This is a genomic window from Chryseobacterium sp. JUb7 (genome assembly GCF_024806495.1).
In the GTDB taxonomy this organism is placed as follows: Bacteria; Bacteroidota; Bacteroidia; order Flavobacteriales; family Weeksellaceae; genus Chryseobacterium.
Map to the genome: position 1 here is coordinate 288,358 of NZ_JANUFF010000001.1, position 115,343 is coordinate 403,700.

Annotated in this window: 104 protein-coding genes (2 of these 104 only partly in view); 47 read left to right on the forward strand and 57 right to left on the reverse strand. The window is 35.9% G+C overall.

All coding sequences use genetic code 11. The annotated features are described in order from the left end of the window. Positions 1 to 415, reverse strand: partial view of an aldo/keto reductase gene (locus tag M2373_RS01345; protein WP_259106639.1) — the beginning only. Its footprint begins 434 nt before the window's first position; the window shows 415 of its 849 coding nt (coding positions 1–415); its start codon is at positions 413 to 415; the stop codon falls past the left edge of the window. A gap of 185 nt (positions 416 to 600) precedes the next feature. Here M2373_RS01345 and M2373_RS01350 point away from each other — a divergent pair, with 185 nt between their 5' ends. Next, positions 601 to 1,497 (forward strand): AraC family transcriptional regulator, encoded by an 897-nt coding sequence (locus M2373_RS01350; protein WP_259106641.1) that lies wholly within the window; start codon positions 601 to 603, stop codon positions 1,495 to 1,497. A 52-nt stretch (positions 1,498 to 1,549) separates the two neighbouring features. On the opposite strand, the gene M2373_RS01355 is transcribed toward M2373_RS01350, so the two are convergent. Continuing rightward, positions 1,550 to 2,305 carry an SDR family NAD(P)-dependent oxidoreductase gene (locus M2373_RS01355; RefSeq protein WP_259106643.1) on the reverse strand — a complete coding sequence of 252 codons (756 nt, stop codon included), beginning with the start codon at positions 2,303 to 2,305 and terminating at the stop codon, positions 1,550 to 1,552. Positions 2,306 to 2,413: 108 nt separating this feature from the next. On the opposite strand from M2373_RS01355, the gene M2373_RS01360 reads away from it, so the two are divergent. Together M2373_RS01360 and M2373_RS01365 are read left to right on the forward strand one after the other, a co-directional pair. Next, complete coding sequence (locus M2373_RS01360; RefSeq protein WP_259106645.1) at positions 2,414 to 2,776, forward strand: helix-turn-helix domain-containing protein; 363 nt, start codon at positions 2,414 to 2,416, stop codon at positions 2,774 to 2,776. A 105-nt stretch (positions 2,777 to 2,881) separates the two neighbouring features. Next, complete coding sequence (locus tag M2373_RS01365) at positions 2,882 to 3,562, forward strand: LexA family transcriptional regulator (RefSeq protein WP_259106648.1); 681 nt, start codon at positions 2,882 to 2,884, stop codon at positions 3,560 to 3,562. A 257-nt stretch (positions 3,563 to 3,819) separates the two neighbouring features. On the opposite strand, the gene M2373_RS01370 is transcribed toward M2373_RS01365, so the two are convergent. From M2373_RS01370 to M2373_RS01390, 5 genes are all read right to left on the reverse strand, one after another. Further along, positions 3,820 to 5,967: a hypothetical protein gene (locus M2373_RS01370; RefSeq protein ID WP_259106650.1), complete on the reverse strand. Its 2,148-nt coding sequence runs from the start codon at positions 5,965 to 5,967 to the stop codon at positions 3,820 to 3,822. A gap of 180 nt (positions 5,968 to 6,147) precedes the next feature. Next, positions 6,148 to 6,396, reverse strand: a complete 249-nt coding sequence (locus M2373_RS01375; protein WP_259106653.1) for a bacteriocin-like protein — start codon at positions 6,394 to 6,396, stop codon at positions 6,148 to 6,150. A 45-nt stretch (positions 6,397 to 6,441) separates the two neighbouring features. Continuing rightward, positions 6,442 to 6,660, reverse strand: coding sequence for a bacteriocin-like protein (locus tag M2373_RS01380; RefSeq protein ID WP_259106655.1), 219 nt, complete (start codon positions 6,658 to 6,660; stop codon positions 6,442 to 6,444). Between the two features lie 238 nt (positions 6,661 to 6,898). Further along, positions 6,899 to 7,141: a bacteriocin-like protein gene (locus M2373_RS01385; RefSeq protein ID WP_259106657.1), complete on the reverse strand. Its 243-nt coding sequence runs from the start codon at positions 7,139 to 7,141 to the stop codon at positions 6,899 to 6,901. A 39-nt stretch (positions 7,142 to 7,180) separates the two neighbouring features. Next, a complete protein-coding gene (locus M2373_RS01390) occupies positions 7,181 to 7,414 on the reverse strand; it encodes a bacteriocin-like protein (RefSeq protein WP_259106659.1) in 234 nt (77 codons plus the stop codon). A 525-nt stretch (positions 7,415 to 7,939) separates the two neighbouring features. On the opposite strand from M2373_RS01390, the gene map reads away from it, so the two are divergent. Further along, positions 7,940 to 8,704 (forward strand): type I methionyl aminopeptidase, encoded by a 765-nt coding sequence (gene map, locus M2373_RS01395; RefSeq protein WP_259106661.1) that lies wholly within the window; start codon positions 7,940 to 7,942, stop codon positions 8,702 to 8,704. Between the two features lie 326 nt (positions 8,705 to 9,030). After that, complete coding sequence (locus tag M2373_RS01400) at positions 9,031 to 11,898, forward strand: AsmA-like C-terminal region-containing protein (RefSeq protein ID WP_259106663.1); 2,868 nt, start codon at positions 9,031 to 9,033, stop codon at positions 11,896 to 11,898. 258 nt (positions 11,899 to 12,156) lie between these two features. Here M2373_RS01400 and M2373_RS01405 read toward each other — a convergent pair whose 3' ends face one another. The 5 genes from M2373_RS01405 to M2373_RS01425 all read right to left on the reverse strand — a co-directional run bounded on the left by M2373_RS01405 (position 12,157) and on the right by M2373_RS01425 (position 18,831). Further along, the gene (locus tag M2373_RS01405) at positions 12,157 to 14,577 is read right to left on the reverse strand and encodes a TonB dependent receptor (RefSeq protein ID WP_259106665.1); all 2,421 of its coding nucleotides are present in this window, start codon (positions 14,575 to 14,577) and stop codon (positions 12,157 to 12,159) included. A 272-nt stretch (positions 14,578 to 14,849) separates the two neighbouring features. After that, a complete protein-coding gene (locus M2373_RS01410; RefSeq protein ID WP_259106667.1) occupies positions 14,850 to 16,136 on the reverse strand; it encodes a HAMP domain-containing sensor histidine kinase in 1,287 nt (428 codons plus the stop codon). Positions 16,137 to 16,174: 38 nt separating this feature from the next. After that, on the reverse strand, positions 16,175 to 16,855 hold the full coding sequence (locus tag M2373_RS01415) for a response regulator transcription factor (RefSeq protein WP_259106669.1): 681 nt from the start codon (positions 16,853 to 16,855) through the stop codon (positions 16,175 to 16,177). A gap of 51 nt (positions 16,856 to 16,906) precedes the next feature. Continuing rightward, complete coding sequence (locus M2373_RS01420) at positions 16,907 to 17,656, reverse strand: DeoR/GlpR family DNA-binding transcription regulator (protein ID WP_259106671.1); 750 nt, start codon at positions 17,654 to 17,656, stop codon at positions 16,907 to 16,909. A gap of 5 nt (positions 17,657 to 17,661) precedes the next feature. Beyond that, positions 17,662 to 18,831 (reverse strand): MFS transporter, encoded by a 1,170-nt coding sequence (locus M2373_RS01425; protein WP_259106673.1) that lies wholly within the window; start codon positions 18,829 to 18,831, stop codon positions 17,662 to 17,664. A gap of 67 nt (positions 18,832 to 18,898) precedes the next feature. On the opposite strand from M2373_RS01425, the gene M2373_RS01430 reads away from it, so the two are divergent. Further along, the gene (locus M2373_RS01430) at positions 18,899 to 19,291 is read left to right on the forward strand and encodes a VOC family protein (protein ID WP_259106676.1); all 393 of its coding nucleotides are present in this window, start codon (positions 18,899 to 18,901) and stop codon (positions 19,289 to 19,291) included. Positions 19,292 to 19,345: 54 nt separating this feature from the next. Here the strand turns inward: M2373_RS01430 and M2373_RS01435 are convergent, their stop codons facing one another. From M2373_RS01435 to M2373_RS01445, 3 genes are all read right to left on the reverse strand, one after another. Then, a complete protein-coding gene (locus M2373_RS01435; RefSeq protein ID WP_259106678.1) occupies positions 19,346 to 19,531 on the reverse strand; it encodes a bacteriocin-like protein in 186 nt (61 codons plus the stop codon). Between the two features lie 158 nt (positions 19,532 to 19,689). Further along, the gene (locus tag M2373_RS01440; protein ID WP_409013172.1) at positions 19,690 to 20,832 is read right to left on the reverse strand and encodes an FAD-dependent oxidoreductase; all 1,143 of its coding nucleotides are present in this window, start codon (positions 20,830 to 20,832) and stop codon (positions 19,690 to 19,692) included. A 38-nt stretch (positions 20,833 to 20,870) separates the two neighbouring features. Beyond that, a complete protein-coding gene (locus tag M2373_RS01445) occupies positions 20,871 to 21,701 on the reverse strand; it encodes a helix-turn-helix domain-containing protein (RefSeq protein ID WP_259106680.1) in 831 nt (276 codons plus the stop codon). A 116-nt stretch (positions 21,702 to 21,817) separates the two neighbouring features. Here M2373_RS01445 and M2373_RS01450 point away from each other — a divergent pair, with 116 nt between their 5' ends. After that, the gene (locus M2373_RS01450) at positions 21,818 to 22,621 is read left to right on the forward strand and encodes a Cof-type HAD-IIB family hydrolase (RefSeq protein WP_259106682.1); all 804 of its coding nucleotides are present in this window, start codon (positions 21,818 to 21,820) and stop codon (positions 22,619 to 22,621) included. 138 nt (positions 22,622 to 22,759) lie between these two features. After that, complete coding sequence (locus M2373_RS01455; protein ID WP_259106684.1) at positions 22,760 to 22,930, forward strand: lmo0937 family membrane protein; 171 nt, start codon at positions 22,760 to 22,762, stop codon at positions 22,928 to 22,930. Positions 22,931 to 23,001: 71 nt separating this feature from the next. On the opposite strand, the gene M2373_RS01460 is transcribed toward M2373_RS01455, so the two are convergent. Continuing rightward, positions 23,002 to 23,991, reverse strand: coding sequence for an aldo/keto reductase (locus M2373_RS01460; RefSeq protein ID WP_259106686.1), 990 nt, complete (start codon positions 23,989 to 23,991; stop codon positions 23,002 to 23,004). A gap of 144 nt (positions 23,992 to 24,135) precedes the next feature. Here M2373_RS01460 and M2373_RS01465 point away from each other — a divergent pair, with 144 nt between their 5' ends. The 4 genes from M2373_RS01465 (at position 24,136) to M2373_RS01480 (ending at position 29,545) form a co-directional block, all read left to right on the forward strand. Next, positions 24,136 to 25,404 carry an NAD(P)/FAD-dependent oxidoreductase gene (locus M2373_RS01465; protein WP_259106688.1) on the forward strand — a complete coding sequence of 423 codons (1,269 nt, stop codon included), beginning with the start codon at positions 24,136 to 24,138 and terminating at the stop codon, positions 25,402 to 25,404. Between the two features lie 33 nt (positions 25,405 to 25,437). Then, the gene (locus tag M2373_RS01470) at positions 25,438 to 26,280 is read left to right on the forward strand and encodes an AraC family transcriptional regulator (RefSeq protein ID WP_259106690.1); all 843 of its coding nucleotides are present in this window, start codon (positions 25,438 to 25,440) and stop codon (positions 26,278 to 26,280) included. 83 nt (positions 26,281 to 26,363) lie between these two features. Continuing rightward, positions 26,364 to 27,563 carry an MFS transporter gene (locus M2373_RS01475; protein WP_259106692.1) on the forward strand — a complete coding sequence of 400 codons (1,200 nt, stop codon included), beginning with the start codon at positions 26,364 to 26,366 and terminating at the stop codon, positions 27,561 to 27,563. Between the two features lie 137 nt (positions 27,564 to 27,700). Further along, positions 27,701 to 29,545 carry a chloride channel protein gene (locus tag M2373_RS01480; protein ID WP_259106694.1) on the forward strand — a complete coding sequence of 615 codons (1,845 nt, stop codon included), beginning with the start codon at positions 27,701 to 27,703 and terminating at the stop codon, positions 29,543 to 29,545. A gap of 74 nt (positions 29,546 to 29,619) precedes the next feature. On the opposite strand, the gene M2373_RS01485 is transcribed toward M2373_RS01480, so the two are convergent. The 3 genes from M2373_RS01485 to M2373_RS01495 all read right to left on the reverse strand — a co-directional run bounded on the left by M2373_RS01485 (position 29,620) and on the right by M2373_RS01495 (position 32,306). Beyond that, positions 29,620 to 30,564, reverse strand: a complete 945-nt coding sequence (locus M2373_RS01485; RefSeq protein WP_259106696.1) for an aldo/keto reductase — start codon at positions 30,562 to 30,564, stop codon at positions 29,620 to 29,622. A 162-nt stretch (positions 30,565 to 30,726) separates the two neighbouring features. Further along, positions 30,727 to 31,314, reverse strand: coding sequence for an NAD(P)H-binding protein (locus tag M2373_RS01490; protein ID WP_259106699.1), 588 nt, complete (start codon positions 31,312 to 31,314; stop codon positions 30,727 to 30,729). 8 nt (positions 31,315 to 31,322) lie between these two features. Beyond that, positions 31,323 to 32,306: an aldo/keto reductase gene (locus M2373_RS01495; RefSeq protein WP_259106701.1), complete on the reverse strand. Its 984-nt coding sequence runs from the start codon at positions 32,304 to 32,306 to the stop codon at positions 31,323 to 31,325. A gap of 223 nt (positions 32,307 to 32,529) precedes the next feature. Between M2373_RS01495 and M2373_RS01500 the strand changes: the two genes are divergently transcribed. Continuing rightward, the gene (locus tag M2373_RS01500; RefSeq protein WP_259106703.1) at positions 32,530 to 33,426 is read left to right on the forward strand and encodes an AraC family transcriptional regulator; all 897 of its coding nucleotides are present in this window, start codon (positions 32,530 to 32,532) and stop codon (positions 33,424 to 33,426) included. A 224-nt stretch (positions 33,427 to 33,650) separates the two neighbouring features. Here M2373_RS01500 and M2373_RS01505 read toward each other — a convergent pair whose 3' ends face one another. Continuing rightward, positions 33,651 to 34,568, reverse strand: coding sequence for a DUF3078 domain-containing protein (locus M2373_RS01505; protein WP_259106705.1), 918 nt, complete (start codon positions 34,566 to 34,568; stop codon positions 33,651 to 33,653). Between the two features lie 336 nt (positions 34,569 to 34,904). On the opposite strand from M2373_RS01505, the gene M2373_RS01510 reads away from it, so the two are divergent. After that, the gene (locus M2373_RS01510; RefSeq protein ID WP_259106707.1) at positions 34,905 to 35,189 is read left to right on the forward strand and encodes a hypothetical protein; all 285 of its coding nucleotides are present in this window, start codon (positions 34,905 to 34,907) and stop codon (positions 35,187 to 35,189) included. A gap of 212 nt (positions 35,190 to 35,401) precedes the next feature. Here M2373_RS01510 and M2373_RS01515 read toward each other — a convergent pair whose 3' ends face one another. After that, positions 35,402 to 36,109, reverse strand: a complete 708-nt coding sequence (locus tag M2373_RS01515) for a DUF421 domain-containing protein (RefSeq protein ID WP_259106709.1) — start codon at positions 36,107 to 36,109, stop codon at positions 35,402 to 35,404. Between the two features lie 386 nt (positions 36,110 to 36,495). Between M2373_RS01515 and M2373_RS01520 the strand changes: the two genes are divergently transcribed. The 6 genes from M2373_RS01520 (at position 36,496) to M2373_RS01545 (ending at position 47,500) form a co-directional block, all read left to right on the forward strand. After that, positions 36,496 to 37,704: an MFS transporter gene (locus tag M2373_RS01520; RefSeq protein WP_259106711.1), complete on the forward strand. Its 1,209-nt coding sequence runs from the start codon at positions 36,496 to 36,498 to the stop codon at positions 37,702 to 37,704. Positions 37,705 to 38,113: 409 nt separating this feature from the next. After that, the gene (locus M2373_RS01525; RefSeq protein WP_259106713.1) at positions 38,114 to 40,345 is read left to right on the forward strand and encodes a TonB-dependent receptor; all 2,232 of its coding nucleotides are present in this window, start codon (positions 38,114 to 38,116) and stop codon (positions 40,343 to 40,345) included. A gap of 278 nt (positions 40,346 to 40,623) precedes the next feature. After that, positions 40,624 to 42,141 carry an aspartate aminotransferase family protein gene (locus M2373_RS01530; RefSeq protein WP_259106714.1) on the forward strand — a complete coding sequence of 506 codons (1,518 nt, stop codon included), beginning with the start codon at positions 40,624 to 40,626 and terminating at the stop codon, positions 42,139 to 42,141. Continuing rightward, on the forward strand, positions 42,119 to 44,542 hold the full coding sequence (locus M2373_RS01535) for a GNAT family N-acetyltransferase (RefSeq protein ID WP_259106715.1): 2,424 nt from the start codon (positions 42,119 to 42,121) through the stop codon (positions 44,540 to 44,542). The genes M2373_RS01530 and M2373_RS01535 overlap by 23 nt, the downstream gene beginning before the upstream one ends. Before the next feature lie 331 nt (positions 44,543 to 44,873). Beyond that, positions 44,874 to 46,187, forward strand: coding sequence for a lysine N(6)-hydroxylase/L-ornithine N(5)-oxygenase family protein (locus M2373_RS01540; protein ID WP_259106717.1), 1,314 nt, complete (start codon positions 44,874 to 44,876; stop codon positions 46,185 to 46,187). Further along, positions 46,163 to 47,500 carry an MATE family efflux transporter gene (locus M2373_RS01545; protein WP_259106718.1) on the forward strand — a complete coding sequence of 446 codons (1,338 nt, stop codon included), beginning with the start codon at positions 46,163 to 46,165 and terminating at the stop codon, positions 47,498 to 47,500. The genes M2373_RS01540 and M2373_RS01545 overlap by 25 nt, the downstream gene beginning before the upstream one ends. A 60-nt stretch (positions 47,501 to 47,560) precedes the next feature. Here M2373_RS01545 and M2373_RS01550 read toward each other — a convergent pair whose 3' ends face one another. The 6 genes from M2373_RS01550 to M2373_RS01575 form a co-directional block, all read right to left on the reverse strand. Next, positions 47,561 to 48,373 (reverse strand): alpha/beta hydrolase family protein, encoded by an 813-nt coding sequence (locus M2373_RS01550; RefSeq protein ID WP_259106720.1) that lies wholly within the window; start codon positions 48,371 to 48,373, stop codon positions 47,561 to 47,563. 77 nt (positions 48,374 to 48,450) lie between these two features. Further along, on the reverse strand, positions 48,451 to 49,020 hold the full coding sequence (locus M2373_RS01555; RefSeq protein WP_259106721.1) for a Crp/Fnr family transcriptional regulator: 570 nt from the start codon (positions 49,018 to 49,020) through the stop codon (positions 48,451 to 48,453). Between the two features lie 11 nt (positions 49,021 to 49,031). Continuing rightward, on the reverse strand, positions 49,032 to 49,553 hold the full coding sequence (locus tag M2373_RS01560) for a GNAT family N-acetyltransferase (protein ID WP_259106723.1): 522 nt from the start codon (positions 49,551 to 49,553) through the stop codon (positions 49,032 to 49,034). A 13-nt stretch (positions 49,554 to 49,566) separates the two neighbouring features. Beyond that, positions 49,567 to 50,148, reverse strand: coding sequence for a nucleosidase (locus M2373_RS01565; RefSeq protein ID WP_259106725.1), 582 nt, complete (start codon positions 50,146 to 50,148; stop codon positions 49,567 to 49,569). A gap of 12 nt (positions 50,149 to 50,160) precedes the next feature. Further along, positions 50,161 to 50,859 (reverse strand): DsbA family oxidoreductase, encoded by a 699-nt coding sequence (locus M2373_RS01570; RefSeq protein WP_259106728.1) that lies wholly within the window; start codon positions 50,857 to 50,859, stop codon positions 50,161 to 50,163. Positions 50,860 to 50,965: 106 nt separating this feature from the next. After that, entirely contained in the window at positions 50,966 to 52,132 is a 1,167-nt protein-coding gene (locus M2373_RS01575) for an MFS transporter (protein ID WP_259106731.1), read from the reverse strand. Between the two features lie 109 nt (positions 52,133 to 52,241). Here M2373_RS01575 and M2373_RS01580 point away from each other — a divergent pair, with 109 nt between their 5' ends. Next, positions 52,242 to 52,634: a helix-turn-helix domain-containing protein gene (locus tag M2373_RS01580; RefSeq protein ID WP_259106733.1), complete on the forward strand. Its 393-nt coding sequence runs from the start codon at positions 52,242 to 52,244 to the stop codon at positions 52,632 to 52,634. An 82-nt stretch (positions 52,635 to 52,716) separates the two neighbouring features. Here the strand turns inward: M2373_RS01580 and M2373_RS01585 are convergent, their stop codons facing one another. Next, positions 52,717 to 53,913 carry an MFS transporter gene (locus M2373_RS01585; protein WP_259106735.1) on the reverse strand — a complete coding sequence of 399 codons (1,197 nt, stop codon included), beginning with the start codon at positions 53,911 to 53,913 and terminating at the stop codon, positions 52,717 to 52,719. Between the two features lie 658 nt (positions 53,914 to 54,571). Here M2373_RS01585 and M2373_RS01590 point away from each other — a divergent pair. Then, positions 54,572 to 55,360, forward strand: a complete 789-nt coding sequence (locus M2373_RS01590; RefSeq protein WP_259106736.1) for an SDR family oxidoreductase — start codon at positions 54,572 to 54,574, stop codon at positions 55,358 to 55,360. A gap of 48 nt (positions 55,361 to 55,408) precedes the next feature. Here the strand turns inward: M2373_RS01590 and M2373_RS01595 are convergent, their stop codons facing one another. From M2373_RS01595 to M2373_RS01615, 5 genes are all read right to left on the reverse strand, one after another. Further along, complete coding sequence (locus tag M2373_RS01595; protein ID WP_259106737.1) at positions 55,409 to 57,865, reverse strand: glycoside hydrolase family 3 C-terminal domain-containing protein; 2,457 nt, start codon at positions 57,863 to 57,865, stop codon at positions 55,409 to 55,411. A 3-nt stretch (positions 57,866 to 57,868) separates the two neighbouring features. Continuing rightward, a complete protein-coding gene (locus M2373_RS01600) occupies positions 57,869 to 58,900 on the reverse strand; it encodes a nucleoside hydrolase (RefSeq protein ID WP_259106739.1) in 1,032 nt (343 codons plus the stop codon). 8 nt (positions 58,901 to 58,908) lie between these two features. After that, positions 58,909 to 59,784 (reverse strand): alpha/beta hydrolase, encoded by an 876-nt coding sequence (locus tag M2373_RS01605; protein WP_259106741.1) that lies wholly within the window; start codon positions 59,782 to 59,784, stop codon positions 58,909 to 58,911. A 195-nt stretch (positions 59,785 to 59,979) separates the two neighbouring features. Further along, positions 59,980 to 62,280, reverse strand: a complete 2,301-nt coding sequence (locus M2373_RS01610) for a glycoside hydrolase family 3 N-terminal domain-containing protein (RefSeq protein WP_259106743.1) — start codon at positions 62,278 to 62,280, stop codon at positions 59,980 to 59,982. An 11-nt stretch (positions 62,281 to 62,291) separates the two neighbouring features. Further along, the gene (locus tag M2373_RS01615; protein WP_259106744.1) at positions 62,292 to 64,538 is read right to left on the reverse strand and encodes a TonB-dependent receptor; all 2,247 of its coding nucleotides are present in this window, start codon (positions 64,536 to 64,538) and stop codon (positions 62,292 to 62,294) included. Between the two features lie 610 nt (positions 64,539 to 65,148). On the opposite strand from M2373_RS01615, the gene M2373_RS01620 reads away from it, so the two are divergent. After that, a complete protein-coding gene (locus M2373_RS01620; protein ID WP_259106747.1) occupies positions 65,149 to 65,898 on the forward strand; it encodes an NrtR DNA-binding winged helix domain-containing protein in 750 nt (249 codons plus the stop codon). A 56-nt stretch (positions 65,899 to 65,954) separates the two neighbouring features. Here the strand turns inward: M2373_RS01620 and M2373_RS01625 are convergent, their stop codons facing one another. From M2373_RS01625 to M2373_RS01645, 5 genes are all read right to left on the reverse strand, one after another. Next, positions 65,955 to 68,093, reverse strand: a complete 2,139-nt coding sequence (locus M2373_RS01625) for a DEAD/DEAH box helicase (protein ID WP_259106749.1) — start codon at positions 68,091 to 68,093, stop codon at positions 65,955 to 65,957. Then, complete coding sequence (locus M2373_RS01630; protein ID WP_259106752.1) at positions 68,090 to 69,409, reverse strand: ATP-binding protein; 1,320 nt, start codon at positions 69,407 to 69,409, stop codon at positions 68,090 to 68,092. The genes M2373_RS01625 and M2373_RS01630 overlap by 4 nt, the downstream gene beginning before the upstream one ends. After that, positions 69,402 to 70,892, reverse strand: coding sequence for a tellurite resistance TerB C-terminal domain-containing protein (locus tag M2373_RS01635; protein ID WP_259106755.1), 1,491 nt, complete (start codon positions 70,890 to 70,892; stop codon positions 69,402 to 69,404). The genes M2373_RS01630 and M2373_RS01635 overlap by 8 nt, the downstream gene beginning before the upstream one ends. A 141-nt stretch (positions 70,893 to 71,033) precedes the next feature. Then, positions 71,034 to 71,660: a chloramphenicol acetyltransferase gene (locus tag M2373_RS01640; protein WP_259106757.1), complete on the reverse strand. Its 627-nt coding sequence runs from the start codon at positions 71,658 to 71,660 to the stop codon at positions 71,034 to 71,036. A 78-nt stretch (positions 71,661 to 71,738) separates the two neighbouring features. Next, positions 71,739 to 72,581 carry an AraC family transcriptional regulator gene (locus tag M2373_RS01645; protein WP_259106760.1) on the reverse strand — a complete coding sequence of 281 codons (843 nt, stop codon included), beginning with the start codon at positions 72,579 to 72,581 and terminating at the stop codon, positions 71,739 to 71,741. 151 nt (positions 72,582 to 72,732) lie between these two features. Here M2373_RS01645 and M2373_RS01650 point away from each other — a divergent pair, with 151 nt between their 5' ends. From M2373_RS01650 to pdeM, 13 genes are all read left to right on the forward strand, one after another. After that, positions 72,733 to 74,079 (forward strand): amidohydrolase family protein, encoded by a 1,347-nt coding sequence (locus M2373_RS01650; protein WP_259106763.1) that lies wholly within the window; start codon positions 72,733 to 72,735, stop codon positions 74,077 to 74,079. Positions 74,080 to 74,131: 52 nt separating this feature from the next. Continuing rightward, positions 74,132 to 75,118 (forward strand): aldo/keto reductase, encoded by a 987-nt coding sequence (locus M2373_RS01655; protein ID WP_259106766.1) that lies wholly within the window; start codon positions 74,132 to 74,134, stop codon positions 75,116 to 75,118. Positions 75,119 to 75,121: 3 nt separating this feature from the next. Beyond that, positions 75,122 to 75,412, forward strand: coding sequence for a DUF3861 domain-containing protein (locus M2373_RS01660; RefSeq protein ID WP_259106769.1), 291 nt, complete (start codon positions 75,122 to 75,124; stop codon positions 75,410 to 75,412). A gap of 97 nt (positions 75,413 to 75,509) precedes the next feature. Then, complete coding sequence (locus M2373_RS01665) at positions 75,510 to 76,562, forward strand: aldo/keto reductase (RefSeq protein ID WP_259106771.1); 1,053 nt, start codon at positions 75,510 to 75,512, stop codon at positions 76,560 to 76,562. 23 nt (positions 76,563 to 76,585) lie between these two features. Next, positions 76,586 to 77,443, forward strand: coding sequence for an NAD(P)-dependent oxidoreductase (locus tag M2373_RS01670; protein WP_259106774.1), 858 nt, complete (start codon positions 76,586 to 76,588; stop codon positions 77,441 to 77,443). Between the two features lie 32 nt (positions 77,444 to 77,475). Further along, the gene (locus M2373_RS01675) at positions 77,476 to 77,859 is read left to right on the forward strand and encodes a DoxX family membrane protein (protein WP_259106776.1); all 384 of its coding nucleotides are present in this window, start codon (positions 77,476 to 77,478) and stop codon (positions 77,857 to 77,859) included. A gap of 90 nt (positions 77,860 to 77,949) precedes the next feature. Then, complete coding sequence (locus M2373_RS01680) at positions 77,950 to 78,405, forward strand: PPC domain-containing DNA-binding protein (protein WP_259106777.1); 456 nt, start codon at positions 77,950 to 77,952, stop codon at positions 78,403 to 78,405. A 22-nt stretch (positions 78,406 to 78,427) separates the two neighbouring features. Beyond that, positions 78,428 to 79,009: a Crp/Fnr family transcriptional regulator gene (locus M2373_RS01685; RefSeq protein ID WP_259106778.1), complete on the forward strand. Its 582-nt coding sequence runs from the start codon at positions 78,428 to 78,430 to the stop codon at positions 79,007 to 79,009. A 132-nt stretch (positions 79,010 to 79,141) separates the two neighbouring features. After that, a complete protein-coding gene (locus M2373_RS01690) occupies positions 79,142 to 80,218 on the forward strand; it encodes an SDR family oxidoreductase (protein ID WP_259106780.1) in 1,077 nt (358 codons plus the stop codon). 127 nt (positions 80,219 to 80,345) lie between these two features. Beyond that, a complete protein-coding gene (locus tag M2373_RS01695) occupies positions 80,346 to 81,371 on the forward strand; it encodes a ligase-associated DNA damage response exonuclease (RefSeq protein ID WP_259106781.1) in 1,026 nt (341 codons plus the stop codon). Continuing rightward, positions 81,368 to 82,948, forward strand: coding sequence for an ATP-dependent DNA ligase (locus tag M2373_RS01700; RefSeq protein WP_259106783.1), 1,581 nt, complete (start codon positions 81,368 to 81,370; stop codon positions 82,946 to 82,948). The genes M2373_RS01695 and M2373_RS01700 overlap by 4 nt, the downstream gene beginning before the upstream one ends. Before the next feature lie 105 nt (positions 82,949 to 83,053). Further along, positions 83,054 to 85,501, forward strand: a complete 2,448-nt coding sequence (locus tag M2373_RS01705; RefSeq protein WP_259106784.1) for a ligase-associated DNA damage response DEXH box helicase — start codon at positions 83,054 to 83,056, stop codon at positions 85,499 to 85,501. A gap of 66 nt (positions 85,502 to 85,567) precedes the next feature. Then, positions 85,568 to 86,212 (forward strand): ligase-associated DNA damage response endonuclease PdeM, encoded by a 645-nt coding sequence (gene pdeM, locus M2373_RS01710; RefSeq protein WP_259106786.1) that lies wholly within the window; start codon positions 85,568 to 85,570, stop codon positions 86,210 to 86,212. A gap of 1 nt (position 86,213) precedes the next feature. Here the strand turns inward: pdeM and M2373_RS01715 are convergent, their stop codons facing one another. Beyond that, positions 86,214 to 87,380 carry a dipeptidase gene (locus tag M2373_RS01715; RefSeq protein ID WP_259106788.1) on the reverse strand — a complete coding sequence of 389 codons (1,167 nt, stop codon included), beginning with the start codon at positions 87,378 to 87,380 and terminating at the stop codon, positions 86,214 to 86,216. A 172-nt stretch (positions 87,381 to 87,552) separates the two neighbouring features. On the opposite strand from M2373_RS01715, the gene M2373_RS01720 reads away from it, so the two are divergent. After that, positions 87,553 to 88,284, forward strand: coding sequence for an MBL fold metallo-hydrolase (locus M2373_RS01720; RefSeq protein WP_259106791.1), 732 nt, complete (start codon positions 87,553 to 87,555; stop codon positions 88,282 to 88,284). 12 nt (positions 88,285 to 88,296) lie between these two features. On the opposite strand, the gene M2373_RS01725 is transcribed toward M2373_RS01720, so the two are convergent. Beyond that, entirely contained in the window at positions 88,297 to 88,638 is a 342-nt protein-coding gene (locus tag M2373_RS01725) for a hypothetical protein (RefSeq protein ID WP_259106793.1), read from the reverse strand. Positions 88,639 to 89,298: 660 nt separating this feature from the next. Between M2373_RS01725 and M2373_RS01730 the strand changes: the two genes are divergently transcribed. After that, positions 89,299 to 89,757 carry a PPC domain-containing DNA-binding protein gene (locus M2373_RS01730; RefSeq protein WP_259106795.1) on the forward strand — a complete coding sequence of 153 codons (459 nt, stop codon included), beginning with the start codon at positions 89,299 to 89,301 and terminating at the stop codon, positions 89,755 to 89,757. Here the strand turns inward: M2373_RS01730 and bioA are convergent. Genes bioA through M2373_RS01755 form a run of 5 tightly spaced genes read right to left on the reverse strand, consistent with a single transcriptional unit; the run spans position 89,734 to position 94,334 of the window. Next, positions 89,734 to 91,020: an adenosylmethionine--8-amino-7-oxononanoate transaminase gene (bioA, locus tag M2373_RS01735; protein ID WP_259106797.1), complete on the reverse strand. Its 1,287-nt coding sequence runs from the start codon at positions 91,018 to 91,020 to the stop codon at positions 89,734 to 89,736. The genes M2373_RS01730 and bioA overlap by 24 nt on opposite strands. Further along, positions 91,008 to 92,003 carry a biotin synthase BioB gene (gene bioB, locus M2373_RS01740; RefSeq protein WP_259106799.1) on the reverse strand — a complete coding sequence of 332 codons (996 nt, stop codon included), beginning with the start codon at positions 92,001 to 92,003 and terminating at the stop codon, positions 91,008 to 91,010. Before bioB ends, bioA begins: the two co-directional genes overlap by 13 nt. Before the next feature lie 3 nt (positions 92,004 to 92,006). Then, on the reverse strand, positions 92,007 to 92,615 hold the full coding sequence (gene bioD / locus M2373_RS01745) for a dethiobiotin synthase (protein ID WP_259106800.1): 609 nt from the start codon (positions 92,613 to 92,615) through the stop codon (positions 92,007 to 92,009). A 2-nt stretch (positions 92,616 to 92,617) separates the two neighbouring features. Beyond that, positions 92,618 to 93,718 (reverse strand): pyridoxal phosphate-dependent aminotransferase family protein, encoded by a 1,101-nt coding sequence (locus M2373_RS01750; protein WP_259106801.1) that lies wholly within the window; start codon positions 93,716 to 93,718, stop codon positions 92,618 to 92,620. Continuing rightward, positions 93,711 to 94,334 (reverse strand): hypothetical protein, encoded by a 624-nt coding sequence (locus tag M2373_RS01755; protein ID WP_259106802.1) that lies wholly within the window; start codon positions 94,332 to 94,334, stop codon positions 93,711 to 93,713. Before M2373_RS01755 ends, M2373_RS01750 begins: the two co-directional genes overlap by 8 nt. Before the next feature lie 64 nt (positions 94,335 to 94,398). Between M2373_RS01755 and M2373_RS01760 the strand changes: the two genes are divergently transcribed. The 5 genes from M2373_RS01760 to M2373_RS01780 are packed head-to-tail and all read left to right on the forward strand — an operon-like array spanning position 94,399 to position 97,709. Continuing rightward, complete coding sequence (locus M2373_RS01760; protein ID WP_259106803.1) at positions 94,399 to 95,883, forward strand: PLP-dependent aminotransferase family protein; 1,485 nt, start codon at positions 94,399 to 94,401, stop codon at positions 95,881 to 95,883. Positions 95,884 to 95,927: 44 nt separating this feature from the next. Then, positions 95,928 to 96,518, forward strand: coding sequence for a TetR/AcrR family transcriptional regulator (locus M2373_RS01765; protein ID WP_259106805.1), 591 nt, complete (start codon positions 95,928 to 95,930; stop codon positions 96,516 to 96,518). 29 nt (positions 96,519 to 96,547) lie between these two features. After that, the gene (locus tag M2373_RS01770) at positions 96,548 to 97,048 is read left to right on the forward strand and encodes a hypothetical protein (RefSeq protein WP_259106806.1); all 501 of its coding nucleotides are present in this window, start codon (positions 96,548 to 96,550) and stop codon (positions 97,046 to 97,048) included. 2 nt (positions 97,049 to 97,050) lie between these two features. After that, a complete protein-coding gene (locus tag M2373_RS01775) occupies positions 97,051 to 97,353 on the forward strand; it encodes a DUF3817 domain-containing protein (protein ID WP_259106808.1) in 303 nt (100 codons plus the stop codon). Further along, positions 97,350 to 97,709 (forward strand): rhodanese-like domain-containing protein, encoded by a 360-nt coding sequence (locus tag M2373_RS01780; RefSeq protein ID WP_259106809.1) that lies wholly within the window; start codon positions 97,350 to 97,352, stop codon positions 97,707 to 97,709. Before M2373_RS01775 ends, M2373_RS01780 begins: the two co-directional genes overlap by 4 nt. 67 nt (positions 97,710 to 97,776) lie before the next feature. On the opposite strand, the gene M2373_RS01785 is transcribed toward M2373_RS01780, so the two are convergent. From M2373_RS01785 to M2373_RS01805, 5 genes are all read right to left on the reverse strand, one after another. After that, on the reverse strand, positions 97,777 to 98,445 hold the full coding sequence (locus M2373_RS01785; RefSeq protein WP_259106811.1) for a hypothetical protein: 669 nt from the start codon (positions 98,443 to 98,445) through the stop codon (positions 97,777 to 97,779). Positions 98,446 to 98,480: 35 nt separating this feature from the next. Then, positions 98,481 to 99,131, reverse strand: a complete 651-nt coding sequence (locus M2373_RS01790; protein ID WP_259106814.1) for an NADPH-dependent F420 reductase — start codon at positions 99,129 to 99,131, stop codon at positions 98,481 to 98,483. A gap of 88 nt (positions 99,132 to 99,219) precedes the next feature. Then, positions 99,220 to 99,828 (reverse strand): Crp/Fnr family transcriptional regulator, encoded by a 609-nt coding sequence (locus tag M2373_RS01795; protein WP_259106816.1) that lies wholly within the window; start codon positions 99,826 to 99,828, stop codon positions 99,220 to 99,222. 101 nt (positions 99,829 to 99,929) lie between these two features. Continuing rightward, the gene (locus M2373_RS01800; protein ID WP_259106818.1) at positions 99,930 to 100,754 is read right to left on the reverse strand and encodes a tyrosine-protein phosphatase; all 825 of its coding nucleotides are present in this window, start codon (positions 100,752 to 100,754) and stop codon (positions 99,930 to 99,932) included. A 9-nt stretch (positions 100,755 to 100,763) separates the two neighbouring features. Further along, on the reverse strand, positions 100,764 to 103,655 hold the full coding sequence (locus M2373_RS01805) for a TonB-dependent receptor (RefSeq protein ID WP_259106820.1): 2,892 nt from the start codon (positions 103,653 to 103,655) through the stop codon (positions 100,764 to 100,766). A gap of 257 nt (positions 103,656 to 103,912) precedes the next feature. Between M2373_RS01805 and M2373_RS01810 the strand changes: the two genes are divergently transcribed. Then, a complete protein-coding gene (locus M2373_RS01810) occupies positions 103,913 to 105,070 on the forward strand; it encodes an AraC family transcriptional regulator (RefSeq protein WP_259106822.1) in 1,158 nt (385 codons plus the stop codon). Positions 105,071 to 105,218: 148 nt separating this feature from the next. Here the strand turns inward: M2373_RS01810 and M2373_RS01815 are convergent, their stop codons facing one another. Beyond that, positions 105,219 to 106,169 (reverse strand): nitrilase family protein, encoded by a 951-nt coding sequence (locus tag M2373_RS01815; RefSeq protein WP_259106824.1) that lies wholly within the window; start codon positions 106,167 to 106,169, stop codon positions 105,219 to 105,221. A gap of 65 nt (positions 106,170 to 106,234) precedes the next feature. Beyond that, positions 106,235 to 107,038, reverse strand: coding sequence for a response regulator transcription factor (locus M2373_RS01820; RefSeq protein ID WP_259106826.1), 804 nt, complete (start codon positions 107,036 to 107,038; stop codon positions 106,235 to 106,237). Positions 107,039 to 107,193: 155 nt separating this feature from the next. On the opposite strand from M2373_RS01820, the gene M2373_RS01825 reads away from it, so the two are divergent. Then, on the forward strand, positions 107,194 to 107,703 hold the full coding sequence (locus M2373_RS01825; protein WP_259106828.1) for a pyridoxamine 5'-phosphate oxidase family protein: 510 nt from the start codon (positions 107,194 to 107,196) through the stop codon (positions 107,701 to 107,703). Positions 107,704 to 107,770: 67 nt separating this feature from the next. Here the strand turns inward: M2373_RS01825 and M2373_RS01830 are convergent, their stop codons facing one another. Beyond that, the gene (locus tag M2373_RS01830) at positions 107,771 to 108,748 is read right to left on the reverse strand and encodes a phytanoyl-CoA dioxygenase family protein (protein ID WP_259106830.1); all 978 of its coding nucleotides are present in this window, start codon (positions 108,746 to 108,748) and stop codon (positions 107,771 to 107,773) included. Positions 108,749 to 108,886: 138 nt separating this feature from the next. Here M2373_RS01830 and M2373_RS01835 point away from each other — a divergent pair, with 138 nt between their 5' ends. Beyond that, positions 108,887 to 109,732, forward strand: coding sequence for an AraC family transcriptional regulator (locus M2373_RS01835; protein ID WP_259106831.1), 846 nt, complete (start codon positions 108,887 to 108,889; stop codon positions 109,730 to 109,732). A 72-nt stretch (positions 109,733 to 109,804) separates the two neighbouring features. Here the strand turns inward: M2373_RS01835 and M2373_RS01840 are convergent, their stop codons facing one another. Next, positions 109,805 to 110,944: an Atu1372/SO_1960 family protein gene (locus M2373_RS01840; RefSeq protein ID WP_259106832.1), complete on the reverse strand. Its 1,140-nt coding sequence runs from the start codon at positions 110,942 to 110,944 to the stop codon at positions 109,805 to 109,807. 69 nt (positions 110,945 to 111,013) lie between these two features. On the opposite strand from M2373_RS01840, the gene M2373_RS01845 reads away from it, so the two are divergent. Further along, positions 111,014 to 111,817, forward strand: coding sequence for an AraC family transcriptional regulator (locus M2373_RS01845; protein ID WP_259106834.1), 804 nt, complete (start codon positions 111,014 to 111,016; stop codon positions 111,815 to 111,817). Between the two features lie 107 nt (positions 111,818 to 111,924). Here the strand turns inward: M2373_RS01845 and M2373_RS01850 are convergent, their stop codons facing one another. The 3 genes in view from M2373_RS01850 to M2373_RS01860 are tightly spaced (at most 48 nt apart) and all read right to left on the reverse strand, a layout consistent with a single transcriptional unit that may run on beyond the window. Then, on the reverse strand, positions 111,925 to 112,677 hold the full coding sequence (locus M2373_RS01850) for an SDR family oxidoreductase (protein WP_259106837.1): 753 nt from the start codon (positions 112,675 to 112,677) through the stop codon (positions 111,925 to 111,927). Positions 112,678 to 112,682: 5 nt separating this feature from the next. Continuing rightward, positions 112,683 to 113,183 carry a CinA family protein gene (locus M2373_RS01855; protein WP_259106839.1) on the reverse strand — a complete coding sequence of 167 codons (501 nt, stop codon included), beginning with the start codon at positions 113,181 to 113,183 and terminating at the stop codon, positions 112,683 to 112,685. Between the two features lie 48 nt (positions 113,184 to 113,231). Beyond that, on the reverse strand, positions 113,232 to 115,343 hold the 3' portion of the coding sequence (locus M2373_RS01860; RefSeq protein WP_259106841.1) for a catalase. Its footprint extends 24 nt past the window's final position; the window shows 2,112 of its 2,136 coding nt (coding positions 25–2,136); the start codon falls outside the window, past its right edge; the stop codon is at positions 113,232 to 113,234.

Below are 115,343 nucleotides of genomic sequence, written 5' to 3' on the forward strand. Positions count from 1 at the left end.
GATGAAAATTTGCAACACCGATCGCTCTTATTTTTCCTTGATAGTATAATTCCTGCATTGCTCTCCATGAACCGAAAATATCTCCGTAAGGCTGATGAATAAGATATAAATCCAAATAATCGAGTTGAAGTTTATGTAAGGAATTTTCAAAAGCTTTTAAAGTGTTTTCGTATCCCGTATCCTGAACCCAAAGTTTGGTGGTAATAAAAAGTTCTTCTCTTGGAATTCCGCTATTTTTAATGGCATTTCCGACCGCTTTTTCATTACCGTAAGAAGCTGCTGTGTCAATTAATCGGTATCCTTTTTCAATAGCATCGATAACTGCCTGTTCGCATTCTTTCGGATCCGGAATCTGAAATACACCAAAGCCTAAGATGGGCATTTCCAATCCGTTATTTAAAGTTATATTTTGCATAATTTTAAATTTATTTTGTAATTAAATTTTGTTTTGAATAATTTCTTATGCAAAGTTCTCCATTGATGACGGAGCTGTTGGTATACGGATTACGGCTTTTATAACCAATATTACGGATAATGCGGTACGGGCTTTACTCTGAGAATTTTAATCAGTAATTTTACATCACCGAAAAGAATAAAATAATGAGTAAGGTAGTTAATTTTGAAACCGTTGATGATTATAATCGTTTTAATAATCACGAGACGTTGCATCCTTTAGTGAGTGTTCTGGATTTCTCCAAAGCTCATATAAGAACGGGCTCTAAAATGAATTTTAACCTGTACTGTATTTTTCTTAAAGATGTAAAATGCGGCGATTTAAAATATGGAAGAGCAACATACGATTATCAGGAAGGGACTTTGGTTTTTGTATCACCGGGACAGATTCTGGATGTTGAAAATAAAACAGATCCTTACCAGCCAATGGGACACGGATTGGTTTTTCATCCGGATTTGATTAAAGGAACTTCATTGGCAAGGGCTATGCAGGAATATAATTTTTTCAGTTATAATACCAATGAGGCGCTGCATCTTTCAGCTAAAGAACGTCAGTTAATTCTCGATCTTCTGACTATTATTAATACCGAACTTCAGCAATCTGTGGATAAACACAGCAAAAAACTAATCGCGTCCAATATTGAACTGTTTTTTAATTATTGTGAACGTTTTTATGACCGTCAATTCATCACCCGTGAAAATGTAAACAAAGGAATTTTAGAAAGATTTGAAAATTTATTGAATACCTATTTTTCATCAGATAAACCCCTCACTGTTGGCTTACCTTCTGTTGCTTATTGTGCTGATGAACTGCATCTTTCACCTAATTATTTTGGAGATTTAATAAAAAAAGAAACCGGAAAAACGGCTCAGGAATATATTCAGAATAAAATTATTGATGTTGCGAAGGAAAGAGTTTTTAATATTGATAAATCTATTGCGCAAATTGCTTATGATCTGGGATTTAAATATCCGCAGCATTTTATCAGGCTGTTCAAGCAGAGAACTGGTGTTACTCCCAATGAATTTAGAAATTTGAACTAAAAAGCCTCTTTCAAATTGCTTTAAAAGAGGCTTAATTGATAAAAATATTTAATTAAAATCCGAAAACTCCGCCTGAAACGGAAATTAATTCTCCCGTAATCCATCCTGCATCATCCGAAGCGATGAAAACAACCGCTTTTGCAATGTCATCGGGTTGACCAGTACGTCCTAAAGGTGTATTGGAAACGAATTTTGCCTCGGCTTCACTGCCAATAAATCCGGCTGCTGTAGATCCTTCCGTCTCAACAATACCCGGTAAAATAGAATTGATACGGATATTTCTTCCGCTGAATTCTTTAGACAAAGCAACCGTTAAGGCATCCATAGCTGTTTTTGTAGCGGAATAAACTGATCCAGTCGGAAGTGGCGATTTGCTTGCTCCTGAACTGATATTAATGATATTTCCGCCATTCTCTCCAAATAATTTCAACGATTCCTGAATTGCAAAAATAGATCCTAAAACATTAATATTAAATTGATTATGGAAAGACTCTTCTGTGATTTGCTCTACGGGTAAATAATCATAAATTCCTGCGTTGTTCACCAATACATCCAAGCCTCCGAATGCATTTTTTGTTTCTTCAAAAAGTCGGATCACATCTTCTTTTTTGGAAACATCTCCCTGTATCGCAACAGCTTCTCCTCCATTGTCGGTGATCGCTTTTACCACTTTATCGGCACCTTCTTTACTGGATGCATAATTTACGACTACTTTTGCTCCTTCTGCAGCAAAATGTTTGGCAATTGCGGCTCCGATTCCTTTTGAAGCTCCTGTTATTACTGCTATTTTGTTTATTAATTTACTCATTGTTTTTTATTTACTTAAAGTTTGCGATGCAAAGTTATATCAGAGAAATTTATTTTGGTAACTTTGTTACGAAAAGTAACAGTAACCTCGAAGTAACAACATAACAATATGGTAACTACGGAATGCGCAAACCGCGAAGAAAAGCAGCATAAAAAGGAAATGATGGCCGTTCAGGATTCAATGGATGTGCTGAGCGGAAAGTGGAAAATATCCATCCTTTCTTCGGTCTGCTATTATAATAAGAGACGATTTTCTGATATTTTAAATGATGTAGAAGGTATTTCAAACAAAATGTTGAGTAAAGAATTGAAGGAACTTGAATTCAATAAACTGGTTAAGAGAACTGTTTTGGATACGCATCCTGTTACCGTTCAGTATGAACTTACAGCGCACGGCTTGACTTTAAAAACCATCATTGATAATCTTGTGGAATGGGGAATTCAGCACAGAAAAGAAATTATCGGAAGCTGATTTTTATTAAAAATGGCTCAAATACTGCTTTTACAGGTGTTTTTTATCCACAATCTATATTAAAAACATGAAACAATTTGTACTTTTACATTCTAATTTTAAATAATGTCAATTTTTTCAGATAACATACGACTTTTGCGAGGGAAATTAGGAAAAACCCAACGTGAATTGTCTCAACAAATTACCATAACAACTTCAAGATATATTTCATATGAAAGTGGCAGGTCTAAACCTCCTGTTGATATATTAATCAGAATTTCCAGATTATTTCATGTCAGTATTGATCTTTTATTATCAGTAGATTTAAGAAAATATCCTTTGGAGGATATGCTTAAACTTCCGGATAATAGAATCGTATTACCTGTTGTAGTAGATCAGAATGGAAATGAAAGTATAGAAATTGTCCCCCAGAAAGCTACAATGGGCTATCTGAGAGGTTATAGCGATCCCGAATATATTGAGAGCCTGGAGAGAATTTCGCTTCCATTTCTGAAAAATGGAAAGTTCAGGGCCTTTCCTGCCGACGGAGATTCTATGCCTCCGTTTAAAGACGGTTCTTTTATTATCGGAAAATATATGGAGGGCATCAATGATTTAAAATCCGGAAATACATATGTTTTTATTACGTTAAATGACGGAATTACCTACAAACGTTTAAAAGCAAAAAACAGCAGTTCCATCACTGTTGCTGCTGATAATACATTTTATGAGCCCTACGATATTCCTTTTGAAGAGATTGTAGAAGTATGGCAATATGCATCAGGGATTTTTCCGGAAGATTTTTAATTCTACATAAAGTAATCTCAAAATAAAAACCGAAGATAAAAATTTCTTCGGTTAAAATTTTTTCTGATATTTTTATAATATTGATTTTCAATACATATTAATTCTAGTCTTCGACAGGCTCAGACTGACAAACCTAATACTAAATGTATGATTTAACGGTGTCAAATTGAGCTTAGCCTGTAGTGAGCTTGTCGAACTATCGAAATCTTAGATATTTTTTGAACTAAATTTAAACATGCACTTAATATTATTAAAGTTTATTCAGGTTCTGCGATTCCTAAGAAAATTACAACACCATCACCACCCGGATTGTCTAAAACGTCTACCAAAGCTGAAGGTTTCCAGTTATTCATACACCAAAGATTGCCGGCACCATCAATGTTGGTTGAAGTTAAACGCATGATAGGCTGGTAACAGTGCATTTGTACGGGTTCATGTCTTGACTGCTGTAATTTTGGTTTGGTCTGCGTTCCGTAAAGTGGAAATCCATTCGCTAAAGTTACTTCAGCACCACCTGTCGGAACAGTAAGAAGCATTGCTGATTCAGGCTTTGATGGTTCACGGAGCATGGTTACCCCGAAAGGTCCCTGCATGTCCAGAGTCGGATTGTCTTTAAAATCAGTTTCATGTCCAAAATTCGCCAGAAAAACAGTTTGTTTTTTATCAATTTTCACTCCCCACGGTGCATAGGTGTTAACATCATAATATCCTTTTAAGGTAGAAAGGTCATGACTCAATATTGTGGCGCGGCCACTGCTCACACCTACGACAACGATGTCACCTTCTCCGTTTATGGTTATCTGACGCAGTGATTCGTAGCCTTCTTTACCATTGGCACTGCCGGAAAAGTCACTGAACCAGCTGTTTTTTACGATTAACCGATTTTCTTCAATCGCCACTTTGTATACAGCAGAAAAAGCACAGTTTTCAATATTATCTTTATCATAATTGCCGATGCATGAAATATACGCGTTACCTTTATTATCAGGGGCAACATCAAATATTTTAAGATAGGGTGTTTTCGTGATCACGGGCTCAGAATCCGGAGATTTTTTAACAGGAAATTCGTTACAGATCAGGGTAAGCTCAGGAACAGGCCCTTTTCCATAATCTCCATCTTTCGGTTTTAGATAAACGACAACTGCGCTGGGCTCACTCTCAAAAGGATAAACTCCTGGTTTTGAAGGTGCAAACGGATCCTGACAGCCAACAGAAGCCATCCATAAATTACCCTCCTGATCATACTGCATTCCCTGAACACGGGAAAGTCCCAAAGTAAAGCCGTTGGAAGAGCTTATCGGCCTGCCGTCTTTATAGTAAAATCGGGAAATGCTTCCTTCTTGAGGATTGTTGAATTCAGGTCCCCATCCAAAGTTTCCAAAAGAAATATATTTCCTGTCCGGGCTTACGGCAGCTCCAAATGCTACTCCCAATAATCCGCCACCCTGTACAGGAGAAAAATCTGCCGGACTTGCATCGTATTTATATACAGGACAATGTGTACCCGAATCTGCGGAACCGGCCCGGAAGTTATTGGCTACCCAGGCATTATCATCGGCATCGAATACCACATAAGCAGCACCGCTCGGAATAAAGTTTCTGGCTCCTGAGGAATTACTTTTTAAGGTAAGAGTCCAGTTGTTCGGTGCTTTTTTATCTTCGTCTACATTTTTCATCGATACCAGTGAATCATTATAGATTTCCTCCATGCCTACAAGCATTTGGTAGATATTGCCTGCATTGGTAAACGGATCATATAATAGATTACGGACAGCCTGAAGAAAATTTGTATTCGGTGTATCAGACGGATGCCAGGCATAGTCCAGAAACTGATCGTAAAAAGGCTTGCCGGTATTCGCTACAGGATTGGTAAGACAATAATAATACAGATTGCATAATGAATTAAACATCGGATAGCTGTTGGTTTCAAAACCATTGGGAGATGTGCTGATCATAGTTCCGATACCGCCTTCAGTTTTATACAGATTTTGCTTCATCCCATAGGCGATTTTCATATTGCGTTCGGTTCCTTTTATATGTACATTGCCATCATTTTCTACCACAGTCATTCTTGCAAAAGTATACAGGGAAGCGATTGACGATTCCGGAGTGACTTTTACAGTATCTTTTGAGTCAGGAAGATAAAATGTCGCCAGCAAGGTCAGAGGATTTCCCTGAACTTTATAGACTATATTATCAATACTGTATTCATTAATCCAAACAGTAACTGAGTAATATTCTGATTCTTTTTCCTTAACAGAAGCATTAAAGGAATTTCCCTGAAAAGGAGTCTGGGTATTTACGGGACCAATATAGTTTTCCACGATTCCGAAAACCTGAAAATGACCCGAAGTGATCTTCATCTGATTGACTTCGACGTTAAAATGAACTGTTTTTGCTGACATAGATTACATGTTTGAAGGGTTATCAGTTATGTATATTAATAATCAAATATCGCGATAAAGGATTGATTTTTAATACGTAGAAATACGGTATCGTTTAGTTTCTGAATTAATTGATACAAAGAATAAACATAAAAAAAACCGCTCAAAAAGAGCGGTATAGTTATATTTTACTGTTATATATTAACAAGTAGGACCACATTTAACGATTTTGATTTCTATCACATCCTTAAGCAGGCAGTTTACTTCACATAGCCCGCCTTCCAATGTTTTAAGAGTTCCAACTACGGTCCCTTGAAGAACTCCGCCTACTCCATCAAGAAGATTTCCTACCAAAGTTCCAAGACCGGTTAAAAGACCATCTATTCCATCTCCGGAAATTGTTTTTAGTTGGTTTCTATCCAGTTTTTTTAAGTTTTCTAAGTTTTTCATGATATTATTTATTTAGAGTTAATACTTCAATAGTTTTCTGTATACTTATTTGCAAACGTAAGACTGACAACTATCGAAAAGTGTAACGTGTACAATGTTACCAAGTGTACACTGCAAGTCGCAAAGTGCTGTATTTACTGCGGAACCAACTCCTCCAAGCGCACCACCGACAACATTACCAATTCCACCTAGAAGACCGTCTAGTAAACCGTTGCCCTCAATGTTTCTCATTTCGTTTCTGCTTAATTTTTTTAAGTTTTTCATGATAAAAATTTTATATGATTAATACATCACTAAGATATGAATAATTGAAATTGTGTTAAAATTTTTTTGAATAAATAATTAAATATTTTTATGATTTCATATTTCATTAATATATAATAGATATGATACAGATACGATTCCCTAACTTATCTATAAATTTTTAATGAAATTTAATTATTACCCCATAGAAAAGGCCGTCTCCTGTGAGACAGCCCTATTATTTTATAGATCTGTTATCTTAACAAGTAGTTGCACTGCAGTTAAGTGGTTTGATCACAACAACACCATTAATAAGACACTGTACCTGGCAAATAGTATTATCTACTGTACCAACAGCATTGTCTATGATGCCGTCTGCTGTTTTAATGATCCCGATTATTACTCCTCCACTTCCTACAATTCCACCTAGCAAACCGCCTAATAAACCATTACCATCAATCGTTTTTAACTCGTTTCTGTTTAGTTTTTTTAAGTTTTTCATGAATAGAAATTTATTTGATTAATAATTCATTTCCTGCTTTTAGCAAGCAGCGTTATCGCACTTAAGGATTTTGATATCAACAACACCGTTTACAGTACAGTTGATTTTACACATTAAACCTTCAGCTGTCTGGAATGTACCTACGATGATACCACCAACTGTAGCACCAATTCCACCAATTAATACGCCTAGTCCTGCTCCTAGGTCTCCTAATAATCCATTACCTTCGATAGATTTTAGCTCGTTTCTGTTTAGTTTTTTTAAGTTTTTCATGAATAAAATTTTATATGATTAATACTTCACTAAGATATGAATAATAAATATATGGCGATATTATTTTCAAAAAAATAACTAAACATTTTTATAATTTAATATTTGATTAATATAACTGGAATTTTTTGAATATTCCATTCCCTAGTTTATCTTATTGATTTTCTTTATGTTAAATAAGTATATTTCTACTAAATTGATATTTTGCATTATTAACTTTTTTTTACTCATTTTTTGGTAATATTAATAATTAATGACGGTTTTAGTAGTGTTTTGATAATAAATCATGTCTTTTTTTATGCTGATTTTGATCAAAAAAAGTTAAAATTCACTTTCTGTGGAATAAAAATAAGAAAAATTTTAACATCTTTTAAATCTTAAGCAGAATAAATACCCGTTTTTTGATTGTAAAAATTCATCATAAATTTTCTCAGATTTTATAAAATAAAAAGATCGTAAAAAAGAAAAATATTAATTCTTAAATTTGCATTAAAGAATATTTTTAACATCAAACCTAAACACAATAAAATGTCAATAACTAATGAACCTGAGTTAATCGGAATGCAGAAAGTAAGCGAAGCAGTAGCCTACACGTTGAAAGAAATGATGAACTACGCTAAGCCAGGCATGACGACAAAACAGGTTGATGAGTATGGTGCTAAGATACTATCTGATTTTGGAGCGAAATCAGCTCCCTATCTGACATATGGTTTTCCGGGTTGGACCTGTATAAGTGTAGATAAGGAGTTTTGCCACGGAATTCCTACTGATCAGCGTATACTGAATGAAGGAGATCTTATCAACATCGATGTTTCAGCAGAGCTCAATGGATATTGGGCTGATAACGGAGGTTCTTTTGTGATTGGAAAAGATATTTATGGGCATCAGAAGTTGGTGAACGCTTCTAAGGATATTCTGCAAAAAACAATTAATCAGATTAAGGGCGGTGTCAGAATAGCAGATATCGGCTCGCTTATGGAAACCGAAGCAAAAAAAAGAGGCTTCAGGGTAATTAAAAACCTGGGCGGTCACGGTGTTGGCCGAAGTTTACATGAAGAGCCGGACGAGTTGCTTAATTACAGAAACCGTTTTGATTCGCGAAGATTTAAAAAGAATTCTGTTGTCGCCATTGAAACCTTTATCGCAACAGATTCTACACTGGCTATAGAACTTAATGATGGCTGGACAATGGTAGGTAATAAAGGCGGTTATATGGCTCAGCACGAGCACACAATCCTAATCACTGACGGAAAACCTGTCATTTTAACACAGATGAACGAAATTTTGAACTGATAAATACACATAAAAAAGAGTAATCATATAAAGGTTACTCTTTTTTATTTTGATCATCTCTATAAACCCTTTTGTATAGAGCAAAATTGCTTTTTTTTGTATTTGAGGACGTATTTCTTAAGTTCTCTTTCTTTCTTAAGTTTTTCTTCATAAAAAAGTTTAAAAAGATGTAATATTAGAGTCTGATTTTATTCCGTATTTTGCGGACCTTCAATAAAAAATGGCTTGATTTTAGATTATCACTACATATTACCCTTATTTGTATAAAAGACATTCTTAAAATCAAAATTATCATAACATTTATGGAAAAGTTTAAAAAAATAATTTTGAAAATTCTAAAATGGATCGGAATTTCGTTGGCATCAATTCTTTTTTTGATGTTTATCATCCCCATTTTATTTCCGGGAACAATATCCAGGCAGGTGAAAATATTTGCGAATCAACATCTTGCAGGAAAACTGGATTATAAAAAGACACAGTTAACGTTTTTCCGACATTTTCCATCACTTACGGTTTCTGTAGATGATCTTTTGCTGCAGGGCTCCAAGCCTTTTCAGAATGATACCCTTTTAATGGCCAAAGAAGTGGCGGTAGGGATTAATCTTAAAAATCTGATCTTCAACAGAGAAGTAAAAATTGATGAAATATATGTTACTGACGCTTATGCCAATGTTTTTGTGAACTCCAAAGGTGAGGCAAATTATAATGTATATGTTTCCGAGCCTTCCAAAAAACCTCAGGATACCACAGAATCCGGAGCTTCGATCAAGCTGGATCTTATTAAGTTCAAAAACTGGCATATTAAATACAATGATCACGCTGCAAGAGTTCTTGTGGATGCAAAAGGTTTGAATTACACTGGAAAAGGTGGATTAAGCGAAGATATTTTCGATCTGGAGACGAATCTTGATATTGATAAATTAGATTTCAGTCTAAACAGAATTTATTATGCTAAAGAAAAAAAGCTTCATGCAGATTTAATTACCAGAATAAATACCAATGCGTTAACCTTTGTACTCAGAAAGAATGAGTTGAGAATTAATGACCTGCCTTTGAAATTTAACGGAGCATTGAGTATCTTAAAAGACGGATATAATATGGATATCAAAGCGGCTTCAGAAAAAACGACGATCCGCGAAATGATTTCAGTGTTACCACCACAATATCTTGACTGGGCAAAAGACACCAAAATTGAAGGCAACAGTGACCTGTATTTCCATATCAAAGGAAGATTCAGTGAGCCTAAGAATATTAAACCGAGAGTTAAAGCAAGACTTTTAGTTAAAAACGGATTTGTATCCAACGGAAAAGCTCCGGTTCCCATGAGCAATCTTAATATGGATTTTAATGTCGATTTACCTTCATTAGACCCTAATCAGCTTGCGGTAAATTTAAAGAAATTAAGTTTTGATCTCGGACCCAAAAATAATTTCAGGGCTTATGTAAAAACTCAGGGCGTTAATGAAATGCAGGTGAATGCCAATATAAAAGGTGCGGTAGATCTGCAGATGCTGGATCAGGCATTAGGATTGAAAGATATTGATATACGAGGTTTAATCGATACCAATATCATAGCAAACGGGATTTTCAGCCTGGACAAAAAACTGTTTCCAAAAACCGATGGTTACCTTAATCTTAAAAATGGTTTTGTAAAGACTAATTATTATCCCAACCCTATTCAGAATATTAATATGGTTGCTCATATCAATAATACGGATGGAACTTTCCGAAGCCTTGGTGTGAAGATGGATCCTTTCAGTTTTGATTTTGAAGGGAACCCAGTTTTTGTGAATGCTGACTTACAGGATTTTGAAGATCTGCTGTATAAAGTGAAAGCAAAAGGAGTCCTTAATGTAGGAAGAATTTACAAGGTTTTCGCTAAAAAAGGACTGGATATAAGTGGATTAATTATGGCTGATCTATCCCTGAACGGAAGACAGAGTTATGCTACAAAAGGACAGTACAGCAAATTGGATAACCGTGGAACATTAATTCTTAAAAATATTAAAGCGACAACGGAGTATCTGCCTAAATCATTTTATATCAAAGAAGGAAACTTCCAGTTTGAGAATGAAAAAATGTGGTTCAGAAAGTTCTTTGCCACTTATGGAAAGTCTGATTTTGCGTTGAACGGTTATTTACTCAATACCATTAATTATTTCATTGAAAGAAAAGGAACGCTTCACGGAAAATTTGCCTTGAATTCAAACTATATCCTGATTGATGAATTTATGGCTTTGAAAAGTGGCGACAACACCAATAAGTCTATAGAAGTGGAATATGCGAAAGTTGAAAATCCTAAAAGCAGCGGTGTTGTGATTGTTCCTAAAAATCTGGATGTTTCACTGGAAGCCAATGCAAAAAAGGTAGAGTTCAAAGGTTTAGGATTGAATCACCTGAAAGGGACTGCTTCTGTGAGTACAGGACAGGTTTATCTTAAAAATACTTCTTTTGATATTATCGGAAGCCGTATGAATATAGATGCCCGCTATCAGAATGAATCTCCATTAACTGCCAACTACGATATAGCCCTTAAAGTTCAGGATTTTGATGTTCAAAGAGCATATAAAGAAATTGATATGGTGCGTGAAATGGCTACTGCAGCAAAAGACGTAAAAGGAATTGTATCACTCGATTATAAGTTAAAAGGAGATTTTGATAAGAATATGAGCCCTATTTACCCTTCACTGGAAGGTGGTGGTATCGTTAATCTTCGGGATGTGGAAGTTAAAAATCTTAAAATGCTTTCCGCAGTAGGCGATAATATTGGCGCCAAAGCTTTTGATAATCCTGATATGAAAGGGGTAAATATTGAAACACATATTAAGAATAATCTTATTCATGTAGATAAATTTACGTTTAAAGTTTCAGTATTAAGACCTACGATCAGCGGAACAACAAGTTTCAATGGCTTGTTGGATCTTCAGGTAAGAGTTGGGCTCCCTCCTGCCGGGTGGATTGGTTTTCCGGTTGTAGTAACAGGAACACATGATAAACCAAAAATCAAGGTTTTCAGTAAAACCGGTCAGGGAATTATAGAAGCCCTGTATAATAAAAAGTCTAATAAAGTCATTCGCGAAGAAAAGCGTGCTGCTAAAAAATCCCGTGCAGAACAGCGCAAGCAGAGAGATGCGCAGGAGCAGAAAGCTAAAAATGCAGAAAAACAGATCAATAAAGATCTTAAGAAAAAATAATGATTACGGCCTCCGATGGAGGCCGTAATCATTTTATAGATCCTTCTAAAAAGTTTTACGCCGATCGTATTTCCATATACCAATACGGCGGGAGCAAACTGAGATAATTTTATAACCGGATGTGATCAGATCTAATTTTATCTCTGGTTGAAAAATTAAGCTGCTTAAGATCTTGTATGGTCTGGCTGGTACTCCATAACCGATTTGATGATCATGCAATACTCATGATCCATATTACTTTTGATTTCATGTCTGTTTTTAAAACTTATAACTGTACCCTATTCTTACTACCTGTGTTTCAAAATAATCATCGCTCGTATATCCGAAACCCGAACCCTGGATTTTTTTCCTGATTTTCATCGTGTTCAAAAGATCTGTGACATTCAGAAATACTTCTCCTTTGCCCTTTTGGATTGATTTTTTTAATCCTACATCCATTGAAAACCGCGAGCCTATTTTACCTTGTGGAATAATATCCGGAGCCAGATAGACTGCCGTAAGCTGCGCGTCTAAACCTTTGGAAAATTTAAAAGTATTATTAAACTTTAAGTTCCCGGAAATAGCAGTCTGCTGATCTGCAGAAAAAACAGTAGGTTGAGGATAGAGATTTTCTACCGAAAAGGCATTAATCTGATTTCTGTAAATATTTCCATTGATATTAAATGAATACACTTTAGAAATCTTCTGATTCCAGATAGCTTCTAAACCGGAATTATAGCTCTTTCCAGCATTTTGAAACACAGCGTAAATCAGTGTGCTTTCAGGAACAATACTGGAAATTCTTGTGATGGTTCCATTAGCAAAACGATGGTATAATGCGGAGTACAGATAACCGCTATTCCAGTTGTATTTATGCCCCAGCTCGATTGAATTGGTAAATTGAGGTCTTAATTGAGGATTACCCACTTTTATAATTTCTGCGTCATCATATTTTGGAAAAATACGGATATCTACTTCATTCGGACGGTCTACCCTTCTGTTATAGAAAATCGACAATTTATTGTGGGCATTTAATTTGTAGGCAAGTCGAAGATTTGGAAAGGGTTGTGTGTAATTATAGCTGTCACTTTTATAAGTAGGATGATTAGGATTCACATCATACTGAACTTTCACATATTCAAGTCTTACGCCCAGCTCAGCTTCCCATTTTTCATTTTCAAAAATGTAATTTCCGTAAATGGCAGGTATTAATTCTTTATATGTTGCCCAACCTCCTGCATTTACATCTAAAACAGAATTGAACCCCGGAATAAAATTCATATTGGTAGGAATATTTCTGCTTCTCAGCTTAATTCCGGTCTCAATCCGGCCGTATTTTAAAGGTTTGACATAATCGATATTCAGATCATAAACCTGTTCATCAGACAGCAATTTAAAAGCATCGGTGCCTGTTGAAGTTGGTAAATAATTGTCATAAAAATATTTCTCATCTTCTCTGTGGAAAGTATAATTAAATCCGATATTAAGGACATGTCCGGCTTCCTTGAATTTATGCTGATAAGAAGCTGTTGCCATAATGGTGGTCTTCAGTTCGTCTTCCAAAAACTGCCAGAGACGAAGGCTCTGTGAGAGATCTCCGTTGAAAAAAGGCTGATCTCCACGGTCGATGATTTTTTCACTCCCGTATAAACCTGAAACGGTTAAGGTATTCTGCGGGTCTATATTCCAGTCGATTCCGGCTTTTGTTGTAAAATAATTGGTATTCCGGTTTCTTTTTAACTGGGAATGAATGATGGTGCCGTCATCGTAAGTGCGGGTTACAAATTCATTTTTATTAAGGGTTTCTGTATATAGATTATCAGCCTGAAGAAAAACATTAACCTTATTTTTTCTGTAATTTAATGATACTGATGGGTTTATTTTCGGAGTCTGCGTGTACTGAGGTCTTATGGTCGGAAGGTTTTCTTTTCTTATCCAAAGTGAACCTAGCCCTGCCGTTAAACCCACTTTACCGTTCCAGCCGTTTTGTTTATTTTTTTTCATAATAATATTGATGATTCCGGCATTTCCGTTGGCATCATATTTTGATGAAGGATTGTTGATGATCTCAATTTTATCAATGGCTGAGGATGGGATATTATCCAGTCCTGTCTGGCTTCCAAAACCTGTAAGTGCGGTTTGTTTACCGTCAATTAAAACAGTGATTTTATCATTGCCCCTCAACAGTACTTTTCCGTCCTGAACTGTAACTCCGGGCAGATTTTGCATGCTTTGTAAAACAGAGCCTCCGCTTTGGCTGATGTTGTCGGCAAGAGCATACGTTTTTTTATCAAGATGATTGCTTATTTCATTTTTTTTAGACACTGTGACAACCACTTCATCTATCGTAGTTTCTTTCTCCTGTGACTTCTTAAGTTCAATAGACGGGATTTCAAGAAACTCAGAAAGACTTCCGATAAAAAGCGGTTGTGTTCCGGTATCATACCCTGTGGCGGAAGTTTCTATTATATAATGGTCAGGCTTTATATTGGTCAGGGAAAACCGACCTTCTTCATTCGAGATCGTTCCAGATACAAAAACACTGTCTTTTGAGCTTTTAAGGACAATATGCGTGTAGGGTAAAACTGTTTTATTCTGATCAGTCACTATTCCTGAAACGGTAACCGAAGAAACCTGTGCAAAAACCATTGATGAAACCATCATTATCAACGAAAACAATAAAAGCTTTATTCTGTTCATTCTATTTAATTTTAATACAATATTCTGAACAGATTTAGAAGAAAGTTTGAATTTAATAAGAAAGGAAGCCTGATATTGCAAGTAATAGAAGTCCGTTATGTATTTCGGTCTCCTTATGGAAAATTGATATTTTCCTTTCGAAAGGTATACAGCTTTGTGTGATTGAAAGTAGTCCTGACAAACTGGAAAAAAAAGGATTGTAAATATAGTTTTCCATCATGATTTCCGAGCATTTTCATTTACTATATCAGTCATCTACAGTATCAAATTGTTTAAAAATGAACAGAAAAAATATGTTGTTGGTCTTCAAATCTGTATTCTGCAGTCCACTTTTGAAATTTGCAGATTTCTTTGATTATTGCCAATCCTAAACCGCTTCCACTATTATCTGTTGACGCTCTTGAAAACCTTTTAAATAATAATTCGGCATTCAGTTTTTCATCTCCTGAATTAGTCACTTCAAAAATGTGATCCGTTAATTTCACCGTGATCATTCCGCCTGATGAGGTGTGCCGGATTGCGTTGACCAGTAAATTATTGATCAGAACCTCCGTTAAGCCAGTATTTCCTTTTACTGAAATGTCGGTAGATATTTTTTTGTCGACAGAAATATTTTTTTGTTCAAAATGTTCCTGGAGGATCTCCATACTTTGATCCAGCACGATATCTAGAGAGATGTTTTCTGAAATATCAAACTGACTGTTTTCAATTTTAGCCAGAAGAAGCAAATTTTTATTGATTCTTGAACTTCTTGTTAATGCCTTATTCATTTCTTCTGCAATCTGGTATTGCTTTTCTGTGAGATGCTGGTCTTGCAGCAGAATGTCCAGTTTGTTTTTCAGAATGGCAAGAGGAGTCTGAAGTTCGTGTGAAGCATTTTCGGTAAATTCTTTCTGTGTTTTGAATACCGAAATATTATGTTCTATCAGTTTTGTCAGAGATTGGTTAAGTTCTTCGAATTCTGTAATATCAGTGTTTTGAAACTCAATTTTGGTATGATGATTCAGATTGAATGTTTTTAACTGATCTAAAGTTTTTCTGAACGGCTTCCAGACCGAATTTGAAAGCTTTCTGTTTAAAAATAATAATCCTGCAACGATAAGGATGAAGAAAAAAACAGTAATTCCGGCAATAGCGATAATTGTTTCATGAGATTCTTCAATATTGGTTTCGACGGTAAAGAGAAAGGGTTTATTATTGATGTAGACTACTTTCTTTAAGCACCGATAACGTTCAATTTCAGGTTGAGATACAAAAGTTTTTTGTTTTTCAATGGTGAAAAACTGGTCTTTTTTTAATGTATTTACCGGTATTTTCTCAATATTTGTCCCGGGTTGAATATGATTCCACAGCTTAATACTTTTATCGAGCTCATCTTCAGAAAGATTAAGTCTTCCGAATTCGTAAGCCGTTTTATCAACAATGGTTTCGTTATGTTCGTCCAGTTCACTTTTCCAGATGGTGTCCACAACAAAGTAATATACAGGAATGCTTATAACCAGTACAATGAGTACGTAGATGATAAAAGGTTTCGTGGTTTTACTTAATAGTGGTTTCAAGATAGTGATGAATTATATATTATAAATGTATGATTTTCTTAAGAATTAGAAACCCATTTATACCCGGTTCCATAAACTGTTTTCAGATAATGATCGCATCCGGCATCATACAACTTCTTTTTCAGGTTTTTTACATGAGCATATACAAAATCGTGGTTATCGAGCATATCTGCAAAATCCCCGGAAAGATGCTCTGCTAGTGTACTTTTTGAGATCACTTTATTTTTATTTCCTATAAAATAAATCAGAAGATCAAATTCTTTTTTGGTAAGAACAATGGTTTTTTCATTGATGGTCACGGTTTTGGCAAGAAGATCAATCTGAAGCTCATTCTGTTTTACAATATTGGAATTGTTAAACTGTTTCCGACGGATAATAGAATAAATTCTGGCCATTAATTCCGAAAGATGAAAAGGCTTTGTAAGATAGTCATCGGCTCCAAGCTGAAGGCCGGTTATTTTATCATCTAACGCATTTTTAGCTGAAATAATAATCACTCCATCCTGTTTATTCTGATTTTTCAATTCTTCCAGAATGGTGAGCCCGTTTCTGTCGGGAAGCATAATATCCAATAAGATACAGTCATATTGGAAAGCATTTATTTTACTCATGGCTTCCTGGAATGTCGAGGCAAATTCGCACAGATAGTTTTCCCCCGAAAGATATTCGGAGATGCTTTTTGCCAATTCTGTTTCGTCTTCGATAATTAAAATTTTCATGATGCTAATGTAAAGATTGAATTTTGAAGAAATTTTGAATTGGTATGAAAATTAAATGATCTGAACACCAATATTTCTGAAAGACTCCAATTCAGGATTGTTGGCCGCTAAATCTGTGATCAGTGTATCGATATTCTCTATAGTACAAACTTTAAAAGATTCTGCACGGCGCAGCTTATTTTCACTGGCTAAAGCAATTATTTTTTTTGAAGATTCAGACATTGCTTTCTTGGTTTCACCATCGGAGATCGATGTAGCAGAGATCCCAAAATGTACGTCTACAGCACAGGTTCCCATAATGAAAAGATCTGCAATGTATTTTGAAACTTCCTGACAGGTTGTAATACCCGTTGTGACAGCCAAATCATGGTGATAGGTTCCTCCCAGCATCACCAGTTCTACATTCTGAAACCTGGTCATCACCGGAATCAATGAATAATTATTGGTAATAATCCTCAATTTAATGTCAAGAGGCATACAGCTGGCCACGGCACAGATCGTTGTTCCTCCGTCCATAAAAATTGTCATTCCATCTTTAATAAAGGGCTGGGTTTTTAAGGCAATAATATCTTTTTCCTTTGCCGAAAATGATTGTCTGTCCTGAAAAGAAAGTGGATCTTTTTCTCGCTGTATAGCGCCTCCACGGACCTTTGAAAGCAGTCCGTTCCGATGAAGGAGATCTATATCTCTTCGTATGGTATCTTCAGAAACTTTAAGAATGAAGGCTAATTCTTCAAATTTTACCTTGCTTTTTTCTTCTAAATGCTTTAAAATGATCTCAAAACGTTCTTCTTTTAACATAAAAATTATTTTCTGAATGTATAAATAACAGCTACGACAATAAACAACAAAGCTATGCTTTCGAAAGCAACCGTCAAAGAAAAATGATGCGCAATAAATCCTAATAAAGCAGGTCCTGCGAGCTGTCCAGCATATCCCATCGTTGTAATGGCTGGTATACTTACTGTAGGTGATACGCCTGAAATCCGCCCTCCTTCACTGAAAAATACTGGAACGATATTGGCGGCACCCATTCCCAATAAAATAAAACCTAATAAATACAATGGAATCCACGGACTGAAAATCAGAATGAGGATTCCCACTGCCGCAATGATACTGCCTCCTATTACAATAATTTTACTGTTTAATTTACTGATTAAAGAATCTCCGGTAAGTCTCATTACTGCCATTGCCACTGAAAAAGCAGCATACCCGATTCCTGCCAACTCAGCGTCTACATCTTTGGTATCTCTCAAAAATACTGCACTCCAGTCCAGCATTGCTCCTTCAGAAAGGAAAACTATAAAGCACATTAAACCTAATATCAATATCGTTGAATTAAGCCATTCAAAGCGATTGTTAGCTGATTTTTTCTCGTCTACATGAGAAAATTTAAGGATAATTTCCCGTTCTGCTTCGTAAGTAAAAAGGTTTTTAAACTGGATGATCAACAGAAGAATAAGTAAAACAGAAATACTTATGGCTGCAACAATAGGTTCCAAGCCAATTTTCATTAAGAACCCTAATCCCAAAGATCCGAATAACCCACCCACACTGAATAAACCGTGTAATGAAGACATGATAGGTTTGTCATATATATTCTGGACCTGCACCCCATGAGCATTCATCGCAACATCTACGGTTCCTATTCCACATCCGAAGGCAAAAAGAGCAGCTGCCATCAGATAAATATTGGAAATTACCAGCAGCCATGGCAGTAATAAGGCAGTTGCTAATACGCTCACCGCAATTACTTTCCGGCTTCCCATTTTTCGAATAAAAATTCCTGAAAGCGGCATCATCGTTAATGCTCCACCTCCAAGAAATAATAAAAGTAAACCTAAATCTGCTTCATTAAGCTGTAGCCTGTCTTTTGCTAAAGGAACGATAGGTGCCCAGCTTGCTATTCCGAGCCCGCAGACTAAAAATATAAACTGGGTTGCTCTTTTGGCTTGTACGATTTGTTGTTGATTCATTCTTTAAATTTTATTTTGCAATATTATGCATTTTTGCATAATATTGCAAAATAAAATTTAATTCAAAATGAAAATTGAACATTTAGCTTTGTGGTGTAATAATTTAGAATTGATCAAGACATTTTATATCAGTTATTTTAATATGAAATGCAATGAAAAATATGTGAACCGCGAGAAACATTTCGCATCTTATTTTTTAAGTTTTGAAAATGATTCTTCTGCAAGACTTGAAATTATGCAGCGGTCGGATATTACCGAAAATAACAATCTCCGCGGATTATTGATGGGTTTTGCCCATCTTGCATTTTCTGTAGGGAGTAAGGAGAAGGTGAATTCATTAACAGAAAAATTGAGAAAAGATGGTTACACTGTCGTTGGAGAACCAAGAACTACCGGAGATGGTTATTATGAAAGCATTATAGAAGATCCCGAAGGAAACTGGATTGAAATAACGGAATAATGAATCAATATAAAACTGCCTCTTAGAGGCAGTTTTTAAGTATTTTGTATTAAACTAGCATGTACTGTTACAAGGAAGTATTTTAATTTGTACAACACCATTAACGGTGCACTGTACATTACATACTGCTAAATCCAAAAGTTGAATTATTTCATCTGTATAGCTGAAAACATTTCCGATTAAATCTCCTCCTGAGATTTTCTTCAATTCTTTTCTGTTTAATTTTTTTAAATTCTTCATGATAATAATTTTACATGGTTAATGTTTTATAAAGATATAAATAATTAAACAATATTTTATTTTTATTTTAAATAATTAATATCAATTGTTAAATAAATTATTATTTATTATAATAAAAACAATTTTGATAAAAATACCATTCCCTTGCTAATTAATATTTATTGATGCATAAACTGTTTAAAAGAAAAATCAGGGTCATGCATTTCTATTTCATTTTCACTGGATTGTTGCTGAGCTTCTCTGGCATACTGGAACATTCTCCGCTCATAATCAGAAATGGCTGCTTCCAATGTCTCAAAGTCTCCATCAATAAGATTTTCTGATAAATATAAGGCGTCCAGCAGCCCTGTATTGACGCCCTGACCAGCAAAAGGAGGCATTAAATGAGCCGCATCTCCAATCAGAGTGACGGGCAAAGGACGATTCATTTTCCAGGGATGGCTCAACGGAAGCTTTCTTGTGGGTAGTCCGACAAAGAATGTGGTTGCACAGAATAATTTCTGATAGACTTCATCCCAGGCAGAAAGCCTGTCAACGAGAAAACTTTTAATTTCCTCAGGATTTCCAAAATTCAATTTATTGCCTGAGTTCCAATCTTCAGGTGTTTTAAAAATTAGCCCATAGCTTAATGCTCCGTTATTAAAAGGATTCGCAACTAGTAAATTACCATTATAGGCAGTCATCAGCCTTTTGCCGTCGCATAATTGATAAAACTCCGCACAATTAATTTCAGGCTCCGGTACATCTCCCTGAATAATAAATGTGCCGGTTTCTTCAATTAACGTATCGGTCACATAATTTCTGGCTTTGGACATTCCTCCGTTGGCAACAATAACAAAATCTGCTGTTTCATCCGATTGAAGATCAAAACTCAAAAGCCATTTTCCGTTATCTTCATTGAGTGATTCGAGTTTTCTGTCCCAAACAACAGTGTCCTTCTGAAGACTGTTGATCAGGATTTTTCTTAAATCGTTTCGGTTGATCTCAGGATTATCATATTGGTTTTCGGAAGTAATTTCTGTTGTAGACTGTATTTTCCCGCTTTTATCGGCCATATTTACTCCCATTGGCAGGGCAGTTTTATAATACTCTTCAAGCAATCCGGCTTTTTGCAGAGCTTTCTGTCCGGAATCTTTGTGTAAATCCAAAGTACCGCCCCAGATTCTGGCATAAGGATCTTTATCCCTTTCATAGACAGTTACTTCTACTCCGTTTTGCTGTGATAACTTTGCCATCGTTAACCCTACAGGTCCGGCTCCGATAATAGCGACTTTTTTATTTTTCAGTAGTTTGTTCATCATTTTAAATTAATGACGCAAAATTCCAAAATATAAAAGTCTTAGGATTGTACAAATACGACAAAATCATGATCAGGAATCTGTTCTTTCTTTGCTTTTCGCGCGAAAGATGAAGGTGTTGTACCCGTATATTTTTTGAATTCCTTACTGAGATGTGCCTGATCTGCATAGCCCAATTCGACAGCCAGTTCTGCAAGATGAGTCGTCGGATAAGACCAAAGTCTGTTACGGACCTGCTCAAAACGCATTAAACTGGCGACATCTTTAACGGTATGTCCGGACGACTGTTTAAACTTTCTTTCTAAAGTACGAACCGTTGAATGTGCTGCATCGGCAATTTGATGAACAGGAATGGCTCCGTTGGCTTTTCTCATTGCAATTCCTGCTTTATAGAGCATACTGTCGGAAGGAATCTGGGATCGGATATTCAGGAAATATGCTTTTATGTGATTTATCGCCTCTTCAGTTTTACACTGATCAAGCAGTTTATTTAATGTGGATTGAAGCCCAGCAATCGGATGTTCAAAAATATGAACTCCATTCTTATTGGATGTGAGGCCCAGCAAGTCGAAGACAACCCATGGAAAACATCGTACAGCAAGAATTTGTAAACGTCCTTTTGTATGAAAATGAATGGGCTGATTTAACAAACCGACAAGAAAAGGTGATGGTAACTTCAGTAGATTTCCTTGATCTGAAATGCTGCAGCCAATTCCAAAATGAAAAATAATTTCAGCATAACCATCAGGAATCACTTCAAAACTGGTTTCTTTTTCTCCGAAATCCGTGTCGTTGTACCAAAAACACTTGATGATATCGCTTAACTCTTCGGGAGGCTCAAATTCTTGATGGATATTTTTGACAGGCTTCATTATTTATATTTTCTTTAATCAAATTTAATAATTTTATAAATGCTTAAACCATTAATCAAAACAAATAATGTCGTATTTTTGTAGATACAAATTCAAATATTTTTATACTCCAAATCATGACTCACACAGACAATTCCCCTGTAATTATTAAAGCTGTATTTTTTGATATCGATGGAACACTCATCAGTTTTAAGACCAATAAAATTCCTGAATCTACGCAGAATTCAATCAAAAAACTTCGTGAAAAAGGCATTAAAGTAATTGTGGCAACAGGACGTTCCATTAATACACTGGCTCATATTTCTCATATAGAGTTTGATGGTTTTATTACATTCAACGGAGGCTATTGCGCCACTACTGACGGCAAAATTTTATCTAAAAATACAATTGATCCGAATGATATCAAAGGTTTGATCAATTATGCTGAAAATTCTCCTTTAAGTTATTCATTAATGTATGAAGACAAGGTAGAAATTAATGATGCTACTCCTGAAGTGGTCGGTATGTATGCGCATGTTAACCTTCCGGTTCCGCCGGTTCATGATAAAGAAAATATTGATTATCAAAATGTTCTTCAGGCAAATATTTTTCTTCGACCAGAGGTTGAAGATGAGTTTATGAAAACGGTAATGCCAAATTCTATAGCCTCAAGATGGACTCCTCTTTTTGCGGATGTAAATCCAAGCGGAATCAGCAAACAAATCGGAATTGAAATTTTTTGTGACCACTTTGGAATCGATGTTTCCGAGACCATGGCTTTTGGAGACGGAGGAAATGATATTACCATGCTGAAGTTCACAAAAATTGGGATTGCAATGGGTAATGCCAATGAAAATGTAAAAGAAATATCCGATTATATTACTGAAGAGGTGGATAATGATGGAATTGAAAAGGCTTTAATTTATTTTAAACTTATTTAATTAAAATCTGACTACCAGAGTTTTAAATATTAAAAACATTAACCAATTTGCTTTTTGTGGTATTTATTTTAAATATAATTTTAGAATAAAGGCATGATATATGCTATTATCTAATAAATCACTTAAAATATTACCGTTATGAGAAGTATATTATGGTTAGTCGCAGTCATCTGCATTGTCGTTTGGCTATTAGGAATGCTGAACATCGTACCAGGAATCAGTACAGGTTACTTAGTTCATGTTTTATTGGTTATTGCCATTATTGTAATTTTATATAATATTATTACAGGCAGAAAGCCATTAGATTAAAGTTATAATAGTATATTAAAAAAATAAACCACTGCACGAGCAGTGGTTTTGTTATTTTAAAGGGTTCTTATTTATTGCGGAATCTGCGCCTTTTCATAAATAAGACCTTCATATTTCAGCTCTTTCCAAAAATCCAAAGGAATGTCTGTGTTTAACGCATTTACATTTCCCTGCACCTGCTGAGGTTTGCTTGCTCCCGGAATTATTGATGCGAATTCATCTGCTGCCAACACAAACTGTAAAGCTGCATCTACAATATCAATATTATATTTCTTTGCTATTGCCGTTATTTTATCACGCTTTTCAGTCATTCCTTTTGGGATGACATCTTTATAATTATAGCGCGGTCTTCCATTGATGAATCCTGAATTATATCCTGCTCCGGAAACAAGTCTTACACCGGCTTTTTTTACGGCAGGAAGCAATCGGTCTACAGCATCTTCATGTTCTAAAATAGAATATTGGGTTGCTGAGAGACAAATATCGGGATCCGCAGCTTCCAGACAGTCCAAAATAGGTTCTATTTTATTAACACCCATTCCCCAGGCTTTAATAATGCCCTGATCTCTCAGTTCAGAAAGAATTTTGAACGCTCCTTCTTTTGCCTGTTTCAAAAAATAAGGATATCGGTCACCAACCTGATCTTCTGATAAATCATGAATATAAACGATATCAATATAACTCAGACCACTTCTTTCAAGACTGTCTTCAATAGATTTTTTTATGGCATCGGAAGTATAATTATGTTCAAAATCGTAATGAAGCGGAGCTTTCCACATCGTTGGCGGAACTTCAGATTCAGGAACTTCTTTAAATAATCGACCCACTTTTGTAGAAAATACAAATTCATCTCTGTTTTGATTTTTAAGAAATTTCCCGAATCTCCTCTCACTTTTTGTCAGTCCATACCAGGGAGAAGTATCATAATATCTTATTCCCAGATCCCAGGCCTTTTGCAGAACTTCATATGATTCTTCATCTGTAAGTTTTTCAAAAGCGGTTCCTATAGCTACACCGCCTAATCCAAGTTTGTGTTTTTCCGTTAAAATGTGTGATTTCATAAGAAAATATTTAGTGTTTGGTTGATTTTTGAGATGCAAACATCGTGCAGAGATTTATTGAATGTATGATTTAAACATTTATCAGGATTATATTTTTTGGTCTTATTATTGAAGTCTTTTAAGCTCTATTTCAATATGATCAATATGAAAAAGCACATTGTAATCGTAGGCGGAGGATTTGCGGGAATTAATCTTATAAAATCCTTAAAAAATGACAGCAGATTCAGTATAACACTGGTTGATAAAAACAATTATCACTTTTTTCCTCCACTCATTTATCAGGTTGCCACATCTTTTATTGAGGCTTCTAATATAAGTTATCCGTTCCGAAAACTTTTTTCCGGATATACGAATGTACATTTCTATATGGGAGAGCTAACGAAAATACATCCTGAAAACCATTCTATAGAAACAGATACCGGAAATATCAGTTATGATTATTTAGTCATTGCCCTTGGCACTGAATCCAATTTCTTTGGAATGGAAAACGTAAAACGCTGTGCACTGCCTATGAAAAATATAGAGGAAGCCCTTTATTTACGAAATTATATGCTCCTGAATCTGGAAGAGGCAGCCCGTAATAAAGATCCTCAAGAAGCAGAAAAGCTACAGAATATTGTAATCGCCGGTGGTGGTCCTACAGGTGTGGAACTTGCCGGTATGCTGGCAGAAATGGGACAGTTTATTGCAGAAAAAGAATATCCTGAAATAAAACACGGACTCTCAAATCTATATCTTATTGATGCTCTTCCTACCCTGCTTTCTCCTATGAGTAAAGTAGCACAGGAAACGGCATATAAAAAACTTGAAGAATTGGGTGTTAAAATTCTGCTGAATGTTTCCGTGAAAGATTATGTAGATGGGAAGGTATTATTGTCAGATGGTACATCAATTCAGACAGAAACACTGATCTGGACATCAGGCGTGATTGGCCGTGAAGTGCCGGGCATTCCTGAAGAAAGTGTTGGAAAAGGAAGAAGACTTCTGGTAGATGCTTATAACAAAGTATTTGGAACCGAAAATATTTTTGCTTTGGGAGACATTTCACTGCAGCTGACTGATGAAAAATTTCCTAAAGGTCACCCTCAGTTAGCACAAGTTGCCATACAGCACGGTAATAATGTCGGGCGCAACTTAAAACGGATTGAAGAAGGAAAAGAACAGATCCCTTTCAGATATGATGATAAAGGAAGTATGGCCATCATTTCCAAATTCAATGCCGTGGTAGATCTTCCGAAGTTTTCATTTAAAGGCTTTTTAGCATGGCTGACTTGGCTTTTCATTCATATTATTCCATTAGTAAGTTTTGGGAATAAAGTACGTCTGGCTGTAGAATGGTTCAGGTTATTCATCACCAACAATCCATCGATCAGATTAATTCTTTTGCCTAAAAAAAATACAGATCAAGAGTGATTTAATTTTTAAATTTACACTTTACAAATTCCGATGGCAAAAAGAAAAATTGAATTGCACATAGATGAGCTTAAATCGGTAGGTATCGACATAAGACCGCTCAGCTGGCTGGATGAAACGGCCGAAATTCCCCATCGCGATGATCATTACATGTTTATTGTTCAGAAAAAAGGAGAATTTCTTCTGGAAATCGATTTCCGGGAAGTTTTACTGTCGGATGCTGCAGTTTCCTATGTGGCTTCGGGGCAGGTTCACCGATATCTGAAGCAGAAAGACTGCGATGGCTGGTTTGTTTTTATAGAAACAGCTTTAGTCTCTAAAACATATCTTGAAATTTTTAATACTTATCTTAATTCCAATCAACTCGTTTCTGTTTCTGCTCAAAGTGAAATTTTTTCTTTAGTTCCGGTTTTTGAATCGGTTCTGAAAGGTCAAAGTGCTCCTTTTCAAAAAGAATTAACAGCATCACTGGCAGAGAGTCTCGTTGGATTGGTTGTCCGGGATTTGGCACAAACCCATCATTCGGAAAAACTGATTGGCGGAAAAAAACATAAAACTTTAATTGAGTTCAAACAACTCATCCAGACTCATTATAAAAATTCCAAACAGGTACAAGAATATGCTTCTTTACTGAATATCACTCCTCTTTATCTTAATGAACTTATCAAAGAGCTGACTGGTTTTTCGGCCAGTTACTGGATCCATCAGGAAATTATCCTGGAAGCACAGCGTCTTTTATATTATACAGATCTAGATATTAAAGAGATTGCTTTTGAGCTGGGTTTTGAGGATCACGCTTATTTTTCCAGATTCTTTAAGAAACATACAGCAGTAACAGCTTCTCATTTTAGAAATAAAAAACCATTATTTATCTAATTATAACCTTATAACAGCCATCGTTTAAGTGCTTTTACAGATCTACTTTTGCATCATTAAAATATTTTTACAAAATAGATACAATGAAAAGTACAAAAGTAGTCGCTGCAAACGGAGCGGTTCAAAGAGAAAAAACTGCAAAAATACTGGTTCCAATTGTTATTTCTGTATTTGCGGTTTATTTAACGATTGGAATGTCACTGGGCGTTTTACCTTCGTTTATAAAAAATGATCTTCAATTCGGAAGCCTTATTATTGGGGGTGTAATTGGACTGCAGTCGCTGGCCACCCTGCTTACCAGAGCGTATGCCGGCAAAATTACCGATACTTTGGGGGCAAAAATCAGCAACCATCGTGGAGTTATTATGGTTTTCGTTGCCGGATTATTCTATATTTCAGTAGTTTATCTGGGAAGTTTTCCTGTGATCGCTTTAGTATTGCTTATTATTTCACGGATTATTCACGGAATTTCTGAAAGCATGTTGGTTACAGGCACATTAACCTGGGGAATTGGCCTGTTGGGGGCCCGGAATTCAGGAAAGGTAATGACGTGGAACGGTATTGCAATGTATGCCGGAATAGCAGTTGGAGCCCCTTTAAGTATTTGGATGGTACATCATTTGGGAACATTAGCTCCTTTTCTGGGAATTATCGTATTATCAGTTATCAGTTGGGCATCTACCGTTAAGCTTCCCACACTGGAAGTGGATGCGGCACACGTACGAACTCCATTTTATAAGGTGATCGGTAAGGTTTCTGATCAGGGACTGGCACTGGCTTTTTCATCAATGGGATTTGCATGCATCGCTTCTTTTATTGCGTTACTGTTTGCCGAAAAAAATTGGGGAGATACTTCGCTTGGATTCCTATGTTTCGGAGGATTTTATATCTTGACCCGATTGTTTTTTTCCTCTTTTCCGGATAAATTCGGAGGCTATAAGGTAGCGCTGGTTTCTTTTTTAATTGAGATCGTGGGGCAGCTTTGTATTGGTTTTTCTTCTTCCGGTACAATGGCAATTATTGGCTGTGCTTTAACGGGAATCGGTTTTTCTTTGGTTTTTCCGGCACTGGGAGTTTTAGCGATAAAGAAAGTAACACCGCAGATGAGAGGGACTGCATTGGGAGCCTACTCTGCTTTTTTTGACCTGTCACTGGGATTGGCAGGACCTGTTGCAGGCATTATTGCGGGATATTTCAATTATCAGTCGATCTATTTATTTGGAGCAGTGAGTTGTATTCTGGCAGTTCTGATTTTATTAAAGCAAAAAAATAAAAATCACTAAAATACTGTTAAATAATTATTTAATCGCTATTTTAACAGGATGTACCGTTGTGTGTATCCTGTTTTTTATTATATATTTCATACATTTACAAAAGCATCATTTATCACATGAATATAGAATACAAATCTTAAAAACAAGTGAACATTCATCATAAAAGAAAGTTTCTGAGCTTTCTGAAATTCAAAAGAGACTTTCAAAAATATGGCCTTGAAAAAGCTCGCAGCTATGAGCTTATTCTGCATTGGCTGAACAGCAGGCTTAGCCGAAATCAATTTCTTGTTCTTTCGGGAATTATTGTGGGCTGTACGGCCGGTTTGGCGGGTGTTTTACTTAAAACTATCGTTCATACGATCCATTATTTCATCACCAACAAAGTTCATTTTGAGTATCAGATTTTATTTTACATTATATTTCCGTTTTTAGGAATTGTACTGACGACGACTGTAGTTCTGACCTTGTTTAAAGGACAGGATAAGAAAGGAATCGGAGCGATTCTTTATGAAATTGCCCAAAATTCCAGTGTGGTTTCTTCTGTTAAAATGTATTCCCAAATGGTGCAGAGTGCCATTACTGTTGGTCTTGGAGGTTCTGCAGGTCTGGAAAGCCCGATTGCCGTGACGGGGGCAGCTATTGGCTCTAATTATGCCCAGACCTACCGGCTAAGCTATAAAGAAAGGACCTTACTGCTGGCAGCCGGTGCTACAGCGGGTATTGCGTCTGCTTTTAATGCTCCGATTGCGGGAATTATGTTTGCATTCGAAATTTTACTGACGGGTGTTGTTTTTACAGATTTCATTCCATTGGTGGTGGCAGCAGTTTGTGGCAGTCTTTTGTCCAGAGTTTTGTTGCAGGAAGATGTTTTATTCAGATTTTATACGCGTGAAGCTTTTAATTATAAAAATGTTCCCTACTATCTTGTTTTAGGAGTTGTAACAGGCTTGTATGCGAGATATTTTGTAATCATTTCTCAGAAAGTAGAGCATTTTATGAAGAGCCTCAATATGTCGCGTCTTCGTAAAGCCATGTTTGGCGGGGCAGTTTTATCTTTTTTATGTGTGCTTTTTCCACCCTTATTTGGAGAAGGTTATGATACGGTAAAAGCTTTCACCAATGGAAATACTTTATCTATTATCGAAAACAGTCTGTTCAGATATTTTGAAGTAAAAGAGTGGACCATCATCATATTTCTTATATTAATTTGCCTGTTAAAGGCTTTTGCGACTTCTTTTACTATTTTCAGTGGCGGAAATGGCGGAAACTTTGCTCCATCTCTCTTTGCAGGAGGAACAGTCGGGTTTTTATTTGCAGTAATTTGTCAGCATCTTGGTTTTAAAGAAGTCCCGGTTACCAATCTTGTATTGGTAGGAATGGCCGGTGCAATGAGTGGAGTTTTGTACGCACCGCTTACCGCTATATTTTTGATTGCCGAATCCAGTTTCGGATATGATCTTTTTATTCCGTTAATGATTGTTTCGGTGATGTCTTACCTTATTGCCAAATGGTTCTCTCCTATTTCTCCGGAGCTGAAATCTCTGGCAGATCAGGGTAAAATTTTCACCAATAAGCATGATAAGAACCTTTTATCTTCATTAAATACAAAAAACTTCATTGATTTTAATTCTCAGATGATCAATGAAAATGCTCCTATTGATGAACTTTTTAATGCTGTAAAGAATGGGGATAAAAATATTTTCGCAGTCGTTAATGATTTTAAAGTACTGAGAGGAGTACTTACATTGGATGATATCCGGCCTTATTTATTTAATGAAAATAAAAATGAGTTGAGTATCATTCAATTGATGAAAGCCCCTTTAGCCATTATTAAATCTGAAAATAAGCCTTTGGAAATTCTACAGATTTTTGATGATACCGGAGTTTGGGATTTACCGGTGGTCGATGAAAACAACACGTTTGTAGGATTCGTATCAAAATCAACAATATTAATGAGTTACAGACAGTTATTGAAAGACTATTCAGATTAATCTGACTTAAAAAATAAAAAGCCGTTCAAAAATACATTGAACGGCTTCTCTTTTTCACTTTTTATAGAATTTATTTACTTGCTTGCATTATTTAAAAGATCAAGATCTTCTTGGGTTAATTTAATTTTCGGTGCTTCAAATAAAGTCTCAAGCTGTGATTTACTGGTTGCACTTACAATAGGTGCCGTGATCAGCGGATTTGCCAATAACCAGGCTAAAGCTACAGAAGCCTGTTTTGTGTTGTGTTTTGCACTTATTTCGTCTAATGCCTTTAAAACCTCCAGCCCTTTAGCATTTAAGTATTTTTTCACTCCTTCTCCTCGCTGGCTTTGACTGAAGTCTGATTCGCTGCGGTATTTTCCGGTCAGAAATCCAGCGGCCAAAGACCAGTATGGGAATGCACTCAGATTATATTTTTCAACTAAAGAGGCATAATCTTTCTCAAATTTTTCTCTTTCCAGCAAATTATAGTGAGGCTGCAATGCTACATATTTTGGAAGATTATTTTTTTCTGCTACATCAAACGATTCCTCCAAACGCTCAGGTGAGAGATTAGAGGCAGCAATATATCGTACCTTTCCTGCTTTTATAATTTCATCATAAGCTGATAAGGTTTCTTCTACGGGTGTCGTATTATCATCAAAATGAGTATAATAAATATCAATATGATCGGTCTGAAGCCTTTGTAAAGATTCATCAACAGATTTTAAAATATGCTTCTTGCTAATATCAAAACCATGCTCTTTTGTTTCAGAACCTACTTTTGTAGCCACCACTAAACCATGTCTGTTGGCACGGCTTTTCATCCATTTTCCGATGATTTCTTCAGACTGTCCACCTTTTCCGTTCACCCACCATGAATAGGTATCTGCTGTGTCAATAAAATTAAAACCTCCGTCAATGAACTGGTCGAGAATTTCAAAAGATTGCTTCTCATCCAGTGTCCATCCGAACACATTTCCTCCAAAATTAATAGGTGCAATTGATAAATCGGTGTTTTTTATTTTCCTTTTTTCCATAAGAATAATGTGAAATTAGAATTTATTTATAATGGACAAGGTAAGGAATATTGAGTAGGCTTAATGGTTTAATCCGTTTATTTTATCTATTGATATTATTAAAAAAGACTAACCTTTTAAAGTCAGTCTTTTGATTTATTTATTATTTTAAACAGGATTATTTTATGCCCGTTCACGTACAGGCTTGCTGATTCCTAAGTTTTCATTAACATGTAAATTCGGATAATTCATCAGTTTTGACACAAAATCAGCAATACTTTTTCTGGAAATGGCTGAGCCGCTCTCCGGACTTCCTTTTATTGTGGTTTCGTAATCAATTTCATCAGCATGAGTAAACCAGTCGGGCCTCAAAATAGTATAGTCAAGTCCTGAATTTTCAATAATATCAGCCAGTTTTCGGTAAGGAACCAGCACAGGTCTCAACGGGACAGTATAAATTCCGATCGAGCTGATGGCGATGATACGCTTCACTTTTTCTTCCCGCATCGCTTTTACAATATTATTTCCCATGATCTGAAGATCTCCATCGAGATTTATATACACAATATCCTGATTTTTTACGGCATTTTTCACTTCTTTATAATTCAGGGCATCACCTTCAATCACTTCACAACGATCTGAAAGGTCTTTTGAAAGCCTGTTTTTGTTTCTCACAAATAAAGTGAGCTGTATGTTTTCTAAAGGTTTTACCGCTTCGATCACATATTGGGCAAGGCTCCCGGTGGCCCCCATAATAAGTATTTTTTTCATTTAAAATTTTATTTTCCTACTCTTTCCTGAAGATGCTGTGGATATCTTGCTCCTAAAATTGTTATCTTCGAAGCCATTTCTTCTATTTGAAGCAAATCTTCCTGAGTCAGTTCGATATTTGTGGCTCCGATGTTTTCCTGCAGACGGTGGATTTTAGTAGTTCCCGGAATAGGGGCAATAAAAGGTTTCTGAGCCAGTAACCAGGCAAGTGCAATTTGAGCCGGAGTTGCTTCCTTAATCTGCGCAATATCCTGAAGCAGGTCTACCAATGCCTGATTGGCCTTTCTGTTTTCTTCTGAAAATCTTGGAACAATGTTTCTGAAGTCATCTTTGTCAAATTTTGTCTGATCATTAATAGAGCCAGTTAAAAAACCTTTTCCCAGTGGGCTGAATGGCACAAAACCAATTCCCAGTTCTTCCAGAGCAGGAATGATTTCTTTTTCAGGCTCACGGTAAAACAAAGAGTATTCACTTTGTAAAGCGGCAACCGGGTGGATAGCGTGAGCTTTTCTGATCGTTTCAACACCAGCTTCAGATAATCCCCAATGTCTTATTTTTCCTTCTTTGATCAGATCCTGAATAGTTCCGGCAACATCTTCAATCGGAACATTGGGGTCTACTCTGTGCTGATAAAATAAATCAATATAATCAGTTTGTAAAAACCGCAATGAATTTTCTGCAACCTGACGAATTCTTTCCGGACGGCTGTCTAAACCTTTAGTAGCATCACCATCCTGAAACCCGAATTTTGTAGCAATAACCACTTTATCGCGGAATGGCTGCACTGCTTTTCCCACCAGCGATTCATTTCCGCCCTGACTATAAGCTTCGGCAGTATCAAAAAACGTGATTCCTGAATCGTAAGCATTTCTGATTAAGTTAACAGCTTCTTTTTCATCTGTGGCAGGACCATATCCAAAGGTCAATCCCATACATCCCAATCCTAATTCTGAAACTTCTAATCCCTGATTTCCTAATATTCTTGTTTTCATATTTAAATTTTTTATGATGAATCGGAGCCATGTGTAATCTGTAAAGTAAATTAAAGTTCATATGATAACATCTTACTCATTCTCACACTGCAAATTTCAGAAGATAAAATAAGGATGGGTTTATACAGATTACTGTATTTGTTACCAAAATTACAGATCCGGATTTGATCATGATTTTCAGCACCTTATAATGTGTAACTTTGTGATTGTAAATTGGCAGATAATGGAAAAGATTGCAAAAATAGACAGTGTAGACATTTATAATAAATTGCGTGGAGTGGAAACGTTACATCCTTTAATCAGTATTATTGATATGTCTAAAGCGAAAGCAATGCCTGCTCAGACATTGAATTTTGGAGTTTATGCTGTTTTTTTGAAAGAGCTGAAATGTGGCGAATTGAAATATGGCAGAAATTATTATGATTATCAGGAAGGGACACTTGTTTTTATCTCTCCGGGGCAAGTAGTCGGTGTACAGCCGAATGTTACAAAGTTTGAACCGAAAGGATGGGGTCTTATTTTCCATGCTGACCTGATCAAGGGGACTCTGCTTGGAAAACACATCCAGGAATATTCTTTCTTTTCTTATGAATCTCACGAAGCACTCCATCTTTCGGAGAAGGAGCGACAGATTGTGATGGACTGTTTTGAAAAAATTCAGGAAGAGCTGAAACAGAATGTTGATAAGCACAGCAAAACCCTGATCGCTTCTAATTTAGAATTGTTTCTGAATTATTGCACCCGCTTTTACGATCGTCAGTTTATTACAAGAGATAATGTCAATAAAGATATATTGGTACGTTTTGAAAACCTTTTAAGTGAATATTTTTCTTCAGATAAACCTCAGACCATCGGATTGCCTTCTGTTGCGTGGTGTGCAGAAGAAATGAGCTTGTCGGCCAATTATTTTGGAGATTTAATAAAAAAAGAAACCGGAATATCGCCTCAGGAATATATTCAGTCTGCCGTGATCAACATAGCGAAGGACAAAATTTTTGATATTGATCTTTCCATCAGTGAGATTGCCTATAATTTAGGTTTTAAATATCCACAGCATTTTACGAGACTCTTCAAGAAAAAAGTCGGTATGTCTCCTATGGAATATCGAAATATAAACTGATAAAAATAGACTAGTTTTAAAAATCAGTCTATTTCAACCCGTTATGTATTTTAATTTGTTTTCGTTACTTCGAGTAGATTTTTGAAAAAAAATCGTATCGAGAAGTTTGTCATTTTGAAGATGAATCTTTTCTTGATCTATTTTTTCTTCACTTTGTTACAAAAAACACTCAACCCGACGAATCTAATCCCAAAATTTCGCAAAATGCACAACGGGTTATATCATTATTTTTTCAGCCAGGATTGATTATGTTTATTCTCAGATCGCTTGTTTCCGTTGTCAATATTGTAGGCAAAACCTACTCCGAGAGTCTGTTTAAGCTGAGTTCTGCGGATCTGGTTATGATCATACAAAAGATCCAGAGTGATGTTGGTGGAAATAAATTTATTGATCTTCATATTTAAAATTCCACCATAGGCTAGGACTAGTCTTTCGGGATGATCCAGATAATTAGAAAATACTGACCCTGTATTGGTAAGGGTAATATTATCCATAATTTTAAGCTTATACATGGCAGTTCCCAGAAAACCAAACTGGAATAAAGAAGAATCGCCGTCATTTTTTAAACCGTAACTTCCTGCGTACTGAAGTTCATCATCCAGTACAAATGTTACTCTGGCATTGGCTGGTCGTAAGGTAACCGTAAGTTTATCATGAGGTCGATAAGTAACACCTACTCCTGCATTAAGATAGCCGGGAGCCATAAAGTTTGATATTTTTTTGGCTTCAGGATTGTTCCCGTCCTCATATCCGGGAGCAAACTGCGTCTGTAGCCCTACACCACCGGAAATATACCAATGCTTCACAAATTCTCTACCATAATTGGTGGAAACATTAATAACATCCTGTGTTTTTCTGGTTCCTACTCCTTTGGTATTGTTTTGTCCGTAACCTAGAATGATAATATTTTCCCACAGGTCTTTTCCTTTTTCATAAGTCATATTATAATTGACTCCCGCAAGCCAGCCAACATTATTGGCTCCACCGCCAACCCAGTTGGAAAAAGCAGCCTGATTAAGCATCAGCGTATTTTGTCCCTGAATACTCCAGGCCTTTACAGTATCAGTTACCGGTGTATTATTTTCCTGTGCAAAGGCATACATTCCCAAAAAAACGGAAATGGGTAATAAAATTTTCTTCATATTGTTAAGATTTGATACCACAAAAATATAAATATAATTTCTGTTAAAAAATATTAAATGAACTTAAAGTAACTTAAAATTGAGATATTTTTTTATTAAAAATACAATTTGAAATATTTTTTAAAGGTAATCTATTTATAAAGTTTACTAATCTGAATATTTTTTTGAAAAATATAGATTTCTGGTTTTTATTTTCATATTTCTTCATAAAAAAGCGATGATAATTTTTATATTTTCAGCTAAAAAATATTATTTTTTCTAATTTCCATTCTGTTCAAGAATAATCAATTTTATAAACAATAGTTGTTACGGTCTGAATTTTGCTGCTTTTTAAGTATGAAAACGACGAAAGATATACCCGAAATTTCTGGAAAGAAAGTCGTAACCTCTTATGGCATTTTTCCTGCTATTCTCCGAAATGTTTCTTCGGTAGTAGGCTTTTTAAAGAATAATGACCCTGAGAAAAACAGGATATACGATTCTTCAGAAAGGAATATTGAATCTGACACTGACCCGGAACCTCAAAACGTTCAAAAAGCATTAAAATATGCAGCCATAGGCTGTTTAGGATTAATTGCTTTGGGGCTTTTTACTTCTTCGAGAAGTATAAACGCGGGATAAGAATAACCAATACAATAAAAAACGATGCGGATATATTATCCGCATTTTTGCGCTAAAAACTGAAGCAAATTAAACATTTATTATATTGATTTTATAAATTATTATCATGTATTATGTTTTACATAATGATAATTTGTTATATTTGCGGATCGAAATAATTTTTTTTCATCATTTGTGTTTTTTTAGGCTCCTTCGGGAGCCTTTTTCATTTTTTATGTAACCCTTTTTTTATTGCTTGCGGGAATCCATTCTTCTTTGTTACACTTTCTGCATTTATCGGCTTTTCCTGTCTTTTTTTCCTCAGTATGTCCACAAAACGTACATGAATAATATCCGTTATTATCGATATATTTTGAGGCATTGGTTAAGGAGTCCGGCATAATAGGCAGTCCGTATTTTACATTTTCATTTTCATAAAAAAATACACTTATTTCTCCGGAAATCTCCTCTATTGCTTTTTCTATTTGGCCTAAATGTGAAACACCTTTCAATCTTAATTCTGCAAAAAACTCATCACTCCCAAGATTTTCTTTTTTAAAATTGTCTATTGAAAACTCCCCTTCTTCTACCAGACAAATTGATTTTCCCTCTACCAGTTTTTCAAATACTTTACTCTTACCGATACAATACGTTACTATTGTATATAAAAGAATGATTACAATAAAAACAATAATAGACGAAACAATTCCCACATCTTTATTAAACATGGGGTCTCCTGCAGCCGAACCCAGACCAATGATAACTACCAGCTCGAAAATTGAAAGCTGCTTTACTCCTCTTTTTCCTAAAATTCTCAGCCCAATAATAATGGCTAAAAACATAATTGCCGTACGCAAAATGATTTCCAGAATGAATGACCATTCTTCATGTCCCATCAGCAATTCTTTCCAATCGATTTTTAATAGAAAAACGGATATCATATAATGTATTTAAAGCATGAAATTCAAAAAATAAGCCAATAAGCATGAATTTTTTAACTTCAGCATGCCCTGTTTATTTTCAAAAAAATAAACATTTGAAAATAAATCAAATATTCGTGATTTGTATTGCTTGTTTTTGTAAATTTAAACTATGTAAATCTTTAATAATTAAAAGATTAAAATTCAGTCTCAATTCTAGTATATACAGAAAACATTATTTTTATTTGAAATCATAGATTAAATGTGAGAATCCCCAATCTTTTTTGGGGATCCTTATTTTAAAATAAGTCTTTTCCAAATCTATTATTTTGTCGTTTCAGATTAAATTTTTGTCAAAATTAAATAAATTAACAAGCTTAATTTTGCTTGAAAAATAATTTCAAGTTATGATAAAGGACGAATCGAAGAAAAAAACTCCTTATATTTTATTGATCATCAATATATTGGTTGTCATTTTAGTCTCCTGTAACCTGCGGTCGCCCATTATTTCCGTAGCGCCTGTTTTAAGTGATATACGGGAAGCTTTAGGACTTGATAATTTTCAAAGCAGCCTACTGACGTCTATTCCGTTGTTTATGTTTGCTAGCTGTTCGGTACTGGTGAGCCGGTTTTCAAATAAAGTAAGTATCAATCGGTTTCTTCTTTATTCGGTTATTATTTTAAGTTTCGGACTGTTTTTACGCGTTCTGGGATCAGTGTACACGTTATTTTTAGGATCAGTTTTTATCGGATTGGGGATTTGTATCGGGAATGTTATTACTCCGGGATATGTAAAAAGTAATTTCCCAAAACAAATAGGTTTGATGACCGGTATTTTTGCTGTTGCCATGAATCTTACAGCAGCTTTGGCATCCGGATTCAGTGTCAGCATCAGTAAATGGTCTGGTTACGGATGGCGGGGGTCATTAGGGATCTGGCTGGTGATTGCTTTACTGGCTTTTATTGTGATCGTTATTGAAATAATATTTAATAAAAAGAGAGCTTCTGTCCAGATCAATGCTGTAGAGGCAGTATCAAATTTTAATATGTTTAAATCTGCTCAGGCCTGGAACATCAGTGCTTTTATGGGCTTGCAGTCATTGTTTTATTATTGTCTGGTAACCTGGCTTCCTGCTGTACTTACGGATTTTCATATGCAGAATACTGATACGGGATGGGTTCTTTTTGTTATTCAGATGACGATGATCCCGGTGACTTTCTGTTGTCCGATTATTGCCAGTAAAATGAAAAATCAGAAATTAATGGTCGTTTTTATTTGTGCATTAATGCTGATCAGTACTTTAATGTTTGCCTGGATGGGCGCACACTGGATTTATTTTAATGCAATACTGATAGGACTTTCCAACGGCTTATCTTTCAGCCTTTCTATATTGTTCTTTTCTTTGAGAACGAAATCAACGGCACACGCGATTAAAATTTCAGGGATGGCACAGTCGGTCGGCTATATGATCGCGGCATTCGGACCTCCCGTTTTTGGAAAATTGCACGATTGGGATATTTCATGGAAATGTTCTTTTTATTTTTTGAGCTTTTCTGTGATTTTAATGTTTTATTTCGGCATGAAAGCGGCTCGAAATAAGCATGTTGAAGATTAAAATAACAACTCACATAAAATTACTTAATCCTCTGTTTACAAAGAGGATTTTTTTGTTTTTCAATCATGATTTAAATCGATATATTTTTTGTGAAAAAGATAAAATAACCAGGCTTACTTTCATTTTTGGGGATTTCCAAAGCGATTTTTTTCTTCTTTTTGATCCTGAAATTAATCCGTCAGTGTTATTTTTTTGTTAATTTTCATGAACTATCCCAACTTGATTTTATCAATTTGAGACAGCCTTTTTTTATTAACAGTAATAGGTTAATCGATTGCATTTGCTTATTAACAAAGGGTTAATTATCGTTAAATTCACTTTAAATTGACTTATATGATAAAAATCATGATGAGATTTATTTAAAGATTCATTTATATTTGAACTCATTATTTTTAATTATTCTAAATAAATGAAAAAGCAATATGCACTTTCAATTTTAATGCTGACATCTTTAGCATCTACTCTATCCGCTCAGACTGAACAGGACAGTACCAAAACAAACCGTATCAGTGAAATTATTATGGTTTCTTCACGTTCTCCGAAGCAGATCAGCGATATTCCGGGAACAGTTTGGGTCATCAGTGATCAGGAACTTCAGAGCCAGATCAGAGGGGGCGCAGGATTGAAAGAAGTGTTGGGAAATATGATTCCGGGGTTTGACTTTGGAAATCAGGGGCGAACCAATTATGCCCAAAATATGCGTGGCAGAAATGTTCTGGTGATGATCAATGGGATTTCTCTGAACAGTACCAGAGCGACAAGCCGGCAATTTGATGCCATTGATCCTTTTAATATCGGAAGAATCGAGGTTCTGTCAGGTGCTTCTTCCATTTACGGAGGAGATTCTACAGGAGGAATCATCAATATCATCACAAAAAAACCGAAGTCCAATAAGTTGGCTTTTGAAACATCGGTGGGCTTAAAGTCAGGGTTTCACAAAGATGATTTAGATAAAAGAATTGCCCAATCCATCGAAGGCGGAAATGATAAAGTGAAATTCAGACTGGGAGCTGCTTTTACTCAAAATGAAGGCGCTTTTGATGCCAAGGGAAATCAGATTATTACCGATGTGAAGCAGGCAGACTTTCAATATAACCGATCGATTGATCTATTAGGTGGAATCAGCGCAAAATTAGCTACAAATCAAGATTTAAATGTTGATTTACAGTATTATAATTCAAAAGTCAGAAATAAAAAATGGCTTTCGTTTGGACAGAATTTTGTAGGATTCACAACAAAAAATCCAGACTTAATCAATGTTTTAGACGGTGCAGATTCGGATGTTGTTCCAAGAACAGAACGTTTTATGGCCAATCTTCAGTACAATGCGCGAAATATCTGGGGCGGACAAAACCTTATTTTACAGGCATACGGGAGGCGTGAAGAAGTGGATTTTGGGGCCTCTTTCGCAGAAGTTCCTAAACCTCCTGCAGGAATTGTGCTTCCCGTTTTCCTTTCTTCGGCAAGAGGAAATACGAATGCGTACGGAGCAAAACTGGTCTTAAATAAAAAATGGAATTCCTTCAATTTTACCTATGGAATAGATGGTGATCTTGAAAATTTCACAGGCGATCAGGCTATTTTTAATCCTCAGATCAGTGCTGAATCAGGGGGACTGATAAATCGTACAGATACTTTTGTAGGAAGATATCCGGACACGAAAACTTCTACACTTGCCGGTTTTATTCAGGCAGATTGGAATATTACTGATAAATTAACTCTTTCAGGAGGTGTGCGTCAGCAGTTTATCAATGTCAAACTGGATGATTTCGTTGGGTTTAAAGAACAGGTGTATATGCACTTCGGATACGGAAATTCTGCAGATGCTGTAACAGGCGGGAAAAATAATTACGATGTTACCCTGTTAAACGCGAGTTTGCTTTATAAATTTACTCCGTCCTGGCAGACATGGTTCAATTTTTCTCAGGGATTTGCGGTTCCTGATGCCGCAAAGTCGTATGGTTTCGGGAAATATCAACTGGATAACAACCGATGGAATTTGCTAAACAGCATGAATATCGCAGAACAGCCTTTAAGTGGAATCAAAACAGATCAGATGGAATTGGGTTTCAGACATAACAGGACTTCTGATTCAGGATTCTATGCTCAGGGATCAGTATTTTATGCGCTTTCCAATAAAACATTAAAAATTGACAACGCAGCTTTTACCATTTCTTTATTAGATCAAAAATTAAGAAACTACGGTTTTGAAGGGGCTTTAGGCTATAGATTCGCTCAGGGATTAGAATTGGGAGGAAATGTTTTATTAATGGAATCTGAAACCGAAACAGTAGATAAAGGCTGGCAAAATCAATCGGTTTACACCACCAATCCATCAAAATTTATGGTGTATACAGGCTGGAACGCCAAACAGTTTTCATTAAGACTTCAAATGCAGAATTCTATGAATTATACTGATTTGGCAGATATGAAAATCTCGGGATATACCCTATTCGATTTAGTGGGAGATGTTAAATTGAACAAAGGAACCATTAATTTCGGAGTACAGAATATCTTTAACAAACAATACACGACTATTTGGGGACAACGCTCTGTATTTTTCTACGGAGCACCTCAAAAAGCCTTTGCTTATCAAGGGCGGGGAACTACATTTTCTGTAGGGTACACCATAACTTATTAATTATTTAAAATAAAAAATTGAAACATTTCGTCACTTCGAGTAGATTTTGAAAAAATCGTATCGAGAAGTTTTATACTAGATTTAAATTTTGAAACCGTTAAGATTGCTTTTTACTTTAGATTAATCTTAATTGAAATTATTCTTGTAAAAAGCCTTAATGGTTAAAATTAAAGAAAAGTTCTCGATATAAATTATTGCAGAATTTTACTCGAACTGACGAAAAGTTTTCGCCAATAATATCTAAAAAGTAAAAAGAAACACAAAAAATCCAGTATTTTATGAACACGTTTATTACCGAACATGCGGTTTCGGAAAGGGAACTCCTTTTCCCAAATCTGGAGAATTTATTCTGTGATATTAATATTCACGAATATCAAAATGTGATGCAGAAAGCACAGGAAAGTGTGATTGCATTTCTTGAAGACAACCATCAACCTTTCAGTGGAATTTCCCCTAAAGACTTGAGAAAACAGTTTGAAAACATCAATCTTAATGATCGACCACAGAATTATGAAGAGGTTTTCGAAGAAGTCAGAACACTTTATACACAGCACGCGATTGCCTTTCATCATCCAAAATATGTTGCCCATCTCAATTGTCCGGTTGTTATTCCTGCAGTGGCTGCAGAAATGCTGATCAGCTCAATCAATTCCTCCCTCGATACCTGGGATCAAAGTGCAGGAGGAACCTTGATGGAGCAAAAATTAATTGAATGGACCTGCAGTGAAATCGGCTACGGAAAAAACTCTGACGGAATTTTTACAAGTGGCGGATCTCAAAGTAACCTGATGGGTATGCTTCTGGCCAGAGATCATTTTTCAATTAAACATTTTAATCATAATATCAAGAAAAACGGATTACCGGAAAATGCCCATCGTTTCAGAATTTTTGTTTCAGAGATGGCCCATTTCAGTATTCAGAAAAGCGCTTCGATTTTAGGATTGGGCGAGCAGGCTGTAGTGAAGGTTAAAACCGACCGTTCTTTCAAAATGAACAGTATTTTATTGGAAGATGCTATTCAAAAAGAAATCGAAAACGGAAATATTCCCATTGCCGTTGTAGCGACTGCAGGAACGACAGACTTTGGAAATATTGATCCTTTAACCAATATTTCAACGATTGCAAAGAAGTATCAGATGTGGTTTCATGTAGATGCAGCCTATGGTTGCGGATTGCTTCTGACAGAAAAATACCGTCATCTGATCAATGGAATTGAAGATGCAGATTCTGTGACGGTTGATTATCATAAATCTTTTTTTCAGCCCGTAAGCAGCAGTGGATTTTTGGTAAAGGACAGAAATTATTTCTCTTTAATTACCCATTACGCAGATTATTTAAACCCGAAAGATCACGATGAAAACCAGATTCCAAATCAGGTTAATAAATCAATTCAGACCACCAGAAGGTTTGATGCGTTAAAACTTTGGTTTACATTACGAATTATCGGAAAAAAAGGACTTGGAAATTATATCGAAAGAATTATTCACACCGCTCGTCAGACAGTAACTTTACTTGAAAATGATCCCCATTTCGAACTATTAAACCGCTCTGATATTTCGGCTTTGGTTTTCAGATATTCGGCAGATCCTTTCAAAACTTTTGATTTAAACAGAATCAATACTTACATCAAATCTCAGCTTTATAAACACGGAAATGCTTTGGTTGCAGGAACAAAAGTGAACGGACAGTTTTATTTAAAATTCACCATTCTGAATCCTTTAACAACCATCGAAGATATCCAAACTATTTTAAACATCATTAAACAATACGGAAATGAATACATTGAAGTCAATTAACATACAGGAATACGCAGAAAAAATCAACTACACAGCACTGATTAACTGCTATATGAAAGAATTTACCAACTGGAGCCGTTATCTGGGAATTCCGAAATACGATATTGCAATTGCAAAAAGCTTAAGAAAAACACCCACCAATCTTCACATCAGAATCGATTTTTCATCAATTGGGTGCGATGTATATGTGCCTGTTGCTTATTTTTCCGAAAGCGGAAGACACCTTTTTGATTTTCCGGTTTTAAGGAGAGTCTTGGAAACGGATGAAGTTTCTGAGGTTGATATTTACGGTTTTATGGCATTAACGGCCGAGTATTCGAAAAATATCTATCAGGATATTGACGCTTCCACCGTTATGAAAAGACTGAACAACAGCATTGAAAATCTCTCAACCTATCTAAATCATCTGGTTGAAAATAATAAATCTGTCAATGACTTGGAAATGTCTTTTATCGAAGCAGAGCAATCCCTTGTTTTAGGGCATATTTTGCATCCGGTTCCAAAGTCTAAGCAAGGTTTTAATCAACAGGACTTACTGACCTATTCTCCTGAAACTTCAGGACAGTTTCAACTGTTTTATTTCTTAATTAATCCTGAAAATATTATTGAAAAAAATGCAGACGGTGAGCCTGTTTCTAAAAAATTAGGCGAAAAAATTTATCCGCTCTTAGATGCTGAGCATAAACAATTATGGGATAAATTTCCGGATTATCAGATTGTTCCGATGCACCCTTGGGAAGCTGAATATTTGCTGACCCAGGAAAATGTTCAGATCATGCAGGAGCAGGGAATCCTTTTTGCACTGGGACATTACGGAGAGTACTTCACTCCTACTTCTTCTGTGAGAACTGTTTACAGTGACAGTAATAAATGGATGTTTAAGTTTTCTCTGCATGTGAAAATTACGAATTCCGAAAGAATCAATTTATATCCTGAGTTACATCGTGGTCATGATATCAGTCAGTTATTAAAAACCGATTGGGGGAAAAATTTGCAAAATGATTTCCCGGAGATTGATTTTATGGTGGATCCTGCTTTTATAGCGGTAAAATTTAATGATAAAATTATCAATGGCTTTAATATAAGCATCAGAAGAAATCCGTTCTACGGTGAGAATAAAAACAAAAATGTAACCTTACTTGCAGCTCTTTGTCAGGACGGTATTTTAGGACAACCATCGAGACTACAGAATATCATCGGCAATGCAGCCAAAAACTTGGATTTATCTGTTGAGCAGGTCGCTTTGGATTGGTTTAAACAATATCTTCACATTTGTGTAAGACCTATTGTTGGCATTTTAAATAAATATGGACTTGCATGCGAATTTCATCAGCAAAACGTAATGATAGAGCTTGACAAGAAAGGTTTTCCGGCGAAAATTTATTTCAGAGATAATCAAGGATTTTTCTTCAGGGAAGGCAGAAAAGATCTGGTTTCCAATGCACTTCCGGGAATAGCGGATGAAAGCCAGTCGATTATTGATGAAGAATCTCTGGCTCCGAAATATACTTATTACTTGGTGACAAATAATATTTTAGGGGTCGTTAATGCCTTAGGTTGCCATCAATTGGCAAATGAAAAAAAATTAATCAATCTGGTTTACAAAGCATTCAAAGAACTTGAAAATGAAGACGAAACAGGATTGGTAAGCTATATTACCAATAAAAGAAACTGGTATACGAAAGGAAATTTAATCACAAGCCTTCAAAACATCAATGAAGCAGATGAAAACCTTGAATATCCTGCTGTTTTCCTGGATACCCCGAATCCACTGAATAAATACTTTTTTTCAAATAAATTAATTAAACCTGAAACTAAAGAAATTGTTTATTCAAGGTACTTTGAAGAAGAAAATGTAAACATAAGCATCCGTCCTTTTGATATTGAAAATGATTTTGAAATGATCCATGAATGGTTCAATATGGAACATGCCAAACCTTTCTGGAAAATGGATGGTCCGAAAAGAGATCTTGAACTTTGGTTCAGAACAATTCTTCCAAGTGATGAGCAGCACAGTTTTATCGGTTATGTAAATGATATTCCACAATTTAGCTTTGAGCCTTACTGGCCGATGAGGGATATTGTAGGAGCTTATTACGAATCACTTCCAACGGATTATGGAACTCATTTTTTCGTAGCTGAAACGCAAAAAGACAAAAAGTTTTCTTTCCAGTCTTTCCAGGTTGCTTTAGATTATATTTTCATGCTTCCAGAAGTTGGAAAATGTATCGGCGAAGCTTCTGTTGACGCCGTTCCGACCGACAGAATTATTACAAAATTGGGATATACCCGTGAAGGCGTGATCGAAATGCCACATAAAACGGCTTATCTAACTTTCTGTACCCGCGAAGGATATTGGGAAAAATGCCCTGAAAGCAGACTGGAAGCCAAAAGTATTTAATGATCATTTTTTAATATTTAAATAGGCTTCGACTGGCTCAGCCTGACATTGTTGATAACAGCAGGTATTAATAAATCATGATTGGAAGTGAAAATATTTAATATAAACTTTTTTATGAAAGAGTCTTCGACGGGCTCGGACTGACACTGTTAATAACAGCAGGCATTAATAATGTCATCATGATTGGAAGTGATTAATATAAGCTTTTTTATGAAAGAGGCTTCGACGGGCTCAGCCTGACACTGAAGATCATACAGATAGTATTAGCGGTGTCATCCTGAGCCTGTCGAAGGATCTTTCTTTATTCAGATTAATTCAAAAAACAAAAACATTGGAAAACAACAAAATATACGATATCATCGGGATCGGCATAGGTCCTTTTAACCTTGGATTAGCAGCACTTTTGCAGCCTGTGGAATCTATCGATTCTCTTTTTTTAGATCAGGCAGACGGTTTCGACTGGCATCCCGGGCTGATGCTTGACAACGCCACTTTACAGGTCCCTTTTATGGCTGATTTGGTAACAATGGCTGATCCTAAAAGTGAATTCAGCTTTCTCAATTTTTTAAAGGAAACCGACCGTTTGTATAAATTTTATATCAGGGAGAGTTTTTATATTTTAAGAAAAGAATATAATCAGTATTGTCAGTGGGTTGCAAATCAACTGCAGAATTGTCTTTTCGGAAAAAAAGTTGAACATATTACGTTTGATGAAACTCAGGAAGTTTACATTATCGAAGTTTTAGACCTGAAAAATAATGATGTTGCAAAATATTATACTAAAAAACTGGCTTTAGGAACAGGAACCCAGCCGAATCTTCCTAAATTTATGGAAGGAAAAAACTACCCCAATATCATTCATACTTCGGAATATCTTACCCATAAAGAGGATATTCTAAGCTCAAATTCTGTTTCTATTATTGGCTCAGGACAAAGTGCAGCAGAAATTTTTCAGGATCTGCTTCCGGAAACAAAAATGACATTTAAAATGAACTGGTTTACACGTCCGGACCGTTTTTTCCCGATGGAATATTCAAAATTAACACTGGAACTGACTTCTCCGGAATATGTTGATCATTTTTACCAGATGCCCTCTGAGAAACGTAAAAATTTACTGGCAAAACAGCCTCCGCTTTATAAAGGAATTAATTTTGATTTAATTAACGAGATTTTCGATACGCTGTACGAAATGAGCGTTGGAAATACTCCGTTGTATGTGGAACTGAAACCCAGCTGCCAGCTCGACAGCATTTATCCTGAAGGAAACTCCTACCTGTTGAATTTCACACATGTACAGGATGAAGTTACTTTTACAAATATTTCAGATTATGTCATTCTGGCAACAGGATATAAGTACAAAGAACCTAAATTTTTGCAGGGAATTGAGAATTTGATCCAAAGAACGGAAGACGGCCTGTTTGATGTAAGCCGCTATTACACTATTGATCACAAAGAAACTCTTTTTGTGCAGAACGCGGAACTTCATACCCATGGTTTTGTGACACCAGATTTAGGGATGGGTGCTTACAGAAATGCAATCATTATTAATTCTATCGCTAGAAAAGAAATCTATAAAGTAGAAAAACGAATTGCCTTTCAACAATTTAATACTTCGGAAGTATGGACCGCAAAACATTCATCTTAACAGGTGATTTGAAGAAGGTCATGTGGGAAACTTCATGGCCTGCCGTTGCGGCGATTGTTTTATATGGAATCAATAATTTCCTTGATGCTATTTTCGTTGGGTATTTGATCAATACAAAAGCCCTGGCAGCTGTTGGAATGGCTTATCCTCTATCTCAGATTGTATTGGGATTCGGAAGATTAGTCGGAACCGGAGCCGGAGCTGCTGTGAGTATGTGGATTGGTAAAAATGAAAAAAATAATCTGTATAATTTATTTGGAAGCTTCAACTTTCTATGTATTTTTTTCTCTTTGATTTGTACAATTCCGGCCTATATCTTTGCTCATGAATTAATGGCAATGATGGGAGCAAAAGGAGAATTACAAACCATTGCCGTTGATTATTTCAGAGCCACGTTAATAGGTACGGTGTTCTGGATTTACGGTTTAGCACTCAATATGTTAATCCGTGCGGAAGGGAAAATGAAAACCGCTGCAATGATGATTGCTGTGGGTCTGGTTATCGATATTATTCTGAAACCCATTTTTATTTCAACTTTAGGAATGGGCGTTGCGGGAGCAGCCTGGGCAACCAATTGCGGAATGATTATTTATTCTGCACTCGGTATTCTGTATTATGCCAAAGGAAAAAGTTCGTTTAAAGCCCATTGGAAATCCATTTCATTTAATCCTGAAATTGGACAGAAAATACTGAAACTGGGACTTCCGGAAATGATTTTATCTGTGATGGGTGTTGTTCAGAGTATTATTATTTTTAATGCGATTGCCCGCTACGGAACAGAAAATGATATTTCTTTCTTCACGGTTTTAAATAGATTTTTTTTGTTTTTACTGACTCCTTTATTTGGTTTAATGCGTGGTTTACAGCCTGTTGTGGGAATTAATTTCGGAGCTGGAAATTATGAACGGGCAAGGACATTTTTAAAAACATATATTCTGGCAGGAGTTGCTGTTTTATTTCCGTTTTTCTTTATCGCTTTATTTTTTCCGCAACAATTGATTGGCCTAATGCTTCCTGGATATGCTGTAAATGCTGATCAGATCAGAGACTTCAGATTATTTTTCTCGGTACTTCCTTTATTGCCGGTTACCGTATTAGCCCTTTCCTATTATCCTGCAGTAAACGACAGTAAAAAGGCTAGCTTTCTGGTGTTTCTCCGGCAGCTTATTCTTTATATTCCATTAATGCTTATTCTTCCGTATTATTTTGGAATTAAAAGTATATACTGGGGAAGTGCATTGATAGAGCTGGCAGTAGGTCTGGTGACATTAGGTTTATTAAAAAACAAACAGTTTAAATTAAAAAGGATTTAATTTTTTCATTATAATCATTTGTAAAACAGCTTTATATAAATTTTATATAAAGCTGCTTTTTTATTTTTTAAAATATCGTTCAAATAAGCTTAGCTGATTGGATAATGACTGACTCCAGTACTCTGGATCATGTTTCCCTGGAGACTCTATGTACAGATGCCCGATTTTAGCATGGGTAAGCTGATCATGAAATTTCCTGTTTTGTGTGATCATTTGATCATCTTCAGTTCCGCAATCAAAAATATAATATTGACTGGCGGTTTTCATAAGTTCTATTTTACTATCTGTCAGAAAATTAACATCCAAATCCGGAAAAGAACCCAAGACTTTATCTACTTGATAATTTGTATATTCTTTCCCGAAAGAACGAAAGTCTAAGGCTCCGCAAGAACTCCCTACAACTCCAAATATTTTCCGATAAGTCACGCCGATATTGGTTGCTCCGTAACCTCCCATACTCCATCCCAAAATTCCGCGGAACTTTTTTTCTGTTTTTACAGGGTAATTTCTATTAATAAAACCAACCAGTTCTTCACCAATAAAAGTCTGATATTGAGAATCCTTCTTTATAGGACTGTCAACATACCATGAATTGTAATTTCCATCAGGAAGAATATAAATTGTCTGATATTCCTGAGCTTTAAGTACCAGATCCGGAATATCCTTTTGTAATGTTCTTTCGGGATTTCTACTGTAACCATGCAGGATATAAACAGATTTGTATGTTACATCGGGCTGTAAATCCGGGGTAATAATAATGGTCTTGATCTTCTTATTCATCTTTGGACTGAATATATCCTGACGAATAATTTTCTGCGAAGAAAAATGACTAAAACAAGCGACCAGACATACAATACTTATTAAATTTTTCATAAGATTAACTGTTTTATTAACCTTGCAAAATTGTCCTAAAAAAAACAGAAAAGCCTCAACATATGTTGAAGCTTTTGTTAATGTATTTCTTTTTTTATACGGCTCAGCTGCGTTGGAGTTATTCCTAAATAAGAGGCAATATGATGCTGTTTCAGCCGCTTATATAAAGATTTGTTTTCCAATAATGATAAATACCGCTGTTTGGCGGTTTCATACTTCAATGATATCTCCAGAGGTTCTTTTTTTACCACCCAGTTTTTCTCCAGATAATGAATCTGAAACAATGCGAGATCATGATGCTTATTGAGCAGCTCCCGAAATGCTTTAACAGGATATTTTATAACAGAACAGTTTTCCAGAGCAATGATATTAAAATCACTGGGTTTATCCTGTATAATGGCGGAAGTGGAAGCTACAAAACTATTTTCTTCAAAGAAAATTTTATAAACCTGATTTCCCTGTTCATCAACAGTATAATACCCTATCAACCCGGATTGTATGAAATAATAATATCTGGCCATCATTCCTGCCTGCAGTAATAATTTATTTTTAGCGTATTTTTCTTCACTACAAATATTCTCCAGAGCAGAAACAGTTTCTGCTGATAAAGAATAATAATGATTAATTTGTTCTAAAAATTCTTTCAACCGGAAATATTTTAATCTAAAACTTTCTTCATCATTAAATCGGTCTGCTCGTCATTTCCCAACCGGAAAATATGTTTGTCAAACTCTTCAAAACCATTTTTTCTGTAAAATTGTAAGGCTCTGTGATTTTCTTCCCAAACTCCCAGCCAAAGGTAGGTTTTATTCATATTCTTAGCCGTTTCAAGGGCTTTATCATATAAAATCTGTCCTATCTTTTTGCCGTGATGGCTTCTTTTTACATAAATTCTTTCAATTTCCAGAGCTGTTTCATCCTGAGGCTCTGTTTGTGCATTTCCGGAGTTTAATTTCAGATATCCTACGGGATTATCTTCTTCCCAGGCAATAAAAAAATAAGAATCCGGATTATGGAGCTCATTTTTTATCTTTTCTGTTGCAAAGCTTCTTTCCAGATATTCTTTCATAGCTTCTTCAGTATTATTTTCTGAAAAAGTTTCCGAAAAAGTTTGTCTGCCAACATTTTGTATAACTTCAAGATCTTCTATCCTGGCTTTGTTAATAATAATTGATGCCATGTACGTCTTTCGTTTAAGAAAATAATATCTTTTTAAAAGCTTCAGAAGCCAAATGTACCTGTACAGCCCAATCGTCTGCTGCATCACTTCCGGCATCATCGGAAATGTATTTTAAGCACAGAAAAGGAATATTTTCTTTCATCGCAATTAAGGCCAGCGGATAGGCTTCCATATCCACAATATTATAGACTGTTTCAGAATGGTTCATTTCAAAGCTGTCACCGCTGCCGCAGATTCCTTCTTTGATGTTTTCCATTTTTAAGCCGTACTCCAAGACAACGGGCACTCCTGATAAAGGGGTTTCATACAGCTCAAATCCAAGCCCGCGAACATCCATATCTCTCTGGACAAATTTTGTACAGCATACCACATCTCCTTTACTGAAACCTTTACTGCCAGCTGATCCAAGATTAACAATCAATTTTGGTTTTCTGGAATGGATTTCTTTCGATAATTCCATTGCTGCATTCACCTTACCGATGCCTGTGATCAGCTTATTTTTATCATTAAATACTTTCCCGGCTTCAGAATCAAGTGCAAATACAAAAAGCGTATCATCAACAGGAAAATTAAGTTCTTCGTTTATTTTTATCATGAGCTCATCTTATTAAATACTACATCCGTCTGCATCACAAGCATTTTCACCATTTGAAAGATCTTTTAGCGGCGAAACTGTCTCGTTGTAAGTCTGCTGAAGTGCATTTTCAAAAAGTTCAGCAGGCTGAGCTCCCGATACCGCATATTTTCCGTTTAAAATAAAAAAAGGAACTCCTGTTACACCGTGTGCTCTTGCATCCGTAATATCTTTATTAACATCATCATTAAACTCATTAGAAGTTAATATTTTTTCGGTTTCTTCTTTATCAATACCTAAAGAATCAGCTATAGAAATCAGTGTTTCAGAATCTCCTACATTTTTTCCGTCAATGAAATGAGCAATAAAAAGAGCCTCTTCCATTTCGTTAGATTTATTGTGTTTTTTTGCTAAATGAAGGAGCTTATGTGCGGCAAACGTATTGGTAATTAAAGCTTTTTCAAAATTAAAATCGATTCCTGCGCCTTTTCCCATCTGCGCTACCTGCCCGATCATTTGTTGAGCCTGAGCATCAGGAAATCCTTTTTTTTCTTTAAAATATTCAATGGTATTCTGAGTTTTTGAAGGATCAAGAGAGGGGTCAAGCTGAAAACTCTTCCACTCTACTTCTATCTGATCTTTGAAAGGCAGCTTATTGAGTGCCTGCTCAAAATTATTTTTCCCTATATAACAAAACGGACACATCACATCCGACCAGATTTCTACTTTCATTTGTTTCTTATTTTAATCTATTAATCAATCTCCTGTAAAGATTTCACCATTATTTAAGTGAATCAAAGTTAATATATCTGATTATGGCAGCCAAATATATCAAGCTTTATTCCCCACAGAGAACGACTGATTTTTCCCTGCGTTCCAGCATGCTTCTGACTCCCATCATGATAAAGGCCAGAATTCCGAAAACCAAACCGATCCATGGGTTGTATTCAACGCCTTTTGTGATGATCATCCATCCGCCAACGGTAGTCCCGAGGGTTACGCCTAAATTACCGAATGAAGTAGCCAGACTGTTGGCAAACTCCAGTGACTGCGGTACAGACGAAATCATATAGGTAGAAGCATTAAGAAAACTCGGAGAATAAAGAAAACCCCAGATCCCGATCACTACAATGGTGGCCACTAAATTTCCATTTGAAAAATAAAGCAATACAGGCACTAAAATAGTTCCGGAAAGGAAAAAAGCAGTGGTGCCTGCAATATTTTTATTTAACATTTTACCTGAGATCCAGTTGGCAAAAACACCGATGATCCCAAACAGAAAAAGCATATAGCTGATCATTGTACCATCCATTCCTTTTGCCTTATTCAGATAATCAGCAAAATAGCTGTAGGTGGAAAACCAAGCGGTGATCATGAAAAAGTTCATAAGAGTACTGATGATAAAGGTAGGCTGTACCAATATTTTAAGCTGACTTCCGTACGATTTTTTCTCCTTGACCGGCATTGAAGGCAGTAAAAAATAAATACCTGCCAAAGCAATAACGCTGACAACCGACTGAACGATAAAAGATGATTCCCAAGACCAGATACTCGAAAGCCACGTTGCAAAAGGAACGGTAGTTACCATAGCCAGGGCAACGCCGCTGAATACAATTCCCATGAGCTCATTGCTATGTTTTTTATCGGCTTTGGAGACTGCAACTGATAAGGCGCTCGCAATATAAACAGGCTGTAAAAAAGCAGGCAGTATTCTCACCAGCATCAGAAGCCAGAAAGGGGGTGAAAATGAGGAAACAACTCCTGTAATTAAAAACATAAATATGGCAGCAAACATCACTTTTTTACGGTCAAACCCGGACATTAATAACGTCATAAAAGGTCCTGTAAGCGCAATGATCAACGCAAAGGCACTTAATAAATATCCGGCTTTGTCGATGCTGATATGATAATGTTCTGCGATCTGCGGCAGAATACCAATAACTCCGAATTCTGTTGTGATAACGGCAAGAAAGCCTAAACATCCGATATATGCGAATTTCTTCATTCTTTAAATCTGTTAGTATTATAAAATTTTAATCCTGCAAAATTAAAATACAAACCCTAAATTTGCACTGTACACAGTCAATTGTATGGTACTAACAAATTTGTAAGTAATGGCAAAGAAAAAGGAAAATTCAACGAACAGCATTAATGCACAATATATTACAGAATGTGATCTGACGTATGCGGTTTGTAAAATCGGCGGAAGATGGAAATTATTGATCTTATGCAAGCTTGAAGACGGGAAATTACGTTTCAGTGAACTCAGAGACCGTATCGAAGGGATTACTGAGAGAATGCTTACCCTTCAGTTAAGAGAAATGGAAAAAGAAGGCTTGCTGAAAAGAACCGTTTATGCTCAGGTTCCGCCACGGGTAGATTATGAATTGACGGACATAGCCAGAGAACTGATTCCTATCTGGAGGCAACTTGAAGGTTGGGGGAAAAAACATAAAAAATTGATACAGGAACAGATGCTCGAAGTTGAAATTTCTAACGCTGATTAACAATAAAAAAATACCAGGTAAATATACAATTCACCTGGTATTTTAAAATATTAACGGTTATAATAAGTATGATATCTGAAATCTAGTTTCCAGCGTCTCTTTTATTCACTTTATTGCAGAACAGTAAATGAGCGATCAGAGCCAATAAACCAAAGGCTGCACCTACGAAACATACACCATCCCATTGCGCATACTGCCATGCAACAGAAGCCAGCCATGTTCCTAATGATCCGCCGATGAAATAACAAACCATATATACGGTATTCAGTCTGTTAACGGCATTAGATTTTATTAAAAAATAATTGGTCTGATTCATAATATGACTCGACTGTACTCCTAAATCAACAAGAATAACTCCCACAATCAGTCCCCAATACGTTTCTCCTGCAAAATACGTAAACGCCCAGCTTCCCAAAACAACCAGTAAAGAATAGAAAATAATTCGGTTGATATCCAAGAATTTTTGAAGCTTTCCTACTTTTGCTGCAGCTAAAGCACCCACTGCACCAGCCAGTCCAAAACTTCCTACAACTGATGCTCCGGCATTAAATGGCGGTTTTTCCATATGGAAAACCAAGGTTGTAAATAAAGCACACATCGATCCGAAAGCCATTGCTCCACGGAATGAAGCGAGTTGTAAAATAGGCTGCGTCTTTGCTAAATGGGCTACAGAGCGCATCAGCTCTCTATAGGTTCCTTTGAAATTAGGCTGCATTTCAGGCAGCATTTTGTAAACGGCAAACCACACCAGAATCATAATCCCGGCAGCAATACCAAACATAGCTCTCCATCCCCAGACATCTCCTACAATTCCGCCTATAAATCTTGATAAAAGAATACCCAGTAACAATCCGGACATGACGGTTCCGATATTGGATGATTTTTCTTTGTCAGAAGATAATTCAGCGGCGATAGGAATGAATAACTGAGGAATTACAGACGTCACTCCTATCAGTAAACTAGCTGCGTATAACATCCATAATTGAGTGGCAAATGTCATCCACAATAATGAACCAAAGACTAAAAACAGATCGATGAGAATTAATCTTTTGCGGAAAAATTTATCTCCCAATGGAACAATCATCAATAACCCAATCGCATATCCTATCTGAGTAAGCATAGAAATTCTGCTGGCTGCACTTTCAGAAACGTTTAAATCTTTCGAAATAAGACCTAATAAAGGTTGATTATAATAATTGTTGGCAACTACAAGTCCGGAAATAATGGCCATTAGCCAGATTACAGTACGCGAAATACCGTTGGAAGCGCTCATCTGCATGGTAAAAATTTACTTCAAATTTAATTATAGAATTCTTGAATTTTGATTGATTTCAAATTGTTAATGATTAATTATCAGATTAATGAAATCAATCAGAAAAAGAATGCTTTTTTAAGATTAGCAAAGGTACTTATTTTTATAAAAAGAGATTTGTACAAATTATCTATTTTCGAGTATTTAATTCATTTTTTTTGTTGAAAAATCACAAGGCGTAAATATTTCTAATCATTATGTTGTTAATTTGTATTGACTTTTGATAAAAAGATTATTAAATAATTTAGCTGTTTTTTTGACGCAAAGTTTTATTTTAAAGAATGATTTATTTAAGTGAGCAAAGAAGAATCAACCAAGTTGATTTGGTGAAGCTATATTTTCAAGCTTTGCGAAGCAAATTTTATTTGCCTTTGCCTCCTAAAAATCAAAAGTATGCAATAAAATCTTTGCGTTAAAAAATAAAATTCAAACAAATAAAACCTTTGTTTGATGAATAAAATAAACAACTCATAAAAAAATCCTTGCGCCTTAAAACGTTTTTTAGTTATACTTTGCGCCTTAGCGATTCACCAACTACACAATGTTTTAATATTTCTGTTTTTCATTGAATTCAAGCACTTTTTTGTACATTTATCTAATAAGATTAATTAGAAAAGATACATTCATGAATATTCAACTGATATCAAAAAATGCACTGGTAGGAGCTGCTACCCAAGGAATCGGAGCCGGAATTGCTCTGGAACTGGCGAAATGTGGGGCAAATGTCACCGTCATGGCTCGAAATGAAGAAAAATTAAAAAGCTTTGTGGCTTCCTTACCTGTTATGAACGAAAAACAGATACATCAATATCTGGTAGCTGATTTTTCTGATTTTGAAAAGTACAGAGGCATTATTTCGGGGTATTTTAAAAACAATTCAATTGATATTCTTGTCAATAATACTAATGGTCCTGAGCCCGGAGTTGCATTAGAAAAGAATGTGGATGATTATCAGAAGGCTTTTGATCTGGTCTTTAAGACTGTTTGTGAAACCACAAATTTGGCGTTACCTTATATGATCAGACAAAATCACGGGCGGATTATCAATGTCTCTTCTCTGTCGGTAAAATCACCGATTAACAATTTAGTGCTGTCAAATTCTATTCGCTCTGCCGTGGCAGCATGGGCAAAAACCTTAGCCAATGAAGTTGCACAGCATAATATTACGGTGAACAATGTTCTCACCGGATATTTTGATACTGAACGAATCAAAAAACTGATTGATCACGAAGCAGAACAAAGCAATCAATCTGCGGAAGAAATAAAAAAAGGAAGAGAAGATAAAATTCCTATGAAAAGATTGGGTAAACCTGAAGAATATGGCCATTTGGTCGCTTTTTTAGCTTCAGAATATGCTGCTTATCTTACCGGAACCAATATTCCTCTGGATGGAGGATTGAATAATACATATTAAAAAAAGAGGTTCGTATTGAACCTCTTTTCCTTGTTTATTTTTAAGGTTTTATTTTAAATCCTTAAACTGTTTGTCAGCAGGAAAAACATGCTGTACTTTTTCTACGGTAATATCTGAATTGACTTCAAACTCCGCATTTTGTTTAATGTCTAAAGATGATGCCCCTACAGAAACTTTATATTTTCCTTTTTCAGCGATCCAGGCGCTTTTATCGGTAATAAATGAAGCTAAATCTTTTGGATTAAGCTGCAGAATAAGTGTTTCACTCTCACCAGGCTGTAATTCCTTCGTTTTTGCAAAAGCTTTCAGTTCAGATTTTGGTTTATCGATCAACTTGTTCGGAGCAGAAAGATACAACTCCACCACTTCTTTTCCGGCTACTTTTCCGTTGTTTTTAACCGTAACACTCACCTGAATTTTATCTTTAAAAGTTGGTGAACTGATTTTTATATTTGAATAATCGAAACTGGTATACGACTTTCCAAATCCGAATTCATATGAGGGTTTTACATTAAAGGTGTTGAAATAACGGTATCCGACATAAACTCCCTCTTCATACGTCACTTCTTTTGGGTTTTCAGCAGGAACTCCCGGAAAGTTTTTCGCAGACGGAGTATCCGAATATTTTACAGGGAAAGTCATCGTTAATTTTCCGGAAGGATTTATTTTCCCGGAAATAACGTCCGCTACAGAATGTCCACCTTCCTGACCAGGCTGCCATGCCAATAAAATAGCATCTACTTTATCTTTCCACGATGCCGTTTCAATAACACCGCCGATATTTAAAATGACCACTACTTTTTTACCTTTTGCGTGGAAAGCTTTTGAAATTTTATCCAGCATTTCGATTTCTTCAGTCGCCAGATTAAAATCATTATCAACGACTCTATCGCCGCCTTCTCCCGAATTTCTTCCTAACGTAACAAAAGCAATTTCTGAAGTTTCAGCTTTTTTAGCAAGGAAGGCATCATTCATTTTCATTTCGGGAAGTCTTTCCGGCAACGCTAAAATTCCTCTGGCTTTTCTTCTTTCCTTTTCCGCGGCTACTTCTTTTTCGGCGTGAGGCTTGTATAAATCCACCAATTCTTTATCCAGTTGATAGCCTGCAGAATTCAGCCCTTCCAATAATGAAACAGTGTGTTTGTTATTGACACTTCCACTCCCTGTTCCGCCCGTGATCCAAGCATAAGAAGTAACTCCGAATAAGGAAACTTCTTTCTGCTTATTGGCAAAAGGCAATGCACTGTTATCATTTTTAAGCAATACCATTCCTTCTGTGGCGGCATTTCTTGTCACTTCTGCATTTTGGGCAAGGTTAGGTTTATCGCTGTATTTGTATTGCGCGAAAGTCGGAGTCCGGAAAACATACTCAAGAATTCTTTTTACATTGAGATTGGCAACTTCCTGAGATAATTTCCCTGAATCCAGGGCGGCAAGAAGTACTTTTTTCTGTGCGGGAATTCCCGGCATCAGAAGATCGTTTCCTGCATTCATCTGTTTTACAACATCAGAAATTCCACCGCTTTGGATAGATTCAAACCCCGGAAAACCTCCAAACCAGTCGGTCATTACAATGCCTTTGAAGCCCCATTCATTTCTTAAAACCTGAGTCAGTAAATCTTTACTGTCGGAAGTATAGACTCCGTTTAACAAATTATAAGAAGACATTACCGTCCATGGCTGAGATTCTTTGACCGTAATTTCAAAACCTTTTAAATACAATTCTCTCATCGCACGTTCTGAAACATGGGCATTGATAGTCAAACGGTTGGTTTCTTCATTGTTAGCCGCAAAATGCTTAACAGAAGTTCCTACTCCCTGAGACTGGATTCCGTTAACAATTGCTGCAGCAGTTTTTCCTGAAATTAAAGGATCTTCAGAATAATATTCAAAATTTCTTCCGTTCAACGGGTTTCTGTGAATGTTTAAAGCCGGAGCCAAAAGGACATCTACGCCATATTCTTTTACTTCATTTCCCATGGCTTTTCCCACCTGCTCCAGTAAGGTTTTGTTCCAGGTGGAAGCCAATGCTGTTCCCACCGGAAAGGCCGTTGCATAATAAGTTTTTGAATCATTATCTCTGGTCGGAGCTATTCTTAACCCTGCAGGACCATCGGCAACTACTGTCGCAGGAATCCCGAATCTGTCAAAATTGGCTGTTCCTCCCGCAGCTCCCGGAACAAGACCCTGTTTAGAATCTCCTACAGGTCCTGTCAGTACTTCAATTCCGGGCATTCCTGTTCCGATCAGCAAATCAACTTTTTCAGCATTCGTCATTTGTTTGACGATGGCATCAATTCTTTTATCGACAGAAAGACGGCTGTCTTCCCAGGGATCTAATTTTCCGTTTTTATTTAAATCTTTAAAGGTTTGACCATTTACCGTAATGGTCTGAGTATTTTGCTGAGCATTTGCAACTGCTGATGTCGCCAGTAACACAAGAAATAATCCTGAATTTTTGGCTTTCTGAACAAGTTTGATCAATGCAGATTGGTTCTTCTTCATATTTTATCTGTTTGAATTAAATAATTTGAGTTTAGCATAAAAATCTTCGAACATCAGTCGGATATCTAAGTTGTTGTATATCCTGATATTTCTTCCGTTCGGATTGTATTCATATGTTCCGTTATCATTGATTTTCGGAGCATTCTTTAATACATACTGACTTGATGACGGATCGGCTTCGAAAGACGATTGTAAAGCGGTTAACAGAACCAACGGACTATCTCCCATAATGTAAGTTTCACCAATTTGAAGATTGAACTTCTGGGTTCTTTCCATAAGGTCTTCAATCTGTTTTGACAGATACGCTCCGGTTTTCCCTTCCGCCTTTACTCTGGTCATCAGTTCTGCATACGACATTAATGCCTGTCGGTAAGCATTTCTCGGAATCTGCCATACTTTTAGATCAGATTGATTAAAAACTACCTGTCCCGCTTTGATATCGATCCCAAGATTGTATTCTAAAGGGGTGAAATTCGGTGGTGGAGTTGCCAGATCCTGATATTCAGGACCGCCAATCCATACAACGATTACTTTTTCAGCAATCTTCGGTTCCAGCAGATAGGCACTCGCAATTTCTGTTAATCCGGCTCCACATACGACAAACAGTGGCGTTTTTACATCTGTTCTCATCGCTTCAGCAACAATGGCTTTAGCTCCGGCTGAGATTTGTGGTGTTTTCAGATCTTTTAACTGATCATTTGAACCCTGATAAATTTTAAATTTGTCTTTAAGATTCATGATCGTAAGGGTTTCATTCACCTTTTTCACTGCATTTTCTGCGGTAATTGTAGATGAATCAAACGGATCTCCCGGCTTTAAATGAGAACCGATAATGCCCCGAATTTCTGTTGATGGCGAAAGAATCTGATGAACCAATTGAAATAATCCATCCGGATCACCACCAAAATCATTGTCGACAATCACTCTGTAACGAGATTTTACAAATGGGTCCATTTCAGAAATCACAGCAGTATTCTGCGCCGAAACAGATACTGCTGCGAATAAAGAAACTATATTAAAAAATACTGATTTCATGATAAGAATTATAAAAATTTATGGAATTTCAACCAGTCAAAATAGACATCCGACCATTTGTCGACAGGTAAATTCTGAATTCCCATTCCGAAGCCATGACCTCCTTTCTCATACATGTGAAGTTCTACAGGCTGTCCGGCATCCAGCCATTTATTGTAAAGCTGAATACTTTTTGGAGCTAGTTTCAACTGATCATCAGTCGCTGCACAAATAAACATCGGTATTGATCCCGGAATTTTTGAATTCAAAATATCCTCATTGGGACCACCATAAATAGATGCGGCAAAGTTGGGTAAGGTTGAGGCCTCTTTACTGTGAAGTACACTTTCTAAAATGACACTTGCTCCGGCTGAGAAACCGATTACACCTAACTTATCAGTCTGAATATTTAATTCTTTAGCGTGAGCTCTTACATAAGAGATAGCGGTTTTAATATCCTCGCCTGCCATTACTTTGATCGGAGCTGTTTTAGCGTCAAAAGCTTTTCTGTCTTTGATATTTTCCATCATTTCACGGGCAGGATCGTTGGATTTTGTTTCCAGTAAACGGTATTTTAAAACAATGGCTGTTATTCCGTTTTCAGCGAGTTTTTTTGCGAGATCAATCCCTTCTCTGTTGATCGATAAACTTTGAAAACCACCTCCCGGAGCAATAACGATGGCTGTACCATTTGCTTTAGCTTTGTCGGCTTCGAAAACCAAAATTGAAGGCTGTGCTACATTGTAAACAACCTCTGTTTTAAACAGATCCGAATACGTTTGTGCTTCTTTCTGCTTCCAGCTTTCTGTTCCGGGTGCTTTACCAGTGTATAACGGGATACTTTTTTGAGCCTGTATATTGTTGATTCCGATAAGGAATACACCTGCTATGATAAATTTTTTCATTTCGATTAGTTTTAAATATTTTTTAACCACAAAAAACCCAAAACACTTACATTTAAGTAGTTATAAAGTTAAAAGCCATGCTGTTGATAAGTACACTTACGTTTTTTGAAAATCTTTGATTTTCTTCTTATGTGAACTTTAGTACTTTCGACATTTTAAATTCTTATATTCTTTTGTGGTTTAATTTTTATTGAATTATTTCACGTATTTCTGTGTTCTAGCATCTTTAATAACCCCTGACCAGTTTAGCCCGTACCCAAAGTCATAGGCATGACCTTCCGAATCTTTGTAAGGAATCATATCAAACGGAACATCTTCTTTCTGAGTTTCCACTGTTTTCATATCGGCAGGCATCTGAAGCGGCAATAATCCTGATGGCTCATATTTTCCTGCGATAATATCCACTACAGCCTGATTGGAAACATTGAAATTCACTAAAATACCGTCAGAATGTTTTTCAAATTCAGAGAAAATCATTGGCTTTGAAGCGGTCACAGAAACAATGACAGGTTTTCCATTCATTGCTTTATAAGTATTTTCAATATTCAATAAATCAGTGAAATTTGTGGCGGTACTCGTCTTATTCCTGAACGTTCTGTCTTTAACCGTTGGTGCCACCACCGCATCTCCTGCTGCAATACTTTTTTCACGGGCATCTGTTGCCGTATAGGTTTGATATTGAAGAGAAATCGGAAGGTATCCGTTTCCGCCATCTTTTACGTCAACATCGCTGTAGCCTCCTTCTTCACTGTGCGGACTTTGAACAAATACGATGGCAAAATCTGCTTTTGCAGGATCATCCGATACGTTGTAATGCTTTTTTACAAATTCTAAATCCACGGGATAATCTAAAGACGGAGCCGTGTAAACTCCCCACCAGTTGAATGTTGCGGGAGAATATCTCTTCGGAATGTATACCGTTTTGCGTTCTTTAATCGGTAAAACCTGCGCTTTATTTTTAAGCATAACGATAGATTTTACCTGTGCATCGTATCCCGCTTTCATAAACTCAGGATTTCCTACGATCTTTTTGGTTTCTTCCACGTTTACATAAGGATTTTCAAATAATCCGGTTCTAAAAATATTCTTTAACAGACGAACAGCCGATTGCTCGAAGCGTGTACGCATATATTTTTCACCATGTTCTTTTACGCCCATTTGATAGGCTTCCAGAACAGGTCCTTTATCATTATTTCCTCCAAACTGATCAACTCCGGCTTTCAGTACTTTGTAATGACGCTCTGCAATTGACAGTTTTTCAACACCCCAGGGCTTTCCCGCAAAAGTTCCTGGAGTTTTTCCTTCTTCAGCAGTAATCAGCCAGTCGGTACATACAACTCCGTCATAGCCATATTTTCCTCTTAAAAGATCAGTAATTAAATATTTGCTGAATCCATTTCCTACATTTTCACCGTTCTTGGTATCCTGGTTAAAGCTGATTGTATAGTAAGGCATTACTGCAGATGCTTCTTTGGTTCCGCCATTTAATTTAAAAGCTCCTTCTGTAAAGGGTTTCACATGATTTTGGAAATTATTTCCCGGATAAACGGCATATTTTCCCATGGCCCAGTGACCGTCACGACCTCCTTCTTCAGGACCACCGCCCGGCCAGTGTTTTACCATTGCATTAACGCTTTTGTAACCCCAGCCATTTTTAATCACATCTTTTCCAAAAGAAGTCTGGAAACCATCGATATAACCTCTTGCTAAATCAGTAGTCAATTCAGGGCTTTCGCTGAAAACGTAAGCAATTCTGTACCAGCGAGGTTCTGTCCCTAAATCGATTTGCGGAGATAAGGCGGTAGAAATTCCCAACGCCCGGTATTCCTGGGCAGCAATATTTCCGAATTTTCTGACCAGTTCAGGATCAAAAGTAGCTCCCATGGCCAATCCATCCGGCCAAAGAGAAATTTGCCCGCCTGCCCCTTCATTAAATTCAGCAGTAACAGAAGCAGAATGCCTCGGATCAGTACTGTTATTGGATGGAATTCCCAGCCCCAGACCTTCTATATAAGACTGTAAATTGTTATTCCATTTTGCAGCGACTTCCGGTGACTGTAAAGTGGTTACCAGAACATGGCGAAGATTGTCATCTTTTAAAAATTTCTTTTGCTGATCGGTAAGATCCCATGGATTGGCACCGCTTTCGCTGAAAAATTTACCATTGTATTTTCCCGCTCTGAAACCTTCAGACGGAGCCGGAACTGCCTGGTGAGCACTGTAAAGCATCAAACCGGCGATCTGTTCAACAGACATTTTGGAAGCCAGATCTTTTGCTCTTTCTTCTACAGATAAACGCCAGTCTTCATACTTGTCGAGTTTTCCGTTTTTATTTAAATCCTTAAATTTCTTTCCTGCAACTTCAAGAATTTTCACTCCCGATTCTTCGGAATATCCTAAAACGGGTCCGCTGTTGTTTTTTATCTGATGAATATTTTGTGCAGAAACTGAGATTCCAAAACACAAAACTGCAATACTTAAAACTGTCTTTTTCATTGTTCTTCCTGTTAAAAATTAAAGCTTACTGAAAACTGTCCTGTCAGCGGCATAATGTATGTTCCTGTCAATAGTTTTCCGTAATATGGACTGGCATCTGTAATTAATTCAGCACCGTTGATGGTACCGCTTGCTCCCCTTTGATTCAGGAAGTTGATCACTGTTGCGCCAAGGTTGATATTTTTGTTAACCGTATAACTTACCCCACCGAAAGTTTCCCATCTTGGAGCGAAGTATAAAGCGTTGGTAAGGTTGGCGTACTGTTTTGAGAAATATCTGAAGCTCGCCCAGAATCTCCATTTGTCAACCGTATAACCAGGGTCGATTTCCATTAAAACTTTAGCGACTCCCAAAACATTGTTATCGTTGTAATCGTAATCTGTTCCGAATGCGTTGAAATTGAACTTTTTATATACAGGATTCTGTAATGTAATCAGATAATGAAGATTAAATCCTTTAAATGGTTTCAACACAAAATCTGTCGTCCATCCGATCGTCTGGATATCATAGTAAACAGTAACGTTCTGAGCCTGTGTTGTATTGGCTGGATTAACTAGATTATATCGGTTAAGGTTATTATTCTTTTTAAGGTAAGTAGCCTGAGAAATCAACTGAATGTAATCTGTGTTCCAGAAAACTCCCAATGCTCCGAGTGGGCTTTTAATTTTGTTTGTATTGGGCTCAAAAGCCTGAGAATAACTTTCCAGTCTTCTGTTTTCTTCCGTATACAATAAATTGGCAATTACTCCGAAATTTTTACTGATGTTATAGGTTGCATTTAAGCTACCATTAATCTGGAAAAAGCTTTGACTGATATGATTAAACTGGCTTGGATCTGTAAAATTGAAGCCTACCGTTCTCGGAGTTAAAGAATATTCTCCGTCTATGATATGATTTTTTAAATGTAAGCCATAGCTCAGATTAAAGTTGTCTGATACTTTCCACTCATCGGTTGCATATACTGAAAGTTTGTTTTCGGTTCCGCTGTGAAATTCACCTCCTGCATTATAGTTATAAAAGCCATCTGCATCAGTTGCTGGCCCAATCAGTCTTTGTGGCTGTGGCTCAACAGTCTGAAAAAAGAAAGATCTGTTGGATGTGAATTTATCAATGTTATAATATTGTTCTAAAATTCCCACCGTTACGTTGTGATTTCCTACTTGTTTATTTAATGAAAATCTTCCTGCAATATTGGTGATCGGAGTTGCCGGCGTGTGCATTGCCAGCTGGGTACCAACAGCTCCGGAATATGGCTGTCCCGTGGAAGCTATCGTATATCCTGCAGATGGATCCGCATTGAAAATACTTAAAGGGATAATATTTGATGATTTTGCCGTTGCAAAATGTGCTCTTGTTGAGAATTTGAAATTCCAGCCGTTGTTTAATAAATAATTACCGAAAATATCGATGTTGTGAGACGTATTTCTGTTGTCGTTGCCAGCCATATTTGCCCAATATGTTTCTCCGGACAGAATATCTTTCATTTTGATTTTTCCGTCGTTTACAACATATGAATCTCTTCCGATCCTGAAATTGTCAAGCTCAGTCACTTTTCCGTTTTCCCCATACTGAAAAACTGCGTAGTTTCCTACATTATAAGAATCTGCATATTTATATAGAATTGAGATCTTTCCTTTATCATTATTAAAATATTTCGTAACCCCAGCTCTGAAGATTTTCGTCTCGTCTACATTTCTTGCAAAACCAAGTTTGAAAGTGCTTGGATCATAGTTTGCAAAAGCCCCCACAGTATAGGTCCATCCGTTTTTAGAAATCGGTCCTGAGGCATTTACATCTCCCTGAAGCCATCCGAAAGTACTTGTGGTGAATTTTCCTTTCAGTTTAAAATCCTTTGTTCCTGTCTGAGAATAAGAATTGACGGCAAAACCAAGATCCCCCATTGTATTAGCCAGCTGATCCATTTTCAGCAGTCCAGTTTTCTCCAGACCTACACTTTGTCTCCATGTTTTATTGGGAAGCTCCGGCCAGAAAAAATAAACTGCAGGAAGATCATTTTCAAGAATAGTAATTCCGCCAACTGTGGATGGAAGTCCGATATTCACATCTCTCGGACTGGTATTATTGGCAGCATTCAGCATTACATTTCTGTTATTATCTTCTTTTGAATTGCTGGTCTTTATTTTTTCCTGCAATCTGACAGAATCCTGTACAGTAAGACTGTCTTTCTGTGCAAAAGCAAGGTTTGAACAGAAAAGAGCAATGCCCAGTGCTGAAATTTTTAATGTTGATTTTCTCATTGTTTAGTTTCTATAATTTCTTCTGTTAGTTTCCTTTTTTATTATAAATAATTGTTTTTCAATATTTTAAAATATTTTGTCTTAAAAATTTAAAACATAGAAATATCCTGCACTCAAATTTTATTTGAATGAATTTTATAATTTTTAAAATCAGTACCGGATTTTTTAAACTAATACAGCTCCTTTATTCATCGCATCCGCCTAAGAATGAGAACAATGATATTTCTGTCATTTATTTTCATTCAGCTGGTATTGTTGATCAGAGATCTACTTGTACTGAAGAATATATACTCTCAGGAAAGAGTATTTTCGAAGTAATTTTCATTTTATTAGTGTTGTTTTCTTATTGCTTCATTACGAAGCATTACAATACTACATTTTCTGTTTCAATCTGCCAAAAAAATATTAATAAAATTTAACATCCATTATAAAAAGCTAATTATCAGAAATTTACTGTTTTGTGTTTTTATAAATTTCATTGTTTCATATTGAATCAATGATAAAAATCAATTAAAATAGCTCCCAAAAATAGCTTCAAGAAGTCGTTTTTGGATGTCTGACAAAATTTTTATCACTAAATTTGTAAGAACACGTTTTTTCAAAAAACAAAATGGATTCTAAAGAACAACTTTTAAAAAAATCAATTGAGGCTAAGGAAATTTTTATCCCTCACCTTTCCGCTGATCCCGTGATTTTTGGATTTGAGCAGAACGAGCTTAAAGTTTTACTTATAAAAATGAATTATAGAAAACAATGGCTACTACCGGGAGGATATGTAAGAAAGGATGAAGATCTGGATGAAGCGGTCGTGAGAATTTTAAAAGACAGAGCAGGAGTAACGGATGTTTATCTTGAAGAATTTGGTGTTTTTGGAAAAAAGAACAGAAGTGAATTTTATTTTGAAGATTTTGATGAAACACTTTTTCATAAGCAAAGATTTATTTCCGTAGGCTATTATGCCTTGTATAATCCTTCGAGATTTAATTTAATTCCTGATGAATTCAGTGAAATGTGTGACTGGATCTATATGAGCCAGCTTTCTGAAATCGAACTGGCAATGGACCACCGTGAAATTATTGAAAAAGCTCTTTTAACATTAAGAGAGAAAATCTCTTATAAACCGATCGGATATAATCTTTTACCTGAAAAATTTACACTTTCAGAATTACAGAAATTATATGAAGCGATTTTAGGAAAAGAGTTGAACAGAGGAAATTTTTACCGAAAAATTAAAAATTTGGGAATCTTAAAAAAATTAGAAGAGCAACGACGTGGCGGGGCCCATAAATCTCCTGATTTATATTCTTTTGATGAAGAAAACTATGCAAAAGCCTTAGAAAACGGATTGAGCAACTGGTAGTCTCATTTTAATATAGAAAAGAATAGCTTTAACAATTATCTGTTAAAGCTATTCTTTTAATTTTCTATAAAGTTCAGATTTTGCAGAAAACTGTTACAACCTTCAAAATCAAAGTAATTTTGTTTTAAAAGCTCGGCCTGATATTGTACGGGAAGATATTTCCCCCACTTTGAAAAATCTATCATAGCCGGATTTTCTGCTAAAAGCTGCTGTAACATCTGACTGAGATCGACATTATTTAAATTAACATCTTTTAAAGTCCCTGCAAAACTGCCATCCGTAATTTTTATCCTCAGACTGCTGCTGCTATCATGGAGTTGGTTCTCAATTCCAAGTCTGTCTAATATGAAACTTAATGTTTTATTTATTTTTGAACTTGCAAAAGTGTAAAAAGTACTGTTGGTATTCCCATTTTGTATAATTCTGTCGGTCTCCGGGTTTTTAACCTCAAAAACAGAAAAATATTTTCTTAATGCATAGATTATTTCGTGACCTGAAACATCTAAAAAATTATAATTATCCTTCGAAAATATAATCTCCAGCATTTTAACTCTGATTTTGTGTGCTGTATCTGCCGGATCACCGGAAAACATTGGCTTTTTCCCGTCTTTGGCGGGGATAACTTCTATTTTTTTTGTTTCAAAATCAATATCTTTTATTTTCCAGATTTTTGCAGATAAATAAATATTCTCATCAATCCGTATCTGAGGAGATAACGGCAGCTCACCGATTTTCACTCCCTGACCAGATACTTTAAAGAAAACAGGTGTTTGAAAAAGACTATAGAAATCCTTGTTATTCACAAGTCTTTCGCCCGCAATGCCAATAATATATTCATGTCCTAATTTTTCAAGTAAATCAATATCAACAAGATGTTTAATAATCGTTTCTACCTCCTGTTGTGAAATAGCTGAAAAACTTGAATTTGTTGTCATTTCTTTTACAAGATCTGAAAGAATAATTCCCGACTTTCCCTTTACAATAGATAATATTTGATGTAAAAGCACATCAAAAGGTTTTTTATTTACGGAAATAGGCTCAATAAACTGTTCCTGATACAAAAGCCAGCATGCTAATGACTGCAATAAACTCCAGGGATCTGTTGCGTATAGAAAAAGGTTACTTTCTTTATCTTCGCGCCTTCCACTACGTCCGACTCTCTGGATTAAAGAGGCAATACTGTGTGTTGCATCAATCTGTACCACTTCATCTACATTTCCAATATCGATACCCAATTCTAATGTTGAAGTACAAGAAATACAAAAATTCTGAACCGAGCTATTTTTCGCAAAAAATTCAACATATTCGCGAACCTCTTTATCTACAGATGAATGATGAGAAAAATAATTTTGATGTCCGCTAAATTTCTCAGAAATTTTTTTAAGCTTTACAGCAACTTCTTCCACTCTTCCCCGTGCATTTGGGAAAATAAGAGTTTTGCTGTTTTTTGTGTTTAAATATAAATCATTTAAAAGATCAGAAGGAAGGTCGTCTGTAGAACTGCCTTCAAAATATTTAAAAACCGCATTGATTGGTTTTGGAGTTTTATCCCGAATGATTTTTGTATTTTCGGAATCGCCAAGAAATTCTTTTAATTCAATATACTTATTCACATCACTTACTGTTGCCGAAAGCCCTACAATACTGAATTTTTTATGGTTAATTTGCTGCAAACGGCTTAATAAAGACTGCAAATGAGTTCCGCGATCCGAACCCAGAAAAGAATGAATCTCATCAATCACCACATATTCTAAATTTGCAAACAGATGCTTAATATTATACGGTTTATTTACAAACATAGCTTCCAGAGATTCAGGAGTGATGAGTACAATACCTTCAGGGTTTTTAAGTAGTTTTTCTTTAGCTCCTTTTGCCGCTTCTCCATGCCATTTTGTAACCGGAACATCCAAATATTCGCAAAGTTTTTCAACACGCTGAAACTGATCGTTAATCAAGGCAATCAGAGGTGAAATATAAAGCACTTTTACGCCTTGTTCTTTAAAGTTCACTTTCGATAAAATAGGCAGAAAAGCAGCCTCAGTTTTACCTGAAGCTGTTCTTGATATTAAAACATAATTGCTATCTGTAGATATAATTCTCTGAATCGCAGCATCCTGAATCGGTCTTAAGCTGCCCCAACCTTTATCATAAATATATTTCCTGATGGGTGCAGAAAGCATGTCGTATGATGTCATATTTCTTCAATCGTATTCATTTCAAAAGGTTTCTCATCCGGTCTCTCGTCAGAAATTTCAATTTCTCCGAAAAGCTGTCTTTTGTCGACATTCGGATTTTGTCTGAGAATGTTTAAAATATTCAAAAAATCGCGGATCACCTCTCTTGGAGTCAAAAATTCTGAAGCCCCGGGTTTATTGAACATTTCTTCCATAAAAGAAGAAATTTCATCATCCGAAATATTACTTTCTGTTTTATAGTTAAAATCAAAAATCAGTTTTAATTTCTTAAGCAGAACAAAAATTTCATTATGGTCAAGTGGAGTTAATTTAATAACCGGCTGGGCAAAATCTCGGATCTCCAGCGTTTCAAATTTATTCGTTTCCAATCTTGATTTTAAAGCCTGATAACTGAAGAGCCCTCTCCTTTCGTTTTCCAAAAATTCTTTTGTCCCGGCAAAGTTTATGAAAAAATTGGAAATTTTCCCCTGAAAACAGTCATTATAAATAGATAAGATCTTTTCATAATTTTTTTCGCGAACTGCAGCCGTAGAAATTTTGTAGAGATTGATCGCCTCATCCAGATTGATCATAAAACCACTGTAGCCCATACTTACGAAAAACTTACAGAAGTTTTTGAGCATATCATAATAATTGGAGTCATTAACAATTTCGCGAACACCCAGGTCCTGTCTTGCTTCAGTTTTTGTTTTATATTCTCCTTTTAACCATTTTAAGGCATTTCGGCGTAATAATTCATCATTTTTGATATATCCTTCGTAATATTTTACAATCACAGATCCAAAATCAAAGCCACCAACTTCTGTAATTTCATTAACAGTTTTCATAATAGAATTTTGAATCAGCCCTAAATATTGTTCATTTCGGATTTCCGATAACGAAATATTATTCTCTTCAGCTGTTTTTGTGATGACCTGTTCGATCCATTTTTCCAGTAAAGTCTGCAGAGCGCCACCTTCAGGTTTCGTCTGTATTGCAATATTATCCATAATGGCAGCATACAGAATCACACTTTTCCCATCGTTGGCATAGAGCCTGTTGTCTGGCGTAAAATCTGCATTGGCTACAACAAATTTCTGTTTTAAAGCCACCGTGTTTAAAAGATGAAGCATGAAAGACTTTCCGCTTCCGAAATCTCCGATCCAGAATTTGACGATGCTGTGTCCATTTTTTACGTCTTCAAGAGAGCTGATAAAGGCATTCACCTCTTCGGAACGTCCTACTGTGATATGTTGTACACCTATTTTGGGAACCACACCGCCAATCAGCGAGTTAATAATTGATGTCGCTTCCTTAGGTTTAATATGATCAATCATGATTTAAAAGTTTTTTGTAATAATTGGGGTTAATAGTATAATATTCATCTTCTTCTTCGATTAAAATATCATCCAATGTTTCATAACAGGTATCATTTAAGGCATCAATAGTTGAGCCTGTAAACAGGCTTTTAGATTTGATAAAATCCGAAAAATCAGTTTGAAGTATTGTAAAACTGTGCTTTTCAAATAACTCCAAAATTTCTTTTTGTATCGCCGTAAAACTGAATTCTTCAAGGTATTTTGAAACCTGTATTTCTTGATTTTTATTTTCTATATTAAAAGTAATTTCGTCTGTATTTTTTGCATCATCGGTAGTAATGCCCGTATTTTCATCTTCATAATCATCACGTAGCAGGTCTGTCAGTTTTCGGGATACTTCTGAGTCAAGCTTCTGAACATTTTCAATAGCATCTCGGTCAATGATAATTTTTTTTCTTTTAGGAAGATACAAATGATTGACTGCTTCAATAGCCTTCTCCAAATTTCTGTCAGCAATAAAATCATTCAGAATTTTTTCAAAATCTTTGATCTGCTCACCTGTTGAAAATAAGCTTTTCTGAATTGTTTTAGTCAGTTGCCTGTTATCAGATTTGATCTGTAAAGATCTGTCCAAATAATGAATATATAGCCTTAATGAACAGTTTTTATCAAGCTCAGCGGCAAATTTTGAAGCCTCAAAAAAAATAGAATCAACAGACGGATTTTTAATATTTACATCTGTCAATCTGAAAATTTCTCTTTCAAAAGCCAAAGGATTCGTGTAGTCTCCTTTAATCAATTCGAATTTAGCTTTCCATCGGTTGGTATTATTTTCATTGAGAATAATATTGGTTTTGGCATCGGCATCCAGGATCTGGTGCTGATTTTCACTCAGGAAAGCTTCTACTTTTGAAAGGATCTTTTTGTGATATTTATTGAGAATATCAGGATTTGTATACTTAAAATCAGTATTGATTTTTCTTTTTATTCCATAAAATTCCCGGACATTATTTTCACATAGTTTGAGAATGTGATTGAAAATTTCCTCCTGAACTGAATTGTAGGTGTATTTATAATTTAAACTTTCTCTTCTATAATTATACTGAAGAGCCACAATAATTTCTGATAATTCATCGATTACTGTGGCATATGATTTATTAACAGGAATACAATTCTCATGAAGATATTCTATCGTTCTTAAAAACTGTTTTAAAATTTGAACCTTACAATACTCAATTTCGTTGAAAACATTTTCTGCAAAGCTTAATTGATCCAGAATGATAATCTGTTTTTCTGAAAGATTAAGTTTACGTGTATATTTTTTTCCTACTTTCCAGAAATCCGGACTGTTTCTGTTTGTATTTTGCTGGGCAACAGGCGATTGAAAAGCATTAACAGTTTCCGAAAAAGAAGAATGTCCAAAATCAATCGGAGTATCATCATTTCCGGATACATCTATAATAAAATCATCATCTTCATAAGGTGGGATATGACCTGACATTTCTTAAATAAAATTGAATTAAAGTTGCTATTAGTTTTAGTGTTCTGATCATGAAAATCAAATTCTAAGATACTAATATATTTACAATCAAATTTAGATAAGAATGAAAAATTTTCTTTACGGTTTTCCGTAATTTACTTCCTATTGGTCAAGCTGTCTTTGAAATTCTTCAAAATATTTAGCCAGATGAAAGCCGTCTGCTAATCCATGATGAGCCTCTGCTGAAACAGGTAAAAACTTTTTACCGTCGCGCAAGCTGAATTTCCCAAATGTAATTTTCGGAACAGATTCTGTTTTATCAAGTGGTGTAGGATGAAGTAAAGCACTGAAAGAATTCCATGGAATCGTTGAATGTCTGATCAGATCTTTACCCAATTCGCCATTATTCATTCTGATACCCGAGCAGTTTTGAACTTCTTCAATTTCTTTTTGCAATTCGGCATTAAAAACCTCAAAATCTTCAGAAAAATGAATAAATGCAAAACCAAAAGTCCCGTCTGGACGGCCAATCGTTGTTCCGGCATGAATAGCATCATATAAAACGACCTGATTATCAAGGATACGAAGTTTTAACTCATGTACCGCATTGATGGCAACCATAGATTTATGAAGGTATGTTGCAAAAAAAGAATGTCCGTTTTCTTTAGCTTTGTCGTACGCTTTTGTACAGTCTACTTCAGTGGTAAACCCAAAATACGGACTTGCCATTCTTGAGAAAAATTCAAAATGCTCCTTTCTGTTCCAGCTTTCAATATCTATGATCTTCATTACTTTTTATTTGCTGCAAATTTCGGGAAGTTTTATTGTTTTTAAAACTTTTGGAATATGAAATTTAACCATATCGGCTTATATCCTGTGCTGAAATTTAAAATCACTCGGATTCGTATTGGTTTGTTTTTTAAAATAATTAGTGAGATGACTTTCATCGGTGAACCCGAACTCATAGGCAATCTGTTTCATCGTGACCTGCCCGGACTGAATTCTTCTTTCAATTAATTTAAGTTTATAATCCGTGATATATTTTCGGTAAGAAACATCAAAATTTCTTTTAAAATAAGCCCCAAAATACGTCTCTGAAATATTAAAATGCCTGGATATTACAGAAATTCTGATGAGCTCGGGACTGTAAATATTTTGATGAATATAAGAAATAAGATCATCCTTTTTAGGCGTTTGATGATCAACTTTTACATGCAAAAATTTGGCGGCAGCCTCACGGATCAGTCCAAACAGAGATAAAACCTGAAAAAATATGATCGGAGAGTCTGAAACTTTATGAAAATCATTGTACTCAGTAATGTTCTCAACTGTTTTTCTTAGAATAGTTTTGCAGGGCTCATCAAATATCAGCTTTTCTTCTTTTAAAAGAGAGTTGCGCATGATTTCTGCGGGAGAAGCCGTCGTGAGTCTATCCGGAGAAAGATGTTTATTATTCTCAAAATAACTGTCGTTAAACTTAATGAAACAAAATTTAGTCGACTTTTTAATATCAAAAAAATGTTCATCATCAGGGGAAATCAGATACAGATCACCAGCTTTATAAGGTACGATAATTTTGTTGATGTGATGATTTCCACAGCCTTTAAAGATGTAAATCATTTCATAGTATGTATGACTATGCTTAGGAAATGGAAAAACAGAAGTTTCAAAAGTATCGATTTCTAAAGGTTCAAACTGTTTTCGTTTCATATTCGAAATTTACAATATGTTAAACGATTATTACAAGCTAAAATCGATTTTTTTTAGCAAAATTTGTATAAACCTTGATTCATCCATCAAAAAATATCGTTTGAAACAATTTTATCCTGTTTCATCGAAGCAATCAACAAAATATAATATTATGAAAATCCTAAAGAAAATATCCGGAACTGTACTGGTAAGCCTGCTCCTTTTTTCATGCAGCCAGAAAAATAAAGAATCAAACAATACCCTACTCCTTGAAAATTTACGCCTGATCGATGGAAATGGCGGAAATCCTGTTGAAAATGTAAAAATCCTTATTAAAGACGGTAAAATTGTTCAGATAGGAAATAATATTTCTGATAAAGAGGCTAAAATTGTTGATTTAAAAGGGAAAACCATCATTCCAGCTTTAATTTCAGCCCATTCGCATATCGGGACTTTAAAAGGAACTACAACAAAACCTGAAAATTATACAGAAGAAAATATTCTTTCTCAGCTTAAAAAATATCAAGATTATGGTGTTTTAAATGTTATGGTAATGGGAACAGATCGTCCTCTCCTGTTTGAAAGCGGCTTGAGAGACAAATCTGCAAAAGGCGAGATTGAGGGGGCAAGAATTCACTCTGCTGGGTATGGTTTCGGAGCTCCCAATGCAGCACCACCTGTGGATTTTGCTATGGATAAAGTTTTCCGCCCGACATCTGTAAGCCAGATTCCAGCAGAAATGGACAGTCTTACCAAGGTAAATCCGGAAGTTGTAAAAATCTGGGTTGATGACTTCAATGGAAAATACAAAGTTAAAATGCAGCCTGAAATCTATAAAGCGATTATCAATGAAGCTCATAAAAGGAATTTAAGGGTTGCAGCACATGTATATTATCTTTCGGATCTTAAAAAACTGGTGGCAGACGGTATTGATATTATCGGGCACAGCGTAAGAAGTGAAGTGATAGATAATGCTACCCTGGCTCAGATGAAGGCTAAGAATATCATTTATATTCCAACGCTTTCTCTGGATGAATATGCTTTTATTTATGCTAAAAAACCGGACTGGATCAATGATGAATTTTTTAAAAAATCTTTGGAGCCGGGAGTTTATGAAATGATTACTTCGGCAAAATATCAGGACGACCTGAAAAAATCATCCAACTTTGCAACCAATATGAAAGCTTTTGAGACGGCAAAACAAAATCTGAAAAAAGTTTATGACGCCGGAATTCTTGTAGCCATGGGAACAGACAGCGGGGCAATGCCTTTACGTGCACAGGGCTTCTCAGAACATCTGGAATTACAGTTAATGACTGAATCTGGCTTAAGTCCGCTTCAGGCTATAAGTGTTGCCACAAAAAACTCAGCAAAAGCTTTAAAAATAGACAAAGACTTTGGAACCATCGAAGTAGGAAAAACAGCTGATTTTATTATTGTTGATGGAAACCCTGCACAAAATATAAAGGATACCAGAAAAATTTTCTCCGTGTATAAAGCGGGACAGAAAGTTAAATAATATAAATCTCAATAAAAACACACTATTAATTCATACAATAAATCATTAAAACATGGAATATAGAAAATTAGGAAACAGCGATTTAGAAGTATCAGCCATCACTTTTGGAGCCTGGGCTGCAGGAGGATGGATGTGGGGAAGCACCGATAGAAATGATGCGATTCAAGCCATTAAATCGTCTTATGATGTTGGCGTTACTTCTATTGATACCGCTCCGATTTACGGACAGGGAACGAGCGAAGAGATTGTAGGAGAAGCAATTAAAGATATTTCCAGGGATAAAGTTCAGATTTTAACCAAGTTTGGAATGCGCTGGGATCTTGCTAAAGGAGATTTTGCCATGCACAGCCAAGATAACAGTGGAAAAGCGATCGATGTATACAAATTTGCAGGAAAAGACAGTATCATCTACGAATGTGAACAAAGTTTGAAAAGATTAGGAACAGATTATATTGATTTGTATCAGATTCACTGGCCGGATTCTACAACTCCGATTGATGAAACTTTTGAAGCGGTTTCCAGGTTAATGGAACAGGGTAAAGTTCGTTATGCAGGCGTTTGTAATTATAATGTCCAACAAATGACAGAAGCAGAGAAGACATTAAAACTGGTTTCCAATCAGATTCCTTTTAGTATGGTAAATCGTGGAATTGAGGAAGAAACTGTACCGTACTGTATTGAAAATAACAAATCAATTTTGGCCTACAGTCCTTTGGAAAGAGGTTTGCTGACAGGAAAAATTCATAATGGATATCAATTCCAGGAAGGAGATCACAGAGCGACCCACAAACATTTTCAGCCTGAGTTTATTGAACGTACAAATGCTCTTTTAGATAAAATAAAGCCTATTGCAGATGCACATAATGCCACTTTAGGACAACTGGTTCTGCGCTGGACTATTGAAAGGCCCGGAATTACCATTGCTTTGGCAGGTGCAAGAAATGCAGATCAGGCGGTGCAAAATGCGAAAGCAATTGAGATTAATCTAAGCAAAGAAGAATTAACAGGCATTAATGATTTAGTGAATCATTTTAACTAAAAAATGGAAAAAAGAAATAATACTTACCACCTTGCACTTAAAGAATTATCATTAAAAGATGGTTCCCAAGGTGAAAAAACTTTGGAATTTGACTTCGATAATCATGATGATATATTTAAAATTTTCGACGTTATCCAATCAAAAAACATATTTGAGAGCGAGCAGACGGCTCATGAATTTGCCCTGGGACTAAAACTTTTTACAGAAGTGATGATTAAAAATAAGCAACATCCTTTGTTTGAAGAATTAAGACCGGCAATTATGGAGTTTATGAAGAAACTGAAAAGCCAGTAAATTCTTTTCACAAAGCAAAATATGCGTTGAGTATTCAAATTACTACATAAATATTATCTGTGTAATCTCATACACATCATAAAATTAATTCAAAAAAATGGAATATAGATTTTTAGGAAAATCGGGACTTCAGGTTCCTGTTCTTAGTTTTGGTACCGCTACTTTTGGTGGCGAAGGCGATTTTTTCAAAGCCTGGGGAAGCACACAGGCAGATGAAGCAAAAAATCTGATCAATATCTGCTTGGATGCAGGAGTTAATTTATTCGATACTGCTGATATCTACTCTGACGGAAAATCTGAAGAAGTTTTAGGAAAAGCTATTGAAGGAATTTCAAGAGATAAACTTCTTTTATCAACAAAGGCCTCCTTCACATTTGGTGATAATCCACGCAATCAGGGTTCTTCCAGAACTCATATCCTGAAGCAGATTGAAGGAAGCTTAAAACGTTTAGGAACAGATTATATCGACATTTATCACATGCATGGTTTCGATGGAAATACTCCTCTCGAAGAAACCATGAAAGTTCTTGACGAGTTAGTTACCAGTGGAAAAGTCCGTTATATTGCGGCTTCCAATTTCTCAGGTTGGCATTTGATGAAATCTATCGGTATTTCAGATAAATATGGCTGGAGCAGACACATCGCTCATCAGGTTTACTATTCGCTTGCCAACCGTGAATACGAATGGGAACTGATGCCTCTGGGATTAGATCAAAATGTAGGTGCTATTGTTTGGTCTCCCCTTTCGTCAGGACGTTTGAGCGGAAAATACGGTAGAAATAAACCAATTCCCCAGGAAGGCAGGATTGCAAAAGGCGGAAGCCCGGTTCCGGAGGCAGTTGTACAGGAAGAAATTTTCTACAACACGATTGATGCACTGGAAGAAGTAGCTGCTGAAGTCGGAAAAAATGTAGCTCAGGTTGCTCTGAACTGGCTTGTTCAGCGTCCAACGGTTTCAAGCATTATTATTGGTGCAAGAAATGAAGAGCAATTGAAACAAAACCTTGAAGCGGTGGGCTGGAATCTAACCCGTGAACAGGTTGAAAAACTGGACAAAGCAAGTGAAATTCCTCCAATTTATCCATACTGGCATCAATGGCAAAACAAAAGCCTTAATCCTACACCGGATTTTTACAGTCATTTAAAATAATTTTTGATACAGAATTTTAAAAAATGAATACAGAAAAAATAGGATTTATAGGTCTCGGAAATATGGGTTATCCGATGGCCAAAAACCTTGAAAAAGCAGGCTTTCCGCTTTCTGTTTACAACAGAACAACTCAGAAAGCGGAAGGTTTTAAAGAAAAATCAGTGGTATGCAGTTCTGTTTCTGAGCTGGTGAAACATAATGATATAATTTTCACGATGCTAACGAATGATGATGCTGTAGAGGCCGTCTATGAAGATATCTTAGCATCTGATATTACCGGCAAATTATTCATTGATATGAGTACCATTTCTCCTGAGGTAAGCAAAGAAATCTCAGGTGCCGTTAAAATAAAAGAAGCTTCGTTCATTGACGCACCTGTTGCCGGAAGTACGAAGCCGGCGAAGGAAGGAACTTTAATTATTATGGCCGGCGGAGAAGAAAAAGATATCCAGAGAGCACTTCCCTATTTAGAAAAATTAGGCAAAGAAATTAAACATCTTGGTGAAAACGGAAAAGGAATTGCAGCAAAACTCTCTGTGAACTACTTTATTTCAACCATTTATCAGGGATTAGCAGAAACGATTTTATTTTCGGATAAATTAGGAATTAACCGTAAAGAGATGCTTGAGATCATCAATGAAAGTGCAAGTGGCAGTGGTGCTACGAAGGTGAAAACACCGCTCTTGATTAATGACACTTATGAACCTGCTTTTGCTCTTGATCTGATGTTAAAAGACATTATTCTCGCAAAAAATGCAGGAGCCGACTTCCCTTTATCCAAAATATTGCTGGAAACTTATCAGTCTGCTCATGATGAAGGCTTCGGGAAAGATGATGTCATAGGAATTATTAATTATCTGAAAAATAAAATGAAGGTTTAATTAAACGATGGAATTAACAGAAAAAATACACCATGAAAGATTTTAAAACATCATTTTTCTTTTTGCGATTACCAATTGCTATTTCACTAGCCGGACACGGACTTGTTCGCATTCCCAAGCTTTCGGCTTTCAGCGACTGGATGGTTACTTCTATGGAAAAATCGGCTATTCCAACAGTTTTGATTGTTCCTTTCAGTTATATACTGCCTGTTCTGGAAGCTGTTTTAGGAATTTTACTCTTATTGGGATTTAAAATAAAATATACAGTATATTCCGTTTTGGTTTTAATGAGTATTCTTATTCTGGGAAGCTGCTCGATTGAAAACTGGTCTGCCATTGAAGCACAATTATTGCATTCTTTTTATCTCTTCGGCCTGTTTTGGTTTTATGAAAAATATAAAACGGAAAAACAATAAAACTGAGCTTTGGATTCCGGGCTTATTATTTTTTAATCCGAATTCACATAAACAAGTCGTCATTTATTATTTATCATAATAATCAGTACCATGAATGTAGAAAATTTTAAAGGAAATAACTGGACTGCCAGAAAAGTTGACAATGTCTATATTGTAAGCCTCAAAGATAAGTCTGGTATTGTAGAGACACTGACCGATTTTATTCAAAACCAACATATTCATTCCGGAGAAGTTACCGGAATTGGTGCGGTAAATGAGGTTACATTACGGTTTTTCACCCCATCAACAAAAAATTATGTTGATAAAACTTTTTATGAGCAGATGGAAGTTACCAATATCTCCGGAAATGTTTCGGAAATTGAAGGAAAACCAACCCTGCACCTGCATATTACATTAGGAAGAGAAGATTATACAGCGTTGGCAGGGCATCTTTTGGATGCCAGAATCCGTGGAGCAGGAGAATTTATTTTCTATCCGCTAAACACTAGCGTGACTAAGATAAAAGACCCCGAAATAGGATTAAATTTTTATGATTTTGAAAAATAATATTTTTGAATAAATTATTCTGATGTTTGAGGTACTCTTTGCCCATATAAAAAATAAAGTTGATGTAAGCGAAACACAGGAAACGGAACTGAAATCATTTTTTGTTTCGAAAAAACTGCGAAAAAAGCAGTATTTATTGCAGGAAGGTGATGTTTGCAAAAATCTTTCTTTTGTCAGTAAAGGTTTGCTCAAGTCCTACTTTTTAGACGAAAAAGGAAATGAACATATCAACATGTTTGCATTTGAGGGATGGTGGATCTCTGATTTCAACAGCTTTATCAATCAGGAAAATGCAGTTCTAACCATTGATGCTGTAGAAGAAACCGAGCTCTTGATGATCAATCGTGAAGATTATGAGAAAATGATGCTGCAGATTCCGGTGATGGACCGGTATTTCAGAATTCTGTATCAAAACAGTCTGGTAACAAAAGACTACCGTCTCATTGTTTCAAGCGGTTATACAGCTGAAGAAAAATATACTCAACTGGCTCAAAACAGTCCGGAACTTATTAAAAGGCTCCCTCATAATCTGATCGCTTCTTATCTTGGTCTGGCACCCGAAACAATCAGCAGAGTCAGAAAAAAACTGTCTTTAAAAGATTAAAATGTATCTGGAATCACAAAAAACAGTAATTCCAAATCCTAAATCCTTGACCCAAATCAATCAAAACCCATGATCTGGATCAAGTGTTTGCAGCCTTACCGTCCATAATTTTGTAAAAGAAATTTTATCAAAATGGAAAACAAAGAAAATATCGCACTGGTAGTCGGTGCTACAGGAATTACGGGAAGTAATCTTGCACAGGAATTAATTTCACAAGGTTGGATGACCTATGGTTTATCCAGAAATCCTAATGAAAATATAGTAGGATTGCACTCTTTAAAAGCCGACTTGCTTGATGAAAAGAGTTTGATAACTGCTTTAGAAAATATTTCACCTACTCACATTTATTTTACTACCTGGATGCGTAATGAAACAGAAGATGAAAATATTCGTGTCAACAGTGCGCTTATCAGAAATCTTTTAAACGCTTTAGCTCCGAAAAAATCTGTAAAACATGTCGCTTTGGTTACAGGGCTTAAACATTATCTCGGACCGTTTGAGGCTTATGCCAAAAGTGGAACCTTACCTGAAACACCTGTAAGGGAAGAGCATCCCCGTCTCCCCCTTCCCAATTTTTATTATGCCCAGGAAGATGAAGTCTACAAAGCATCAGAAAGAGATGGCTTCACCTGGAGTGTTCACAGACCACATACCGTAATTGGACATGCTGTGGGAAATCTGATGAACATGGGAACAACCTTAGCTGTGTATGCCAGTATTTGTAAGGAAACAGGAAGAAAATTTATCTGGCCGGGATCCTCACAACAGTGGAATGGAATTTCCGATGTTACGGATGCGAGGATTTTGGCTAAACAAATGGTATGGGCTTCTACCACAGAATCTGCAAAAAATCAGGCTTTCAATATTGCCAATGGTGATATTTTCAGATGGAAATGGCTTTGGAAAAGATTGGCAGACTGGTTCGGCATTGAAGCTGAAGGTTTTAAAGACGATATAAAGCCTCTGGAAAAAGAATTGGAAAACGATCGTCAGACCTGGCAGGAAATCGCTTCGAAATATCATTTAAAAGAAGAGCAGCTAAACCGATTATCTTCTGCCTGGCACACTGATCTCGATCTTGGAAGACCACTTGAAGTAATGACAGATATGACAAACAGTAGAAAATTGGGCTTTACAGCTTATCAGAATACCGAAGATTCTTTCATCGATTTATTTAAAAAATTAAGAGAGGAAAAAATTATTCCTTAAATTATCATTAAGTGGAGTTGTTTTATACAGCTCCTTTTTTTGTATATAATAAATTTAAACTTAACCATTACATTCGTTTTGGTCAGCTTTTTGAACTGTAAAATTTAAACCAAATCACATCATACCATTGAAACTTATCACATTTACCAATAAAGGCATTTATTGTCCACAGGGAAAATTCTACATTGATCCCTGGCGACCTGTTGATCTGGCAGTCATTACACATGGCCATGCCGATCATGCGCGGTGGGGAATGAAAAAATATCTTTGTCATCATTTCACAAAACCGATCCTATATCAGAGAATCTCACCGGATATTGAATGCCAGAGTATTGAATACGGAGAAACGATCAATATGAATGGGGTAAAACTGTCTCTGCATCCCGCAGGTCACATTATTGGTTCGGCACAGATCCGTCTTGAGTATAAAGGCTACGTAACGGTAATTTCCGGTGATTATAAAGTTCAGGATGATGGCTTAAGTACACCTTTTGAATTGGTTACGTGTAACGAATTTGTTACAGAAAGCACTTTCGGACTTCCTATTTACAACTGGCTTGAAGTTGAGGATTTAAATAAGAAACTCCAGAATTGGGTGCTGAAAAATAAAGAAAATGAAAAGACTTCAGTGTTCATTGGATATTCATTAGGGAAAGCACAGAGAATCATGAAAGCAGTTGAAGGACTGGGACAAATTCATGTTCACTACTCGATCGGAAAATTAAATGAAGCTTTTGAAGCCGTTGGTATTGACCTTCCGGACTATGAAATTCCTGATTTCAGAGAAAATGTAAAACATATACAGAATGAAATTGTTATCGTTCCACCTGCTTTGCTGGACAGTAACGTGATCAAAAAAATACCGAATGCCGCCACTGCAATTTGCTCAGGCTGGATGCAGGTGCGTGGTGCCAGAAGATGGCGAAGTGCAGATGCAGGATTTCCAATGAGTGATCATGCCGACTGGAAAGGGCTGTTACAGGCCATAAAAGCTACAGAAGCTGAAATTGTTCATGTAACACACGGACAAACTGAAGTTTTTTCTAAATATTTGAATGAAATCGGAATAAAATCTGACGTAGTAGAAACATTATACGGAGATGATGACGAGGAAGTAACAGAAAAAGAAGTCATTGAAAATCCAGAACCATGAAACATTTTGCAGATTTAATCAATGCTCTGGAGAGCACCAACAAAACCAACGCTAAAATCGATGCCATTATCGATTATCTTGAACGTGCTCCGGATGAAGATAAAGTATGGTTTATCGCTTTGTTTACAGGTAAAAGACCCAAAAGAAATGTCAATACCAATTATATGAAAGAATGGGCCCTGGAAATTACAAAATTACCATTCTGGCTGTTTCAGGAAAGCTACTCTTCAGTCGGAGATCTGGGCGAAACATTATCACTAATTCTCCCTCCTCCAAATGAAAAAATAGACCGTACACTATCTCAATGGATGCTTGAAATCATCGATTTGAAAGGCAAAACCGATGCAGAGAAAAAAAACTTTGTTTTAAATTCCTGGAACGGACTGGATTATACCGAGCGGTTAATTTTCAATAAATTATTGGGCGGAAGCTTCAGAATAGGAGTTTCAGATAAAACTTTGATTAATGCTTTAACAAAGTTTTCAAATCAGGAATCAAGCACCCTGACCCATAGTTTGATGGGAAAATGGCAGCCTGATGAAATTTCATTTAAAGAGCTTATTTCAGCCGAAAAAATTAATCCTGACAATTCAAAACCTTATCCATTCTGTCTGGCTTATCCTTTAGAAAAAGAACTGGAAGAATTGGGTGATCCTGATGAATGGCAAATTGAATATAAATGGGACGGAATCCGTGGGCAGATCATTAAAAGAAATGATGAAGTTTTTATCTGGTCAAGGGGTGAAGAACTTATTACGGAGCAGTTTCCTGAAATTACTGAAACTATAAAACAGATGAACGGAAATTTTGTTTTAGATGGAGAAATACTTGCGGTAAAGGATAGTAAGGTTTTAAATTTTAATGAATTACAGAAAAGATTAAACAGGAAAACTTTAACTAAAAAAATGCTCTCAGAAATTCCTATTGAAGTATTTGTCTATGATCTTTTAGAGCTCGAAAATAATGATCTGAGAGAAAAGCCAATTGCTGCAAGACGTGCCATGCTGGAAGAGCTATTATTAAATGAAGATCCTGAAAATATAAAGCTTTCTCAAATCATTGATTTTGAAAATTGGAACGAATTAAATGAAATCAGAGAAAATTCAAGAGAAATAAACAGCGAAGGGCTGATGCTGAAACAAAAAAAATCACCCTATCATTCCGGAAGAAAAAAAGGCGACTGGTGGAAATGGAAAATTAACCCACTGACCATTGATGCTGTTCTGATTTACGCTCAAAAAGGAAGCGGAAGACGAAGCGCTTATTATACCGACTATACTTTTGCTGTTAAAAAAGGTGACTCTCTGGTCACAATTGCAAAAGCATATTCAGGATTAACGGATAAAGAAATCATGGAAGTAAGCAAGTTTGTCAACAAAAATGCTATCGAAAAGTTTGGACCCGTTCGAACCGTGAAAGCCGAGCTTGTTTTTGAGATTGCATTTGAAGGCATTGGCTTTAGCAATCGCCATAAAAGTGGTGTAGCGCTACGCTTTCCAAGAATTGTAAGATGGCGAAAAGATAAAACAGCAGATGAAATCGATGATTTGGAAGAGATAAAAAAACTGATACAATAAACGTTTCGACTCTGCTCATCCGGACAATTCTGATACCAGACAGTCATTTTCAGGAATATCAGTCTGGGCATAATCAAAGACTTTAACTTACTTAAATAAAATAATTTGGCTACTTTCGAAAATACCAACGGATTCAACATCATTCAAAACTGGATGATGGACAAAGGTATTTCTCCCTTTAAATTTCAGACGGATACCTGGAAAAAATTTGGAAATGGCTACAGCGGAATTGTGGTTGCCCCTACCGGTTTCGGAAAAACCTATTCTGTTTTTTTAGCCTTAATTTCAGATTTCTTAAATCATCCCGAAAAATACAAAAAAGGACTGAAAATGATCTGGATCACTCCCCTTCGTTCGCTTTCCAAAGATATCGCAAAAGCAATGCAGGAAGCAATTGATGAGATTGGTCTGGATTGGATGGTCGGAGTCCGAAACGGAGATACGGATCCCAAAGTACGACAGCAGCAGGTTAAAAATATGCCTGAAATTTTAGTGGCCACTCCCGAAAGCCTGCATTTACTTCTCGGGCAGAAAAATCATCAGCGGTTTTTTCAGAATCTGCAGAGTATTGTCGTGGATGAATGGCACGAATTATTGGGCTCAAAACGCGGTGTTTTGGTAGAACTGGGTGTTTCTCAACTCCGAAAATATGTTCCGAAACTTAAAATTTGGGGAATTACAGCAACAATAGGAAACCTGGATGAAGCGATGGAGGTTTTAATTCCTTATAAAATTAAAAAAACGAAGGTTACAGCCAAAGAACATAAAAAGATTGATATTATTTCCGTTTTTCCGGATGAAGTCGAAATTCTGCCATGGGCAGGACATCTTGGACATAAGCTGGCAGATAAAGTAGTCCCGATTATTTTAGATTCAACATCTACTATTGTTTTTACAAATACCCGAAGTCAGAGTGAAATGTGGTACCAGCTGTTGCTGGATGCCTATCCTGATTTTGCGGGACAAATTGCTATTCATCACAGTTCGATTGATGCACATTTAAGAATATGGATTGAAGAAAACTTGAGCAATGGAAAATTAAAAGCCGTAGTCTCTACATCATCTTTGGACTTAGGAATCGATTTTAAACCTGTTGATACCGTGATACAAATCGGTTCAGCAAAAGGTGTTGCGAGGTTTTTGCAAAGGGCAGGACGAAGTGGCCACTCTCCTTTTGAAACTTCCAAAATTTATTGCGTTCCCACTCACTCTTTGGAACTTATTGAAGTGGCTGCACTGAAGGAAGCCGTTAAACAAAATGTAATAGAACCACGGGAACCACAGGTGTTATGTTTCGATGTATTGGTCCAGTTTTTAATGACTCTGGCGATTGGAGATGGATTTTATCCTCAGGAAACGTATGAAAGAATTAAACAAGTTTATACATTTCAGGAAATTACGGATGAAGAATGGAAAAATATCCTTGATTTTCTGACCATCGGCGGAAGTGTTTTGAAAAGTTATGAAGAATACCATAAAGTGGTAGTGATGGAAGACGGTCTGTTTAAAGTAACTTCAAGAAAAATCGCCATGCTTCACAGAATGAATATGGGAGCTATCGTAAGCGATGCAATGTTGAAAGTAAAGTTTATTTCCGGAGGATACATCGGAATGGTTGAGGAATATTTTATTTCAAAATTAAAGAAAGAAGAAAAATTTATCCTGGCGGGCCGTGTACTTGAGGTAGCAATGGTAAAGGATATGACAGTGTACGTCCGTTTGTCTAAAGGAAAAGCTTTGGCTCCGAGTTATTTAGGCGGCAGATTACCTTTAAGCTCAAATTTGGGACATTTTTTAAGAGAAAAATTATCCGGAGCCCTGAATCCCAAAGCTTCTGAAAAAGAACTTAAATTTTTACATCCTTTACTGATTAATCAGGAAGAACGCTCTCATATTCCAAAAGAAGATGAGTTTTTGGTGGAATTAATTAAAAACAGGGAAGGCTATCATTTATTTATGTACCCTTTTGAAGGACGTCTCGTGCATGAAGTAATGGCCGCTTTGATTGCCTATCGGATTTCAAAACTCGCTCCTATTTCTTTTTCAATGGCAATGAATGATTATGGTTTTGAGCTATTCAGTGATAAAGAAATTCCGTTACATGAGGATAATCTGCATCAGATTTTGACCCGTGAAAACCTGATGACCGATGTTATTTCAAGTATCAATTCAGCAGAAATGGCTCGGAGAAAATTCAGGGATATTGCTGTAATTTCAGGGATGGTGATTCAAAATTTCCCGGGACAACAGCGTTCCAACAAAGCTTTACAAAGCTCAGCAGGATTGATTTTTAAAGTACTGGAAGATCATGATCCCAATCATTTTCTTGTGAGACAGGCTTATACGGAGGTTTTCAATATGCAGTTACAGGAGCAGCGACTTGTGGAAGCTTTTAAAAGAATTGAAAAATCAAAAATCATTCTGAAACATTCCAATACGTTTACACCTCTAAGTTTCCCGATAAAAGTAGACAGCCTACGTCAGACTTTAACGAGTGAGGATTTGGATGCACGAATCAGAAAACTTGTAGAGCAAGCCAGAAAAGAGAAATAATAATAATAATAATAATAATATGATTACTTTCTGAATAACAGAAATTGTTAAATTGTACATTTAAACATGAAAATAGTAACAAAAAATATACCTATTCAAAACGAAATTTTCACCATAACCAATCAGCGTGCGGCATTCTGGGAAAAAGAAAAAGCATTAATACTATCCGATTTACATATTGGGAAAACAGCTCATTTCAGAAAAAATGGCATTGCACTCGCCAATGAGATTATGAAAAATGATCTGAACCGATTATCCATTCTGATAACATATTTTAATCCAGAAAAATTGATAGTTGTAGGTGATTTGTTACATGCAGGAGACAATTCTGATGTAGATGAATTTTGTAACTGGAGAAACCGCTATCCCGATTTGCAGTTTTATCTCATAGAAGGAAATCATGATAAAATTTCTCAGGCAGTGGAGGCTAAATTATGCTTAAGTTCTAAATCTAAGCACATAGAAATCAATGAGTTTTATTTCATTCATGATTTTGATAAAAAGATAGAGAATTTTCAAATTACAGGACACATACATCCGGGCATTACCCTACATTCTGCTATAAAAAATATTAGGCTGCCCTGTTATGTATTAACGTCAAACCAGCTTTTGCTTCCTGCTTTCAGTGAATTTACAGGTCTGGATACCAAGAATATTCCTAAAGGAGGTCAGTTTTTTGTCTTTACAGACACTGAAATTTATGAAATTTAAATTATTTAGTAGCGTTACCAAAAACCCTGCAGTAATTTCCACCTCCGATCTTCCCTATTTCATCTTCTGTAAAACCGGTTTTCAGCAAAGCATCGACGACGGCAAAATAAAAGCCTTCATTTTGGTTTTTCCATGCAAGATTAGTACGTTCACCTACTCTTTCTTCTTTTTTTCCTGTGAAATTTTCATTTTGTTTTGGTTGCTGCTCATTCGGAGATCTGTATGCGGGAGTCAATTTTGTGTCTGTCCCGATACACACATGATCAATGCCTGTAATATCTGCCAAAGCTCTTACATTTTGCGCATATTCCAAAGGCGTTTCTGCCAAATGCGTCCAGACTCCAATAACTCCGCCTGTTTCTGCAACAATCTTTGCCTGCTCTTTACTGATGAGCCTTGGTTTCATCATTTTAGCCATCATTTCATTTTTTCCAAGTTGGGAATCTAGCCCGGTATGAGAAATTAAAACAGGTTTTACAGTCTTTTTAATGGCCATATTAATGGTTTCATTATTAGCATGGGCAAGATCTATAAGGATACCCAAAGCATTACATTCTTTAATAATGTCAGCACCAAAAGAAGTAAGACCTCCAAATTGAGGAGAATTGGTATAAACATCACCTAGCGGAACAGAAGCGTTGTTATCATGAAGTAGCCCAAGCTGGCGCAATCCCCTTTCATATGCAATTTGCAGGCGATCCAATTTGCCTTCCAGAAAATGTCCGCCTTCTACAGATTGAATAACTGTAGGAATCTTTTTTTGATGATAAGATTGTAAATCAGATAAATTCAGCGAACGTTGAATATCATTATCCTTCAGAATTCTATCCATTTCATCCAAACCTGTAGTAAACCTGCTGTATGCATCTCCTTCATTCTTTAGCTTTTGATAGTCAACGGCAAAAGTCATACTTATAGCTGACAATCCGGATTTCTTAATTTCTCCTTTCAGATCTACTTTAGAGCCAGGCGATTCTTTAAAATTCAGAGCAACATCAATATGATTATGAGTATCAATCCCAATAGTATTGGCTACGATTTTTGCCACGCGCGGATCAATTTCAGAAACGGTCCAGGATAACAGAGGATTAAGCATCATTACGGTTCCTGCTCCGCCAAGTGTCGTTAAAAATTTTCTACGCGACCATTGTTGTGACTGATTTTTCATGAGTTTACTGGTTTTCTAAAATATCGAAAGTTAATCGATTACATTCTTTGATAGGCATTGATCACAAATGTTAAATCAGTTTTGAAATAATTTTGATATTATCGGTTTTAACGATGGTTTATATCGAAAAAAAACGTTTTACAGATTTAGAAATAATCAAGAAATTTGCGGTATGAAGATCATCCCATTAAAAGAAGGCAATTTTTCAACGGATAAAGTAAAAGACTTTACCCTTCTGACAGATGAAAACAAAGATACAGTTAAAGGTATCAAAATGTCTGTTCAGCCCTTTCTGATCATTACAGAGAACGATTATATCCTGTTGGATGCCGGAATAGGATGGAAAAATGAAAAAGGTCAGGTCGTACTGCTGGAAATTTTAAAAGAAAACAATATTCTTCCGGGACAGATTACAAAACTCCTGCTTTCTCATCTTCATAAAGATCATATTGAAACGTCTATAACAAGAACTGAAACCGGTTTTGAGCCTACTTTCCCGAACGCGGAAATATACATTCAGAGGAGAGAGCTCGATTTTGCCCTGGAAAATAAAGGAAATCATTCTTTTGATTTTGATACCCTGGAAAAGCTGATTCAGCTGCCTAATATTACTTGGATGGAAGATGATCAGGGGAAAATAAGTGACGAAATTTCCTACGAAGTGGTAGGTGGACATACGCCTTATATGCAGATTTTCCGGATTTCCGAAAATGATGAAACCGTTTTCTATGGTGCAGATGACCTTCCTCAGGCTTCTTATTTGAAGTATCATTTGGCCTATAAAAGCGATTTTGATGGCAGAAAAGCAATGGAACTGAGATTAAAATGGCAACAAGAAGCTATAGGTAACCATTGGAAAGTGCTGTTGTATCATGATCTTGACAATGCAGTGTTGGAACTATAAAAAAAAAATGGTTTAAATATCATTAAACCATTTATAAATATCTGTTTCAGAAGGAATATTTAGTTTTTTCCGCAATCTGTTTTTTCTGTTTTGTATCGCCTTGGGAGTTACAAAAGTATATGTTGCAATCTCTTTTGTGGTAAGGTTCAATTTCAAATAAATACAGAAAATAAGTTCCGAATTTTTAAGATTAGGCTGTATTGCTGAAATTTTTTCAAAAAAATCAGGATAAACCAATCTGAATTTATTTAAAAGACGAGGGGAATTTTGTTTAGCTAATGCTAATATTTCATCTTGTACAATAATTTTTTCGTTTAAATCTTCTAAATTGAATTTAGGTTTTTCGTTTTTCATAATATTTTTCTCATCTCTACTAACTTCTGTTACAGTTCTTTTTTCGCACAGAATAAATCTATTGGGTCTCTAAACCTCATTTTTTGAAATCTATAAAAATGTACTTTTTCGCCATTGAGGTTACATTATTTTTGTCGGTCTACAGCATCTTTATTTTTAGTTTTATTCATCAATAATCAGTAATGTATTTTACAATTTTCTTCGTGTAGTTAAAATTATTCTAATAAAATGTATTACGAAATTTTAATATAGACAAAGAAATAAAAAATGATTAAAATTTTACTCAATTAAAATACCACATACATACCACGTGAAGATGATAAATAAACCTTCTCTTCTATTTTGTAGCTAGGAATTTCAAATGTATGGGAAACTTTGTTTTTTTTTTATGATTACAATCAATAACGGGTATTAAATATGTGTATTTGTGGTATCGATGTGGTACCATTTTCTATAATAATTATAGAAAATTATTATTTCTTTACTATTCAAAATTTATATACATTTATTGAAAATAAAACACGTTTTTATTATAAAAATAGTAAATTTAACAAAATAACCACATGTTTAGTTGAATAAACTATAAAATAACTAAATAATAAAAATTTATAAATGATTAAGAAAGATTTATGTTAAAATTTTAATCAATTAAGAATTAATATGAATCTACAGTTTTTTAAGGGCAGTTTTTGGTCTGCTCAGAAAATAGAAAGCACTTATATTGTGAGTGTTAATGAGGGAATGAGCATCATTGACGGTCTTTCAGATTTTCTCAAAACTCAAAAAATTAAAAACGGAAAAATTTCGGGAATAGGATTTATGAATGACGTCAGCATCCGATATTTTGATCCGATATCCCAAAAATATGTTGATCAGGTACTGAATGGTTTGGTAGAGTTATCTGAAATTTCCGGAAATATTTCAGAGATGAACGGAAAGCCAATGTTGTATCTCCGGATCAATTTACATATTGACGGATATACAACATTGACAGGTCAGCTTTTAGAAGCAAAAGTTTGTGGAAAAGCCGAGTTTTTTATGCACGCCCTGGACAGCCAGATGGTTAATTTTAAAAATAAAATTTTAAATTTAAACCTAAACAACTGGAGCTGCAGCTAATTTTTCTACGACTTCTATAATATTTTGATAAATAAAATCCAATTCTCCGGAGGTAATGCAATATGGCGGAACAAGGTACATTACATTGCCCAGAGGACGGATAATAATTCCTCTGTCTAAAAATTCTTTATAGAATACTTTTCCTATCGTATTAAAATAGGAAGTTTCATGGCTGGTTTTAACTTCCCATGCAATAATAGTCCCGGTTTGCCGAACATTTTCAATGTTTTCGTGCTTTTTGAGCACTTCTGAAAATTGAGCGTGCTGTTCGGTAATTCTCCGGATATTTTTTTGTGTTTCTTTTTCCAACAGCAGCTCCATACTCGCTAAAGCTGCAGTACATGAAAGAGGATTTGCAGTGAAAGAGTGTCCATGGAAAAGTGTTTTAGACTGGTCATCAGATAAAAAAGCATTGTAAATCTCATTAGTACACGTGGTAATTCCCATAGGCAAAGTACCACCCGTAAGACCTTTCGAAAAACACATGATATCAGGTTTTTCTGAAAGATGGTTGGCTGCAAAAAGCTCTCCTGTCCTTCCAAATCCGGTAAAAACTTCATCCTGAATCATTAAAATCCCCGACTCTCTGCATGCTTTCATCAGCCGATCAAGATCTTCTGCTTTGTACATCAGCATTCCTGCAGCTCCCTGAATTAACGGTTCAAAAATAAAACAGGCTACTTCATCTGCTATATTTTTGATTTCGGACTGTAAATTTTCTAAATTTTCTGAAGTTGGCGTATCAATAAAAATAACTTCAAAAAGCATTTCACCAAAAGGTTGCGTCCAGGTTCCTCTTCCGCTTACTGCCATCGCTCCGAAAGTATCCCCATGATAAGCATTTTTAAAAGCAAGAATTTTCGTTTTCTTTTTCCCTTGATTCTGGGTATACTGAATGCTCATTTTTAAGGCTACTTCAACAGCAGTCGATCCGTTATCGGAGTAGAAAACTTTTTTCTGACGGTCGGGTAATATCTGCAGCAGCTTTTCAGAAAGCAAGGTCGCCGGCTTATGGGTAAAACCTGCAAAAATTACCTGTTCCAAAGTATTCAGCTGTTCAAATATCTTTTGGGCGATATAAGGATTTGCATGGCCATGTAACGTCACCCACCATGAAGAAACAGCATCAATATATTGTTTTCCCTGTTCATCAAAAAGATAAACGCCTTTTCCTTTTACAATCGGAATAATATCGTCTGCGGTTTTCATCTGAGTATAGGGATGCCAGTTGACTTCCCTGTCTCTTTCTTTTAAACTGAGCATGATTCCTTCTTATTTTCTTTGACCATTGGTTTTAATCCTAAAGTATTCAGCAGCTGCATATCCTCTGACACTCCTGGATTTGGCGTAACCAAAAGTGTTTCTCTCTCCCCCGTAAAAATTGAATTTGCACCTGCCATAAAGCACCATCCCTGTTCAAACTCTGTCATTTCTACTCTTCCTGCACTTAGTCTTACCATGGAAGAAGGCATTACAATTCTAGCCGTAGCAATCATTCTTACCATTTCCCAGGTATCTACTTTCGGGTTATTTTCCAAAGGTGTTCCTGCCACTCTTGCCAGTGCATTAATAGGAACAGATTCCGGATGTTTAGGCATGGTTGCCAATGTTAAAAGCATTGAAATCCGGTCTTTATGTGTTTCTCCAAGTCCGATAATTCCGCCTGAACAAACGGTAATTCCTGCTTTTCTTACATGATTGATAGTGTTTACTCTGTTATCAAAAGTACGGGTAGAAATAATTTCGTCATAATATTGTTCTGAAGTATCAAGATTGTGGTTATAAGCGTACAATCCGGCCTCCTGAAGTCGAATTGCCTGTTCTTCTGTCAGCATTCCAAGGGTACAGCATACTTCCAGACCCAACTCATTAACTCCTTTTACCATATCGATCACGCGATCAAAATCACGGTTGTTACGCACTTCACGCCACGCTGCAGCCATACAGAAACGCGACGAGCCGTTATCCTTTGCTTTTTGAGCATGTTCAATGACTTTTTCTGTTGGCAACAATGCCTGAACTTTAATATTGGTATGATATCGGGCTGCCTGCCCGCAATAAGAACAGTCTTCAGGACATCCTCCTGTTTTTATTGATAATAAAGTAGACATCTGAATTTCTTCAGGATTATGCCATTCACGGTGAACGGTTGCCGCTTTATAGACCAGTTCCAGCAAAGGAGAATGGTAAATATCTTCTATTTCCTGTTTGGTCCAGTCATTTCTCAATTTTGTTTTTTTATCCATTATCTAATTTTTGTTAATTGTTTTTGATATCATTTCTATATTTTCCTGATCCAGTTTTTTAAGATCCGGAATTTTAATAATTTCAGTATCTGATGTTAAAAAATTACAAATGACACGTTCTGTATCTTTTGGAAAATCCCCATTAAGAATCAGATATTTCAGATTTATCTTTTTTTGATGTAAAGCCATCACTGACAATAAAGTGTGATTAATACACCCTAAATAATTTCTTACTACCAGTGCAACGGGAATGTTTAATTTTTCTATAAGATCTATAATAAATTCCTGATCAGAAAGTGGAACCATCAACCCTCCGGCACCCTCTACGATAAGATTTTTTGTCGTTTGAGGTAATTTAAAATCGTTGACGGATATATTCACATTTTCCTGCAATGCCGACTGATGCGGCGAAGCAGCCAATTGTAGCCGATATATTTCAGGATGACAGAATACATCTCCCCCAACCCATTCTTTGATTTTCATCGTATCGGAATAATGAAGGTCACCTGACTGAATCGGTTTCCAGTAATCGGCATTAAAATATTTCGTTAAAATGGCCGAACAGACTGTTTTACCAACTTCTGTCCCAATACCTGTTACAAATAATTTCATATCTATATAAATTCTTTAATCGTGTCGGTAAGCTTTGTTATTTCTTCTTCAGTATTGAAACTGTGGAGGCAAATTCTTAAACGTTCTGTCCCTTTTTTAACAGTAGGACTGTAAACAGCATAACTTATTAATCCGTTTTCAAATAAGGTTTGCTGTATTTTACGTAAACGTTCGTTATCAGGCATTAAAACAGCCTGAACCGGACTATTTCCCGATGATAATGACATCAAGTTCTGATTTCGGAAAATTTTAATATTATTTTGTAAATGCATTGATATTTTTTGATTTAATGCTAAAAAATCATATCCTGTTTTTATGCTGATCCCATGAAAATCCGGTGATGAAGTGGTATAGATAAAGGGAGATGCAAAGTTGATGAGATAAGACTTTATCAATTCGCTGCTTAGAATAGCTGCGCCGTGCATTCCTAAGGCTTTACCATACGTAATCACAGTCGCAAAAACCCTGTTTTGGAGTTGATTCTGGTTAACCAACCCTTTTCCAAAAACCCCGAAAGCATGAGCTTCATCCACAATCAAATAAGCAGAATATTTCTCTGCTAATTCACATATTTCATCAAGAGGAGCCCCATCTCCATCCATGGAATATAGGCTTTCAACGGCAATATAGCAGTTCCTTTTTTGTCTTTTCAGAACATTTTCCAGACTCTCAGGATCATTATGCCTGAACTTTATTTTTTTTGCATGTGACATAGCGCAGGCATCATGAACAGATCTGTGGATGAATTCATCTACAATAATGGTATCGTGACGGCTTGGCAGTGTTGAAAACAATGCTAAATTGGCATTATAACCGGAAGGAAAAAGCAGCGCCGATTCATATTGATGTTCTTTTGCTATAAATGCTTCAATTTCAGTTACAATCATACTATTTCCGCTGATCAGCCTTGATCCCGTACTTCCGGAAAGAATTTCCGGGTTTTCGATGATTTTCATGAGCAAGAGGTCCTGCAATTCTCTGTTTCGGGCAAAACCCAGGTAATCATTTGAATAAAAATCAACTCCTTTTTTGGGGGGCTTAAGAATTCTTAGTATCCCTTCCTCTTTCCTTTTGTCTAAAGCCTGCTGAAAATGACTAAGCATATCTTACTTGCGAAATTTCTTCTGCAATAGCCTTAATCCATTGTTCATGCAATTCTTTTTCTATGCTTAAAATTTCCTCAGCATGAATTTGCCAGTCGTCCGAAAACTCATTCAGCTGACTGATCATTTCTTCCAGATGCCCTTCTTCTTCCAGAATAATAGATTTTACCATTATTTTTGAAGATGTTTTGGTAAGTATTTCCTGATAAACAGGATACAATTCATCTGCACGAACTTCAATAGCATAAGTCACAAATAGATACGCTGCATATTTCAATTCTTCTTTTGTCAGAGAGAAAACTTGTTGTAAATATCTGCAGGCTTTTATGTCCAGAGCGTGCAGATACTGGCGGGTTGCAACCGGAGCGAGCAGTTCTTCTTTTCTGTAATTTTTACAAAGCTCAGGACTAATTTTTCCGATTTGTTTTTTCAGATAATAAGCATGACGATGTTCTTCTGCTGCATGTTTTAACTGAATTAAATCAACCTTAAAAGGATGTTCACAGGCAGATATTTTTCGAGCTCCGGCATTTTCCATAAACGAAAGTGTATTCAGCCATCTGGCATGCGCTTCGTTGGTTTGGACGATTTTTTCTAAAAGCTGATAAAATTCCATTATATTTTGTTTGGTTCAAAAGTAGTATATTGCCGGATGGTTCATTGGTGCCAGTTTTAATATTATGGATAGTCCGGTTGAAATTCCTTATAAAAGTTTTGTAAAAATTGATAGAAAATCAAGCAGTTCGATTTATATGCAAATCGCCAATCAATTGATTAATGCTATTCAGAGAGGTTACCTTCCCTTCGGAACCAAACTTCCGGGAACAAGATCTTTAAGCTCTATTCTTGAAGTACACAGAAATACCATTGTTTCTGCTTATGACGAATTACTGGCACAGGGCTGGATAGAAAGCCGTCCTAATAAAGGAACATTTATCATCGGAAAAGAAGAAAATAAAATATTGCAGAAGGATTTCGAACAGAATACACTTAATCATTATCCGAAATCAGCTGGTTTTACGTTCAAAACATCCAATATTTTAGATAATCCTTTCGAACACTCAACCTGTGAGTATGTTTTTAATGACGGTGCTCCGGACATCCGTTTAACACAAATAGACCAGCATTCAAGGATTTACAGTTCTACTCTTAAAAGAAGAGCACATAAAATAGGACATTATAATCAGGATGGAAGCGAATTTTTTAAGAAGAACCTATCTCAATACTTAAATTTGTCACGAGGACTGCCTATTTCTAAAAATAATGTTCTTATTACCCGGAGTACAGAAATGAGTATTTATATTGTTTCAGAAATTCTGCTTTCCGAAGGTGATACCGTGCTTGTAGGTGAATTAAGTTATTTTTCTGTGAATATGATTTTTCAGCGAAAAGGTGTCAATATTATTTCAATTCCCATTGATGATGACGGAATTAACGTGGAAGAAGTGCGAAAAATCTGTCAGAAACAAAAAATCAGGATGCTTTATCTTACCCCTCACCATCACTACCCGACAACGGTTACCCTGAGTGCCCAAAGGCGACTGGAGCTGCTGAACCTATCCAATACCTATGGTTTTGTTATTCTTGAGGATGATTATGATTATGATTTTCATTATGACAAAAGCCCGCTCCTTCCATTGGCAAGTGCAGATACCGGAGGAATGGTTATTTACATCGGTTCGTTCGGGAAATCTCTTGCCCCAGGCTTCCGTACCGGATTTATTGTTGCCCCGGAAAACCTAATGATCGAAATGCGTAAACATCTTGGAATCATTGACCGGCAGGGAGATGTGGTCATGGAGCATGTATTGGGCGAAATGATTGATGAAGGAGAAATCAACCGTTATCTGAAAAAATCTATCAAAATCTATCAGGAACGCAGAGATTATTTTACAGAACTTTTAGGGAAATATCTCGGAGATTATATTCGTTTTCAAATCCCATCGGGAGGACTTGCCATTTGGATTGAATGGACCCAGCCTATTAATTTAATGCAGCTCAGCCGGGTTTGTGTCCAGAATAATCTTTTCATTCCCAAAACTTTACTCTACCAGAATAAAAATCTTACCGCAATGCGGCTTGGTTTTGGCAATTTAACCTTCATTGAAATGGAAAACTGTATGAAGATCCTTTCCGAATGTGTTTTTGAGGTTTTAAAGAATTAAGATAAAAATCGTTTCTTTGTACAAAATTTTTCAGTCTTAATTGTATGAAAAAATCGGAAGCTACCCGTCTTACTATTCTTCAGAAAGCATTTGAACTGATCTATGTGAATGGATATCAGACGACCAGTGTGGACGAAATCATTGCTACAACCCAGGTTACAAAAGGAGCTTTCTATTATCATTTTAAAACCAAAGACGAAATGGGGCTTGCCATCATCAACGAGCTCATGATCCCCAACTTCAAAAACACTTTTATTAAACCCTTTCAAAGCATTGAAAATCCAATTGATACAATTTATAACTTAATGTATTATTTATTAATTGAAAATGAAAGTTTAAAGGTTGAATATGGCTGCCCTGCTTCAAATTTTACTCAGGAAATGGCTCCCTGGAATATCGATTTCACCAAAGCCTTAAACCAGCTTTCCCTGCAATGGGAAAATGCCATGATTGAAGCAGTTGAAAAAGGAAAAGAAAACGGAACCATCAAACCGGATGTGAATGCTAAAGAAGTTGCAGTTTTTACTATTTCCGGATATTGGGGGGTCAGAAATTTAGGAAAATTAGAAAATTCAAAATCAGTTTATCTTATTTATTTAAAAGGACTTAAGTCTTATTTTGACACACTGAAATAATTTTTTCACCAAAAAACATACTAATTAGTATGTTTTTATTATACCTTTGTCCTGTTCATAAAAATTTGATCATGTACCAGAGCCTTACCTTTCTCCACTCCATTTTCCGATGGTTGGTTTTATTGAGTTTAGCCTACTCAATCTTCCGAGCCTGCAAAGGATATTTTTCGAATAAAGCATTTTCAAAATCAGATAATTCCTTACAGCACTGGACGGCTACCATTGCTCATATCCAGCTGGTTCTTGGAATTACATTATACTCTCAAAGCCCGATCATTAAATATTTCTGGAAAAACTTTAATGAGGCGAAAGAATCGTTTGATCTTTTATTTTTTGGATTAATTCACATGTCTCTGATGCTGCTTTCTATAGTTCTTATTACGATAGGCTCATCGATTTCCAAAAGAAAATCGACTGATAAAGAGAAGTTTAAAATAATGTTAATTTATTTTATCATTGCATTAATCATCATTTTCATCGCGATTCCATGGCCCTTCTCTCCTCTTGCTAACAGACCTTATTTCAGATAATTATGACTCATTTATTTAAAACTAAAATCGGACGTTTGAGAATCATTGCCATTCTTGAAGGTATTTCATTGTTAACGTTAGTATTCGTAGCTGTTCCATTGAAATATGGATTTGACAATCCTTCACTTGTAAAAATGATGGGACCCATTCATGGATCGCTATTTCTGCTGTTTTTATTCAACACATTAAGTGTCGGGGTTGAACAAAACTGGAAGTTTAAAGATACAACCTGGAAAGTCCTACTAGCATGCATCATTCCGTTTGGAACATTTTATATCGACAGAAAAATATTAAGTAAATTATGAAAACTATATTAACTTTTTGTGGAATTATTTTGGCAATTTATACTGTTTACCGGGTATATATTTATCAAACACTTGACAACGGTTTAGACAAATTAATTAAAAACGGAGCTGTGATTCTCGATGTAAGAACTGAAAAAGAATTCGAAACCGGACATATCAAAGGTTCTCAAAATATTTCTTTAGGGACAATCCGGGAAAGGTATGTTGAGCTTGATCCAAATAAAACATACATCACAGTTTGTTCACACGGCTTAAGAAGTGTAAAAGTTGAAAATATTTTAAAAGAAAAAGGCTTTAAAAATGTTCATAACGGTGGAGCGTGGAGTGATTTGCAAAAAAGCCTGGGTTTAAAATAAAATTTCGGAAGTGAATATTTTCACTTCCGAAATGACTAACAGATTGGAAACTAAACGATAATTCTGTTTAATATCTTGTGATTTTCAGATCTTTAAAGTATCCTACCGTTCCGATATCCACCCAAAGACCTATGCTTCCGGATCTGGAATTGCCTTTTCGTTCATTCACAATAAATGAAGGAAATTTCTGATCATTTACGTACAGGATAGCTCTGCCGTTTTGTACTTCAATCTTTAACTTGATCCATTCTTGTAATCCCGTATCGGCATAGGTTTCATATTGTCCCTTAAATTCCGGCTGTCGTAACTTTTCAAACTTAAAATCGGGATATGCATAATATTGTACACTGTGATTTCTTGCAAACTGTTGCTCAGATCTGCCCGCTTTCGGTCGTAAATAAATCGATTCAAAGGCAGAATTATCTTTGTTAATCGAGAAAGCCAAACCTATAAACCCTTGAGCAAATTCAAATGGCGAAGGGTCCTGAATCTGGCTATATACCTTTACTTCTATGGTTCCGTTTTCAAAATCTTTGTTTTTTAATTTTACAAAAGTCGGTTCATCTACCGTCTTTTCCAGATGATTGATATCAAAAGGAATTTTATTTAAATCTCTTTTTAATTTCAACACCTTTTCGCCTTCAAAATCAATAACAGAAGCTTTTACGTTTGAAATTTCAAATTCTTTACGCTCAAATTGTATGGTCTGAGCAAAATAATTAATACCTGACATCATGAAAATTATTAATGATAAAATTTTATTGGTAAACATTATAATTTCTTTTTTGCTTCGGCCAATGTTACCGGTTTTCCTAACGCTCCAAATTCATGAAGATCCCCAAAAACCTCAATTCTGACTGACTGATCAATTCCTCCTATTTTTAAAGGCACAAAACCAATATCTGTAATCAAATCTTCTGCATCAGAATTTATACTCTCATCATCTGTTGCATAAAATAAAACTGCCTTTTCGGATGTTTTATAAGCTGATTTCATTAATGATTCCACTCCTAAAGTTCCTAATGCCTTAACCAGTTTTGCACTTTTAGGCAAAAATGAACTAATAATCTCTCCTGCAGATTCTTTTTCTCCTATAATTTTTCTGAAGCCTCCATTTTCATCCGGAGCAATCGGATTCGACGGATCAACAATAATTTTCCCTTCTAAATCTGAAGAATATTCTTTTAAAAATCCTTCAAATGCTTCAAATGGGATAGCTAAAATGATGATATCAGCATACTTTACAGCTGCCGGAATATCATTTGGCTGAACCTTATTTCCCCATTTTTCTGATAATTTTTGAGCTTTTTCAAAATTTCTGTCAGCAACGATAAATTGAACTTCTGATTTTGCAAGATTTCCGGCGACTGCCTGTCCGATATTTCCCAAACCGATCACGGCTACTTTTGATGTTGTTTTCATTATATTTCTTTTAAAATGTATCATGCAAATTTCCATCAGAAAGAAACTTTTTCCAATGAACTGAATTAAGAAATATTATTAATCTGGATTAAGATTTTCCTTTAAGAATTTTACGTTTAAGCTTACTGAAAAACTCAGGCGTAATTCCTAAAAATGAAGCAATCTGAATTTGTGGCAACCGGTTGGAAAGATGAGAATAGGTTTCAATGAAAGACAAATAGCGTTCTTCAGCCGTCGAACTGATATTTTGTAACAGACGGTTTTGAAGGGTAACAAAACTGTTTTCAATTAAAACCCGAAATATTCGATCAAACTTTGGAGCAGAAGTATAAAGTCTGATCAGGTTTTCATAGCTGATTTGCAAAACCATGGTATCCTCCAATGCATCAATACTCAGTTCTGAAGGTTTTCTTTTATGAAAACTTCCGATATCAACGATCCACCAGTTTTCGGAAGCAAATTGTATAATGTGTGTATTTCCTTTTTCATCAACTTTGTACATGCGGGCACAGCCCCGAACTACAAAGCTAAATTGATGACAGACATCGTTTTCCTGCAAAATATATTGCTTCTTCCTGTATAGTCTTGGTTTAAAAAGCTCTCGCACCAGCAGAGATTCATCATCATTCAGAGGAATTAATGAATTAAAATAGTCAATCAAAGGCTCTGTTGACGGAAGTACCGGTTTTTCCTGCATGGTAAGGTTTATGAATACAAATGTAATTAATCTTAAAAAAATAAGCCATCCCAAATTTGAGACAGCCTATTCCTTTTAAATCTAACTGAGTTGTTTGAAAATTATTTTGTGTATTTCTGCTTTAAAACAGCAATTTCTCTAGGACCGATACCCATTTCGACCTGGAAAAAATTTTCTATACTTCCGTATTTTTTATTAATGGCAGCAAAGAAATTCCGAATCAATTCAGGTCGAAGTTCCATTTGCTGTTTGATTTCCTCTTCGGTCATTCCTGCCATTTTTGAAAGTCCGGAGTACATCCCTCTCATTGTAGGATTTTTTGCCAGATACACGTTAGAAGCTACATAATCGCTTTCAATAACATCCTGCGGCACTCCTAAAATTTTCAGGAACAATGCTGAAGCCATTCCCGTTCTGTCGCGACCTCCAGTACAATGAAAAAGCAATGCTTCATCCGGTTTCAATATTAATAACTGGACAAATAAACTTCTGTATCGTTCTCCAAAATAAGGGATTCCACCATCTCCGTACATATCGAACAGAAAGTTTTTGTCTTTCAAAAATTTTACCATATCCTGTGCAGTCGGAAGATTATTACTTCCTGCAGGACAAAGAATGTAGTTTGTATTTTCAGGAAGTCTGTCCTGTGCTTTTTTAGCCTCTTCAACTCCTCTGAAATCTACTACGGTAACGATTTTTTTATCTTTAAATGTTTTTAAATCTTTATCGGTAAGCTTATCTATTGCGTCACTTCTGAAAACTTTACCCAATGTAACTTCCTTTCCGTCTGTTGTTTTATATCCACCTGCATCTCTGAAATTGTATGCTCCTTCCATTTTTACCATTCTGCGAAGACTGTCTTTGATTTGTGCATTTGCTGTTGCTCCAAAAGCAATAATTGCTGCTGTTAATACTATTTTTTTCATATATAAATTTTAAAATATTTGCCAACGAACTCCCAGTTGCCCTCTGCTTCCGTACCATTCGTTTGACGTTATTCTCTTTTTGTTATCTCCCATATAAAGTCTTAAGCTTTCGTTGCTTAAATTATTCAGTTCAACAAATAATTTCACTTTTTTGCTGATGTCATAGCTTGCAGAAAAATCAATGGTAAAGTTTTTATCAGACCAGATATAATAATCCGGACCTAAGTTCTGATTAATGGTTTCTACAGATTTTCCTCTGTAATTTCCTGCAAGACGGATCATTATTTTGTTACTTTCATAATATAAAATTGCATTGAACAGGTTTTTAGACTGATTCGGAAGCGTTGTTTTGTCAGAATACTGAACACCGTTTGCGGTTCTTGGGACTTCAACACTTGAATTGATCAATGTATAATTGAATTCGACACCGAAGCCGCTCCAAAATCCGGGTAAAAAGTCCAGACGCTTATTAATTCCTACTTCAAATCCCAGCAAATTGGAATCCTGCAGGTTTTTAGCCTGAGTCACCATATAGTCGGTTCCGTTAAGATTCATCACAGAAGTATCGGAAAAGACTATATCTGAGATTTTTTTGTAAAAAACACCTCCCGAAAGAATTCCGATATTGTTAAAATAATACTCACCCATCAAATCAAAATTATGACTGAAAGTTGGCTTCAAATCGGGATTTCCTCTTGTAATTTTAAAAGGATTTGATGTATTATCAATACTCGATCCCGGAGACATATCTCCAAAATTAGGTCTGATAAATGATCGTGTATAGGCAAAACGCAGGTTTGCTTTTGGTGAAAAATTATAACGTAAATGAAGCATAGGAAGAAAAGCATTATAATTGCTTTCTACGATCGATTCACTGATTACTGTTGTTGCCGGAGTTCCCTCTTTAGTTGCTTTTGCGCCGTTTAAAGTCAGCCTGGTGATTTCATTTCTGAAACCTCCTACAATTTTAAATTTATCGCTTGCTTTAATCTCAGCCATTGCGTATGCTGCAAAAACATTTTCTTCACCTGTATAAACGCTTGTGGCATTGGTTTCTGAATTTGAGAAATTTCCAAAATTATTCTGCTGTAAGAACTCAGGAGAAAACATCTGAAAAAGCTGATCTTTTGTCGGAGGATTCATAACGTACTGACTGTAATCTCCATTCATTCCGTTTAAGAAAGCTGTTCCCTTGGGAGCATCAGTTGTTCCAAGCTGAGAAAGGCTTAAAAGAGAAGAGGTTGTAGGAACGAAAACTGCATTATATCCAAAACTGCTGTTTCTATCCTTTTCTCGGTATTTTGCTCCAATTTTTAGGGTAATATTTGAATTAAGATCATATTTCACATTCAATCTGGCAATTTTATCTCTTTCGTTGTTATCCAGTTTTGAAATGACCAGTTGAGAAAGCAATAATTTATCGGCATTCATCACTTCATTAGGATTAGCTGTATCTGAGCTGTAATCAAGATATTCACCACCAATTCCGTTTGGTGAATCAAAGCCCCAATACCTTTTTCCGTCGCTTGAAAGATTGGTAAAACCTCCTATTATTTTCTGCCTGAAAGTGGCAATCGGAAGTCCTTTAATATCGTTGGCAGGTGGCGTATCAAGAAAATATTTCGTATGATAATCACTTAGCATCCAGTCGATATTCAATTTTGATGAAATGCTGTGCTCACCTCCCAGTTCCATACCGTATAATTCTGTCTGATAGTGGGAATACCTGAAATTGTACTGATAGCGAGTATTAGTATAATCTACATACGATTCGTAAACCGGACGGATATCATCAAATTTATTGAACATTCCGCGGAAATAGATTTTATTATTTGGATTAAATTTATACTCAAGTCCACCATTCAAACCTATCGTTCGTCTCGTTCCCATGTATCGTTTCATCATGACTGTGCTGATGGATTTTCTCTGTGATTCATTGGCAGATGCCGTATTATATGTCACATCAAATGAATCTGCTCCCCATTGTCTGTCCCAGATCGCTCCCGAAAGAATTACCCCCAGCTTATTTTTGAAAAAACGGTCTCCATAGACGATTGAACCGTTATAGGTGGCATTTTGTGAAAATGTATTATATCCTCCTGCTCCACTTACACTCAAAGTTTTCCTGGCAGGAGCAGTTCTTGTGATAAAATTGATGCTTCCACCGATTGCATCACCATCCATATCAGGAGTTACAGCTTTTGAAACCTGTACAAACTGTATCAATTCTGAAGGAATAACATCTAAAACGAATGATCTGTTTCCTAATACATTGGCACTTGGGAGTCGATTTCCATTGAATAATGCCGACGTCCATGCGAAAGGAGTTCCACGGACTGTCGCCTGATCTGCTTCACCGTGATATCTGGCCACAGCAACTCCCTGTACTCTCTGTACAGCTTCTGCAGCGTTTCTGTCCGGAAGTTTCCCGATGGCATCAGCAGCAATAACTTCCATGATGGCATTGTTATTTTTCTTGATTTCATAAGCTTTTGACTGCGTTAATGCATTGGGTCTCGCAATAACAACTTCCTGAATGTCATTTACTTTATCTTTATTCTTTTTTTCGTCGGGAGCAATCGTGATATAGCCAACATCATTTGTTCCTTCTTTTATCGTCAGCGGAAAAATTTTTGTTTCATAACCTATGTATTCCACTTTAATATGGATTTCTCCTAATTTGGGTGCAAGAAGATTAAAATCTCCGTCTAATGAAGAAACAGCTTTCGCATCTGCATCGACAATCGAAATATTGGCGCCGGGAAGTACTCCGTTTGTTTTACCAACAACAGTTCCTTTGATAGTCTGCGCATGAATGGTTCCAAAAGATGCCATCAGGAAAAATGCAGAAATCTGTATGATCCGGGATTTTTGTTTTGAGAAACCAATAGAATTATTCATAGATTTTTTTCTGGCAAAATTGAGCGAATCAAATTTCAGTTTCGTCCAGAAGAAAAAACCATATTTACAAACGTGTCACTCGTTGGATTGACTCTTTTATAATATTGATTTACAAATATTTAACCCAAATAAACTATTTGTTATTTATTTATGAACAAAATATTAAATGCTTAATTAAATTTTTAATAGATAAATAACAGACTTCAGCATGATAAAATAAAGATTTTGTATTTATTTTGTGAAAACCTAAAGGAAGAATGCAATATATAGTAATTATCGGGGCTTTTCAGGCATTGATCGCACTTTGGCTTTTACAGTTCAGAGAGAAAAAATCATCCTCAAATTACCTTTTTATCTGTTTACTTTCTGCCATTGCCGTACATCTGATTATCAAGTTTGTTATTTTTAATTTTATCCCTGATGAAAGTATCAGACAGCAGATGAATACGTTTATCGGAGCTTGTTATGGACCTTTGATTTATCTGTATACTCTGACCAAAATAAAAAAGGACTTTTCCGTTGCCAAGAAATGGTTCACTTTTTTACCGTTTTTCACACTGATGATAGGTTATTTAACGGTTTCCTGTGTGTTTTTTGTCCTTAACCGCGTAGATCAGAAACTTCTTGATTTTTATAATGATTTCAGTCTGACGGTACTTTTTACCATCAATCTATATTATCCTTTAAAAAGTATCCTGATCATCAATAGATCTCAACATAAAGCGATTGAAAAAACTGAATATGATGTCATTACAAGAATTTCATCCTGCATTCTTTTAATGGAATTGTGTGTCATTATTTCAAAAATCCTGCTGTATGCATATCCGGAAGAAGCCCAGCTTATTAATACTTCAATAAGAACCGCAGCCTATTTCTTATTATTGATTATATGCCTTTTAATTGTTAGAAAAAGCCTTGGAACTGAAATTGCAATCCCGACTAAAAATAATTCTGAAAATGATCATAAAATCCCGGTCAATATCAGTATTAATTCCCCAAATATATCACTGAATACCATTGACTACGAAATAAAATTCAGTGCACTTTGGCATAAAATGGATTTGTCTGTGAAGCAAAAACAACTGTATCGGGATTGCGACCTCAATCTTGATCAATTGGCTTTACAAACAGAAATCAATAAATATCAGATCAGCGAAATGCTGAATGGTTACAAACACAAACCTTTTTATCGATACATTAACGAATACAGAATCGAATATTTCAAAAATCTGGTAGAAAAAGCAATTGAGGAAAATGAAACTATTAATTTTTTATCTTTTGCTTATGAAGCGGGTTTTAAATCAAAATCATCATTCAACCGTTATTTTAAAGAAATAACAGGCAAAACACCCTCTGAATATTACAAAAACCTGAAAGAATCTGCTTTTGAAAATTTATACAGAGGAAGTGCCTGAACATAATTACACTGCTTAGCAAAAATGCGGAGTTTTAATCGAGAATGTAATTGAAATGTCTATTGCTTAAGTTTTAGAATCATTGTAAAACTTTTACATGCAATATGTCATCAAGCCTCTTTCTTCAGCTTTCATCTTATACATCTGTTTAATTATTTTCCGGAAGCCATACCACTTTCTGGATCGATTGATGCTCCTTTCCGAGAATATCTTTATAAAGTTCGGGCTTTCTTGCTTCAATATATCTGTAACCACCCGCCTGAATGAGTTTTTCCGGACTAAGCACCGCCGTCTCGAAACTGTCTTCCCATGATCTGCATTCGGCAATAATATCACCAAAAGGATCGATAATCATTGAGCATCCGTTTTTTAACTGATCATCATCCATCCCGACAGGATTAGAAAAAACAATATAAATTCCATTATCATACGCTCTTGCAGGAAGCCACTTCATCAGCCAGTCTCGTCCTTTCATTCCGTTGAATTCAAGACGTAATGAGGTCGGATCTTTTTCTTTGTTTTCCCAAAGTGAAGGATCTACAAAACCGGCTCCGGGTCTTGAAGAGGGAGTTCCCATTGTCACATGAGGCATAAAAATAATATCTGCGCCCAGCAGTCTTGTAGCTCTTACATTTTCAATAATATTGTTATCATAACAAATAAGGATACCGCACTTCCAACCGTGGATTTCAAAAACACAGTATTCATTTCCGGCTGTAAGATGCGGATTGATAAAAGGGTGAATTTTTCTATACTTTGCTATTAATCCGTTCTTATCTACACACACATACGCTTTGTAAAGATGATTTTCTTTATCCTTCTCAAAAAGACCTGCAAGAATGGTTATATTATATTTTGAAGCTATTTGCTGAAGTCTTTGAATGCTTTCACCTTCAGGGATAACTTCAGCAATCTCCAGCAACTGTTCTTTACTCAGTTTTCGGGCAAAGGTATACCCCGTCACTGAACATTCATGGAATACGATAACCTGAGAGCCCTTCTCGGCCGCTTGTTTAGAAAGCTTTTCTATCACAGAAAGATTATACTCTTTATCGCCACTTTTATTTTCAAACTGAGCTGTAGAAATTTTGATATTCATTTTTTTTTACGCAAATCTAGAAGATACCATCTTCCAAAAATTGTAAAAATCCGACATCCATTATATTAGATTTCAATGAAATTGACAGCCAGTTTATTTTTTATTTTCAGGTATTCTTTCGGGGTAAGACCTGTATTATTTTTAAATTCTTTAATGAGGTGAGATTGGTCAGAATAGCCTGCACTATAAGAGAGGCCGGCAAGGTTTTCATTCTTATCAGATGTCTTCATTAATCCCAGAAAATAATGCAGTCGTATGATATTGCAGTATTTTTTTGGAGAAATACCGATATGTTCTGCAAATTTCCTTTCAATCTGCCGTTCCGAATAACCTGTAAAATGCTCAAGCTCCTTCATAGAAACCTCTCCTTTTTTTTGTAAAATAAACAATAGAGAGGCTCTGATGATATTGTAGCCGGTATTTGCTTTTTGATGAATGGCCTTTGTAAAATATTCGTTCAGCGATCCGATGATTGATTGTGGATTTTCTTTATTGAAAAGTTTTTCCTGAAAAGAATCCAGTTCATTTTTGACAAGATCTTCCGCCGGAATTATACTGTTTCTGGCTTCTTTAGCCGAAATCCCCGAAAGGATGTTCAGAAAATAGGGCTGAAAGATAACGGCAATGAAAGAAAAACTTCCCTGGATATGTAAATCTTTATAGGAGTCCGGTTGGCCGTAAAAAAATGACAATGGCATTTTCGAAGCCTGTTGACTATTATACATAGTACGATCATCCGAAAGAATCAGCCCTGTATTTCCATCGCTAAACAGTCTCAACTTTTTAATATCAGCAGTCTCTTGTTGATTCTCAAGAAAAATATAATGTTTGATGTACGGAGTCAGATGTTTAGGAGGAGCGGTCTGCATACCTCAAAATTATATAAAATAAATGTAATCCTGAAAAATATATAATGAGGCTGTTTTTTGGTCAGGTTTTTGAATATTATAAGAATATAAATGATTTAATCTATTTTAATTCATTTTATTCTTAACATAAAACCAATCACTTAAAATATAATATTATGTCAAAAGAAAATCTCACCCATCTCGAAGCTATTAAAAAAATCAAAGAATTATCCGAAAGTGCAAAAATATGTATGTTTTGTACAGAGCTGGAAACATTGCCAATCAATTCACGCCCGATGGGCTTACAGGAAACTGACGATGAAGGAAATCTCTGGTTTATAAGCAGCGATGAAAGCAACAAAAATTTTGAAATAAAAGATGACCGCAGAGTGCAGTTATTTTTTATGAATAACAGTGATTATCAATACCTTTCTGTTTTTGGCGAAGCATCCATTTACAAAGATAAAACAACAATCGAAGACAAATGGTCACCAATGGCAAAAGCCTGGTTTGAGGAAGGAAAAGATGATCCGAAAGTTTCAATCATCCGTGTAGAACCCTCCGAAACTTATTACTGGGATACAAAAGTCGGTAAACTTGTAAGTCTTTTTAATTTTGTTTCGGCAGCCGTTACGGGAAAAACAACAGATAATTCCGACGGTGTAGAAGGCAATGCAACAATTTAAAAAAAGTATCTGATTAATTTAGCGACATAGAAAAAGCAGTGAAAATATTCACTGCTTTTTTGTCAAATTACCATTTATTAAGTCCAAGAAGTTTTTTTCCCAATTCCGAAAGCTCAGCAATCGGATAGTTTTTTTCTCTTTTTAAAGGATCTCCCGGAAATCCGTCTCCATCAGGACAAATTCTGTCGTGCCATGAATTCATTCTCCACTGGCGAAGTTCTTCGTTATCTTCATCTGCAGGAACCATTGATATATATTGGGCAATACGTACTTTATCTTCACTGTTATTGGCTCTTATCCCGTGCGGTTCCGAACTGTTGAAAATTAACAGATCACCGGCTTCCATTTTCACCTTTGTAGGTGTAAAGCCTGTTGTATCAGGGATAAAACGATGACGGTCTTCAGGCTGTGTAAGCTTCCAGGTGTCATAATCTCTGAATAATTCCGGAATACACTGGAATCCGCCCATATTTTCATCAGTCTGATCTGCCAGCGCTAAAACACCCTGTACATACTGAGGCTTTGTTTCAGGATCATAATCCCAGTGGATAAATCCTTTATATTCAAACCCGGGGCGAATCGGGAAATTAAGATTTGCTCTGTCGATGCTTACCCATAAATCATCAGTTCCCCAGATATCAGCAAATGCCTGATGTAACTTAGGAGCCTGGCGGTTTTCCCATAAAACAGGCGCATTATAGACTTCTACCATTCCGGCATTATTTAACTCCTTCATCTTATGTGCCGTTTGAGGAACGGTATACCAGGTTTCTTTATCGTTAGGATCTTTGCCTTCATATTCCCATAAAAATGCAGCGCTTTTGGCCGCCTGTTCTTTAGAAATAACATTTTTTACAACGATATATCCGTTTTCGATCCAGAATTTCCAGTCTTCTTCGGATAAAATTCTTAAAGGCTCATTATTGGGTCTTGTAGAAAGCTTAGGATTATTTTTTGTGATGGTAGAAGGGTTTCCGGGATTGGGTTCTCCCTTTTTTCCACCCATCATATTCATCATTGGTGCTGTTGCTAATTCATTTTCCATGTTTTTAAATATTTTGTTTGTTACTGATACAAAATTGTCAATAAAACATCAGCTTGGATTAATCACCAATGATAAATCCTTGCTCTACATTGACATTTTTTTACTTAATTTGTTGTTAAAATATCAAATACAATACAAATGAAAATTGAAAAAGAAATTATTCCTTTTGAAAATGAGGAATCTTTTAAGATCCATACACCCTGTTTTAAAAACTATTTTTTCTGGCATTACCACCCTGAAATAGAATTGGTATATGTAGAAGCCATCAATGGAATCAGCCATGTAGGAAAGCACATTTCCGGATTTGTAGAAAGTTATCTGGTGCTGATAGGTCCCAATATCCCCCATCTTAATTTCGATTATGGAATTGAAACAGAATACAGACAGATTGTTGTTCAGCTGAAAGAAGACTTCCCGAAAAACACCATTCTTTCCACCCCTGAATTTGCACCTGTAAAAAAACTTCTGGAACGGTCATGTTTCGGATTATCTTTTAAAGGTGAGACAAAAGAAAAAGCTGTTGAAAAATTGAAAGCTGTAAAAATCATGAAATCATTCGATGCTTTAATGGGACTGATTGAAGTTTTATATATTCTGGCTGAATCTACAGAGGTTGAACAGCTTAATGATGAAGATACCAGCGTAAAATTCTTTTTGAATGATAAGGTGAGAATGGGAAATGTTTACAGCTATATTCATGAGAATTACGATAAAAATCCGGATGTGAATACCGTGGCGGAAATGGTTCATCTGAGCACTTCTGCATTTTGCCGTTATTTTAAAAAACAGACCGATATGACATTTACAGACTTTGTCAATCAGTACAGAATAAATCAGGCAAAAACTCTATTGCTGTGTGATGTGAGTATTTCTGAAATCGCTTATCATGTAGGCTTTGAAAGTATTTCTTATTTTAATAAATTATTTAAAAACCTTGTAGGGGAAACACCTACTGATTTTAAAAAGAAGAATAAACTGAATTGATCTAAATAAAGAAACTCTCGCAGATTATAAAAATCCGCGAGAGTTTAACAAGATTAAAAAATATTAAAAAAACTACTCTACTTCAAAAATTGCCTGAATTTCCACTGATGAATTCACCGGAATGGAAGAAGCCCCCAATGTGGCTCTGGCATGTTTCCCTTTTTCTCCAAAAACCTCAACTGTAAGATCAGAAGCCGTATTCATAAGACCTGCATGATTGGTATAATCGTCTTTGGTATTAAAAATTCCGGTTAACTGAACACATTGTTTTACTTTGCTTAAATCTCCTCCCACCGCTTCATTTAAAACCGATAAAACATTCAGCATTGTTACTTTTGTGGCATCTTTTACCTGCTGCTCGTTAACCTCTGCACCCAATTTCCCAGGATTAAAAATTTTTCCGTCTTTTAGGGCTACCTGATTAATAAAAACAAGATTTCCGGAACGCACAAAAGGCTTGTAATTTCCTGCCGGTTTTGGAACCTGCGGAAGAATTATATTTTTTTCTTTCAAAGTCTGATTAAACAGATTTTTGGGGTTTTCACTGACAGCAATTTCCTGTTTATGTAATGTTCCTTTAAGGGCTGAAGTTACTTTTGCGAAGTTCCGCCCCTGAAGCTGCGCCAATTGACGCTCATCTTTCGTTGGTCTTTCAACATCTTTTAAAGATGCCATAGTGGTTGTTCCCAACACGGTATTACCCTGAGGAATTGATTTATTCATCCCCTCATAGCCACGAATTCCATTCGAAACCAGCACCATTCCGTGTACAGCCAGACTGTTCCAGAATGACTGAAGTGCCAGTTCTTTTCCCGCGCCGCTTCCTGCAGACATAAAAACCGTTGCAGGCATTCCTTCCAAAGAATGACTAGTCCAGAGATTAACTGTTTTAGAAAGAAATTCACTCATTCCGGTGCTGATATTTCCAAAATAGACAGGAGATCCGAAAGCAATTCCGTCATAGGTCGGGAGTTCATCCACAGTAGCTACAGGAATGCTTTTAAGTTTTGGATTTTGAGAATCCTTTACCTGCTTGATGATTGCTGTAGCATTGTTCTCACTTTCAATTCCTTTGGCAAGTTCTTTTGCCATTTCGTAAGTCCCACCATTATCTGAATGAATAAGGACCAGTATGTTAGCTTTGTTTTGTGCCATGATGTTGGTAATATTTAATAATAAAATTAAAATAAAAAGAGAACTTAATTTTTTCATTCTGAATTTGATATACATTTACTTTACAAAATTACTAATGACGTTTTTATTAAATTTGCCAAAAATTCTATGCAGAACGACAAGATAAAATGCGGCCTGATCGAACAAACCAACAGTCAGTTTGTAGATACTATTGAAAAGGAAGCTTACGTATGGTGTGAAAAAGACTGGAATCACGATCATTATGAGCATTCTCACAATCGCTCGCAGCTCACATTTGTGGAAGAAGGCTACCAGTATTTTCATATTGATCATACAATTTATCTGGTTCCTCAAAATCACGTGATCTGGATTCCTTCTGAAAAACCTCATCGGATCACATCAGAGGCCAGGACTGTAAGTCTGATGCTGTTTTTATTTAAATCTGTTTTTAAAGAAGATTTTTACAGGAGTGTTCAGGTTTTCGCGGTTCCTCCGGTACTCAAAGAAATGCTGTTATATGCTTCAAAGTGGAATAAATCATTAAATGAAGATGAAGAACAGGATATATTCTTCAAAGCGATTTTAAAAAGCCTGCCTAATTTCTGTAAGGAAAGCAATTATTTGGAAATCCCCGTTCCTACTGACGAAAGACTGATTCCTGTATGTAATTATATCAATTCAAATTTCAAATATAATCTGGATATAGATTCACTGGCTGAAAAAGCCCAGATGTCGGTAAGAAGCCTGCAGAGAATTTTCAAAAATGAAACAGGAATTACACTGCAGAAATACCATCAGCTGGTCAGAATTTTAAAAAGTATTGAACTGATAGATACCAAACAGTACACCTTAAGCCAAGTCGCTTATTTGATAGGTTACCAGAGTCTATCTGCCTTTACATCTTCTTATTTTTCAATCATGAAATCAAAACCTAAAATCAATAAATCTTAAGATGTTTCAAAACTCGCGATCATATTGCATTTTAAAATTTTGTATATTTTCATTAAAAAATAAAAAAGCATTATTTCAATGAAACAATGCTTATCTGGTTTTTGTTTTTACCCATTAATGATAATTCCGCCGTTCGGATGAAAAACCTGCCCTGTAATCTGGACCGCATCATCACTGACCAGGAACAGAAAACTGGTGGCTATTTCTTCAGGTGAAGCATTACGCTCCAAGGGAGGCTTATTGTCGTCTTCCTCTTCTTCTCCAAATGTTTTTTCCGTCAGTGGCGTTGCTACAGGACCTGGTGCTACAGCATTTACACGAATTCCCTTTGGTTTGGCCTGCAATGCCAATGATCTGGTAAAGGAAACAATAGCTCCTTTTGTTGCTGAATAGTCCAGTAATTCAGCATGCCCCTGATAGGCGACAGCAGATGTCGTATTTACAATGCTGCTTCCCTCTTTTAGGTATGGGAAAACAACTTTTGTCAATAAAATCATCCCAACAATATTTGAATCGAATGTTTTTCTGATATTTTTTTCTTCCAATTCTTCGATATTATCCGAAGGAAACTGAACTCCTGCATTGTTAATCAAAATATCAATGCCTCCAAACTCAGAAGCAACTTTTCCTGCCGTATCTTCACAGAATTCATAATCATTGATATCTCCCTGAAAAATAATAGACTTTCTGCCCAGTCTTGTAATTTCTGACTGCGTTTTCTCGGCATCTTCCTGATTGGAGTGATAAATAATGGCAATGTCTGCTCCGTGAGAAGCCAGAAGCAAAGCAACAGCTTTTCCTATTCCACTGTCGGCACCGGTAATAAGAACAGACTTCCCTTCTAATTTCAGTAAACTCATCCTGTCTATTTCAATATTAGCAACTGATTCATTTCGCTTTTAAAACATCCTAAAATAAATTCGGTATAATATATCTGAGCATTCAGAGCCTGAGTTTTGGGGTGTAGCTCCAGTTTTTTGGTTAAAATAATCTCACCTTTATAGGCGAAAGAAAAATATGCGAAAATTTTATATAAAGAATTTCTGATGGGAGTGCAATAGCCTGTTGTGGCAATAGCCCAATCTGATTCGAAAAGTTTTGACGCATTCAGAGCCATCGTTTCGGCAATATTTTCAGATACACAGTCACATTCTTCCGCTTCGGCTTTATCTACTTTTAATAGCCTTACTTTTTCCGGTAAGGTGTAAGCCGTCATTCCTCCTTTGTAAAAAAGAGAAGCATTCGGCATTTGTGAAAACGCAAGCTGTATGCATCCTGAAGTAACACTTTCTACAATAGCAATGGTCTCCCCTGCTGTCAGCAATGACTGGCTGATGTAATTTAAAAGGCTTTTTTGAAATTCCATAATTTTAATATTTAAGGTGTGTGAGGGTGTGTTATTTAAATTTTATTTTTAACTGTTTCTTTCGATTTCCAAATCCCATACTCTGTGTTTTGAAATGGCATCAATAAACTTCTCTTCGGGAGCTTTTTCATCCCAGGTAATGATCGCAGGATCATTATGTTTTTTTAACCCTACATTACTGTTTAAATATAAGGGTTCTGTATCCGCTCCGAAATATATAGCTTTGCAATGTTTATAAGCTTCATTGATAAAATGTAAAACAGGATGCTTATTCTCACCACTCATAAGTTCTTTCACAGAATTTTCTCCCGAAACAATATATAAAGCGTCAAAACAGACACTGGCAGTAGTGGTCAGCGAATGTTTCGGTGTGATGGCAGTCCCGTTGTTGGTCTTAATCGGTGCTACACTCGGCGCAATGATCTCTACTGTTGCACCTTGTTTTTCAAGTTTATTTTTTAACGCATTAAATGATTTTTCATCTGCTCCGTCAGCCATTATAAAACCTATTTTTCTACTTTTGATAGTATCTTTAACGGTATTAGCCATGCTTAAAGCCGGTGAAATTTTTGTTTTAGAGGTTTTCTCTTTACTCTGTAAAATCGCAGGATCTGCATCTGCAGGAATACTTTGATTGGGAAGTTCGGGCTTTTTAACCTCAACTCCTATTTTTCCGGCCACTTTCGAAGCTAAATTTTTATCGATGAACGCAAGCTGTCCCACTACTCTTTCTCTGATTTCAGGAATTGTAACTTTTGAGAGCTCAAATACAAGAGCATTCTGAAGGTGCATTTTCTCGGGAGCCGACTGGCTGTTGTAAAATAATTTTGCCTGGGAATAGTGATCCACAAAACTATTGCTTCTCTCTCTTACTTTTGCGCCCGAAACTCTTTCCTGATGAGAAGAAAAACCACCTTCCTTCATCATCGATTGAAAAGGGCATCCACCTCCGATTGAATTTGGCTCATAACTTACTTTTCCTTTTACGATCTGCTGTCTCATATGCCCGTCACGTTGATTATTATGAACGGTATTAATAGACCTGTTAATCGGAATTTCATGAAAATTAGGTGAGCCCAGTCTCGATAATTGTGTATCTGTATAGGAGAATAATCTTCCCTGCAATAAAGGGTCATTGCTGAAATCAATGCCGGGTACCAAATGCCCCGGATGAAAAGCAATCTGCTCTGTTTCTGCAAAAAAATTGTCCGGATTTCTGTTTAATGTTAATGTTCCGATAATCTCAACCGGAACTTCTTCTTCTGGGATAAGTTTTGTCGGGTCTAAAAGGTCAAAATCAAATGTATCTTCATCTTCTTCAGGAATCAACTGTACTCCAAAATCCCACTCAGGAAAAGCACCATTATCAATAGCTTCCCAAAGATCTCTTCTGTGAAAATCTGCGTCAACACCTGAAATTTTCTGAGCTTCATCCCATGCAACAGAATGAACTCCTAATTTAGGTTTGAAATGAAATTTTACAAAATGAGACTTTCCTTCTTCATTAATAAATTTAAAAGAATGTACCCCAAAGCCTTCCATCATCCTGAGACTTCTCGGAATTGCCCTGTCGCTCATCACCCACATGATCATATGCATACTTTCGGGCATTAACGAAATAAAATCCCAAAATGTATCGTGAGCAGATGCTGCCTGTGGAATTTCGTTGTCCGGTTCAGGTTTTACAGCATGAATTAAATCCGGAAATTTAATCGCATCCTGAATAAAAAATACAGGGATATTATTGGCCACAAGATCGTAATTCCCTTCTTCTGTATAAAATTTCACGGCAAATCCCCGCGCATCCCGCGCAAGATCAGTACTGCCTCTACTTCCCGCTACGGTAGAAAACCTTACGAAAACAGGGGTTTCTTTTCCCACTTCATTTAAAAATTTGGCAGAAGTATATTTTTTCAGACTTTTGGTTAGCTTAAAAACACCGTGTGCTCCTGAGCCTCTGGCGTGAACAATCCTCTCAGGAATTCTCTCATGATCAAAATGGGTAATTTTTTCCCTTAAAATAAAATCTTCCAGTAAAGTAGGTCCTCTGTCTCCGGCCTTTAAAGAATCCTGATTATTGTTGACTTTAATCCCCTGATTGGTCGTCAGTTTTTCATTTTCATTGGAAGTGGTCAATTCTTCCAATTGTTTTAACTTTTG

Bases quoted from the DNA above. Each gene is read 5' to 3' on its own strand.
- M2373_RS01350 (WP_259106641.1), top strand. From the start codon at position 601: ATGAGTAAGGTAGTTAATTTTGAAACCGTTGATGATTATAATCGTTTT.
- M2373_RS01355 (WP_259106643.1), bottom strand. From the start codon at position 2,305: ATGAGTAAATTAATAAACAAAATAGCAGTAATAACAGGAGCTTCAAAA.
- M2373_RS01360 (WP_259106645.1), top strand. From the start codon at position 2,414: ATGGTAACTACGGAATGCGCAAACCGCGAAGAAAAGCAGCATAAAAAG.
- M2373_RS01365 (WP_259106648.1), top strand. From the start codon at position 2,882: ATGTCAATTTTTTCAGATAACATACGACTTTTGCGAGGGAAATTAGGA.
- M2373_RS01370 (WP_259106650.1), bottom strand. From the start codon at position 5,967: ATGTCAGCAAAAACAGTTCATTTTAACGTCGAAGTCAATCAGATGAAG.
- M2373_RS01375 (WP_259106653.1), bottom strand. From the start codon at position 6,396: ATGAAAAACTTAGAAAACTTAAAAAAACTGGATAGAAACCAACTAAAA.
- M2373_RS01380 (WP_259106655.1), bottom strand. From the start codon at position 6,660: ATGAAAAACTTAAAAAAATTAAGCAGAAACGAAATGAGAAACATTGAG.
- M2373_RS01385 (WP_259106657.1), bottom strand. From the start codon at position 7,141: ATGAAAAACTTAAAAAAACTAAACAGAAACGAGTTAAAAACGATTGAT.
- M2373_RS01390 (WP_259106659.1), bottom strand. From the start codon at position 7,414: ATGAAAAACTTAAAAAAACTAAACAGAAACGAGCTAAAATCTATCGAA.
- map (WP_259106661.1), top strand. From the start codon at position 7,940: ATGTCAATAACTAATGAACCTGAGTTAATCGGAATGCAGAAAGTAAGC.
- M2373_RS01405 (WP_259106665.1), bottom strand. From the start codon at position 14,577: ATGAACAGAATAAAGCTTTTATTGTTTTCGTTGATAATGATGGTTTCA.
- M2373_RS01415 (WP_259106669.1), bottom strand. From the start codon at position 16,855: ATGAAAATTTTAATTATCGAAGACGAAACAGAATTGGCAAAAAGCATC.
- M2373_RS01420 (WP_259106671.1), bottom strand. From the start codon at position 17,656: ATGTTAAAAGAAGAACGTTTTGAGATCATTTTAAAGCATTTAGAAGAA.
- M2373_RS01425 (WP_259106673.1), bottom strand. From the start codon at position 18,831: ATGAATCAACAACAAATCGTACAAGCCAAAAGAGCAACCCAGTTTATA.
- M2373_RS01430 (WP_259106676.1), top strand. From the start codon at position 18,899: ATGAAAATTGAACATTTAGCTTTGTGGTGTAATAATTTAGAATTGATC.
- M2373_RS01435 (WP_259106678.1), bottom strand. From the start codon at position 19,531: ATGAAGAATTTAAAAAAATTAAACAGAAAAGAATTGAAGAAAATCTCA.
- M2373_RS01440 (WP_409013172.1), bottom strand. From the start codon at position 20,832: ATGATGAACAAACTACTGAAAAATAAAAAAGTCGCTATTATCGGAGCC.
- M2373_RS01445 (WP_259106680.1), bottom strand. From the start codon at position 21,701: ATGAAGCCTGTCAAAAATATCCATCAAGAATTTGAGCCTCCCGAAGAG.
- M2373_RS01450 (WP_259106682.1), top strand. From the start codon at position 21,818: ATGACTCACACAGACAATTCCCCTGTAATTATTAAAGCTGTATTTTTT.
- M2373_RS01455 (WP_259106684.1), top strand. From the start codon at position 22,760: ATGAGAAGTATATTATGGTTAGTCGCAGTCATCTGCATTGTCGTTTGG.
- M2373_RS01460 (WP_259106686.1), bottom strand. From the start codon at position 23,991: ATGAAATCACACATTTTAACGGAAAAACACAAACTTGGATTAGGCGGT.
- M2373_RS01465 (WP_259106688.1), top strand. From the start codon at position 24,136: ATGAAAAAGCACATTGTAATCGTAGGCGGAGGATTTGCGGGAATTAAT.
- M2373_RS01470 (WP_259106690.1), top strand. From the start codon at position 25,438: ATGGCAAAAAGAAAAATTGAATTGCACATAGATGAGCTTAAATCGGTA.
- M2373_RS01475 (WP_259106692.1), top strand. From the start codon at position 26,364: ATGAAAAGTACAAAAGTAGTCGCTGCAAACGGAGCGGTTCAAAGAGAA.
- M2373_RS01485 (WP_259106696.1), bottom strand. From the start codon at position 30,564: ATGGAAAAAAGGAAAATAAAAAACACCGATTTATCAATTGCACCTATT.
- M2373_RS01490 (WP_259106699.1), bottom strand. From the start codon at position 31,314: ATGAAAAAAATACTTATTATGGGGGCCACCGGGAGCCTTGCCCAATAT.
- M2373_RS01495 (WP_259106701.1), bottom strand. From the start codon at position 32,306: ATGAAAACAAGAATATTAGGAAATCAGGGATTAGAAGTTTCAGAATTA.
- M2373_RS01500 (WP_259106703.1), top strand. From the start codon at position 32,530: ATGGAAAAGATTGCAAAAATAGACAGTGTAGACATTTATAATAAATTG.
- M2373_RS01505 (WP_259106705.1), bottom strand. From the start codon at position 34,568: ATGAAGAAAATTTTATTACCCATTTCCGTTTTTTTGGGAATGTATGCC.
- M2373_RS01510 (WP_259106707.1), top strand. From the start codon at position 34,905: ATGAAAACGACGAAAGATATACCCGAAATTTCTGGAAAGAAAGTCGTA.
- M2373_RS01515 (WP_259106709.1), bottom strand. From the start codon at position 36,109: ATGATATCCGTTTTTCTATTAAAAATCGATTGGAAAGAATTGCTGATG.
- M2373_RS01520 (WP_259106711.1), top strand. From the start codon at position 36,496: ATGATAAAGGACGAATCGAAGAAAAAAACTCCTTATATTTTATTGATC.
- M2373_RS01525 (WP_259106713.1), top strand. From the start codon at position 38,114: ATGAAAAAGCAATATGCACTTTCAATTTTAATGCTGACATCTTTAGCA.
- M2373_RS01530 (WP_259106714.1), top strand. From the start codon at position 40,624: ATGAACACGTTTATTACCGAACATGCGGTTTCGGAAAGGGAACTCCTT.
- M2373_RS01535 (WP_259106715.1), top strand. From the start codon at position 42,119: ATGAATACATTGAAGTCAATTAACATACAGGAATACGCAGAAAAAATC.
- M2373_RS01545 (WP_259106718.1), top strand. From the start codon at position 46,163: ATGGACCGCAAAACATTCATCTTAACAGGTGATTTGAAGAAGGTCATG.
- M2373_RS01550 (WP_259106720.1), bottom strand. From the start codon at position 48,373: ATGAAAAATTTAATAAGTATTGTATGTCTGGTCGCTTGTTTTAGTCAT.
- M2373_RS01560 (WP_259106723.1), bottom strand. From the start codon at position 49,553: ATGGCATCAATTATTATTAACAAAGCCAGGATAGAAGATCTTGAAGTT.
- M2373_RS01565 (WP_259106725.1), bottom strand. From the start codon at position 50,148: ATGATAAAAATAAACGAAGAACTTAATTTTCCTGTTGATGATACGCTT.
- M2373_RS01570 (WP_259106728.1), bottom strand. From the start codon at position 50,859: ATGAAAGTAGAAATCTGGTCGGATGTGATGTGTCCGTTTTGTTATATA.
- M2373_RS01575 (WP_259106731.1), bottom strand. From the start codon at position 52,132: ATGAAGAAATTCGCATATATCGGATGTTTAGGCTTTCTTGCCGTTATC.
- M2373_RS01580 (WP_259106733.1), top strand. From the start codon at position 52,242: ATGGCAAAGAAAAAGGAAAATTCAACGAACAGCATTAATGCACAATAT.
- M2373_RS01585 (WP_259106735.1), bottom strand. From the start codon at position 53,913: ATGCAGATGAGCGCTTCCAACGGTATTTCGCGTACTGTAATCTGGCTA.
- M2373_RS01590 (WP_259106736.1), top strand. From the start codon at position 54,572: ATGAATATTCAACTGATATCAAAAAATGCACTGGTAGGAGCTGCTACC.
- M2373_RS01595 (WP_259106737.1), bottom strand. From the start codon at position 57,865: ATGAAGAAGAACCAATCTGCATTGATCAAACTTGTTCAGAAAGCCAAA.
- M2373_RS01600 (WP_259106739.1), bottom strand. From the start codon at position 58,900: ATGAAATCAGTATTTTTTAATATAGTTTCTTTATTCGCAGCAGTATCT.
- M2373_RS01605 (WP_259106741.1), bottom strand. From the start codon at position 59,784: ATGAAAAAATTTATCATAGCAGGTGTATTCCTTATCGGAATCAACAAT.
- M2373_RS01610 (WP_259106743.1), bottom strand. From the start codon at position 62,280: ATGAAAAAGACAGTTTTAAGTATTGCAGTTTTGTGTTTTGGAATCTCA.
- M2373_RS01615 (WP_259106744.1), bottom strand. From the start codon at position 64,538: ATGAGAAAATCAACATTAAAAATTTCAGCACTGGGCATTGCTCTTTTC.
- M2373_RS01620 (WP_259106747.1), top strand. From the start codon at position 65,149: ATGGATTCTAAAGAACAACTTTTAAAAAAATCAATTGAGGCTAAGGAA.
- M2373_RS01625 (WP_259106749.1), bottom strand. From the start codon at position 68,093: ATGACATCATACGACATGCTTTCTGCACCCATCAGGAAATATATTTAT.
- M2373_RS01630 (WP_259106752.1), bottom strand. From the start codon at position 69,409: ATGATTGATCATATTAAACCTAAGGAAGCGACATCAATTATTAACTCG.
- M2373_RS01635 (WP_259106755.1), bottom strand. From the start codon at position 70,892: ATGTCAGGTCATATCCCACCTTATGAAGATGATGATTTTATTATAGAT.
- M2373_RS01640 (WP_259106757.1), bottom strand. From the start codon at position 71,660: ATGAAGATCATAGATATTGAAAGCTGGAACAGAAAGGAGCATTTTGAA.
- M2373_RS01645 (WP_259106760.1), bottom strand. From the start codon at position 72,581: ATGAAACGAAAACAGTTTGAACCTTTAGAAATCGATACTTTTGAAACT.
- M2373_RS01650 (WP_259106763.1), top strand. From the start codon at position 72,733: ATGAAAATCCTAAAGAAAATATCCGGAACTGTACTGGTAAGCCTGCTC.
- M2373_RS01655 (WP_259106766.1), top strand. From the start codon at position 74,132: ATGGAATATAGAAAATTAGGAAACAGCGATTTAGAAGTATCAGCCATC.
- M2373_RS01660 (WP_259106769.1), top strand. From the start codon at position 75,122: ATGGAAAAAAGAAATAATACTTACCACCTTGCACTTAAAGAATTATCA.
- M2373_RS01665 (WP_259106771.1), top strand. From the start codon at position 75,510: ATGGAATATAGATTTTTAGGAAAATCGGGACTTCAGGTTCCTGTTCTT.
- M2373_RS01670 (WP_259106774.1), top strand. From the start codon at position 76,586: ATGAATACAGAAAAAATAGGATTTATAGGTCTCGGAAATATGGGTTAT.
- M2373_RS01675 (WP_259106776.1), top strand. From the start codon at position 77,476: ATGAAAGATTTTAAAACATCATTTTTCTTTTTGCGATTACCAATTGCT.
- M2373_RS01680 (WP_259106777.1), top strand. From the start codon at position 77,950: ATGAATGTAGAAAATTTTAAAGGAAATAACTGGACTGCCAGAAAAGTT.
- M2373_RS01685 (WP_259106778.1), top strand. From the start codon at position 78,428: ATGTTTGAGGTACTCTTTGCCCATATAAAAAATAAAGTTGATGTAAGC.
- M2373_RS01690 (WP_259106780.1), top strand. From the start codon at position 79,142: ATGGAAAACAAAGAAAATATCGCACTGGTAGTCGGTGCTACAGGAATT.
- M2373_RS01700 (WP_259106783.1), top strand. From the start codon at position 81,368: ATGAAACATTTTGCAGATTTAATCAATGCTCTGGAGAGCACCAACAAA.
- pdeM (WP_259106786.1), top strand. From the start codon at position 85,568: ATGAAAATAGTAACAAAAAATATACCTATTCAAAACGAAATTTTCACC.
- M2373_RS01715 (WP_259106788.1), bottom strand. From the start codon at position 87,380: ATGAAAAATCAGTCACAACAATGGTCGCGTAGAAAATTTTTAACGACA.
- M2373_RS01720 (WP_259106791.1), top strand. From the start codon at position 87,553: ATGAAGATCATCCCATTAAAAGAAGGCAATTTTTCAACGGATAAAGTA.
- M2373_RS01725 (WP_259106793.1), bottom strand. From the start codon at position 88,638: ATGAAAAACGAAAAACCTAAATTCAATTTAGAAGATTTAAACGAAAAA.
- M2373_RS01730 (WP_259106795.1), top strand. From the start codon at position 89,299: ATGAATCTACAGTTTTTTAAGGGCAGTTTTTGGTCTGCTCAGAAAATA.
- bioA (WP_259106797.1), bottom strand. From the start codon at position 91,020: ATGCTCAGTTTAAAAGAAAGAGACAGGGAAGTCAACTGGCATCCCTAT.
- bioB (WP_259106799.1), bottom strand. From the start codon at position 92,003: ATGGATAAAAAAACAAAATTGAGAAATGACTGGACCAAACAGGAAATA.
- bioD (WP_259106800.1), bottom strand. From the start codon at position 92,615: ATGAAATTATTTGTAACAGGTATTGGGACAGAAGTTGGTAAAACAGTC.
- M2373_RS01750 (WP_259106801.1), bottom strand. From the start codon at position 93,718: ATGCTTAGTCATTTTCAGCAGGCTTTAGACAAAAGGAAAGAGGAAGGG.
- M2373_RS01755 (WP_259106802.1), bottom strand. From the start codon at position 94,334: ATGGAATTTTATCAGCTTTTAGAAAAAATCGTCCAAACCAACGAAGCG.
- M2373_RS01760 (WP_259106803.1), top strand. From the start codon at position 94,399: ATGGATAGTCCGGTTGAAATTCCTTATAAAAGTTTTGTAAAAATTGAT.
- M2373_RS01765 (WP_259106805.1), top strand. From the start codon at position 95,928: ATGAAAAAATCGGAAGCTACCCGTCTTACTATTCTTCAGAAAGCATTT.
- M2373_RS01770 (WP_259106806.1), top strand. From the start codon at position 96,548: ATGTTTTTATTATACCTTTGTCCTGTTCATAAAAATTTGATCATGTAC.
- M2373_RS01775 (WP_259106808.1), top strand. From the start codon at position 97,051: ATGACTCATTTATTTAAAACTAAAATCGGACGTTTGAGAATCATTGCC.
- M2373_RS01780 (WP_259106809.1), top strand. From the start codon at position 97,350: ATGAAAACTATATTAACTTTTTGTGGAATTATTTTGGCAATTTATACT.
- M2373_RS01785 (WP_259106811.1), bottom strand. From the start codon at position 98,445: ATGATGTCAGGTATTAATTATTTTGCTCAGACCATACAATTTGAGCGT.
- M2373_RS01790 (WP_259106814.1), bottom strand. From the start codon at position 99,131: ATGAAAACAACATCAAAAGTAGCCGTGATCGGTTTGGGAAATATCGGA.
- M2373_RS01795 (WP_259106816.1), bottom strand. From the start codon at position 99,828: ATGCAGGAAAAACCGGTACTTCCGTCAACAGAGCCTTTGATTGACTAT.
- M2373_RS01800 (WP_259106818.1), bottom strand. From the start codon at position 100,754: ATGAAAAAAATAGTATTAACAGCAGCAATTATTGCTTTTGGAGCAACA.
- M2373_RS01805 (WP_259106820.1), bottom strand. From the start codon at position 103,655: ATGAATAATTCTATTGGTTTCTCAAAACAAAAATCCCGGATCATACAG.
- M2373_RS01810 (WP_259106822.1), top strand. From the start codon at position 103,913: ATGCAATATATAGTAATTATCGGGGCTTTTCAGGCATTGATCGCACTT.
- M2373_RS01815 (WP_259106824.1), bottom strand. From the start codon at position 106,169: ATGAATATCAAAATTTCTACAGCTCAGTTTGAAAATAAAAGTGGCGAT.
- M2373_RS01820 (WP_259106826.1), bottom strand. From the start codon at position 107,038: ATGCAGACCGCTCCTCCTAAACATCTGACTCCGTACATCAAACATTAT.
- M2373_RS01825 (WP_259106828.1), top strand. From the start codon at position 107,194: ATGTCAAAAGAAAATCTCACCCATCTCGAAGCTATTAAAAAAATCAAA.
- M2373_RS01830 (WP_259106830.1), bottom strand. From the start codon at position 108,748: ATGGAAAATGAATTAGCAACAGCACCAATGATGAATATGATGGGTGGA.
- M2373_RS01835 (WP_259106831.1), top strand. From the start codon at position 108,887: ATGAAAATTGAAAAAGAAATTATTCCTTTTGAAAATGAGGAATCTTTT.
- M2373_RS01840 (WP_259106832.1), bottom strand. From the start codon at position 110,944: ATGAAAAAATTAAGTTCTCTTTTTATTTTAATTTTATTATTAAATATT.
- M2373_RS01845 (WP_259106834.1), top strand. From the start codon at position 111,014: ATGCAGAACGACAAGATAAAATGCGGCCTGATCGAACAAACCAACAGT.
- M2373_RS01850 (WP_259106837.1), bottom strand. From the start codon at position 112,677: ATGAGTTTACTGAAATTAGAAGGGAAGTCTGTTCTTATTACCGGTGCC.
- M2373_RS01855 (WP_259106839.1), bottom strand. From the start codon at position 113,183: ATGGAATTTCAAAAAAGCCTTTTAAATTACATCAGCCAGTCATTGCTG.